This is a genomic window from Pseudomonas nitroreducens, from assembly GCF_014204515.1.
Classification (GTDB): Bacteria; Pseudomonadota; Gammaproteobacteria; order Pseudomonadales; family Pseudomonadaceae; genus Pseudomonas; species Pseudomonas nitritireducens_A.
Genome location: NZ_JACHLI010000018.1, coordinates 1 through 106479 on the forward strand (window position 1 = coordinate 1; position 106479 = coordinate 106479).

Sequence of the window (106479 nt, forward strand, 5' to 3'; positions counted from 1 at the left end):
CGCCACCTCTAGCTTGAACTTCCCATCATGCCTTGCCATGTGGACCCCTCAGAGTTGGTGTCCAACATCTGGGGGTCAGTTCAGGTGAGGGGCTTCTAGACCTGGTGGGATCAGGCTTTGGCGTCGTCTGGTGTCGGAGGCTTGATTTCTTCCTCCCCAATGCTGTCTGCGGAACCCACGGCAGGTTTCGCTCTGCCAACTAACTTGATCTGTTCGATGTGGTAGAAGAGAACAGAGCTCGCGACGAGCGCCGCGATGCTTACGAGCAGGAAACTAAGGCTGCTCGATGCGACGTCAGCGACCCTCTGTGCAGGCCATTTCACGATCTTTTCCACGTGAACTTGAACGAGGTTGACGCCGATGACCAGGCCAAAGCACGCGCCGATAGCGATCCCGGTGGTGACGGCCTGACCGGTTTCCTTGGTCGCACGTATGATTTTGATCATGAGTCAGGCTCCAGTCTCAGGACTTTCAGTCGACACAGACTCAACGGGCTCCTGTTTCTTGCTCTCGTTCTCAGAGACTGCATCCTTGGCGAAAAACCAGCTAAAGACACAGATGAAGGTAACAGTGAGTGCCAGCGTGACAGGGTAGGCCGCGCTCCCTTCCGCAGCAGCTGCCTTGATTTGCTCAGGAGTAGCCGTGAGGACTTCCTCCAGGCGAGACTTGAAGAAGTCCAGCGCAGCCAGGCCTCCCAGAGTGAGGCCCAGTAGGCCAGACATCAGCAGATTCTTGAAGTGTGAAAAGTGTTCAGATTTGAAGTACTTTTTCATTGTTTCTCCGCCTTTCCGGCTTGTTATTGGTTGTTCTGCGCTTTGTCCGGGTCGGTATTGGCCGGGTGGCTCTTTTTGCTGTTCGGCGCGACCAGGAGGCAGAGGACTGCAGCCGCTAGGATGCCACTGCAAATCCAGAACGACTGGTCGAAATCGTAGACCATTTGGGCCTGGCTCTTGAGCTGTCCCTTGAGCTGTTCAGGAGTGGCGTAGCGCAGGACTTCGGACAGTGTGTAAGCGATGGCAATGGTACCGCCGATGGCTGCGCCGATGAGCAGTATCCCGATCTGTTCAAACGCTTTGGGGTTGAGCTTGATACGCATTCTGGAGTTTCTCCGGTCGATGATTGCCTATCGGCAATTTGTTCAAAAATCTGAAGTCATCGGCGGGAAGCTGTGGCATCCTTCGCGGCTTCCAAACCATTGAGTTACTTGGATGGAAGCGCCTCTCGCTCGCTACCTTTCCCTGGCCGTGCGCCTCGCTGGCCTATTCCACGACTTGGGTAAGGGTACCTACGGGTTTAGCGAAAAATTGTCGGATGCAGTTGCCGGCACGTTCGGCCCGGACGTCAGGGTCAAAGACCCACTGCGACATGAGCTGGTCAGCGCGCTGCTGATCGATGTCGACGCACCCGATGACGCACTCTACCAGCTTCAGACCCCTGGCGGGGTAGTAGCGTTCTTTGAGGTGCGCCGACAGACCCTGGCCTCCCAGGAGACGCGTCAGCACGTCGAAGCGATGTTGGCCAGGTGCATAACCCTTGCAGAGAAAGGCCGCGAGCAGGTTACGGACGGTGATTTGGAGTTCTTCCACCAGCACATGTCCCTCAATCGGCCGCATGCATGGGAACGGCATCCATTCTGGATGTCCGTGCTGTGGCTGGTGCTGACACACCACAAGCTCCCTGCAGGCGCTTGGTCGATGCGCCATGCAAGTTTCACCTTGCTGCCGGCCAGGCACGTAGGTCTCCACCAGCACATGGAGGAGGGGCACCACCACATACGGAACCTGGATCGCCTTGGTCGGTTCATGCAGATGCCCGGTACAGGGCAGCCCTGGCATTCCTCCGAGTGGGTTCAGGCTGTGGCGTCGACGGTTCGTGAGCTGCTGGCGCTGCGAGTAGAGTTGCCGTCGGTCGAGTCCGAGATGTTCCAGGCCGGCGAAGGGGAGTTCGGTTCTGGCACCCCCTGGCTATCCCTCCTGACCCGCGTTGGCAGGGCAAGCTTGGTGATCGCCGACTACGAGGCAAGCTGCGATGCGGTGAAACCGGCGTTCACCGGGAATCCGGAAGGGCTGGTCTTTGCCAACACCAAGGACACGGGAGCCCGGTATGTCTACGGCGACACTCTGGAGCGCCATCTGCTCAGGGTTGGCCAGCTGGCGCCCACTGTGCTTGAGGGGTTGCTGGAGCCCGGTAGTGGGCAAACATTCTCGGCGCTGGCGCTTCGGCCCAGTGAGGTTCCACCGGGTTTCGCCCTGCCAGAAAATATCCCGGATTCCCCATACGCCTGGCAGGCACATGCACAGCGAGCGTTTGAGGAGTTCCGGGCGACCACTGCCGGCCTCTTCTGTCTTGTCGCCGCCGGTACCGGCCGGGGTAAGACCCGTGCCTGCGCCGCCATGATGGGGAGTTGCCGCCCTGAAGCCCGATTCTCGGTCATGCTCAGCATGCGCTCGTTGACTTTCCAGACAGCCGCTGCATACGTCGGCGAACGCATTGGCTTCCGTCCAGACCAGGTTGCTATGTTCGTCGGTGACGATGTCCTCAAACGCCGGTTCCGGATACTGCAGGCCGAGGAGACGCAAGCCTATTGGCGCCGCGCGCCTGGCACTGAGCATGGGCTTGATGATCCATGGGAGGCGCAGCAGGAGGTCATGTACACAGGCCCCTTGCGCGCATCGTCGCCACTGAACTGCATCCGAAACGACGGGTTCCTCATGCGGTTGCTGTCGGCGCCGGTATCTGTGATGACCGTCGACCACGTCATTCGCCTGATCGACCTCAAGTCCTCCAAGGACATCCTCCCCCTCATGCACCTTCTGAGCAGTGACCTGGTGCTCGATGAGATCGACGACTACAAGGGTGATGACCTGATCTGCATCGGACGCTTGATTGAGCTGGCGGGGCAGTGCGGCCGGCGGGTGATCATTGCTTCAGCCACGTTGCCGAGGACGGTTGCCGAGAATTTCCATGCGGCCTACTTGAGTGGCTATCGGGTATTCCAGCAGCTCAATGGTGCTCCGGCAGCACAGGCCATGGTGGTGACCCACCTGGCGCCTTTCGTTTCCCACCAGATGGGAACAAGCTTCGGTGAGTTCTACTCTCAGGTGATGGCCAAGTTCTGCGAGGAGGAGCGTCAGTCCGCCATCAGTGCGCCTCGCCGGCAGGTTCTGAATACCGAGATGCTCCTCGATAAGGCCCTGGGAGGGCTGTCGCCGGCCAGCTTCTACAAGCACCAGATAGCCGACGCCCAGAACGCCTTCTACGGGGCTACCACCTGGCTTGCCCGGCTGGCGCACAAGCAAAATCACCTGGTCGATCCTGCCACGAAGCTGGCCTATAGCGTTGGCTTCATCCGGCTCAACACCGTGAAGAGCGTGCAAGGGTATGTCCGCTGGATGATCGACTCTCCTTTTGTCGACAAATTGAGAGACCACGGCGTCGTGGTGAAGGTGCTCTGTTACCACGCCCAGAACCTGGGAGTAGTGCGGGTGCTCCAGGAGAGCTTCCTGGAGCGACACTTGGCTCGCACCAGGATGAACAAAGGTCAGAGCGATCCATTCCTGGATCATCCTGATGTGAAGGCTGCTCTTGAGGCTTCCTGGCATGCTGGCGACGAGGACGTCATCTTCATCATCGCTACCAGCTCGATCATGGAAACAGGGCGGGACTTCGACCATGACTGGTGCATCCTGGAGCCATGCTCGACTCAATCCATCGTGCAGGCCGGAGGCCGGGTACGCCGGCACAGGCTTGCACCTCACCCGCATCCTAACGTCCTGGTCTTGCCCGTGTCGCTGGATGGATTGATTGTGCTCGAGCACGCCTGGCGGGACATGAAGTTCTCACCCTATGTGCCCAGGGAACGACCCAGGGCGCCCTACAAGGGCGCGATGGACGAATTGGGTGTCTGCCATGTCGATGGGCTTCCACGCATGCCCTGCACCGCGAGAGAGGCCTTCTCGGCTGAACTGAACCGAGGGGCCTTGCATGCGGGCCACTGTCTGGAAACCCCGGCCGCCTACCGGCTGGCGCCGCTGACGGTTATGGAGCGGGTGCGCCAACTCGGCTTGTTCCAGCGCCGCCACGCGGAGGAGGGACGTGAGCCCTACACCCTGCAGTACAGTGTTGAGCAAGCTGATGCGCTTCTCTGCAGCGCTGTGTACGAACAAACGCCGTTCCGTGGTCAGGACGAGTCTGCGCAGATCCAATACCTGCGTGAGCACCAGGGTTGGTTCGTCATGGACGCAGCGGAACGGGTCACTCCGGGCAATGGCGTGGTGTCTTGTGCGTACTCCCGGCCGGCAGAGGATGAGTTGTTCATGCTGCCGCAGCTGAACCTGCGTAGCGAGGAGCAACTGCTGGCCTTATCCGAGTGCACGGCCGGGGAGATTGGTTACCAGCCAGAGGATCTCTCATTGGCTGAGGCTGCTCTGCTGAGCTGCCAGCGTCGCGCCAACTTCAAACAGCTGGTATTTGATCCCCAGCTTGGCTTCTATGAGCCCGGCCCCGACCGGTAAGGAAAGAACATGATCGCCGTGAGCTTCTTGCTGTATCTGATTGGGCCGCTGCTCCTGAACTTTGGCGCGACTCATGGGTACGGACACTGGATGTTCATCTCCGGGGCGGGATTGGCCGTTCTGCTCTACTTGCCACTCTTGGTCATTGGCCTGTGCGTCGACCAGGGTCACGCCGTCTTCGCCCGGTGTCTTCCAGGCCAGGTCTTCTGCTGCGTAGCGTTCCACCTTCTGATGCTCGCAACGCCTGATGGCGGGCCGACAGATCCGGTGTACGGCACCTCCTCGATCTTCTGCTTCCTGGCCGGATTCATACTGTTCCGTCAGGGAGTCAGCTCAATCCAGTTCGAGCTGAAAGGGCTGGATGAAGCCTTCGAAATTGACCTCAAATAATCCGTAAAGGTGCTTGCCATGCGTACCCAGTTGCCCAGCCAGGAAACGACCTGGTTGGGAATCAGCCGCTTCGTCCAATCCTTCACTGCGTGGAAGGCCGAGAACACACAGCTCACGCTAGACGGGGAGGAGGCTGAGATTCGTGCTTATCTGGATGCTCAGATCGAGCTAGAAGGCGATGGCCTTGTCGGCCGGCCGAATACCCATCCGATCCTGACGCTGCTGGAAGACATCGAGTTTCGCGCCCCACGCCTGGCGGAATTGATGTTCGCCCGGTCGGCGATCCTCTATGGCAACGACTACTGCCCGGCTCGCAAGTTTATTGAGGGAGTCAGGCTGACGTCGGAGCTTGACGAGGAGTACGTCCAGAAGACTCGATGCTATGGAGAGCCTCCGGCAGAGGTCGTGGATATGTTGGGCGAGTCGCCTGTTTGACGAGAAAACATTGCGCGGCGCATTGCAAAACATTGCGCGCAGACGCATAATTGCTTGCAGATTCAATCAAGGAGATTCCCGTGACGGGAGAGAAAGACGACTTCCGGGATCGTTACTACAGGAAAGGCTGGAACCGAGATACGCTGGCTGTCCGCTGGGATATCTCCGTCGGCACGTTGAGCCGGCACACGAATGACTTTGACCGCAGTCAACTCTGGCTGGATGCGCTGAATGGCCTGCCGCAGTTTAGCGAAACCAAGGCCCGCGCCGTTCCGGTTCCACCTGAAGAATTCAAGGCTCATTTCCGGAGCCTGGGCTGGACTGGTAAGACTCTCGGAGAGCGCTGGGGCTTCAACAACGAGTGGGTGTCACGACAAGCTGGGGACGTTAACCGTCATGCCTATCTCAATGACGCCCTTTTCGCACTGCCCAGGGCACCTAAGAACCTGAAAGCACCCAGGGCGAGTGAGAAGAACACCCTTCAGGACGCTAACGACAAGGAGAGTCGGATGAATCATGCAGTGATCGAAAAGTTTGTTGGTGCTGTTAACGAAGACATCCTTGCCGGCTGGAAGGAGGGGATGAAGGGTAAGCTCCGGGCAGGTAGGCAGCTTTTTGATCGACTGCCGCCTGCAGCGCTCAAGGGACAGCACCTCAAGGATTGGTACGCCGGCCATGACGGAGCACAGCGACTTCGTGCAACCAGAGTGACTTTCTTCATCACCAAGGGCCCTGATGGTCAGTTGATCACTGTGAAGCGCCAAGGCTGGCCAAACCGTGGGCCGGTGCTGTCCTCGATGCGTAAGAAATACGACTGCCGCGACATCCGAGTGACCTATTTCGAAGACGGTGAGCCGAAGCGCGAGTACGACTGCCTGTCCTGAGTACTGCATCAGCAAGGAGCTGGAAATGCAAAAGACCGATCAGCACGGCCACCGGGCTCAGACCCCGATGCAAGAGATGCGGAAGGAAGTAGAGCGCCTCGAGGCCGTGCTTGGCTGCAAGCGTCTGCAGCTGAACCGGCGCGACCAATCAGTACGCTTTTTGGGCACTCTGATGTTCGTTCTGAAGCCAATCACCGCCGACTGCATGTACCTCTACCGGATGGTGGACGGCGGGAGCATTGGCCTGACCTGGAACCACTCAGAAAAGCACGGGCGCTCATTCCGCGCGACGCTTCGAACCAAAGGTGGAGTAGGGGTGGAGTACTCCCCGGTGTACAGCGTTGACACTGGTCGCACCCTTCTTGCCGAGTACTGCCGGATGCTGGAGCAGGGCGTTGATGAACCCACCAAGGTCTTCGCCGACCTGTTCAACATTGTGCTGAGCGAGCGTCTTGGTCTTCCAAGAATCCTGGAGGGGGTCGAGCACTTCATGTCTCAGTACCGCTACCAAAGCGCGCGGCTTGGCGACCTGGATCGCGCTCGTCGAAAGCTGGATGCTCACCCGAATTACTCGTCCAAGGGCTGGCAAAACGCGAGCAAGCGGCTCTACGACGAGAAAGCGCCAATCCTGGCCGAGCAGCGCGTACTGGCGGGTGAAGGGCTGAAGGAATACCCGGCAGTTACCCGTCGTCGCATCGTCGGTGAATCCGGCCTCTCGGCCGGCTACTACAGCTGATCATCGAGGGTTAATGAGCTTCATGTCACTTTGTCATTGTGCAAAGTGGATTCTTCGCAGATAATAGTGGTGTTGAATTTTATATTTCTGGGTTAGATGCCCAGCACTACTGTAGAAGGATTAGACATGGCCAGCAGTCCTCGAAAGGTCTACCAGCTGCGCTTGCCGCCTTTTCTTCGCGCGAAGATCGACAGCCAGGCTGACGCTTCCAACCGCTCTGTGAATGCGCAGATCGTGTGGCTTCTTGAGCAGAGCTTTGATCTGTGGCCAAAGCTTGAAGGCCCCATCGAAGGTGAGGACGCGATTCCTGATCGCAAGCCATTCGGCCTGCGGATGCCCCCCTCCCTGAAGACGACCGTCGAAGATGCATCGAACGCTTCTGGCTATGTCCAGAACCTGGAGATGATCCGCCGCCTGCTTGCGATGTGCGATGCGCAAGAGAAAATCCTGGCGGATGTGAAGTACACCCCGACATCCCTCAATGCTGTCGATCTACAGCGGGCCTGGGAGAACCTGAGTCGTGAGATCGACAACGTTGTGAGCAGGGATGTCGATCAATCCACTGGCAATCTCTCGGCTGCGAAGAAAAGCTTCTCGGCGCAGCTAAAGATCGCCCGCGAAGCGAGTCATTCCTGATGGAACATGGTTACTATCTGGTGCTTTTCCCCGGCGGTGCCGGGGAAGGCATCCTTTACTTCGACGGCACTGGGTTCATGGCCCACGGCGTCGATGGTTACGTCGATCTGGACATGATCCAATTCGTCGACTCCAAGCCTATCGACCTCGGCAAGTTGCAGAACGCCGGCTACCTCGAAATCGACCAGTTCCTGGACGAGCATGAGGCGCTTCAGGCGGCCGAGGCTGCTCAACCAGTTGCGGTAGATCAGGGTGGATCCGGGAACTGAAGCAACCTGCTTCCACGTCTTTTTCTCGAAATTGACGTGCGAGTTCGGCTTGGGCATCATCATGCCCAGGCCGCCCATGGCCTGTCGCTCCCGCCGATCCTCGGCATGGTGAATATGGGCTATCTCTCGGCGCCACAGAGCTCTCTGCCAGGCATCGACAATGGGAGCATCGAATCCTTCCGGAGCCTGGCTCATCGGAGCTAAGACTGTGTCAGATCCCCTCAAGATTCGCGCTAAACGCTTGCGCAATGCCATCGAGCAAGAACTTGGTATCAAGCCAACTCTGGCGAAAGCCTATGAGATCCTTGCCAAAGAAGATGGCTTTCCGAACTGGGATACCGCGTCTGCGAGTCATCTTAATGTTCCACAGGTGCAGGGCCCAACTGCTGCATCTACCGCGCACGACTTCATTCGCTTGGGAGAAGGTTTCCTTACCGAGGTGTACTGCCGCCCAAGCCGCGAGCGACTGGGGTTGACTGTGTTCGCAGGCACATCGCATTCGAAGAAAGATCAAATGCTGGAACGGCTAGTGTCTGAACGATTTACCCAGACACCTTCCAGGATGATCTATCAGGTTGGGGAGGGTGACATTCAGTACCCTGAAGGGGCTTTGGTCTTCAGAAGAGACATCGAGCAGGCAGTTCCGCAATACTACAACTGCGTACTGCTCGTGGTTATTCCAGAGATCAGGAGCGAAGCAGAGGCTGCTGTCGCTTACAGATCGGTGCAGTTAGGCCACGATGTCTTGACCACGGTGACAACCGATACCATGAAGGGGGCACATCGCCGATTGGAGAGGTTCATCGGCGAGGATCTCGTGCTGATCAATCCGCTGAACATCGTTCTTGTCCCTTACATCGATACCCTGGGGTTTCGTGTGGAACAGAGGCTGACGCCACTCACTCCCTGAGTCATTTACGGGGAAATTGACGGAAGGAAGCGGCTTGGGCATCATCATGTCCAGGCCGCCCATAGCCTGTCGTTCCCGCCGATTCCCGGCATGGTGAATATGGGTGCAGCACACCGTCGACCTAGGTAGCTCTGCCAGGCCGCGAGAATGGGAACTCCGCATCCAACCGGCGCCTGGCGTACCGGAGCTAACCAACGTGTCTACCGAACTGAAGGCGCGGGCTAAACGCCTGCGCGCCGCGATCCAGACTGAGCTTGGCGTCAAGGTCAGTCACTCCAAGTCTCTTGAGCTTGTGGCCAAGGAAGAGAACTTCCCGACCTGGGATGCTGCTGTTGCTGCACATCAGAGCAAGCAACCTGATGGTGCTCAGCTCAGCGCCAAGATCCAGGAACAGCGTTGGCCTGAACCTCAGTGCGCGCTCGAGGGTGGTGATGTTGACTACCGCTTCATGATGGAACGATTCAGGCCAACCGAGCGCGGTGGGTCGATCACTCTCATTGGCGGCCTCACGAACTCAGGCAAAACGACCTTTTTGCGTGCCGTGCTGGATGAATACCTTCGCACCTACGATGGGTTGGTTGGGGTCAGCAATGAAGAATACGAATCACACGGATATGACAGGGACAGAAGTCGACTTGTCAGGAGTGCCTTCCATCAGGGACTCCCAAACCTGAATGATACGAAGCGACTGATTTTGGATGACCTCAGGACTGACATGCAGATAAAAGCTGCCTTCAGTGCCGCACTTAACGGTGCGGCAGTCATTGGCTCGATACACGGCCGGAGCGGTTCGTGGATCCTTGAGAGGCTGTACCAAATGGGGATCGACGACCGGGCGATTAGACTCGCGGATCTCAGGATCTACATGTTGAAGGAGTGGGGCGAATAGAATAAGGCCCCGGTTGGGGCCTTTTTCTCCACCGGGGTCAGGCCCTGGGAAACAGCTCCCGGAGCTGCTGCTCCAGACAGAGACTGCCGTCATCCCCGCGCGGCTCATCGCCCAGGTGTTCGGACTTCTTGATGTTCATCCAGACGCTTCCGACTTTGATCGGGACAAGCAGCTCGTTCAGAGCTGCGCTGGCTGCAACTGCCAATGGCTTGAGCGGATCATCATCAGTCCAGAGGTTCCAGTCGTAACCCCGCACTAGACGGGCTACAGCGGGTTCAATCTCGTGATAGGCGAGCAAGTATTCCTGAGCCCATTCGAAGGCCACCTGGGCAAGATCCTCGCCGCCGGGGTAGGTGCCCACAGTCTTGAGGAACATGTGGGAGGTGCAGAGACTCAGGTTGCTCAAGTCTACATGCCACTGGTGCGCGCCTTCGGGCGGAGATGCCATGAGGTCTTTCCACTGCTGCATCCACGCAGGTTCAGGCTGCAGGGCTTTCCAGTCCGCTGCTCGCTGGCGCCAGTTCATCCCGGCAGCTTGGTCAAAATCGCGCACGGCCCTATGGGCTTCTTCCTCCACCACAAAGCTGAATTCCAGGGACGAAATGCTGGTGAAGTGAGGAGTTACGATGAGGCGCATGTGGGGCAGGGGCGTGGACAGAACCCACTTGCTATGCACTTTGTAGTCGTCCCAGCAGGCGTTAGGCCAGCCGAAGCGGTTGACCATGTACGCAAAGACCTGGCCGTAGTCGCATTGCGCATCCCGGCCACCAAAGACCGATGTGTGAACAGCATCGTCCCGCAGGCCGCGCTCCTCTTTGTCCACCGAGAAGTAGGCGCGGTAGTAGTCGGCGTGTTCCTTGTATCCGGCAGGTTGGATTTCGAAAGGAACGCCGTCGGCAGCCTGCTTCATGAGGGCGGCGTCAAGTTCCATGCTGCTTGCGTGGGTGTCCATGGCCGCGACGGGCGCGCTTTGATCACCGGTATAGACAGCATTTTCCATCCGACCCTTGGGATTGATGCCGCCATCCCGGATCTGCACGCCGCGCATCAGGTCTACCAGGGCCTCGTTAGCAGCGCTCACCAGAGTTTTGAGGGGGTCAGCATCAGCCCATTTGCGCCAGTTCGCTCCACGCTCTACCAGGCGGGGTGCCGCCTTGATGTCGCCATATGCAGCGATGAGGTCAGTGCGGAATTGAACTGCAGCCTGGTGAATTTCCTTGGGCATATAGGGCTGGCGCTCAGGGATGACCATCAGGCTGTCGCGCCAGTTGTCTCCGGTGCCGGCGATACGTTGCCATTCCGGCATCCAGTCCGGCAGGTGATCGTCGCTGCGTTTGGCTAGGATCGCTTTGAGCCAACGGCGCTGGCGCACGTGGCGAAATTCGTCGCCGGCAACCAGAGCCTCGAAATTCACCCGGAAGCGGAAGTGCTGTAGCGCCTTCCCGGAAGGCGAAGGAACGACCTCCAGGATCAGCTCCGGCGATGCGGTGGTGATCTGCCAGCCGGCGCCGACTTCGCGTGTGTGCAGGTTGAAGTTCGGCCGGCCGAAGCGGCGGAACATGAAGGCGAGAAGGGCGCCGTAGGGCACCTCGCTACCCATGATGCTCTTGATCAGCTTCGGGAGTACTTTAGCGGCATCACTGCAGTCTTCCAGGAACGAGGATTGACTGAAGGGACGTTCAGCGTCGGTAGAGAACAATTTCGAGGTAAAGGGCATGGGGCCTCCTGGCCGCCTGGGTTCAGTGCGTAGCGAAGCTGTCGAGAGTTTCGATGAAAATGTCGTACTCGCCCTGGTGTTTCTCCACCACGTCGATTGACAGTATGTTCTCGGCGCTAAGACGCAGGTGGTAGAAGGTCTGGTCGATGTCGAGTGCGAAGGCCTCACCTGCCTTTGTCAGCCGAGCTACCAGGAAGCCGTTGCCCCTCAGGATGCGATAGCCAAGCTTATGCAGCTCCGCCGGCAGGCGCATCATCAGCTCGTATTTGTCGATGGCCTGTTGGCTCATGCGGGCGCGCTCACCTGGAAGACCTGTTGGTGGATGGTGGCTACCACGCTGTCCTGGACGATCAGGTTGCGACCATCCCAGGACATGCTCCAGATGTTGCTCTCACCACTTCGAACGGTGACGGTGTCTCCGGCTGCCAGGAGCGCAATGATGCGGGCTCGACCGTCGATGAAGGTCAACTTGTGCTGTTCGAAGGCAGCCATGATGCGAGAATACTGCGAGTCGTTGAAGGTCATGAAGCGCTCAGTCCTTGGGCTTGAATCTCTATTCTGAGTGCATTCAATGAACCTGTCAATGTGCCATGAAGCGTTTATTCTCGGCGCGTCTGGCGTTGTTAAACTCCCGAAGCTTCAGCTTGTAGCTTGCTTTCGCCTCTTGCCGAGTGGCGGCCCATTCGCCGGCTACTTCCACCTCGAAGTAATTGCGCTTGCGCACCATGCGAAAGCCTTTCCCGAACTGTGTTTCGTAAACCGGCAGATTGATGCCTAGGTACTCGACGAACATGCAGCTGCACTCATCATGCAGGTATTTCTGCCAGTTGTTGAGCTTGGCCAGGACGGGCTTGGGCTTGTGCTCAATGGCGTAAGCCTTGCCGGCCTCGGTCGCGTAGTAAGCGATCTGGTCGTCTGCGCAGAACTTGGGCGCCGGCCGCTTAATCATCAGCCCCATCTCGACGAGCTTATCCATCTCAGGCTCATCTGCATCGCCGCTGCTGATGACGTAGTGATTTCGGAAGGGTTCGTCCTGGTAGTTAAGGCCCAGGGTGTGCATCAGCCAGTCGAGCTGGTTGGAGCTGACATCGAGAGGAGTGGTCACGGTTCGAGTCCTTTTGCCGTCAATTGCTAAGGGATTTAAGTCGGTTGTGCCGGGAGCAGCCGTCGTAACAGCGTCTCAACTTCGGAATAGGCGGGGCATTCGTCCTGATCCCACAGATCACGGAGCGCCACGATAGCCCTGTCAATCTGCTTGGAGCAGTACACTGGACGCTGATTCCTCGCGCCTGCAGCGGGGCTAAATGCAGCCTTTCGGAACTGTGACAGCCCAGGGCTCCACTCAACAGCGTTCGTGCCAGGGCGGCTGTCGTAGGCCCAGCCGTAGGGGTGCTGCACGCCGGCATGACGTTCGTTCTGCCGGGCATATGCATCAACGATGGTTTGCGAAGCGATTTTGGCGCTCAGCCCAGGCTTTATGCCTTCCCCCTCTGCAACTTCCAGGGTGCAGGATTCGTCGATGTAGGAGAGCTTGAACAGATTCCCGGTTGCCTCGCGGACAACCAGGACACCTTGCATCAGGAGTGCCTTGCAGGCCAGGTTGAGATTGTCCGAGGTGTCGAAGCTGACGCCCAGGTCGTGCAGCGCTTTCCGGATGGTGATTTCAGTTGTTGCTTGCATGCTCTGCGTCCTTGAACTTCGATCCTTCGAGCGCTGGGTACAGATAGGTGCCGTCCGGGCGCTGGAGCCTGAATCCTGGGCCCATGTCCCAGTTCACAGCCAATTCTTCGTTTTCCACGATGCCGTGAGCGATGAGGGTGACTGCTACTGTCTTGGCCTTGGGTGGAATCGCGACGCAAACAGCAGGAGTCTTAATCCCTGGCTGACCTGTGATCCATTGGAGGAATGTCTTGTCTTCGGGGCAGGGTGCCGTGCCGAACATGAGGTACTTTTGACCTTCGTTCAGCACGGGATAACCGCCGTCGAACTCGATTGTAGGTTGTGCAGCGCTGTCTATGTCTCGAACGAATCGGTCGCTCAGGGAGGTCAGATAAGACCGTCCGTCATCGCAGCCTGCCAGCGCCATTGCAGAGCAGAGCGCTAGAGCTAATCGGTTGGTCATTGGGATGATTTCTCTCAATGGGATGAGGTGAGTTCGGGGCGTCTCAGGTATCGAGCGTCGAGCTGGTCGAGGGTTTTTTGTTTGAGACTGACCATAATGGATGGAGTGCAGGGCAGAGGCGGGATCGCAACGTCAACGTCGAGTTTTCCCGCGTTGAGCGTGAACACATAGCAGCCGCCCTTGATGCCGGTGGCGTAGCTCCTGCCTTCTGCATTCAGCTCCTCGACCAGAACTCCCAGGCCGGCGAAAACGCTAAAGCCGATTTGTTTCAGGTAGGTGGTCAGTGCATCGACGGTCAGTGGCTCGTAGCCTGGCCAACCATCCATAGCGCCGTCCTCCACGAGGAGCTGCTCAAACTGCTCAACCCGTTCGACCAGGGCCAGGGGTGCACGAGCACCCATCGCTTCGACGGCGGCGCGCAGCTCGTTCCAGGAGGTGGTAATCCTGCGGTTCATGAAACGTCCTTGTGCTGGCTCGTGGAGTCAATCCGGCAAGGGGATCTCTGTCTCGTTGACGTCACCGATCTCACCAGTGAGGGCCTTGCGCGCGCCGGTCATTCGGATCACAGGGCCAATACTGTCGATGACGTAATGAACACCATCGCGACCGATCTTGACCCCGAACTGCCCCTGGGCCCGACGAAGCTGTGTACGGACAGTCTGGTTGTCCAGCCCGGTTCTTTCGCAGATGTTGCTCAGAGTGGGCTCTTTCAGGTCTTCAATCGCAACCAGTACCACCAGGATGCGGCGGAAATCGCCTCGTTTGTAATCGCTAGCCTTGTACATTGAGGCTCCAAAGTTCGGAAGGTAGAAGAGCTCACCGTCACACGGCCGGTGAACTCGGGGATCAGTGGCGCGGGATCGCGGTGCCAATGAGCTGGGCGACAGTTTCGGGAGGAAGGGCCTCGGCTGCGTTGCACACAGAATCGATGAAGTCCACACCGCCGCCGGCCGAGCCATCGTCAGCTCGATTCAGGCTGATAGCGTCCAACAGGTCAAGGAGGTGGGCCGCAACAGCAGGCGAAATGGAGACGACGTCAGCCTGTCTCTGATTGTCCAGGGCTTTCCTCAGCTTGTTCTCCTCAACGCGGTCGAAAGCGAGCGCGTCGACTGGAGAAGTAACGCCGGCAATGGTGCGCGTGAGTTGAACCGCGATGGGGACGAGGTGGAACGGAGGCGTCGAGAGCGGCTTCTCGACGGTGTCGAGGATCATCGAATTGCCACTCATGGAGATGTTCATGAAGCGGCCTTCGGGGGTCTGCGCAACGACAGAATGACCGGCTTCCAACGCAATCGCGAACCGGCGATGGCCACTGTGAATCTGGAAGCCTTTCTGGGCCAGCAAGTGGTTGAAGTTCATGAGCATCTCCTATGCGCCGAAGCTATCAAGTGAGGAGATATTAAGTGCATTCAATGAACTTTGCAAGCGCAATTAATGGCATAAAAAAGCCCTGCAGAGCGGGGGTGCAGGGCTGTTTTGCGAGGTTGGATCAGTAGTTCGGATTCAGCGTCTCTGCTTCATCCCAGAGGCGCTGAAACTCCGCGTGGTAAGCGGCCGCGAGCCCAGGGACGTTACGAAGCAGTAGGGCGTTCTCAGCGTTCTTCTTCGCAGCCGCCTGGGTGTAGTTGAACGACCCGGTCTCCACGTCCCGTCCATCCACGACCATGTACTTGTTGTGCATGATGGCGTAGTTGCCGTTCAAGCGTACCGGGACGCCTTTGTTCGCGAGAAAGGTGACCGAGGAGTACTTGGCCATGTTGCCTTTCTTGTCAGCCACGACCTTCACGTCGATACCTCGCTCCTTGGCCTCAAGGAGCGCTACGGCAATGGGTTTGCTCGTGAAGGAGTATGCGGCGACGAGGATCTGGGATTTGGCGCCCTTGATGCTGTTGAGCACCACGTCGAGCGCGCTCTGGCCGTTTGCTGCCGGCGTAAATCCTACGACCGCTTCGGCACCGGCTTGGGCCAGGTTGGGGGTTGCGGTTGCAATGACGAGTGCTGCCGCCAGGAAAAGCGCGTTCTTACGCATGAAGGTGTCCTATGAGGTAAGTAGGTCGGCACACTACCTGATTGCGCAGGTAGCTGTCGCCTTTCGAGTGAAATTGTAGCTCAGGTTTTATCCGTCTCATTTGGCTGAGGAGCCTGCAGTTCGGCCGCTTCAGCTTCTTGCCCACGGATGCAGAGCCTACGAACGACCCAGCGTACTCCCGCGAAGAAATAGCAGGGGAGCCAGAGGTAGATAGTGAAGATAAGAAAGCCCCTGTAGGCTACCCCGACGTTCACACTTGAATCGAAAATCCAGTAGGTCGACGTTGCAATCTCCAGTGCATCTAAGTCTGGAGTAAGAGGAATGTGGAAAGGGAGGAACTTGGCAATCATGAGCGCCATTTGTAAGTAGATGATTAATCCAACAATGAGGCCGATAACTAATAGGAACGGGACGACTATGTACTTAATATCCCCTTTCATGAAAGGGATGATTCCACGCTTCATCGTGCTCAGGTTGCACTTTGACATTGGTTGAGGTGAGGCGCTATTGCTTGGCATTGTTTTCATTCTGTTGGAGGTGGTCGGTATATGATCCGCGTTTGCAGACATATTTAGCGGCGTCAATGATATTGGAAGTGATCCAGAATGTAGTTGTCATGACTACGAGTAGCAGGGTGCAACCGAATAGGATATTGAAGAAAGCGAAGCCAAAGTTCTGGCTATCCAAGACATTGAAGGAGGTGAGTCTGTCGTATGCGCGTCGCCCACCAGGGAAGCAATGAGGTCGCAAGATCATCAGCCCTATGAAGTAACATGTCTGCACTAAGACTGCTGCCAGTGCGAAAGCGGATGCTGTGATGCACGCTTGGCGACTGAGCTTTGCGCAGAATGGCTTGACGTCTTCGCGATAAATTTCACGTAGACCTAGAACGAAAGCCCGTTTGGATAAACCTCTGGATGCTTCGGTCATTTGAAAAATGCCTTCTGTCTGAGGGAGCAGATGCCCTTGGTGGTCTGGATTATGGCTCCTCTGGCAAAGAGTCCTGCACAGACCCCAAGTCCCGAGACAAAAATACCCACTAATTCCGTGAGATCCGATACATCGTCGGATTTTTGGCTATGAAGCCAGTATGGAATCTCAAGTTCAATTCCTTTGATAGCAAACATGAACCTAAGCGCCAATGCTCCAGCTGAATAGTTAACAAGGCAAAGCAGATAGATGCTGAACGCCGCAAGCGCTATCCGCTTAATGTGCTTGGTGGCATTCATGCAACGGAAGGAGATATGTTCTTCGTGATGGGTGGGATTCGCGCAGGGATTATTCGGCACTGGCGATTTCCTTTTTCAGTTGTGTAGCTCCGTGCTTGCAAATTGACTTGAAAGAGCTAAATACAATGATTGATCCAAAGGCGAAAACGGCCAGGAATACCGCGATATAGATAATGCCCGGCAATGCACAGGTAGAATATTGGTACAGGGTTGCCTTGAAGACGTTTGTGGGTGCGGCACCACCTGTCAATCTCATCATGGCCTCGTTACCGATCCAGTCGCATCTTCCTGAAGCCAACCCGATGTAGTACGAGCCGAGGTATATCCCAGCGAGAACCCCGGTGCCCAGCAGGAGCAGGTAAACCCCGACCTTAAATTCGTTGCACAACCAGGGCTTGAGCCCGGCTCGGAGGGTCTGGAGGGTGCAGGGGGTGGCCATCTGAAGGTTCCTTGCGATGAGTCCTAAGGAGGTGCAGATTTCGGTGGTTGCCGATCCTACACGCTTCTGCAATTTCCAGCTAATTGTGTGTTTCTTCGCAATCTTGGTATCGTGTCAATAAATCACCCATAGGAGGTCGCATGTCCACCCTGGTCGACGACACAACGCCACATCCACCAGCCTTGCACTCATGCTCCTACCAGCGGGGCACCTACGAGTGTCGAGGGGATGGGTATCTGTGGGATGCAGACACAGACGGGTTCGATCCTGAAGAGAAGGACGATCCATGCCCGTGTTGCAATACCCTCGAGTACCTCCGCCAGGCGAAGGACGAGGCTGAGACCACGTCTGAATGGTGGGGGAGTCACGGTCACTGGACTGGCGAAGACCTCTGGCTGAGAGCATGCGAGATCGCTCGTGAAGCTAATCCCGAGCAAGCCATCGAAGCATTGCGAGCTGTGGGTGAGGTACAGGCCCTGGTGCCTGATGAAAATGGCCCAGACGGGGTTTCCATCCGCATCCACAACAAGGGTTAAGGACATGGCTGCTGTACCAATGGTTGTACCTGAGTGGATCAAGCCAAACGCCAAGGCGGTATGGCGCTTTCGCCTTACCGGCAAGGGCGGCCAGGAGGTGCCAGTTTCCGCCCAGGTGGTGAAGATCAACGAGAAGACCATCACCATCAAGGTTGCGCGCCAGGTGAACGGCGTTATCCATGAGGATCGCAAGCTTGTGAGCCCGGAGAGCTTGCTTCCCCGAAGCAGCCTTTGTGCCGCGCTGGGTGAGTTTGCGCGCCCGGCGTGATTTGGCTTGCCTTCCTCTTTCGAGGAGGGCAGACTCGGCGCCCGAATTCGCCCTCTGAGTCGTTAGCTCGGCCGCAAGGTCGCTCAAAGGTTGGGTGAAATGTTGCAACCCGTGGCTGTTGATCCAGCTGCATACCGGTCAGGTTCCCTGGCCGGTCGTTCTTTCAAAATGCAGCGATTCAACGCACTCCCGGTCATGCCGGGAGAGAAATCCATGCCCTGGCCCTGGCCAGCGGTGCTGCCTTAAGGCAGGTACACAGTTCGATTCATGTTCGTCCGGAAGGCCGTGCTTACACCCACATTCCCTAGAATGCTCCAAGCACACTTGAACCGTCCCCGTGACGCAGCCATTTAGGCTGATATCCACCACACCTGGTGTTCGAAGAACCCGGCCCCAGGCCTGGCGCCATCTGCCGGTTAGGCAGGTCAATGAAGCCGTCGGAAATCATTAAGCAAACCAGCCGATCAGGCTGTTCCAAGAGGGAAGGGCAAATTGCCGGGTTCCCAGCTGCGAAGCGCAGTTCAAAGGGTTACGCGTGCACCGCTACTGCTGAAGAGCAGCTCCATGCCTAGTCTCTAGCTCCATCCGCCCCTGCATCCATGCAGCTCAGCGATTGACGCGGACGTTCGCGCTGCCTCAAGGCAGTTCAAGGAATCACAACCCGATGCCCATCCATCCGGCAGCTATGCCGATACTCGAAGGGTCAGCATTTTCAATGCTTGTCTGCCATCAGGCAGTTACCTGGAAGCCGTCCACTCGACACATCTCTGTGGAAGCTGCCTTAGGCAGTTCAGCGTAAGCCGTTCAGGAACCCCTTCTGCTGAGCAAGCAGCTCCCCGAAATTCCTTTTCCCCGATGCACCACAGCCACCAGGCTGCTCCGAGATTGATGTTCAAATAGCCGTCCCTCTGCCCTAAGGCAGATCATAGATTGCACAACCACGCCTCAGCCCTAAGGCTGGTCAAAGAAGGTGGTGGAAAGTCTTCTCCAAACTGCCTACAGGCAGTTCAGCGTAGCCGCAGCAGCGCGCTCTGTTCACTGCTCAATGCAGCTCAACGACTTGAGTCTGGATGCCGTAGTCTCTGCCCACGGGCAGCTCAATGACCGGTCATATTCTCAGATCGACCACTGTCTGAAAGGCAGTTCATAGTAAGACTCAGGGGCAATTGCTGCCAAAAGGCAGGTCAACGTCTGGAGTACGCCGTGCGGTTTTAGCTGCCGACAGGCAGGTACAAGAATCATCAGAGCCGTCTTGACGAACATGGCCGTAGGGCTGCTCCACGTGGCGGGAAGCGAGCGACTGAGTTCCACTGCCGGTAGGCAGTTCAAAGTCTTGAAGTGAATGACTTTTGTTGCTGCCTGGAGGCAGTTCAACGCGTGGTTCCGGAGGTCAGCCTTCCGCTGCAGCAATGCAGCTCCAGGACTGCAGAAATACTGCTGCAAGGGCACTCAATGCAGAGCTCGCCCTGTACTGCCACAAGGCAGCTACGAGTAGAAACTGTTAGAGCCCGTGCTGCTTCAAGCAGGTCAATGATGGTGGTCGAGTGCAGGTTTTGATGCTGCCGTAGGGCAGTTCAGAGTCAGACTGCAGAGATGGAACATTTTCGCTGCATCAATGCAGCTCAATGACTGCAAACGCAACCGGTAGACGATGGTATGCGCCCTGAAGGGCGATCAAGGAAGAGGGTGTTCAGACATCTGCTGGCACAAGGCAGTTCCAGGAGCACGCTGACCATTTAATGAGGTTACAGCCTCGAGGCTGATCCAAGATCGACGGAACCAGAACCTCTGCCATCTAGGCAGCTCAACGACTGAGGGTCAGGGCGGCTAACGCCGCTGGCCGCTTCTCCAAGAAGCTCATCGAATCATCAACCAGATTTAACTGCCTCCAGGCAGCTCAACGTTTCTGGAAGCGATGCAGAATCATGCTGCAGCAATGCAGCTCAAGGCTGTTCGCCGAAAGCATGTCCTGGCTGCCACGAGGCAGTTGCAAGTAGCTCCCCTAGAGTCTGACCATGCTGCCATCAGGCTGATCCAAGCAGATCAACTAGCGCCTGAGCATTTCTGCATCTATGCAGTTCAATGAAGCTCCCCGCGACGCCGCGATCAGCAGGTGCGGCCGTAAGGCTGCTACCAGTAGCTCTCCACGCGAGCGCAAACAGCACTGCCACCAGGCAGCTCTACGATGCTTGCCGGCAACGACGTTCATACTGCCAAGAGGCAGCTCAACGATGATCGGCGCCTGCCACTGCTTAAGTTGCGGAGTCCCCTGGTAGCCAGGCCCTGCGGACGGCCATGGCAAAGGCCTGGAGAGTTGATTCCTGGGCCCAAGCGTCTGCGAGGCTGGAGATGGTAGGGGGAGTTGAATCGCATGCCTGAAGCCCTACCAGAACGGCAAGCTGCAGGGCTTTTTCATCCAGGGGCACATCGGCTGCCAGTTGCAATAGGTACAACGCGGCCAGCGGGCCGCGTGCAAAGTTCTCGACAGGGTTCATTGTGCAGGAAGCTCCTGCCGCGAAACTGACTGTCGAGAACTGTCCATCCAATAGACTCATTACTGCTCCTTGCCGGTCTGGCCGGCGGCACTATCCGTTAAATCTTTGAGCTGCCTTGAGGCAGAATAAGGCGTTTGGATGTCATCATCCGCCAACGTTGAACGGCATTGATGCCGGCTCCTGGCTCATCGCCAGAGGTTTTTGACCATCACAGCGCGATCAGGGAGTTGTTGGAAGCCCATCCCCTCGAACAGTCCGATCAGGTTTGCAGTGGCTTTGGGCATGTCACCGTCTAGGTCACGATAGTTCATGCTGCGCATCCACTCATCCGAGCGGATGGGGTGGTTCATCTGCATGGGGAAGGCGTTGAGCACTGCAACTTCAGCCTGGTTGCCGTAGAGCTTCAGGGCGCGGTCGACGATCTTCTTGCCGATCCCCAGGCCACGGTACTTCTCGATGAGCTCCAGGCTCTCCAGGATGATGAGGTTCGGTCGCTCCTGGATAAGCGGGCCGAGAAGCGCAGCTACCTGGTCGCTGTACATCTCGCGACCCTCATCAAAGATCAATCCGAACTGCTGGAGCTCGTGAGCCTCGTTGATGATCTCGGGCATCTCAAACCCCGACTCCAGGAAGTCGACGTAGAGCATCTTGAACCGGCCGGCGATGACTTCTTGGCCGCCCTCGTCGATGACGAGCTCTCCCTCGATGTCAGTGATAGCGGAGCAGGGGCTCCCGCTGATGGGCGTGATCGCTTCGTGGCGTAGCGTCATGGGCCCTGTGTGTAGTTCCATCCTAGGATTCCTGTGATGCGTGTGACGATTGCTGTCTGTTAGCGACCTTCAGGTCGTGGGTGCTGGCCGATGCCCAGCGGAACGATATTCGGCGCTTAATGCCTGACCTCGCTCGACGGTGCTCGCTCGGGCCCACAGAACATGTCTGCTTCATAATTTAGCGACCGCAGGGCATAGGAACGGTCGATCATGAACCTTGACGAGCATGACTCATGAGATGTGCAGAATATCTGGGAAATTGCACGCTCCGCAACCAAAAATTAGTGGCCTGTTGCCACGGCGGAAGGGCTTCTAACCTACTGATTATGCGGAATTTGCTGTTCACCAGAGAGCAGGCAAACTCTTAGGCACCAAAAAATGTAGAAACCCGCTGCTGGCCTCTTGCGCCTTCTGCAATTGTCTATATATTGACGCTCTGCCAAATTAGCCCCGAGACCTCATCGATGTCTTCGTACACTACACCCTGGCTTTTCGCAGACCACGAAGGTGGCTACGAGAAGCAACTGAAGGCCCAGCGCTATGCGCTGTACGTCCAGCAGCCTGAATCCGACTACCCCAGGGTGCTTCAGTACCTCCTGGGTGTGGCCTTCGCCCCGAAGTTCTCGGCTTCTGTCCTGGCCAACCTCCCCAAGGCATTGGAAGAGCGCGGTATTCTGCAGATCGAGGACAACAAGGATTGCGAAGCGTCCTGGGTTGTCTTCAATGAGCTCTACGAGAAGGCGATGATCGGGGCTCCCGTAGTGCCCGGCGTAGCCAGTGCGATGGAGTTTCTCCATCGCGGCGTGCGTTTCCTGGCCACCCACATCGACAAGTCGTCTGAGCTGCCTCAAAGCTCGACGGCGCGCGATGGCTTCCTCAAGGGCCTGGGCAAGTCGCTCAAGACTCAGTTCCCGGAGTACGAGTCCAAGGACTCGCGCATTCTGGTGATCAACGCCCTGGGCAACGAAGATCTGCCGCTCGGTGTGACCATGACCACGGAAGAGCAGGCCGCCCTGGGCATCGTTTGTTCCTCCGAGCGCCCCCTTGTTACGTCCGTAGGCGATGCCAAGAACGGCCCGGCGCAGAACTTTTTCATGATCAACTTCGGTGTCGACCGCCGCGTCCCCTACAACATGCTCCGCGTGTTCATGGACGAGCGAAACGACATCATCGGCAAGATGCTGGGCCTGGATCACACTCCTTCGGAGGGAGAGATGCGCCTGTGGTTGGGCCAGAAAGAGGGCGTGAAGCCCTTCCTGGCTGCCCTCTACTTCGGCGTGATCCACATGATCGACGGGCGCTTCGAGGCCGAGGTTCTGCTCACCAAGGAGCTGGCGGAGTCCAAGATACAGCTGCCCAAGGCGTCCCTGTTCAACAACCCTGTCGGGACTGGCCTGAACCATGTTCGTCTCCCCGTCGCAGACGGCTATCACCATGCCACGCCGATCAACAATGCGGGCCTGGTGCGTGACGTCCACAACTCCTACTACCTGAGCATTCTCAAAGACGATCCCTTTGAGTGGCGCCGGCAGCACACCACGGTCTCTGTGGGTGGCTCCAAGCCGCAGAACAGCGGCACGTTCTTCACTTCCATTGTCGGCAACGGCAAGGTCAAGGCTTTCCAGGCTCTTCTGCCGCAGCAGCATTCGCCGGGTAGCCAGGTGCGTGATCGCCTGAAGGCTGAGCGGACTCTGTACTGGGTTACGCGGGACAGAGCCTTGCGTGTCTGCCACCGTCCCCGTTTCGAAAACGATGCAGATGCGCTTGCGCCGCTGTACCCACCGGCCGCCGAGTTGCTCGGGGCACGGCTCGATGATCTCGTTAAACATGCTCTGGCGCACCTGGCCCGTGCCAGCGTGACCGTTAACAAGATGATCGACCAGGGCGAAATCACCATGACCGAGATTCTCGGCGGTGACCGACTGTCGAAGTTCGCCCTCGCCGAGCGGGAGATTCTGCTGGGTTGTGCCACTCAGGCCTCCCTGGATGGTTATGCCCATTTCCTGCAGCTCGAACTCTATGAGTTCTGCAACCTGACTCGTTCTGAGCGGGGATACATCTCTCGCCGCCTGCGCGAGTCGCTGTACAAGTTCGCGGGAGAACCGGCGGAGAAGTTGGAGCCGAGCCTCCCAAAGGCCCTGAACACCTTCGCGGAAACCAACCAGCTCTTCCTGAGCATCCCTTTCAGCTATTCGGCGGCCAACATCCGGCCGAACGACATGATTGCCGGTATGCCTTCGATGTCGGCCGTGGGCGGGATGGTGCACAACATCCAGCGTGTCATTCGTGACTACTTTGGCTGGAACACCTTCAAGACCGGTGCGTTCAGCCTGGTGTACTTCAGCCTCGACCGCGACAAAGGTACGCCGCGCCGGCCACCACAGGAACCGGCAGGTGGCCTCATGACGATGCCGTCGCTGATGGACATTCGTCGTGCCCACGGTAAAGCGGCCATCACCATCTGCATTACCTTTGAAGATGAGTCGGAGCGCCAGGCTTTCGACGAACTTCTGGCGTCCGAGATCGGTACGCTTCAGATCAATCAGGCTCTGAGTTCGTCCCTCCGATTTGCCGGTGGCTCGGTGTTCCTTGGTTTGCCGGGTGAGCACTATGACCAGCCGTTGGATCTGGCTGTGTCGAGTGACTGGATGGACATCCTGCGCAGCTATGCTCGGGCTTACCCGACCCAAGGCCTGTTGATCGAGGACATGAGCCAGGAGCTCGGTCAGAAAGCCAGGTCTGAAGACACGACGGTGCTCAAGGCCATGACGGCAATGATCTACCAGAGCGCTCTCCTGCGCCCCTGGACAAGCCCCAACGTGCCCGATCTTGATGAACCGCTGGCTGTGCAGCCGACATTCGACATCGTGAAGGCTGAAGGTGTGGAGCCCAATCGCCACAAGTTCCAGCAGGTAGATTCCGGGGACATCGGCCTGGGCGAGTACGTTCTTGCCGAAGAGGTCAACGAGATCCCTGCCTATTTGACCGAGAGCTACCAGGGCTTACTGCTGCCGGCGGTCGTAGGTTTCCATGGGGTGTGCTCCCCGCGCGGGGGGCAGCACTTTGTTGAGCCGGCGCTGTCGGTGATCCGTGCAGTCAACCTGGACACCATCCGCGACAGCGTGACCCTGTACCAGCAAGACTGGCGCCGTTCGTTCTGGGCTTACGAGCACGTTCCGGAACACTACCTGTATCGAGTCACTGGCTATCAGCACGCGCTCCCGATGTCGGCGCCGGCACTGCTTACCGAGGATGCACAATATGTTTGAAATTGTTGAAGCGGGTAAGGGTTTCTACCTGGCCAGCCGGGCCAGTATTCCTGAGCGCTCCGCACAGTGGCGGCATCTCCGCGACGAGAAGGGATGGAACATCATCTCCACCTGGATCGATGAAGCTGGGGCAGGGGAGACCGCTTGCTTCGGGGAACTCTGGAGTCGCATCAAGGGTGAGATCAGTGGGGCATCGTGCCTTCTTCTCTACGTTGAGCCCGACGATTTTCCCTTGAAAGGTGCTCTTGTCGAAGTAGGCCTCGCCATGGGCGAGGGAATCCCGATCTATGTAGCGGCCCCTGGGATCACTCTGGAAGGCTTGACCATGCGCCCGCTGGGTTCGTGGGTAATCCATCCGACCGTCACTGTGTTCCAGTCACTGGACGATGCCCTGGAGGCTGCTGCAAAGCATCCTGGCGTCCGAAAAGTCATCTGATCGAAGCTCTGAATTCAGCTCAATTTTAAGGATATTGCTATGACCACCATGATCGAACTCCCAACGATGCTGAACTACCGCCGCTCCATTGAGCAGGGCCGTGGCCTGATGTTTGCCTGTTCTGATGACCAGGGCGCCGGCAAACAACCCATCATCGTGGAAGAGCGCGGCGTGCGCGCGACAAAGGCCTACGACGTGCATGGGCAGAAGGACAAGAAGGGCTCTGTCGAAGACCATCTGGCCAAGGCTCTCCAGCCGAATCCGCAGCGTACTGAATGTGCCTTCATGCCCGAAGACAAGCCCTTCCTGATGGTGGACTTCGACGTCAAGTATCTGCCGCAGAGCCTGGCTCCGCATATGGCTAACAACCTCGAGATCCACCGTCTGCTTTTGGCGCTGACGAAGGGTTACGCGGCCAAGGGTGGCTATGACTTCCTGGGCCAGAAGTATGTGGTACCACTGGCCTGCGGCCGATGGATGTGGCGCAACAACGAGACTGCGACCAGTAAGCGCATCATTGTCGAAGTGAATACCCACTCGCTGCAGGAAAAGTTCGAGTTCACTCCGTCCTACAACACCTTCACCCTGGAGCAAATGTCCCCTGAGGATCAGGTGAAGGCGAAGAAGCTTGGCACGTTGATTGGCAAGGCGCTTTCGCGCACCGGCCTGCCACTCCACACCCGTGTCACTGCTTTCTACGAGATGGGCCGGGGCATGCAGGCTTACCCGAGCCAGGAAATGCTGATGGACAAGCCGGACAATGCCCCGAGCCGCCTTCTCTACAAGGTCAACGACATTTGCCGGAACCAAGGCGCTTTCCACGAGCAGAAGCTCGGCAACGCCCTGCGTATCATCGACGAGTGGCATGGCCACGAAGACTTTGGTGTCCAGGCAGTTGAGCCACTGGGTGTTGTGTCGACACACCAGATCTCCACTCGCGTAGCTGAAAAACGCGACTTCTACAGCCTGATGCGCTCGCTGCTCCCCACCTGGGTGCAAGAGTTGTCCTCGAGCAAATCGCTGGAGGAGGTGACCAGCGTTGACGACCTCCACTACGTGATTGCTGTACTGATTCGCGGCGGCGCATTCGTTTAAGTCAGAGGGCGGCCTGAAAGGGCCGCCCAGGTTAAGGACAGGCAATGACTACTCACTACTGCGACATCACCCTGAACCCACAGCTCGAAGGTTCCGCGTTCTTTGCCCGCGTGCTATTTCGTATGCACGGCTTCTGCGAGCAGTGCCCGGACATCAGGCTCGGCATCGACTTCCCGCATTGGATTCAACCCCGCAGCTTCATCGGCGCCACACCAGGCAACGTTCTGCGTGTCTTTGGCACCAAAGACGGGTTGTCGTCCTTCATGTACAAGAGCGGCCTGATTCAGATGCTGGTCGTTGATGGGATCACTGTTGCGGGTATTCAACCTGTCCCTTCTACCATCACCGGCTATGTCCAGGTAGGGCGCAATCAGCGCGTTGACCGCCTGCGCCGGCTGTTGAGTGACCGCAGCCAAATTCGCCCGGCCGACACCAGCGGCGGCATTCCGGAGAGCCTGCGGGTATTAGCTGAGCGCAAAGGTCTCAATCCTGCTGTACTCATGGCGGAGGAGGCGCTGCGCAAGGAGGAATTCCAGCTGCGACGAAAGTCCGTGCACATGAAGATGCGCAGCGTCTCTACGGGTGGAATCTTCCACATGAACCTCACTCGCAAGCAGGTACCTGCTCCGCCGGCCGATGCAACGTTCTCTACCTACGGCCTGGCTAACGGTGCCGCCGCTGTCCCGACCTGGTAAGGAGCTCATGATGAGCGAGAAAGACGCGCTGTACATGCCGCAGATGAACATTCGCCAATCCATGTATGGCATGAGCTGGCACCCGAAACTGCCGATCACTCTGGACAGCTTGGCGGGCAAAGCGAAAGACGGCTCGCTCCTACGGGACGAACTGTTCACCGACCGGTTCTTCATCAAGCGACCAGTGCGCAAGCCGCCGTTCATGACGCGCTTGCGCCATGCCTGGCTGGTTTTCACCGGCCGCGCCTACGCCTTCCAATTCTCCGAAGATCAGCTTGAGATGCTCGGGGTGCAGATGCTCCCCAAAGAGCGCCGTAGTTGATCCTGCCGGACAGTAGTCCGGCCTGCTCTTTCACATCAGATGGAGGCTGCACAGGGGCTTTGCCCCTGCAGTCTCTATTGCCTGGACTCACTGCCCTTTAGGCAGCTCAAAGACCTCGTCAGGAGGGGAGTTCTGCCGTAAGGCAGTTCCAAGTTTTAGCGGAAACAACAATTTATGGCTGCATTAGTGCAGGTACAAGTGCGCATAAGCCATCCGGAATCGCCCATCAATCTATGGTGTTCAAGGTAGGTCTAGCGCCTGTTCAGGTGTTTAATTTCAGCTTCAAAGCTGCTCATCGAACCACGCCGGTTGACATTTCTGCCTAAGGCAGTTTCAAGTATCCAAAATGGAATCGGAGCCAACGCAAGGCATCATGAATGATGTTCATTGAATGTGAAATCTCTTCGATACGCTGCAGACTTAAAGTCTGTTCTCTGTAAAAAATGTAGAACCTGATAATTCGCCATGATTGGCGTTCATGGATGCCGAAACAAGAAAGCTGGCACGGGCCAGTTCAAAGTCAGCAAATCTATGCAGGCATTCACCCAGAATGTTCAACGAATGGCGCTGCATCGTATCTTCGACAACGAAGCTCCAAGTTGGCACAGCTACACCCATCGTCCTGAAGGGCGCTCAAAGAAGCAGACGGGAAAGGTCGTTGCAGCAGCTGCAGAGCTGTTCTCAGAAGCAAGAAGACAGCCCGCATCGACGCGGCCTCCATGGCCGTTCATCGAAGCTAAGAGGATCTGACAAGATCGCTGGCGCTTCAGCCAGTTCTACGAGGCATTATCGAAACTACCTTCTGCTGTCGGCCCACGCTGTGAAGCGAAAGCAAAGACAGATACGAGATGATCTAGTTCTCCCCGGCAATTATTCCACCAGGAAGTTCCAAGAACTAAAAGTAGCGCCTTACATCTTTAAGATGTTCAATGACCCTATGCTCTTATAGTTATTTCTGCTGGCTTGATTTTCAGGATGGCAGCTCTAAGATTGTCGATTTAAGTGTATCGACGCATTCCTAAGAATGATCACCCGTTCATCTCAGATTGAGCGCTCCGGTTCTGATTGCCACTGATACAATGGCTTCAAGTCCTTCACCCATCGGCGCTTGATTGCCTTTTTTGTTATATCCATCAGAGTCCAGAGCTTCAAATCGCCAACAAGGCCTGTGCCCCATATCTAACGACCAGTTTTTGAAGTCAGGATGGAGTTTGTGCCGCTCTATGAAGTCCAGGAACCGGCATACTCGGCCAAATGCCCATGCTGCCTTAGCCTCGGTATCCCTCTCGAACGTGATCCTGTTTCCGGTACGGAGCTTGAAGGAGCCATACGACATTTCCATTGGGCGGGATGCCCTGCCGAATTTGCATGTCCAGGTGGCGTTGAAGCGAAATCCGCCACGCACACGCTGGATCTCAGCTTGTGCCACGCCTGTTTCCGGGCCGGCAAAACCTTGCCCTACGAAGTGCCCGATCAGCAGTGTCTCCCCGAGCTTCATCTCGCGAAGTTGCGCGACATGGTAGTAGTGCATTCGGAACATGTGCATCATTCGATGCGCATCAACATCCAGGGCGAACTCACCGATCATCGGTCAACCTCCAGTCGGGCCTGATGAAGCTCAGTAGGTATTCGCGCTGTAGTCCCTCGACGCAGTAGAGCGAACAGCGCTTCAGGGCAGCCATATGCAAGGGAGACCTTGTGGCTAGGTTCCGCAGCGTCAGCTCTGCCTCATCGAGAGTTTCTGCGATCCTCTCGTACCGCTTGGTGTAGAAGAAACTCGATAGCCAGGAGGTTTCTGAGATGGCCAGGGCAGCGTTCATCAACTCAATGATGGCCGCGCGCACCTGGATCTCTTCAGGTGGCAGCATGCCGGGCGGCACGATACCTTCTGGCTTTGTCACATACTTGGACGCCAGGGGATCGAGCAGATAGCGCGTTGGCTCTCCGCTGGGGTGATCCGAGTCGAGAAGTCGGTTGTCGAAAGGAGGGGCTCTGGTGGCCCATACCGATAGCGGCAGGCCATGCGTGACCGGCAACGCGATCCCTTGGAAAAATCCAGGGCTGACGAGGTCTTTCATCCAGGAAGTCCTGTTGTGTGATCGGCGTATTTTGGTCGAAATTGATGAGCCGGGATAGCGTGGCGTCAGCCGACAAGCATTCCTGCGATAGCCCCGAATGTTTCGTCGTAGTCGGCGGGGCACATTGCAGGTGCCATAGGGGCTGGAGCCGCATTCGGAACAGGCTGGCCGGTCGCATCAATCTGTTCGGCATCAGCAAGGCCGAGGGCCCGCGCCAGAAGAGAGCGCCGCGCCTGGTCATCGCCATCGAGATACTTCGTTGCTTCCTCTGGCCGACCTTGGGCCAGGGCCTGGCTTGCATTTTTGATCTGCTGCATCGCAGCCTGTAGCGCAGCGATGAGCTCCGGTGCTGCCGATAAGGCACGAGCGCGCTCCTCTTGGCTTGCCATCAAGCCCTCGTCCCCGCAGAACACTCGGTGGTGATCCTGTTGCGGGGCTGTGAGGTCGACGATGTCAAAGCCCATAAGATCTTTCGTGTCCCGGTAGTAAAGCGGGATATACGCCCAGCGTTGCTGGACGATGGTCTTTACATCGCTGCTCATGATGCAGTCCTCTGCAGGTGGTGCCGTGATTCTAAATCACCGGCCGATGGTTGGGTGATTGTCGGAGCGCATTCGACTTGAGCCGGGTCGAGCTCATCTGGGCACAATGAGGAATCAACCTCGAGGTATACCCAGTGGCAGTTCCAGGCTCATCCACTACGACGTTCACCATCAACGACATCGAGTTCAAGCGCTACGCCGCGCAGGATGCCCATGGTTGCAGCTGTGAATCCCTATACGCAGACGGAAGATACCTGGGTGACTCCCATTCTGGAAAGCATGCCTCCTTCAGGCGTGAGATCATCCTTGCGGTAGGGGATTTCAGTCATTGGGGCAGGTCTCTCCTGAACAGCAGGGCGGTGCAGTGGGGTGGCAAGGTCTACTCGAAACCCAATGTGCCCGGCGAATACTCGGTCAAGATCAATGACCAGGTATTCCAGGTTGTCGAGAAAGGGCCACGTGCCAACACCTTCATGATCGACGGTGCCCCCGTGCCTGGTCGGGTGTTCTTCGATACCTTCGATGAGAAGGTGGGGCAAACTCCGGCAGGGTACTGGATTTATACGGCGCTGAGGGACGAAGCCGTATTCGAGGCAGTCCTGGCTGAAGGCAAGGCTTCCAAGGCGCCCAAGTCTGCAGGTGACGATGTGGGTCTCGGTCTCTGATTGGCACAGTTAACCCCAAGACCTTACACTGCCGGCTCGCTGACGAGGATCACCGCGTGAACAAGACACTGCTCTACAGACATTCCCTGAACATCAACGATGTTGAGTACGCCTCGACAGCTTTTGATTGCGAGGATGGTCAGACTGAGCATGTGTACACCGTGGACGGTGTACCTGTTGAAGGGGGCCAATCCTATAGGCGCCGCATCATCCTGGCCATGGGTGATTTCTGCACCTGGGCACGGTATTTCCTCAACGATGAAGCCCGGCGTTTTGCGATCCCGCAGTACAACCCACTTCCCAAGCCAGGCACCTCAGCCGCCAAGCTCGAGGGCAAGTCATTCGAGATCACCGAACTGCTATCCCAGGATCTCAACTGCAAGGTTGATGGGGTAGATGTGCCGTTTGACGTCTTCCAGGCCGAGTTTAAGTCTGTGGTTTCGAACCAAACTGCCCAGTCGCTGTTCATGATCCTTAGGTATCCAAAGGACTTCGAATCCATTCTCGCTGAAGTCGAGGCCGGCCAGGCGCAGAAGGTCGGTGATGCCGATCTGGGCCTGGGCCTCTAGCACTCAGGACTTGCGGTGCCGGATCTGGTTGTAGATGCGCTCTGCACTCGCTTTGCCCAGGCGGGGAACCTGGGAAAGTTCCTCGACGCTGGCCATGCAGACATCGAAGATCGATCCGAAGTGGTTAAACAGGTTCTGGGCGGTCTTGGGGCCGACCCCTGGCAGACCTTCCAGGTTGTAAACAGAGCCTAGATCAGAGGCCTTGGGCTTGTTGCGGCGCAAGGGGACTTCATAGCCAAGGCCTTGCTGCAGGTGCCGGGCCATCGTAGCGATCATTTTGGCACTTTCGCCTTCGTCCGCGACCATCAAAACCGTGACATCCTCGATGGCGTTGACCCAGGAGATTGCCCCGACCAGTGCCTCTGTCTTGATAGCGGAGCGGGTCTTAAAGGGGTTGCCTTCGATGAGCAGAATCGGCCGCTTGTAGTCGATCTTCATCTTGGCGATCTGCTCCATCAGCCGGCCGTCCATGATGGAAATGACGAAATCAGTTGCAGATTTTCGCTCGATGCAGACGTCAGAGCTGATGGCGTAGTCGCCGCAGGGCAGCTCGCCAACCTTGATGCTATACCCCTCCATCTCACTCAGGGTTTTCAGCAGCCCGGATCGTGTTTCGCGCGAGTCGGCGTAGATCTCGATCATGCTTGTCCGTCCTTCGGGATCATGAGTCTGTAGAACGAAAAAGACCGGCCTAAGCCGGTCTTCTTCAGGATAACTGCCAGTGAACTTAATCGCTGCGTACAGCCCTTTGTTCTCACATCCTAGCCTGACGCCAGCGCTGACGCAAAGGGAGCTTGGCGTGGCTGATTGCTCCCTCGGCATACTGGCTTTAGCCAGCCACCAGGGAGATGCACATGAGCGTTATCAATGCGCGCAACAAGGCAGATTCGAACCCATGCCGGAACCGCTGCAGCCACAACGTCGGTGGCGACGTGTGCACCGGCTGCGGGCGCACTGTCGCCGAGGTCAGGGATTGGAACAGCTTTAGCTTCGACCAGAAGATCGAAGTAAAGGCCCTTGCTGCTTCCAGGCTACCGGTTAAGAGCGAGTCCAGCAGCCTTTCTCCGTTCTGATTGCAAGGCCAGGGCTTCTGGCCGACAATTTCAACCATATCCAGTCGCGCCGCCTACAGAAGCGGCGTGTTCTTTGTTGTGCCAAGGAGAGCGCATGCTCGAGAAGATCTGCTTCAAGCGTTTCGGCGGAGTCCCGGACAGCACCTGGTTGTTGTCGCCGGGGCTGAACGTACTCGTTGGCGATAGCGGCTCTGGTAAGACCCATGCCTTGACTGGCATGTATGCAGCGGCGCTGGAAATGAACGGTGGCCGTGCAGGTGAGCAAGCCGAGCTGTTCAGGAGAGGCTTGCAGGCGCTCGATCCGTTGATTGAGGCTGAGCTCGTTGTTCGGGACGGGAAGGGGGCTGCGGTTGTTGAGGCCACTCGGCAACATCCAGAGCGAACAGTCCGCTGCACCATCACTCCGGGCAAAATCTTCTCCACTGCAGAGCTGCAGCCAGAGAGCGTGCGTCGTCCGTACTTCCTTGACTTCAGCACAATGCACCGGACTTGGCTGCCACAAGACATGACCGAGATGACGGCTTGCTTGGTCAAGCCGTTGACCATTCATGAGCTAAGTCCGCCGGCCAGGGAGCTTCTGCTCACGGTCGAGGCCCTGGTAGGCGGCCTGATCATGCGGAACTACTCGATGGTTTACGTGAAGAAGGAAGGACGAAGCGAGGTGTATGGCCAGCTTCCTTCCTCTCAGTCACCCCTGGTAGCGCTTGCTGCCTATGCGCAGAACGGCTGGCTACAGAAGGGGCACACCTTCATCATCGACAACGCAGGCGCCGGCATGCACCCGGACGCGATTCCGTTGTTCTGCCAGGCCCTCGAGCTGATGCTCAAAGCGGGTGCCCAGGTGATCTTGGCGAGCAATAGCCTGTTCCTACTCAGGGAGCTTGAGATGATCTGGAAGCGGCTGGACGCTCCTCGTGCGTTCTCTCTGGGGGACGGCCTGTCTGGAACTGGCCTTGAGCAGGCTGGAGATTTCGACGGCCTGAAGACGCTGAGCCCATTGGCTGCGGAACTCCGGCAGTCTGACCGCTACATGGAATGAGAAAGGGGCGGTTTCCGCCCCTTTCGCTCAGTCCGGCGTCACCTTGCTCCGCCCTCTGATGTAGTCCATCGACTGCTTGAATGCCTTCTGGGCCTCCTTGTAGCGATTGCTGATGAAGGGGTTGTCGATGGCCGAGTACACCAGCATGAGTGCATTCCAGAGGACGTGTTCATTCGTTGGATTGCCTGCAGGCACTACGCTGTCTTTGTCTCGAACCCAGTCTGCAAGGGCCTTGGCTTCCATCCAGATCGGTGAATTCTCACGCCGGCTATTTAGATCCTCCAGCTCTAGGCTCACCAAAATCGAGTTGGCTTGGTCTAGGGTCTGCTCTGGAGGAGCTACACCAGCCTCTGCCGCATCGCGGAATGACTCGATAACGCGCCCAGCGTGCGCTACACGCGCTTGCAGCTCGAGGATCAGTGCGTCTTTATGTTTGTCGGTCATCGTGCTGTTCTGAGGCCTTATAGAGCCCTTTCTGAGGGCGTGGTTGTGCCGACTTGAGCAAATCCGCCCATCCGGCTTTCAAGAATGCGTGGTATTCAGCCCCTGGCATGCCCTGGTACAGACCGATGGAGTAGGCGGCGTTCATTTCGATCAGGGCGGTTTGGCCATCGCTGAGAACGCCCACGTCGAGTGAGTAGGCCCCAGGTGAGTCTGCGCGCTGGTTCAGGGTCTCGACTACTAGCCGGACAAATTCCTCGTCTGGTGCACTGCCCGGATCGCCGGCATAGAGGGCTAACCTCAGCACCTTCCCGTGGAGGATGTAAGCTCGCGCTTCGGAACGCCAATGCACCACCTCGGACATCCAGACAGGCTCCTTGTCCGGTATCCCGTGCAGTCGATAGTCGTTGTCGCCATTGAGCACCAGGCCCGTGAAGCGCTTGGTGCGCAACGACGGTTTTACGAACACCGGTTCATGCACAGCGCGGTAGCGCGCCTGGATCAGGGTACCCTGCCAGACCTCCCTCTTTAGGTAGTTCCGCAGGGCGAGGGGGTAGCAATCGTCCGCAGGCATCTCCAGATTTCGCTGGTTGAGCGCCTGCTTCACGAAAGTCAGATCGCCAACCACCAGGTCGAACCTCGTCGAGTCGACCCGGTTCCGGGAAAGCTGGGAGGTCGCTGCGATCTGATAGCTCTGACCCAGCCTTCCAAGCTCATCGGCAATGGCCCGGCACTCTGCGTCAAGCCGGTGACCGTTGGGCGACTGGAGCAGGGTGGTTGTCATGATTATCCCTTTTTGGCCTGGATATTGGGTTGTACCACAGTGTCCGGGCCAAGGAGAGAGGGGTTAGGTTCAGGACGGTACCGTATTGCGCTCGATCAGAGTGCTCAGCTCTTTCAGCACACGCTGCGCGAAGAGCGGGGCGATACTGACTGCGTACTCTCGCGAGCCGAGGTCATTCGCCTGCATTCCCAGGTACTTGAGGCTGTAGCTGCCGTCACGGACGTGTAGCAGCTCCATCGGGTGCCCGGCGAACATCGCATACCACCCATCAGGGCTGTGCTGCACGGATACATGCCATTTGTCCTGGCGCATGTCGACGAGGCTATGCACGACTGGGCGGACGTCCAGGTCTTTGGCGATCAGGCTGTCGGCGAGCTCGTGGGCTTTACAGGCCCAGTTGGTGAAGGCCTGTTCATTCGCTGTTGTCATCGGAAACCTCTTCATGGGTTTTTGTTGGTACTAGACGAATTTTCCGCCAGACCCAGGCGCCAAGCGCCATGGATACGACGAGCTCGCCAAGGTCGAACACCGTGATGTTTTGGCCGACCTTGGAAAGGAGGAGCACGCCCACCCCGAGGGCCAGGGCGAACAGAAGGATGATGCGGTTCTGCCCTGCGCGGTAAAGGGCGTAGCGCGACCTGAGCGCCTGCTCGGCCGGCTGAATTTGACCCTTATTGCCGCTGCAGGCCTCAGGCATCGGTACGTACCTTCAGGGAGAAATTCGCTTTGATCTCAAAGCCACTGCGTAGGCCGGCGGCCAGGCGCCGGGGAGCGACGATGAAGGTGTAGTAGACAGCGGGGATGGCCAGTGCGAAGAGCGCGGCTTCAGCCTTCTCTACGACGCGGGAGCGTTCACGGATCTTTTGGTGCGGGGCTTTCTGGCTGAACTGCATCATTGGGCTCCTTGCATGGTGCGTTGTTCGAAGTAGGTCACGACCGCCTGGCAGAGGGTCGGCAGGAAGAGGGTGAGCAGGGTAAGCACCGGCAGTACGGCTACGAAGCCGAGGCTTTTACCGATCTCGGCTGTTTTCCGAAGGTGCGTGCGTGCATAGCCAGTGGCCATAGCGACGTCCTGAGGTATGGGTTGAGTGATGCACAATTATCCATAAATTGACGCGCCAAGTCATCGAGCCCTATAGTCTCCGACACGACTTATTTTGGAACGCATCAATGGTTGGGCAGTTGCCTGTCTCAGCCCTGTTCAGTGCTGCATCACCGGAGCTGGTGATGGATCTGAAAGGGCAGCGCGCTGCGCTGGTGATCACCACTGATGCGGACTACCGCCGGGCCTTCCGGTATCTACTTCAGCAGGCTTTCGTCCCTAAGTTCGCTCAGGCGAACCTGAACCCGGTACTGGCCTGGGCCGCTGGGAATCCCGGTCAAGACGATGAAGCGTGGTGGATGTTCGAGGAGCTGGGTGCCCAGCTGCTTGGATCTGCCGGTGTATTTGTGGACGAGTTGCTGGCGCCGAAGCTGCTGAGGGATGGACTTGGGTGTCTGTGCACCCATACCGACCGCGCGGCCGAGACCCCGCAGAGCTTCCGGCCGCGCGACACGTTCAACGAAGAGCTACTGGCGAGCCTGGGTCTTTCCGGAAAAGCGGCCGCTGCACCTGGTGCCCGAGCATTCGTGAACCCCAGCGCACCAGGAGTAACCCTGAGCAACAGGCGCCAAGCTGAGCTTGGGATTCTCTGTAGCGCAGGTGCCTCTTACTTTAGCGCCGCCGGGAACGCCGCAGATGCGCCCCTGCAGCAATTCTTCATGACACCCCTGGCCTTTCCAGGGGAAGAGACGACATCGATGCTGGCGCTGCTCTCAGGGGCTCTCCCTCGTGCAGTTCACATGCAAGGCCGGCTACTCGATACCTTCACGCCAGGCGAAGTAAGCCTGCTCACGTCCTTGATCGACGGATGCTCTAAGCCCGGCGCTCTGCAGTCGCTCAGCGGTGCACCCGTGTCACAGATCCAGCTCCCGGTGCCTGGAGGCTACAAGACGGCCGGCGTCCTGCCAAACCTGGGTCTTCTACGGGAGATTCACCAGGCGCGCTATCGCGCCGAAGGGCAGAGTCATCCTGATACCTGGGCGTCGATTTTTGGCTCAGTGAGGCTCGGCGGTGGCCGGCCACAGAACGCCAGTGTGTTTTTCAGCTCCGTGCTGATGTCTGGGCGGATGAATGCGCTCTTCGCCGATCTTCCCTCGCAGACCGGGGGAGACCGGGCGGTGCGTAAGCGACTGGCTCTTGGAAGGCCATTGCTTGTAGTTACGAGATCTATGGCCCAGGAGGTCTGCTCTCGAACTGCTCTCTTGGATGCGGAAGCCGCAACCAGGCCACTAAGTCATAGGAATCGGGCGGTACTTCAGCGGCGACTGCAGGGGCTGGCGCGAACCCTGGCCCTACAGATTGAGGCGCTGCGCGAATTGGTGGCGAGGTTGCTCGAGGCCGGGCTCACCGTCGGAGCCCCGACCCCGATGGCAGCGGCTGAGCTGAAGATTCTCTGCGGCGAGGCATCTGTGCAGGATGTCGCCATCTACGCAGGGCACCTGCGCCTGCAACTCTTCGCCAAAACCCACATGACACGCGCCGAGCGATCCGTAGCCGCCCAGGAACTGGGCCGGATGCTCGCCACTGAGCTTCGAGGATGATCCTGTGTACTTCCTGACCCTCCCGTTTAACTTCAGTGCTTCGAATCTCAAGGCCAGCGACTTCATGGTGGGGATGCCGGCGATGACGGCCGCCGCCGGCATGGCTCATAAGGCGCAGTGCATCATGAAGGAAGAGCTTGGGCTCAAGACTTTCGAGTTCAAGGCGTTCAGCCTCATCTACTTCAGCCTTGACCGGGATTCCAGTGCGCCGCGCCGCCCTCCCCAGGAGGCGCGCCATGCAGGCGCCGAAATGGTACTCCCTTCAGGGGTAGATATCCGACGTGGGGCAGGAGAGGCAGCGCTTACCCTGTACTTCACTCTCAAGGACGATGCTGATTTCGAACCCTTCGAGCATCTGCTGAGCCAAGAGTCCAACCGCCTGGCGAGGGCGCTAACGGCAGGCCTGCGTTTTGCGGGTGGGTCGGTAGTCCTGGGCCTGCCAGGGGAGGGAGGCTCAACCGCCATCCAGGTGTTCATGAGTCAAACCTGGGAAGCAGCGTTGCGCCGGCTGGTCAGGGCGTATCCCACGAAGGGTCTGGTCATTCAGTGCGAAAGCGAGCTGTTCTCCCAGCGCGCGAAGGAACTGGACGATTCTCCCGTCGAGGCCATGTGTGATCTTCTGTATCGCAGCAGGCTCCAGCGGTACGAGGAGATTGGCACCGTGGCCGCCGTTGATGAGATGACGTCGGCTGCAGAGCTTCTCGTGTCTGACGATCTCTTCGACCTCGACGCATTCTCTCTCGACCTGGACATGGCCCACCTGGATAGCCCGGAATTCCAGGTTGGCCTTGCTGATGAACCTTACCTTGGCATCCTGCTGCCGAACCAGGTTGGCTACCACCAGATCCTGGTTGGCCAAGATGAAGAGCGTGTAGTAGAGCCTGTCGGCTCGATTGTGCGAGCCAAGATCCTGCCCTCTGCGCTGACCGACCTTACCCTGGCGCGCGAGCATTGGTCACGGCACTTCTGGGAGTGGCATCCCCAGTACACCGACAACCTGTACATCACCTTGGGCTACAGCCCGGCGAAAGAGGCCTGATCGATGCTCGAACAATTATTCTCCTCATCCCAGTTGGCATACACCCGATCTATCGAGCAGAGCCGGGGGCTGATGTACGCCTGCGCGGATGAGCAAGGTGAGGGTCTTGAACCCGTTCTGGTAACCCAGGAGCAGGTGATGGCGCCCAGGGCCTATGACATCTGGCAAAACGTTGAGAAGCAAAAGTCCAAGGACAGTGCCCTGGACGTGAGCATCGACCAAGCTACATCGCCGAACCCGCAGCGCATCGAGCTGGCTCAGCTCCCTGAGGACAAGCCGTTCCTGCAGGTGTCGTTCATCGTGAAGTACATGCGGCTCTCCCTGAAGCCGAGTACTTGCTCAAACCCTTCACTCAAGCAAGCGCTGATGAGGCTGGCCGAGCTATACGCGAAGGCCGGAGGATACGTCTACCTGGGGCAACGCTATGTCGAGCCACTCGTCCTGGGAGCGTGGATGTGGCGCAACAACGACGGGGCGATGCTGCGGCGCATTAAAGTGAAGGAGCTGTACAGCGATGCCGACCGTGAATGGGAGTTCCATGTGCCGGCCGGCGCCGCGACGGTTCAAAACTTCAAGCGCATGGTGGACAAGCACCAGGCAAAAGAGCTGGGGCACATGATCGCTGAGGCATTGTCTGGCCAAGCCGAGATGCTAGCGCTGAAGGTGACTGCAACTTACCTCATTGGAGGAGGGATGCAGGTTTATCCGAGCCAGGACATGGTCATCGAGGCCAAAGAGAAGACGGACACTAAGCGCACGCTCTACAAGGTGTCCAAGGACGGGGTGCATAACCACGCCGGATTCCACGAGCAGAAGATCGGCAATGCCCTGCGCACCATCGACAACTGGCACGGCAACCCAGAGTTCGGCGCCATTGCTGTTGAGCCCCTCGGGGTTATCGCCAAGGAGCGCATTTCCTTGCGCGTCCCGCAGAAGCGCGACTTTTACTCCCTGATGAAGGGCAACTTGAGTCAGTGGCTGCAGGAGCTGGAGCAGGGCGACCTGGCTAAGATCACAGGTGTTGAGGATCTGCACTTCGTGATGGCTGTTCTCGTGCGCGGGGCGCTGCTGGTATGAGCCTTGGCGCCTTCCTGGACTTGGAGTTCGATACTCAGGCGCTGCCGGCGGAGCAGGCGGTGGCCACCTGGCTGTCGAGGTTGCATGGATTCCTGATGCAGGGTGCCGTGAGGGGGATGGCCATCGACTTCCCAGAGTGGCTGCCGGCGGCCGGGGGAATAGGGGCTCGGCCGGGAGCTCGCCTGCGACTGTTGGGGGCTACTGAGCATCTGGAGCTCCTCCAGGACAGGGTGGCCACCGCGCAGCTCTTGGAAACTACCAGGTCGAAGGTGGTTGCCCAGGGGACAGTTCCTGCAGTCCACACTGCCGTAAGTACCACCAGGTGCCACCGGGCTGATCGCCTGGCAAAGATCCTCAGGAACCCCCGTTCGATCATTTTCACAGGAAAAGAGGGTGAGATCACCGATGAGGTGCGCCTTGCTGCGAGGAAGATAGGCATGAAGCCTGAGGTGTTTCTGGCCAGCCAGACACTCACCCAGCAGCTCATGCAGGCTCGAAGAGAGAGCGTTCGGTTTTACTGCCCAAGCGCTAGCACCGGGAAGGACTTCGAAATCAGCGTGCGTCGGGCTCCACTCCCCGCAGTTTCGGATGTGCAAAGGTTCTCGACCTACGGCCTGGCCCTTGAGGGCACGTCCATCCCGAGCTTCACAGGTGTGTGACAATTTATTGGAAATTGCTTGATCTGTGGTGGCACAACACTATAATCCCGTCTTTCCAAAACGAAGAAGAGAAAGAGAAATTGAGACACCAAGCTGTTGAACAGGACGCTCAACACGACGAAGCGCTGGTTGATTGCGGTAACTGCAATCGCCGCGTGAAGCCGACTTCCCAGTCGGTAGTACGCGCCTCGGCCCGTCGACCGACCGTGCCAGGCCTCTTCGGCCGCATGCGCACCATCATCGGTTGCCCCGAGTGCCAAGCCCAGTTCGGCTGATCGTCCCCCGTAAGCAAAAGCCGGCATTACGCCGGCTTTCGTGTTTCTTGGATTTGGATTGCTGGATCGTCCTCGGTATCCGTATGGTGTAAAGACCAACACGGAGAATCCCATGAAGATCCCTCTCGTTCGTGCCGAGAAGCTGTGGCATCTTGGATCAATCGACGTGGCAAATGCAGCAATGGACAGTCAGGAAGGGAACCTACTTTCTGTGTCAGCTTGTCCAGAAGCTTGGAGCAGCATTTGCCGTCTCGGTGGTCGCGATGTCCATGAGACCACCAAGGCATTGCTGCTGGTCGACCTACTTGCACTCCTCTTTGACGAAAAATGGGCGAGCAACCGCAGGGCAATCGAGTCTTATGGGCTTTCCAAAGGTCTGCTTGAGTGGACGTCCGGATACGAAGTGACTTGGTTCGACGATGAGATGGAGTCGAACATGCGCATGCTTTTCAGTGATCTTGAATCAGCTGAGGAGGAGGCGGAGGACTGGAAGAATATCGCTCAGGTCGATCTTTTGGTCGCGACACCCTATCTGCTGGAGCTTCACAGGCAGCGTCCTAGAGAACTCTCTGAAGGTATCGAGTTTGCAGCCATTGAGTGGGTGCGTGAAGTCGCTGGCCGATCAGTTGCTGGCGTTTACTGGGATGAGAGGCATGACCCTCTGATCTACAGTTCACCGAGGGGTGGACTATTTCCCCATGCCTACGCGAGCTTGGTGAAGGTCGATTCATACCCTGACGATGAGGTATGTCTGAGCATGATCCAGGCGACCAAAAGCCTGGATCTCGATGATGGATACGGACTTGGCTGATCAGCGCTTGAAACTGACGGCCTGAATCGGCTCGGCGCAGTGGACGCCGTTGTTGCAGATGGTCACCTTGCTGGTCGGCTGATTGCCGGCGCGCTGGGCCTGTCCGTCGCAACCGGCGACCAAGAATAGGGCGAGAGAGAAGGTGAGAAGGCTGAAGCGCACGGTCGATTCCTTTAGGTGCGTGTCGGAAAGAGAGCCTAGCGTATCAGCCTGCTCATGAAGGAACAATTTCTGGCTAAACCTTTACTTGAACCCGTTGCAGATGGGGTCAGGGTCATCGTCGAACGCAGGGGCGAAAGTTACTCCTCGCCAGCGTTCAGCGTTGGGATCAAATGGAGTGTCCGGGCCCATCCTGGGTTGCTGCCGGTTCGTGCTGAAGTAGCCTTCTCCTCGCGCGATGATCTCTGCGGTAAGTCGCTTGTATTCGGCATAGCAGAGCGGTTCTGGTACGACATCATCAGGAGTGTCCTTGGTTACGACAACCCAAGTGTACTTGTACCAGCGTGGGTTCTGGTGCATGAGTTCACCCTGGAAAAGTCCGTGGCCAGGGATGATGGCGCGTTTGCGGAATGGGGTCAGGTTCATCAGGCCTCCGGGCTGTCAGTATCGAGGTCTCTCTGGCTATCATGAATAAACAAACTGTAGACGTCACCCACACCGTGGGGACGAAGGAACGAACTGATGGACTTCACCAACTACCCCATGGCCGCTGAAGGCCTTACCAGCTACCGGTGCAAAGGTGGCTTTGGATGGATCATGATCGGTGCTCATGACCATGCCGACGCGATTCGCCAGGCGCACCGCAGCAGCGATACGGTTGACGAATCGACTCTCGAAATTTGGGACGGCAAAGCGTATGTCGCAGTAACTCCTGCGCCTGCGGGATTGGAGTCGAGCCCAGTGCGAGGCCGCCGGTCTGGTGGCGACGACGGCCTTGGGATGGGCTGATCTGCGGATATTTCTGCGGATATTGCATGCCATTAATATCAAATAAATCAGGTGCTTACATGTCTGCGCGTTACGAGAAGCTGCGGATATTTTTTGAAGAAGCGGGGCAGGATCGCACCCTGGAGATCCTTAGCAAGGTTGCTGGAAGGGAACCGCTTCTCGACGTAGCAGTAAGCCTGCTGGCTGATCCGAGGCCCGAGGTCATTGATGACCTGCACAGGGCGTTGGAATACGTGCCAGAGCGCATGAACGCCAGAATTGTCTCAATGCAGCTGGCGCGAAATGACCACGACATGGTGCTCTACGAGTATCTAGGCATAGTGGCCTATGTTGCACACAGCATGGCTGAGCAAGACCCTGATCTCTCCGGCGAGGTTTTCAAGGTGATCAGCCGGCACCAGGAGGACAGCTTTACCAATAGCGTGGATTGGGCGACAAAGCTTCTTAGCAAGATGAAGCCGGCTCTCGATGGTTTGCGAGCTGCCTTCGGTTACGTTGATGCTCTACTGCTAAGCTATGGGAAGGACGAAAAGGCCTACACGCTAGCGAAACAGGCTATGTTTCAGGCTTGCAAGATAGCCACCAAGGGCGGCTTCTGGGATGAGCTGGCGCCGGCCATGCACTTCGCGATGGGTAGATACCGCAGTAAATCGTCCCCCCTGATCGATGAGTACGTTCATGCGGTCTTGGATTCACAGGAACGAGAAAACGCTTCAACCTGGTTGAAGCTGTGTTTGATCTCTGGTCGAGACGCTGGGGCAATCCCCTTTGACCAGGGCGAGCAGCTCTTCTACAGGCTCAGGGATCTGGGAGTCGGCGACCAGTATGCAGCAGGCCCCCTCTATGCGAGTGCCCTCGATGTAGAGCCAAAGCTGCTCCTGAACTGGGCCATGGGTAAGTCTGTCTCCAAATCCAGGGGCTGGGGCATGCTGAACGAGGAAACGTGCGCCATCTTTGTCCAGGGCGTGGTCGACAAGGTTTCCGCCGAGGCTATCGAGCGTGGAGACCCAGACTTGCTTCGCCGTTGCTCAACCTCGCTGCTGGCCGCCCTGGGTAATACCCAGGTGCGTGATATGACCACCTACGGGAAGGGGAACCCTTCCTGGCTTTATCCATCGCTGGAGATCCTTCTGGCGCACGCAGACATCACGACGGCCGTCGAGGCAGTGGATGAGGTGCCCGGTATCTATCTGCAGGACTACATCCTGCGTCACCACCCTGAGTTTGGGAACCTGGTGACTGACAAGGGCGCCACCCGAACCATGATCGAGGGCTTCGAGCTGTAGACGCTACCAGCCCAGCCTGGTAACTTTGATCGCAAGAGACGAGGGTTTTCCGGTTACGGTCGTGCCCTCGTAGATTGAGTTGAAGCCCCGCTTAGGCGGGGCTTCGGCTTTCTGGGGTGACCAACAGTTGTTCCATCCTTCATGATCATTCGACCAGGTTGAGTCGCTTGGCGCAGGGCGGGCAGTACCAGTCGCCCTTGTGCTTGACCCATTTATGGCGAACGGCGTCCTTCTCCAGATCTTTAAGGGTTTCCGCCAGACTGGTTTTATTGGCGGAGCCCATTTGTTTTGGGCCGTCATTTGCGTGAGACCAGCAGCGCTCACCCATGCGGTCATAGCTGGTGTCACCCTGGTTTTCGCAGCGCAGTTCCATCCACACGCCCATGATCAGCCTCGCTTGATATCGGGAAGGGGGCAGGGTGCCACGTATTTCCAGTAGGCGGTAGAGACGTCGCGACCTGAGCCTACCATTCCGGAGTGGCACCAACGCCGCACGCCGGGCTGCCATTGCATCACCACGGTTTCGAAGAAATGGCCATCGCTGTCGTAGACGTCAAGCCAATGGTGGCCGGCATGGCGGTAGTCTTCGGCTTTCGGGGCAGGTTCCAGCGGATGATGCCCACCATCCGTCACTTCTACACCGGACTCGTCCTTCCAGAGCGTCCACCGGTCGCTGTTCATCGGCCTCCGGAAGACCGCGCCAGGGCGGGTCAGGGCTACGGCTTCATCAAGCTCGCAAAAACCGTGCTCGTACTCTTTGATGCCGTAGGTAGTCTGGCCCAGGATGGCTGCAGCCGCCTTCGCCGAAGGAGCTGCAGTGAGGAAGACATCACGCCCGGTGCCGTTGATGCAGAAAATTTTGAGTTTGGCCATGCAGTGTCCTTTGCTGGGCGCTTGCCCTAACAGGAGGCGCAGCCGAAGCTGCTAGAAATGCTTCATGTCATTCTAGCATCATGAGGCTCATTGGCAAGGGGTCAATCCGGTCGAGAATACCGCCGCTGTCGAAAAAAGGTCGTTACGCAATTGTTTGGTAATTGACGTTTATCCATCCTGACGCAACAATGCCCGACCATGAGACGCGCGTCTTGCCGGCCACAGCCTTCCAGCCCACCCCCAGTGGGCCCTGAGGGTTCTGAACGCTGAGCCAGATTTTTGACAATTCACTGGAAAATGCGACGACACCATGAAGGCATTGGTACTTGGGGCTGCAGGCCACTACGGACGGATGATTTGCGAGCAACTGCAAAGGATTCCAGGGGTAGAGGTCATAGCCGCCGGCCGTAACGAAGCGAAAGTCGCTGCCGTCGCCAGCCAGCTGGACATCCCGCATGGCTACCTGGATGCAACCGATGATCGCCTGACCCACCTCCTCGAGGACTGGGGCATCAACCTGGTGATCAACGCCACCGGCCCGTTCCAGACGCTAGACCCCTCGGTAGCACTGCATTGCATCGAAGCGCGCTGCTACTACGTCGACATCGCCGATACTCGCTCCTACGTAAAGGCCATCGAGCGCTTGAACGAGCGCGCTGTCGCGAACAACGTAACGATCCTCACCGGCATGGGCCTGGCCGCAGTCAACTGCGCTGTCATCGAGTACATGGCTGCAGAGTTCAGCAAGGTCGAAGCCATCCAGATGGGCTATTCGTCCAGCGGCATTGTTCCCGGCGCGGCCTCGTTCAACGGTGCCTTGAGCCAATGTGGGCTGCCGGTGCACCAGATCGAAGGCGGTACGGCGTTCACCTACACCGCCATGCACGGCCGCAACTGGCGCTACTTCGGTCGTGACTTCGCCAAGCGCGGTCTGATCAATGCCGATGCCCCTGAAGTAGAAGCACTGAAGCTGAGGTTCAACCCCAGCACCGTGCGCTTCCAGAAGGGCTATTCTGCGTTCCCGCAGAATCCCTTGATCTGGCTGGCCAAACTGGTGAAGTTCGGCTTCCTGAGCAGCGCAGCCCCCTTTGCGGGCATCGTTCGCAAGCTAGCGCGCTGGGTGCAGCCGATCTCCGGCAAGAAATCCGGGTTGTTCGTCGACCTGGAAGGCCGTGACTACCAGGATCGCCAGGTTGAGCGCACCTTCGAGATTCACTTTGAGCAAGGCGGCGAAGAGATCCTCATCTCCCCGGTGATCGCCTACGTGAAGAACCTCATGCAGAACGACCTCGTACCGCCGCCTGGCGCATACGCAGGCTTCCGTCAGCCGCTGGTGAGCGTCACGGATATCCTCGAGTTGCTCGACCCCAATCACATCTACCTGCACGACACTGGCATCGTCCAGGGCCGGTAACAGGCCAGTGCGCCTACTGGCGCCCTAAGATCGTCTGGAGTTTCAATGATCGACCGAGAGCAGTACTACCGGGAGCTGGAAGAGCGTCAGCGAAAGCACCTGGAGAGTCTCAGGAAGCACTTCGGCGACCAGGGCGCTGAACCTCACCAGCCGGCCTGGAGGCCCTGTCTCCACGAGGCTTGCCAGCGTTGCCACGGCACCGGGCATTCCATCCATGGAATGTGTGTGCATGCCCTGTCTTGCCCATGTCCGAAATGCTCAACCTATTCCATGGTGAGCATGCCGATAGGAATCAGCGCCGGCGGGGGTACTGCAATTGGCGACATGCCAGGTGCAAGTTCGATTTCCATGTCGTCCGGAGTGCAAGCAGATGTCTAGAGAGCCTATGATCGAGGCCGTCAACGACTCGGTCAAAACAATGAAGGTCGTCTCCACCGTGTGGCGAGATCTACAGGTCAAGATGGAGAAGGCCAAGAAAGATCCGCACAACCCTGTGCCGAGGTCTAAAGGCGAGAAAGCCAGGAACCGTTCGCGTAGGCGCGGCACGGGCTGGTAGCAAAACAAAAGGGCCCGGATGGGCCCTTTTTCATTCCAGTACTACGACAGGGTCGACTGGGTGCTCCAGCTCGGCCCACTTCTCGGCGGCGCGCAGGCAGGTCACGCACGTCACCTTTCGGACGTACTGGCCTTCGATGCTGCTTCCGTGCACCTGAAAGTCGCCTGTCCAGTATTTGCCGTTGTTTGCTTGCGGCGATGTGCAGAGGAGGGACTTCGCAGGCCTGTAGAAGCGACCGTCACGAAGCTCGTCGAGCACCAGGATGTGGGTGACGGTGTTGTACTTCTCGTCATGGCTTGGATCGAGGCGGTCGCGGCGGGCCAGGTCAATTTTCTGCGCGGACGTCCAGCGCACAGGCATTCGGATAGAGGCGTTCGCCTTCTCGGCCAGGGCCTTCACCCGTAGCTTTTCGTCCTCGATGGAGGCGAGGAGGGTGTGGAAGTTCGAGCCTTCCGCAGCCTGCTGATTCAGGAACTGCGCTGCGGTGTAGGCCTCAACGCGGCCGGCAGCCAGGCGGGCAACCATGCTGGTGCCTGCCGGTGGGGCCTGATACCCAGGCTCAAGCTGCAGTTGGAGGCGCCCGACCTTCATCAGGCCGTTGCGCAGGATTACGGCCGTCTGCCAGTTCCTCGGCCAATCAGAAGCCCGTGCGTAGTCCGGCAAGACGTAGAAAAGCGGGGAGGTGCTGATGATGGTCGTCCTTTCCCGGCTTGCCGGGCCTGGTTTCACTTCTGATCAGCTTCGCTTTCGAAGAGCGGGCCGAGGCGTTCCTCTGCTTCCCGGAGTGCCTGGATGCAGACATTGAAAGCGCGTTCCTGACCGTCTTCTTCCGGCTCTGGGGCATCCTTCATGGCGCGGATGGCCGCGTCGAATTCCAGCTTGGTCTTAGGCATCGGCACTTCGATGATCCCGGAATTCGCCCAGCGGTCGAAGTCTTCCAGGGTATCTCCTCGCTGGAGCATGTCCCGGTTATTGATTCGCCAATGGCGGTCATGGCCAATCAGGTTGTACCAGGAATAGAACTGGCGGGCGTATTTAGACTTCCTTCGGCCAGAAATCTTCAGGCCATTGGTGCGGCACCAGTGGCGCCATTGCTTGGGTAGATCGCTCAATTCCTATTCCTTAGGGGCGGGTTTGTGGCTTTGGTTGGTCAGCAGGTTGAATCGGTCTTTCCAGAACTGGCTCTTGGCGTAGCAGTACTCGGCCTTTGCCGAGTTGCCGGCTTCGCTGTGCGCATTACCGTCAGCCAGCCATTTGGAAGCAAAGGCGTCAGCGTCGGCGATCCTGTCCTTCAGTGACTTTTGGGGCTTCCCGGCTGCCTTGCGCAGTTCTCGGTCGAGTTGCTTCTTGATTTGCTCGTCCATCATGTCCATGCCTCGCACTATTGTCCCAAGCCGCCATAATACTCGACGGCACTGATGATCTTCGCAAGGCCGGCAGGGCCGATCCCGGTTATCTGGCGCAGCTGGCTTTTGCTGTAGATCACCAGCTCAGAGATGGTGTTGATCTCAGCGTCGTTCAGGGCCTTTACGATACGGCTGGGTAAGCCGATCTCATCGACGTTGCCTAGGATAGGCTCCTTGATGATCTCGATCTGCAGGTCACCGTGACCGATGAAGGCGCTGAGCTCTGGCCGGATATGCTGGGTGTGGAATGCTGTGAACTCAATCAGGTCTGCAGCAAACTTCGCATCGCTGATGCCTCTGGGCCTGGTGACCTTTAGACCGCCTTCGAAGTTTCGACGCGTGAAGACCTGCGAACCATTGGCGCAGATATGCTCAAATGGGGCGTTGTCTTTGGCTTTCAGCATGGTGGTTTCCTTTCCTGATTGAGTTCCTGGAGGCTTAAGAGAATCGCCCCAGGCTGTCGTCGGTTGCGATGGCGCACGTGGTATCGTCGCGCTGGCGGATGGGGTCATTGTCGTCCCAGCGCAAAGATTCTGCCGGCTGGCACTCTTGTTGTTGATTCCAGTCCGCGCTTACGACCGAGTTCGCCGCCTCATACACGCGCTCCTGTGGCGCTGGTGCCTCGATAATCGGCTGGTCAAACAGCATGGATTGCAGGTTATAGCCCTGGTAAATCCAGAACATGTCCCCAAACAGAGGTTGGTTATAGGGGGCGTACTCCGTGTGAGGATGCCCGCCTACAGCCACTTTACACTTGCTGGTGACCGGTGCCGGCTGCTGATCCATGCGCTCCTTCAGCAGTCGGATGCCGCGCGCGGCGCGGTCTGTCACGTTGCCACCCTTCTTGTAGGCGACCTTCAGGTCGGCCATCAGAGAAGAGAGTTGCGACTCGGTGTGAGCAACCGAGTTGCGCTGTTTTACGCACTCGGTGAGTACTTGGTTGTGGGCGGCTACCAGTTGGGTCGTTTCAAGGTACTGCTTGAAGCGAGTCTGGATCAAAGCCAGGGCAGTTTCCTGGCCTTTACGGCGGAAGATCCCAAACAGGGGCCTGCTCTCGCGGAAAGCCTGCAGCACGACCGCTTGTGCGGCGAATGCCGGTTCTTCGGTGGCCAGTTGCACCTGGGTAGCTTTACTGAGGTCGGGCAGCAGCAGAGCTACGCGCTGGTTGATAGCTTCAGTGCGGGCTCGGCGAGCTTCTGCGATTTGCTGATCGAGCGCGCCTTTCTGCTCGGCCAGGCCGAGTAGTGCTGCAGCGAGTGTGGAAATCAGCTCCAGCAGGTTTTTTTCTTCTTTGCTCATGACTGTCCTTAGGTCGGAACGCCGTCTTCGAGACGGGAGGCGAAGTAGTTGTGGAAGTAGTCGCGAAGACCTTGTTTGCGCATGCCCTTGGCCCATTCGAGGGGCTTGCCGGGAGGGGCTACGGTGTCGGTATGGGGGTTGTACCCAAGATCCGTGATCTCGTGCATACGCAGGAAGTACCGGCGATTCTCAGCGTCACCGTGCCACAAGTGGCGAATTTGGCCGGGAACGACGCCCAGGCTGCCCTGAACCTCTTTGTAGAAACGATCACCCCAGTCCTGCAGATGACCGATTTGGGCACGGTCTTTCTTAAGAGCATTGCATACGCAGAAACTGGTGGAGTGATCGCCGAAGATACAGTGCGCCATGAAGTGGTCGGATGAGCCACTGATGGCGGCCTCATAGAGGCCGAGGGAGTCGAACAGTGAACGCCGCATGGCCCAGCCATAGCCGGTGTGGCCATGAGCGTCGTATCGCTCCTCCTTTAGGGAATCTGGCTTCATGGCCATCACCGAAGCAAAGGAATAGGCCATCGGTTCAGCTTCACCTGTGCCATCGGCGTCGAGGCGAAGACAGGTTTCCCATACCTGGGCGACCTTGTGCTTCTGCAGGACTTTGACCAAGTCGTGGCCCCAACGGGGGTTGTCGAACAGGATGTCGCAGTCGAGCCAGGCAACATACTTGCAGCTCTCGGGCAGCCAAGAGGCAGCGAGATTGAGCAGGCGTTCCTTCTGCCATACCAGAGTCTCCGACCGGACGTGGATGACGTCCAGGGACTCAGGCAATTCGAACGGCGCATCGCCAAAGGCACACTCCACGGTGATGCAGGGAACGCCGGCCTTGCGCATGCCAGCCATGAAGCGGTCGTAGTTGTCCCGGCGGCGCTTGTAGCGGCAGGGATTGAAGTACGTGGTGATCGCGAACAAGCCTTTCAAGGTACAGCTCCGTGCTACGCGCGCCCTAGACAGCGCGCCTTATCGTTCAAAATGCTTAGTGCACCTTGGAAATCAGGGCCGCATGCTTGATGTCGACCCACTGGCCCCCGTGGTAGCTGACCTTGATTTTCTGCTCCTGGTTGTCGATCCCCAGCAGCTCGTAGGACACCTTCATGCCCTTGATCTTCACCCGGTGACCGAAGTGCTCCGGCATCACCCCGAACACCAGGCCAGTGTCATCTGCGCGAACACGGTTCTTGAGACGTGCAACGCAGTGGTACACCTCGACGCGGTAGCCGATGCTTTCGAAATCCATCTGGCCAGGCGCGCCCCAGGTGTTCTCGCTGGGGTTATAAACTCGATCAGCACCTTGGACGGTGCCGAAGAGGATGATTTCGTAGCCTGCCGGCGGTGAAGGGAGGACAGAGAGAGTCATCACACGCTCCTTGCGTGCAGCGCCGAGATATCGAGATCGACGTGATTGAGTTCGTAATAGAGGTTCGAACGAGCCTGACGACCGAAACGCCCCTGGAAAACGTCGGTCTGGAAGAGTTCCTTGCGGTTGACGAAGTCCAGGAGCAGCTCTTTGCGGCCGTAGAGGAAGTCCTGAGTCTTAACCCAGGAGTATTCCTGGCGCACGCCATTCTCGTATTGGATGTAGGTATCCAGGTCTGCGCCCAGGATAGAAAGGTCGATGTCTGCCAGGAGGGCCGCGTCGGGGCCGAAGGCCGGCTCGTCGTGGCGGGTGCACATGATCAGGGCACGGACGGCATGGGCGTGATAGTCCAGGCCGACTTCGCGAAGGAACCCTTCGGCCAGATCCGCGCTGCGCGCTTCGCTATCACGGCTGTGAGTGTCGTAGACCACGTCATGCAGCCACAGCGCAAGCTCAACGAGGTCGGGCTCCTCGAACATGTGGCGGTAGAAATCGAACATGCGCAGGCAGTGCAGGATGTGAGCCACACCGTGGTAAGCCCGGTCAGGAGCGGAGTAGGCGCTCTGAACCAGTTCGAAGCTGCCATCGGGGACGTGGCCATCCAGGCGATTCCACAGCGCTGTCCAGCGATGTTCATCGAGCTTGGGGGCCGGAGCCGGCAACGGAGCGGGGGCTGGTGCTTTGGCAGCTACCAGGCGCTTAAGGCTCACCGATCCATCCTTGTAGGCTCCATAGAGCGGTGCTTCAGGGTTCAGTGCACCGGTCATGCTGGCTACTGCGCTCAGGACGTAGTCCTTCACATCAGCTTCGCTTGCGCCGGCTACCTTGGGGAGCTCCAGGCGGAAAACGTGAGTTTCTTTGGACATCCTTTGCCCTCCAGGTTGGTCTGCTGTGGAGCTTCAGCTGGGGAAGCTACATCGATCTGTTTTTGATGGCCAAAATATATCACGACTTCATGTCACAGTGTCACTACAAACGATGAAAATATTCTGGCGCTCAGGGTCGCTTCGACCTTGCCTACGCAAGGGGCAGGTCACAGGGCGCGCATAATGTATCAGATTGCCATCCTTTGCAATTTCCTGTAAAAAGCCGGTTCTTCAAGCGCTCGTGTTTTCAGACATCCACCAAGGAGCATCATGTCAGGCGAAGCTTTCACCAAAGGCGAATGGCAGTACCCGCATCTGTGCAGGGACGTCGTTGAGTGCAACTGCACAACGATCAGCCATGAGGGTTACCACAGCGGCCTGGCCTTTGTTCAGGTCTCGGACGGTGTGCCGGTGGCGGAGGGCGGTAACGATGCACCTTCGGCTGCAGAAGCCCGTGCAAACGCCTATCTGATCGCTTCGGCGCCGAACATGTACCGCGCTCTGCAGGAAGTGGATCGTCGCCTGAACATTGAAGTTGAGCTCCGCCAGGTGGTAGCCAACCGAGCCGCCAAGAACTTCGCCGGCAATGGCCTTCTAGGGATCGCGGTTGAGCAAGACGAGGACGCGATTCGCTGGCGCGAGCTGGTGGCTGAGCGTGAAGAGATCGACCTTCGCCGCGTGGCGGCCCTGCGTAAGGCCCAGGGCAAAGCCATGGCCAGCCAATTCGGAGGTTCAGTCATCTCCAACCTCAACGAATTTGTTCCTGGACTGGATGTGGCCTGGGACTCAGACCCCGTTACCGGCGAGAGCAACGGTTCTACCCGAAAGCATCTCGTCGGCAAGGTCATCTCCGTCCAACAGGGGCAGGGGCAATGTGAAGCCTTGGCCATCCAGAACCACTTCGACAAGGGTCAAATCATCGACCCGGCCGATGCGATGAGGAACGGGATGATTTTCTACTCGATCCCCATCAACTAAGCACCATCACCAACGCAAGGAGCGTGCGATGAGCTACCCGGAAAAGATCGAAACCATCTTCGTAACCAGCAAAGGCGACCGCTCGGTGGGGATTCCCGGCGAGGGAGCCACGATCAAAGCTGATGCGGACTTCCTGATCAACCTCGACAAGCTGACGCCTGTAGAGGCGAAGGAGCTGCTCGAAAGCTCCCGCTCGCTTGTCGCCAACCTTTTCAGCACTCTCTGGAGTGAGCCCGTGACGGTCTACTACGACTTCGAGATCAAGCAGCAGGGCGAGGCCCTGTAGCAGCCCTCTGCAGCTTGCGAAGACCCCGTGAGGGGCTTCGTTTTGTAGGAAATTGCGAAGCAGCAGCTTGCCCGACAATTCACGCAATATTCAGATCATGTCCAAATGGCCTGAATGATGACAAAAGGCTTGCTTGGTGACGCAATATTCCATATATTGCCAATCCTTCAATTCTGACAACAAGCCCATCACCACACGGGCACCTTGCAGACCGTTCAACCGCGCTTCGCGCCTACAGCTAGATGGCCCCATGACTCGACGTTCTAAGCTCACCCCGGACTCCCGCACCGCTGACAAATTCGTCATGCGCATCTCTCAAGAGATGCAGGACGCCATCATCGAATTGGCGGATTCCCCCTGGAACGCGCGTAGCACCAATGGTGAATACACCGTTGGTCTCTACAACTTCATCCATGAGAAAGACGTCGTTGTGGCCAACCTGGAGCGTCTTAAAATTCAGGCCCGTAAACTCGGCCTCGACGACGTTAAAATCTTGAGCGGAATCAAGCGCATAGCCTTCGATCGTCGCCAGCCTGAGAAGGACGTGACATGCAAGTTCGTTATCAGGCTGTACCAAAATCAGCGCGATGATGTGTACAACTGCTCGCTAGATCAGAAGTACGACCGCACCATGCGTATCTTCATCTACGAAGCGATGTACTGGTGGCTCAACATCTCCCTGGACATCCGCGCGCTTGGCCTGGCCATCGCTGAAGCACAGGGCACCGTATACAGCGTGGCCTGCTGATCATGGGCGCCGCCGACGAACTGGTAGAGATGCTGCGCGATGCCGCCTATGCGGCCGGGCTGGCAGTCGTAGGATTCTTCGACGGCATCTTCCTGGTTCGCCGGCCGGGCAGCGATCCCTTCCGATGGGAACCCCAGCATGACTCCGGCCAGGCGCTGGAGTTGGCAACTGACCTGAAGATGCAGCTTGGCCAAAATGGCAGCGTCGCTGTGGCCAGCTACCTCTGTGTCGGTGAACCTTTGCGAGTCGTCAACGTGCCCCATGGGGACGACAAATACCAGGCATCCAGGATGGCGGTACTCAAACTCGCAGCGCTGATGGGTAGGCACCGTAACGAGACGTCACATGCTCACAATCTTTAACGAGTCGTGCCCTCATTGTCAGGCCAAGCCTCTGGTGCTGGAGCAGGTCTCCTACCTGCGCCACCAGAACAAGACCCTCTGTAGGGCGGACTGCTGCAGCAAGGTTCTAGAGCGTGAAGGGGAGATGCAGGATGAACGCTATGCTCTCCCAGCTTGGCTGCATGACCCAGAAGAGGCGTACTGTCCCTGTTGCCATGCAACTCCGTACCGCTACCGGGTACTCCGGCAGTTCCCGCAAGACAATCTAGAGTTTGCTGAGGCGGAGTGCTGCCGGCGAACGGTCGTGAATGCCTTGGTCAACACTGTGCTTGTAGCCTCAAGGCCTGCCGGCGAGAAGTTGGTATCCGAATACCTGTTCAGGGTGGAGGTCGATATCAGCCCTGTTCCTGGTATCGTCGAGTTGGATAACGCCAGGCCTCAGAGTCGGTGGACTGAGGTGTGTTGCGAGGGGTTCCTCTACTACGTGCAGCTGAAGCCGAAGTTTACCGATAACTCCGCAATCGGAATACCGAACGGTCTGTCTATGCATGGCCAGTTCAGCACTGCCTACGCTGCGCACCAGAACGCCGACGTTATCGACAGTTACTTCGATGGGCTGGCGAAAGTCCTGGCCGGAAGCTGAAGCTGCAGAAAGAAGAAAGGCGCCTCCTGGCGCCTTTTCTTTTTCAGCTAGGGCGTAGGATCACTGGAGAGGTGAATCAGCGCAAACTCACATCCAAACCAAACGAAAGCGAAAAGTGCCCAGAACGCAGCCTCACTTCGGGGGGGCACCCAGAAGCATACTGCTCCCATAGCGGCTGCGATCAGTAAGTAGACCAAAATCAGGAGGCCTACCTTTTTGGAGAAAAGGTTCTTCAGGAGCGATGGCGCTTTCATGCGATGGGCTCAGGTGCGGCTTGGCAGAGGGAAGGGGCCGTCGTTCTCATAGCCGCGCAGGTTGTCCAGTAGCTCTTCACGGTGCCTCTCGGAGTAGACCTTCCCGTAGGTGATCTCTTCGATGGCGGAGATTGCCTGGCTGACGAAGGCTTGGGGCACAAGAGTGTGCGAACTGCCGTTGGCGTTCTGGATGTACTTGTGGAGGTTCATCAGGGCAGTGTTGTGGTTCTTCACGTTGTGGCTGGCGCCGTGTCCAACCGCGTCGTGAATAGTCGCCTCGATCTGATTGAGCAGATCCAGGGGCATGTCGATCCATTCGCCGGTATCCAGGCCGGCGTCGCCGATGATGAAGTGGCAGGCGTCCTTCAGGGTGGCGACCATATCCGTCCCTACTTTGTCGCCCAGGAGCGCCTGGACGCGGGCGAGGGCGGCTTCCAGCTGCGGATTCTGCTTGAAGCTCTTGAGCAGGATGCCGGCCCGCTGTTTCAGCTCAGAATCAGCGTCAGGGATCATGCTGCCGTAGCTGCGGTTGCGCAGTACCTCGGAAGCCAGCATCTGCACCTGACGGAGACTTGGCATCTCCTCTTCGGTGCAGTCGATGAGTTGTTCAAGCTGGGCAAGGGATAGCGCTTCGGTCGTCTCAGTCATCTTCTTGTTCTCAGGCTTTGTAGTCGACGCGCGATTTCCCATGGTCAACCGAGTGGCCCGATGGGCCGTACAGCTTCTGCTCGCTTGGTTTCAGGATCTTGAGCATCTGGTCATTCAGTTTCTTGCGGCTGTTGAGCATTTCACCGTTCAGCGTGTTGAGCTGGTTTGCCCTGACTGTGGCGGCCAGGATGCGATCCCAGATCGAGCTGCAGCCCTGATCCTTGGCGGCAAGGGCAGCTCCTTCGCGGTTGTCGGGATAGCCAAACTTCAGCTGTGCCGCGTGCCGGCGCTTCTCGAGGTTCTCCAGGATGCCCAACGCTTCAACCTTCTCCTGGGAGCATTTCAGCAGGTCTTCACTGGTAGATGAGGTGCTGCTGAGGAGGGCCTGCTCCTTCTCCATGATCACGACCAGGGCGTTTACGGATTGGAGCTGCTGGGAAAGATGGTTCATCAGGCTCATTGCAGGTAACCGAAGCGATTCAGGATTTGGGCGGTCTTCTCGTGAGGAGAGCCGTACTCGATGTTGCACAGGGAGCAGTACTCCCTGCTGGTAATGTCATGCCGCACGAGGGCGTCGGCGAGCGCCAGGGCCAGGTCTTCGCAGTCGTAGGCCGCCAGCATGGCGAACCAGCCGTCGAGCTCATACTCGAAACCGAGCTCACTCTGGACTTCTGCGACTCGGCCTTCCTCATAGTGGATTTCCCACGCCAGGAAAGCCATGTCCTGGTCTTGAGGCGTGTCATCGTTGGTTGGATCGGTGCGGACGTCGCGCAGGTAAGCATTCGCTTCGCGCATCGTTGCTTCCATCTCGACCCAGCTTTCGAGATAGAATCCGCACGCTTCCCTGATGCGCGCCCGAGACATCAGTAGTTCCCCGAGAGCATCTTTTCGTCACGCAGGAACGCGTCGGCGATCTTCTCGTAGTTAATCTCCAGGCTGCCCTCGGCGATCTTCTGGCGCAGTTCGTTGATCCTATCCCAGTCGATTGCTTCGCTGTGCGCGCCGGTATCGGCAAGCTGAGCGGCCTCAGAGCTGGAAGGGGATTCCTTCTTTTCTTGCCTGGATGAGCCGAATCGGCCCTCCAGGACTACGTTTGCGCCAAACCCACCATCAATCTTCACGATAAAATCCTCAGTTTCTTCTTCTCAATATCGGCAAAAATGGGCAAAACCTTGACCTCTATTTTTGCAGCGACGAGCAGGCTACTGGGTAACAAGGACTTCATTCAGGCCGGTGGCCTGCGCCCGGAGAACTTCGCCGCCGGGCATTTTGATCTTTGCCCACTCATTGAGGCCGGCATTCTCCAGTGCGACACCTCGCCCCTCAATGTGGAAGCCTGTTCCTGCTACCACCACTCTAACCTCTGCGTTGCGGGTAACGACAGGCTGGGTTTTAAGTGTGCTGGGCTGGAGCGTAGCCCCCTTGGGGATAGGGCGAATGGTTGTCTTGCCTTCCGCGTCCTCGAGGGACTCCACCAGGTTGCGCGGTAACTTGCTGAGGTCGCCGGTACGCCACTCAAGGTCGTCTGACTGAAGCTCAGACCCGGCGGGGATTGCGCGCGCAGCCACCAGATACATGCCGCTCACGGTGACGTTGGCGATGATTGGCCTGGTGCTGTCCAGCCTACCTCCACAACTGAAGGTCACGGTGATGCGGCCACCGCGCTGAGGCGCTGTGCCGATGAGGGTCGGAGTAGGCACTTCACAGCCCTTGAGCAGCTCGTCGAGATCCGCCTGTGGCATGTCGACCCGGACGTTGTCGGCGTCCTGCCCGAGCTGATCGGTGACCAGGGACGCTACGTCTTCCAGGGGGGACGCAAGTGCGCTGAGGCTGGCGCAGCAGAGCAGGGTAGCCAGGGCTGCTTTCGAGTTCACAGGCATCCTCATGATGGCTGAGTGAATTAGGGTGGTATTGCAGCGTGCGATTCTGCCAGAAAACCACAGCAATATGTCGCTTATTCCGCTTCCGGAGAGTTGTCGCCACGAAATAGCGGTAACTATTTCGATATGCACGAAAAAGCTCTTTCTTATTCGACCATAGCGACTTGTTGCTATGTCGTATCATGCCCATTCATCACAAACGGGGTATGGCATGCCGACATTCGACCGGTTGGAGAGCGATCTCCATTTCAACCGTGAAGCACTGAATCTGCGTAACGAGCGTCAGAAGGTGCTGGCTTCGAACGTCGCGAACGCCGACACGCCGAACTACAAGGCCCGCGACTTCGACTTCGCCGCCGAAATGCAGCGTGTCATGGCCGACGGCCGTGCCCAGGATGACTCTTTCGAGATGTCGACCACCAATGGCCGCCACATCGCCATGAGCACCGAGTCGCACCCTGCCAGGCAGCTGCTGTACCGCACGCCGGCCCAGCCATCGCTAGACGGCAATACCGTCGACATGGACATGGAGCGTGTGAACTTCGCCGACAACACCGTGCGCACCGAAGCCGCCCTGAACTTCATGGGTCGGAAAATCCAGGGCCTCAAGGCCGCAATGCAACCTGAGTAACCCATCCCATGCCTATGTTCTCGATCTTCGATATTTCGGGGAGTGCCCTGAGCGCCCAGTCGATTCGCATGAACGCCGCCGCTTCCAACATGGCCAACGCTGACAGCGTCTCCGGCCCAAACGGCGAAGCATATCGTGCCAAGCAAGTCATGTTTGAAGCCCAGGGTAGAGGCGAGGGGCTGGGGGGCGTGCAAGCCACCAAGCTCGTTGAAGACACCGCTCCGCTGCATCGTGAATACAAGCCGGGCCACCCATTGGCGGACAAAGACGGCTACATCGAAACCTCGAACGTGAACCCGGTGAATGAGATGGTCAACATGATGGCCGCATCCAGGTCGTACCAGGCCAACCTGGAGATCATGGGCACCGCCAAGCAATTGATGCAAAAAACACTCACCATGGGCGAGAACTGAGACCGAAATGGCCACCACAATCGATAACTCGCTCGCCAGCGCAAGCTCCACGAACACCTCCAGTGCCAAAAAGGACACTGCTTCGGAGTTGAGTGCGAACTTCCTGACCATGCTCATGGCTCAGCTGAAGAACCAAGACCCGACCAATCCGATGGACAACTCGCAGATGACTTCGCAGTTGGCCCAGATCAACCAGGTGTCGAGCCTCGACAAGCTCACCACCCAGATGGCAGGCATCACCTCGCAGATCAACGCCAGCCAGTACCTACAGGCCACCCAATTGATCGGCTCGGGTGTGCTGGTTCCGGGCAACCGCGTTATCGCTGTCGAGGGGACAACCACCCCGATTGGCGTTGACCTGTCTGGCGATGCGTCCTCGGTGACCATCAGCATCAAGAACTCTGCCGGCGAAGTCGTGCGTAAGTACGAGGAAAAGTCGGTGTCTTCCGGTACCAATTCGTTCGATTGGGACGGCAAGCTCGAAGATGGATCTACCGCTCCGGATGGCGGTTACACCTTCGAGGTCGCGGTATCCGGCGACGGATCCTCCGTCACTGCTACGGCGCTGAACTATGCGCTCGTTGGCTCGGTGAAGATGGACGGTGACAACGTAATGCTCGACCTCGGAGCGGTATACGGCCAGGTGAACCTCAAGGATGTGCGCGCATATTTTTCCAAAGTGAACTGACTTTTGGCCCCGTTGCGGGGCCATAACATCTGGAGAAACTAATGGGTTTCGCACAAGCACTCAGTGGACTGAACGGTTCCGCCAAGAACCTGGACGTGATCGGTAACAACATCGCCAACTCGCAGACTTACGGCTTCAAGAGCCAGAGCACGCAGTTCGCGGACATGTACGCAGGTTCGAAGGTGGGCCAAGGCGTTCAGGTCGCCGGCATTCAGCAGAACTTCAACAACGGCAACCTGGAAACTACGGGTCGAGGGCTCGACTTGGCGATCTCAGGGGGAGGTTTCTTCACTTTCCTGCAGGCCAACGGCACCGTCGGCTATTCCCGTAACGGCCAGGTGACCAGGAACGTCAACGGAAACCTGGAAAACGCTCAAGGCGCTCTGCTCATGGGCGCTTCTGGCCCGATCCAGGTATCCACGGCGAGCATGCCATCCAAGGCCACCACTTCTGTCTCTTCGGTCGTCAACCTGGATGCCGGCAGCGACATCATCACGCTGCCGTTCGACCCGACCAATCCGGACACCTACTCGTTCTCCACTGTCGTGAATACCTACGACAGCCTGGGCAACATGCAAACGGTCAACATGAACTACGTGAAGACCGGCGTGAACCAGTGGGAAGTGTACGCAAGCATGAACGGCGTAGCTTCCGCGTCGGGCCCCCAGGCGCTGAACTTCACCACCAACGGCACGCTGACGGGTTACACCCCGTCCAACTTCCAGTTCGCCATGACCAACGGCGCGGCCAACCTGGACTTCAGCTTCGATGCGACTGGCACCACCCAGTTCGGCAGCGACTTCTACAACAGCTCCACAAAGCAGGACGGGTACACCAACGGTGACCTGGTCGGTATCTCGGTCGACAAGTCCGGCAACGTCGTAGGCAACTACAGCAACCAGCAGACTCTGATCCTGGGCACACTGCAGCTGGCCAACTTCCTTAACCCGGAAGGGCTGAACCCCATCGGGAACAATATGTTCGCAGCGACCAACGAAAGCGGCCAGGCCCTGTTGGGTACAGCCGGGGTTGGTCAGTTCGGCACCGTTCAGAGCGGCATGCTGGAGGCATCCAACGTCGATCTGACGGGCGAGCTGGTGAAGCTGATCGTTGCCCAGCGCACCTACCAGGCGAACTCCTCGGTCGTGAAGACCAACGACGAGGTTCTCCAGCAAGCTGTGAACCTCAGGAACTGATAGATGGATCGGATGATCTACACCGGGATGGCGGCGGCTTCTGAGTCGTTCCATCAGCAAGCGGTACTGGCTGGCAACATCGCGAACATCAGCACGCCCGGTTTCCGGGCGCAGCTGGATGCGATGAAGTCGATGGAAGTGCAGGGTGACGGGCTGAAAACCCGCACCCTGGCCTATGAGACGACGCCTGGCGCCGATTTCACCATGGGCCCCATCCAGACCACCGGCCGTAACCTGGACGTCGCCCTGGAGCAGAACGCGTGGCTTGCTGTTCAAACCCAGGACGGCCGTGAGGCATACACCAAGAACGGCGACATTCAGGTCGACCGCAATGGCCAGATGCTGATCGGCGGCCGCCCGGTAGTCGGTGACAACGGCCCGATCAACGTGCCGCTGGATTCCGAGGTTTCCATCGGCCCGGACGGCACGATCAGTGTCATCGAGGCGGGGCAGGGCCCGACCACCATCGCCCAGGCCGGCAAGCTGAAGATGGTCAAAGCCGGCCGCGACGAGCTGGTGCGTGGCGATGACGGTCTGTTTCGCTCCAAGCCCGACGCCCAGGGCGTAAGTCAGCCCCTGGCCGCCAACGAGGACATGCGCCTCACCGCTGGCGCTCTAGAGGGGAGCAACGTGAGCCCGACCAGTTCGATGGTGGACATGATCGCGTCGCAGCGCCGCTACGACATGAACATGAAGACTATCTCCACGGCCAACGACAACGCCCAGCGCGCGAACGACCTGTTCCGGATCTCCTGATCCGGACAGTCGTTCCCAACACTCATTCAGGGGTAACAAGCGATGATAAACGCACTGAGTACGGCCAAGACCGGTTTGGAAGCCCAGCAGCTCCAACTCGATGTCATCTCGAACAACATGGCCAACACCAGCACCAACGGCTTCAAGCAGTCGCGTGCGGTGTTCGAAGACCTGATCTACCAGAACCTGCGCCAGGTGGGCTCGCAGAGCTCCGACCAGACCAACCTGCCGTCTGGCCTGCAGCTGGGCACTGGCGTCCGTGCGGTGGCCACCGAGCGCCTGCACACCCAGGGCACACTGTCGCAAACCGGCAACTCCCGTGACCTGGCGATCAGCGGCAAGGGCTTCTTCCAGATCCTGATGCCCGACGGCACCGATGCCTATACCCGCGACGGTAGCTTCCATACGGACAAGACCGGCCAGCTGGTCACCTCCAATGGCTACACCGTGAACCCCGCTATCGTGATTCCGGACACCGCACTGTCCTACACCGTGGCTCAGGACGGCGTCGTGACGATCACCACGCCAGGCAACACCCAAGGCACCCAGATCGGCCAGATCCAGGTGGCCACTTTCGTGAACGACGCAGGCCTGGAATCGATTGGCGGCAACCTTTACCGCGAAACCGAAGCCTCGGGCCCGCGCACCGAGAACGTACCGGGCGTGAATGGCGCTGGCACCCTGTACCAGGGCTATGTCGAGTCCTCGAACGTCAGCATCGTCTCGGAGATGGTCAACATGATCCAGACCCAGCGCGGCTACGAGACCAATACCAAGGTCGTGAAAACGGCTGACGAGATGCTCGCTCGACTCAACCAGCTCTAAGCCCCAGGACTCATGATGAGGTGTAGTGTGCGCGCATCAGCACGTAGAACGATCCGTAACCTCCCGCTGGCCGTGGCTATCGCCACGGCCGCTGGCTGTGCGCAGCTTCCCTATGGCTCGGTCGTCGACAAAGCGCCGCCTTCCAAGGCGGCCTTTGACACCCAGGCGGCCTCCCAGAAGGGCAGCCTGTTCCAGAACGGCTACCAACCGCTATTTGAAGACCGCCGCCCGCGCAATATCGGCGATATTCTGACGATCACCCTGAACGAACAGGTGAGCGCGAGCAAGTCGTCGGCATCCAACGCCAGCCACAATGCCACCTCAAAGTTCACCCCGACGCTGATCCCGAGCCAGATCAAGAAGGTCGGAGAGCTCGGCCTGGACGTGGAAGGGGCCAACAAATTCGAGGGTGCCGGCGGCTCCAACGCCCAGAACTCCTTCACCGGCACCATCACGGTGACCGTGATGGACGTGCTGCCCAACGGCAACCTGTTCGTGGTTGGCGAGAAGAAGATCGGGATCAACCAGGGTAAGGAGTACATCCGTTTCTCCGGTACCGTGAACCCGCGCACCATCTCCGTACAGAACGCTGTGCCTTCGACCCAGGTGGCTGACGCGCGCATCGAGTACGTCGGCGACGGCTACATCAACGAAGCGCAGACCATGGGCTGGATGCAGCGCCTGTGGCTGAACATCAACCCGTTCTGACCGGTGCCGACATGATGAAATTTGCTCTCAAAAGCATGCTGCTTGCGCCGATCATGGCGTTGGGCCTGGCGCTGGCGCCGGCCGCGCAGGCCGAGAAGGTGGGTGAACTGGCCGACATCGGCGGTGTTCGTGACAATGCTCTGACCGGCTATGGCCTGGTTGTGGGCCTGGATGGAACGGGCGACCAGACTACCCAGACCCCGTTCACCGGCCAGGGCCTGCTGAACATGCTCTCTTCCCTGGGCATCACTGTGCCGCCGGGCACCAACATGCAGCTGAAGAACATCGCAGCCGTGATGGTGACCACCCGGATGCCGGCGTTCACCCGTCCTGGGCAGAAGCTGGACGTAGTGGTTTCGTCCATCGGTAACGCCAAGAGCCTGCGCGGCGGTACGCTGCTGATGACTCCGCTGAAGGGCCTGGACGGCCAGGTGTATGCCATGGCCCAAGGCAACCTGATGGGTGTAGGTGCTGGCGCCTCAGCCGGCGGCAGCAGTGTGGCGATCAACCAACAAGATGGCGGCCGCATCCAGAACGGTGCCACCGTTGAGCGCGCAATCGAGGTTGAGCTGGCAAGCAAGGATTCCTCCTTGGATCTGCAGCTGAAGAATCCAGACTTCGGCCTCGCCGGCCAAATGGTATCAGCCATCAACGACAAATTCGGTCGCACGGTCGCTTCTGCCGTCGATGCTGGCTTGATCCGCCTCGATGCCCCGTCATCGCCGAATGCTCGAGTGGCATTCATCGGGCGTGTGAATGGGATCGACGTGCTTCCGCCTGAGGCGCTGCCGAAGGTTGTCATCAACAGCCGTACCGGCGCCGTCGTGCTCAATGGCGGGGTGAAGCTCTACAAGGCCGCTGTGGCGCACGGCAACCTGTCCATCGTGATCGACACCGACACGAACGTCAGTCAGCCTGGCGCGCTGTCCAATGGGCAAACCGTGGCTACTCGCAAGTCGAACATCAAGATCGATGAGACCGGGCGGGGCCTGCACGTGATTCAAGGCTCTGCAGACCTAGCCAGCGTGGTGAAAGCCCTGAATGCCCTCGGTACTACCCCGCAAGACCTTATGACCATCCTGGAAGCCCTGAAGGCCGCTGGCTCGCTGCGCGCTGAACTGGAGATCATCTGATGTCAGCCGAATCCCTCACGTCAGGCTTTGCCCTCGACCAATCTGGCATGGCTGGGCTTAAACGCCTGGCCAAGGCAGATCCCAGCAAGGCTGCCGGCGAGGCCACGAAGCAGTTCGAGGCCATGTTCATTCAGCAGATCCTGCGCTCGGCGCGCAGTGCCAACCCTGAGGCTGGCGAGACCTCTGAACAGATGCAGGTCTATCACGACCTGTACGACCAGCAGATGGCTCAGCACCTGGCCAGTGGCAAGGGGTTTGGTCTGGCCAAGCAGATCCAAGCGCAGATGAAGGCCAGGGGCCTGATCGATGGTGACAAGGCCGAGTACCAGGAGAATCTGATTGCAGGTATCCCGGTCGCCAAGCCACGCCGACTGACCAACGCGCTGCCGACCGGTTACCGGGCCACGGTGGGCGCAGAGGCTGATGAGCATCCCGTTGCACCTTCGAAGCAGAACCCATTCGCGGTGGCGAGTGCCGCCACTCCAAGCGCTATCGCTCCTGCCCACGTTAAGTCCTTCGTCAACCGCATGTCTGCGTCGGCCGAGAAGGCCTCTCAGATCTCCGGCGTACCTTCCCAGGTGATCCTGGCTCAGGCTGCCCTGGAGACTGGCTGGGGCCGGCATCAGATTCGAACCAGCGGTGGGGGAGAGAGCTTCAACCTCTTTGGCATCAAGGCCGGCGACCACTGGAAGGGCAAGACCGCCAGTGTGGTCACCACCGAGTACGTTGATGGCGAAGCTGTGCGCACCGTGGAGAAGTTCAGGGCCTACAGTAGCTACGAAGAGGCGTTCTCGGACTACGGTCGACTCATCGCGGAAAGTCCGCGCTACGCTCGTGTCGTGAATGCCCCTAACGCCCAGGCTGCGGCCTACGCCCTGCAGACCAGCGGCTATGCCACTGACCCGGCCTACGGCCGCAAGCTTGTGGCGGTGATGGACACCATGGGCTCTGACAAATCGACCACTGTTGCCTCTGCCGCAAGTTGGAGCAGAGCGATAGAATCGAGTGTCGGTGCTGGTAGCAAGGCAGTAGATTGATGATTTTCCCCGCCGGGTAACCGGCGGGCGCGGGCGGTACGCGCAATTTCATGGAAAAAGCGCCCCGGTTCTGCTTACGGATATGCGATTCCCGCTAAAGGGTTGGGCAAATTTTGCCGATAGTCGTAGATACTTCCGGAGAACTGGTTTCCCATGAGTCTTTTTTCAACTGGTCTGAGCGGCCTCAACGCCGCGCAAATTGCTCTGTCGGTGACGGGCAACAACCTCACCAACGTCGATACCCCCGGCTACAACCGTCAGATCGCCAAGCTGACCGAAAACCTCATGAGCTCCGGGGTTCAGGTCACCACTATCGAGCGTCAGTTCGATTCCTTCGTGGCGGCGCAGCTGAACAAGTCGACCTCCCTGAGCAGCAGCCTGTCTTCCTACAGCGACAAAATCAGCCAGCTCGACGCGCTGCTGGGTAACGACGACGCGAACGTCTCGACGATGATGAACAGCTTCTTCTCATCGCTCAAAGACCTCGCTTCCGAGCCGGCTGACACCGCCGCGCGCCAGGGTGTGATCGGCAGCGCCGACAACATGACCGCCCAGTTCCGCTCGCTGGACAGCTACATCAAGAGCCTCTACGACGGCGTGAACTCGGAGATCAGCTCCGACGTAAACCAGATCAACAACCTCGCCTCGGACATCGCTAACCTCAACAAGCAGATCAGCCTGGCCAGGGCGAAGAGCTCCGACGAGCCAAACGCATTGCTGGATCAGCGCGACTACCTGGTGAGCCAGCTCTCTCAGTTCGTGAACGTCAGCGTCGTCGATCAGGGCGGCAGCTATAACGTCACCATCGGCAACGGCCTGTCTCTGGTCGCCGGCACCAACAGCTTCAAGCTGGAGGCTATGCAGTCGGCCGAAGACCCGACGCGCACCACTATCGGCTACCGCGACGGCAACGGCAATCTGACCCAGGTGCGCGAGAAGTTCATCACTGGTGGCAGCCTGGGTGGCGTGCTGCAGTTCCGCAATGAGGCCCTGACCTCCGCCCAGAACCGCCTCGGCCAGCTGGCTATCACCCTGGCCATGTCGTTCAACGACCAGCACGCCAAAGGCGTTGATCTGAGCGGCAATGCCGGCACCCAGTTCTTCTCAGTCGCTGACCCGGTCACCTACACCAACGCCAAGAACACCGGCACCGCATCCCTGGACTCGAAGTTCACCGACGCCAGCCAGGTTGCGCTCTACGACTACAACATCAGCTACAACTCCACCTCCGGATATACCGTGACCCGCCAGGATACCGGCGAAGTGCTGAACACCTTCCCGGTGGGCACCACCACACTGAGCTTCGGCGGCATGGAGCTGACCGTGAACGGTACGCCGGCCGACGGCGACAAGTTCCTGGTGCGCCCGCTCGAGCAGGCTGCAGCCACCATGGAGAACCTGGTGACTGACGTTGGTCAGATCGCCGCCGGCTCGCCGACTGGTGGCACCGGTACGGGTGACAACCGAAACGCCCTGGCCCTGCAGGCTCTGCAGACCGCCAAGACGGTAGGGGGTGTGAGCACCTTCAACCAGGCTTACGCCTCCATGGTTACTGACATCGGCAACCGCAGCGCCGTAGCCCAGACCAACCTGAAGGTACAGAACGCGCTGACCGATCAGCTTTCTGCCCTGCAGCAGTCGGATTCCGGCGTGAACATGGACGAAGAGGCTGCAAACCTCATCAAGTTCCAGCAGTACTACCAGGCCAGCGCCAAGGTCATCGACGCTGCCAAGAACACCTTTGACTCCATCTTGGCAATCGTGAACTAAGGGGCCAACTCATCATGCGCATCAGTACCGTAACCATCTTCAAGCAGAGCACGGCGCAGCTGAACTATCAGTCGTCCGCGTTCATGAAGATCAGCAACCAGATCGCAAGCGGCAAGCGTGTCGTGAACCCGTCTGATGACCCGCTGGCTATGTCCAAGGCCATCGGCATCACTCAGTCCGCAGCTCTCAACACCCAGTACACCGACGCACGCGTTTCCGCGAAGAACGCCCTGTCCCAGGCCGAAAGCGTCCTGAACAGCGTCACCGAGGCCATCACTGCCGCCAAGACGTCGCTGGTTCAGGGCCTGACCGACACCAACTCGAACGCCGACCGCCAGGCGCTGGCCACCCAACTTCAGGGAATCTACGAGACCCTGCTGGGCCAGGCCAACGCGGCTGACGGCAACGGTAAGTACCTGTTCGGCGGCTACCAGGACAACGCTCCACCGTTCCAGGATGATGGTACCGGCAACATCGTGTACGTCGGCGACCAGGGCCAGGTGCAGCAGCGCGTGGACAGCGCGCGCCTGATGCAGACCACTGTGCCGGGCAGCGACATCTTCACCAGCATTTACGGCTCTGCCGGCCTGGTTGCGCGCTCCGGTAACAACACCGGCTCGGTGCAGTACGAGCAGCCGTTGCCTTTCGACAAGTCTGACCCGAACTACGGCCAGACCGTGAACATCACGTTCTCCGACGTCGCCGGCACCAAGTACTACTCCATCAACGGCGGCACGCCGCAGGCATACACCGACGGTGACAAGATCACTGCCAACGGTATGTCCATCGTGCTGAAAGGCACCCCGGCCGATGGTGACAGCTTCCAGATCACCTCTGGCACCAACTCGAACTCGGACATGTTCAAGTCGCTGAAGGACGCCATCGACGCGCTGAACAACCCGGTGAACACCGACGCCGACAAGGCGAATCTGCGCAACACGCTGACTTCGGTCGCAGCCGAGCTCGACAGCAACCTGGACAAGGTGCTGACCGTGCGTGCCAGCCTGGGTTCGAAGCTCTCGGAGCTGGACACCATCGATTCGGTATCCAGCAACCGCGCGCTCAACTACAAGGCTGAGATCTCCTCGCTGATCGACCTCGATTACGACGCGGCCATCTCCGAGTACACCCTCAAGCAAACCGCTATCTCGGCTGCTCAGAAAGCGTTCGTACAGACCCAGCAGATGTCACTCTTCAACTACATCAAGTAGTCGAGCGGGTCAGGTTAGAGAAGGCACCTTCGGGTGCCTTCTTTTTTTGGGAAATTGACGATGGAGTAGGGCAGAAGTACCATTCACGCCCGGTTCTTAAGGATATGCAAGGGGAGAGGAGATCATGAGTGACTACCACGAATCTGTGCTTGGCGAGTATGTGCACTCGGTGGAGTTCAAGAAGGAGACCATCCAGATAACCCTCAGGCTCACGCAAACCTATAACCATGGGGATTTGAGCTGGAATGTGAGCGATTCTTCTGTGATGAGTCATGGCACTCCCGATGAAGTTCACTATGACACTATCCTCGAGGCTAAGCAGGCTTTCTCAAATAGAATCTGCCAATTGCTCGGCCTGCCGGTCAACAACGAACAGGACGATTGATCATGTCTCCCCCTAGCCTGGCTGATTTCATCATCGTCACCTCGAACCAGACCAAGATCCGTGAGTACGGACGCTTTGCTGGCGCTGGCCTGCGAATTCAGGAGGGTGAGGATCTGGCGGAGGTCATGGGCTCGCCCGATGAGGTGCTGATCTACAAGGCTCTGGCCGCCGGCGAGGGCCGCATGGTCGAAGACGCGATCCTCGTGATCGACGGTGAGCCTGTCGTGGACACCAAGTACCGTGTTTCTGCATTGCGCAGGGGGGAGTGCGCAGTCGGCACTCCCGTGATCTGGCAAGTACGCCTGGGGGTGCTGCTCAACGGCACCGTGTACGGTTACCTGGGTGAGACACCCGGCACCATCTGCGAAATGGTAACTCCTGGCTACGGTGTCGACCCAGTCATCCTGGTGAACGGCGTAGGCAAGTCTTTGGCGCAGTTGGAACTGGAAGGGGAGAAGGACACCTTCTCGGCCCGCCGTCTGGCCATGAAAGCGGTTGTTGAGAAGGCGCCATACCTTCACGTCCAGGCATCGTCGATTTCGCCCTGGCAGGGCGCCTACCAAGGCGAGTAGCCCTTCGGTTCTGGCCGCATTGTCCGGGCCTTGGCGGGCATGGAATACTGTTCCTATCTGAGGAGAGTTCCATGCCCCATTACTTCGTAACACGCTGCGTAGAAGCCAACGGCGATGACATCAATGAGATGTGCGATTCGCCACTGTCGAAAGAGATTTCCACTAGCTACTTCATGAAGGAAATCGCTCCCAGCCTGAAGATCGATAAGGAAATCCTGGAGCTCTTCAATCTAACGAAGAAGTCAGAGTTCATTAACGATTACCACATCAGGTGTAATCGCTCGTACTACCAGGGTGTTCCCTGCTATTACATTGTCCACAGTGCCATCGAATATGTATTCGTCGATAAGAAAGATAGCGGCAAGTTATTCGATGAAGAGGATGCTAAGTACAGGCAGCTCAGGATTTCACTGCTGCAGGATGATGTCGACGAACTGATGCCAGAAGGGGCAGACTATAAAGCCCTGTTCACCTTTGCGAAGAAGTTCTACGCGGAGAACAAGGCTGACCTGGACAGCCTCCAGATTCCCATGAGCTCGTTCGCTCAGTGGAACTGCAGCCATCGCGAGGCGTTCGCTGACTACGACCGCAAGTATTACGGCAAGACCCATGAACCCTCCGTTACATTGGGCTAGCTCTCTGCAACCATGATGAGAACGAAAAAGCGCCCAACAGGGCGCTTTCCCTTTTGTGGGGGTAATGCGGGCTTAGCTCTAGACGTCCAAGACGTCGAGCATCATTCCTGTGGCAACCTTGTCGGTTGATCGACCTATGCAGGGAGGCCAGTTGAAGCGGGCGGCCACGCGAGCATGTTGCTTTCGGTCGAAGAGTGCATAGAGCTGCTCATCACCCAGGTGGTTCTCAAGGGCGGTCATCAAAGCCGCGCCGAATGCCTCAGAGGCCTCATGCGGAGCTTTTGTACCCAACCACGTGGGTAGTTCCTTCGGATCGCTGGAAAGGGCTTCTGCGAGGCTCCTGCACAGCTCCTCGCCTGCACCGGGAGATACCTCCTCGACAAAGAGGAAAGTCTCGATGAGCGCCTTGTGGGTGTCCTGGCGAGCTTCCTTGATTTGAGACAGCTCTAACATGAACTGCGCATAGGCCTGCATACCATCCCCGGCCTGGATCGCAATCTGATCCGGGGTGTACCTCTCCAACCCGGTGGTGGCCCGGTACTCAGCATCCGGTAGGCGGATCACCCCAAATAGCTCGGCCACTCCTTGGCCGAAGAGGTCGATGTTGTTGGCGCGCGCCCCGCTGGTGACCACAGCAACCCGGTACTGGGCAACCGTGCGGGCATCTCTGTCTAACCCTGCGTAGCCGGTCAGCACTTTATTCAGGGCCAAGTAGAGAACTCGTTCCAATACAGACTGGCGTTGAATCACCCCTTCGATGAATGCCTGGGCGCGGCTCAAGGCTGGAACCCTACGTCATCATCGGTGAAAATCCGGGATAGCACCTTGTCGGATGCGGCCTCGATGGCTTTTTGCTCAGATTCGCTTTCCCAGATTCTGAAGTCACGCTGGATCTCCTTGTTCAGGAGCTGCAGGAACTTGCGGTAATCAGGCTGATTTCCTACGCCTAGGTCGATAGCCTCACGATCTCGTTCCCCGGTCTGGATGTATCGTTCTCTCGCGTCGTAGAGCCTGCGGGCGGTATCTGCATCACCCAGATAGATCAGCGCGGACTTCTCCTCACCAAAGCCCCAGATCGGCTTCTTCAGGATCGAGTAGAGGTTGTCGCCCATGGTGTGTGCTGCCATGACACCGGTTTCCTTTAGGGCGGATACCGAAATAGAACGGTCGGCAGGGTTCTCAGGAATTACTGCCTGGAGGATTCTACCGCTGGCCGCCCTCAGCTTTTGGATCTCAGAGCCCGAGATGGCGCCGAAGAAGACATAGGTGTTCTCATTGTCGGGGTGCGGAGCTTTAACGAAGGCCACTTCGCCTCCGGTATAGCCTGCAGCGAGGCCACGCCAGATTGGTTGGTGCAAGTATCCTGGGAAGTCTGTGCAGCCATTGTCGTCACGGGCCTTCAGGTTCTCGTCTGAATCTACTAGCTGGAAGCGCGGGACATCACCTTCTCCTGGGTAGAGCAACAGGAGCTTCAGGTCATAGTCCGTGATCGGCTGATTGGTCTGGGCAATGCCAAAGACGAAGGTAGCAGACCGGCTTTCGGCGACGATGGATGGATCGATGATGTTGAGCTGAACTTTCATGTAGAGGGCTCCATTTCCCCCAGTATGCTGGGGGAGGGAGTGTCGTCTCAAACAGGCATGGAGATTATCGTCGTTTCCGTTTGCCAAGTCGTTTCAGGTAGGCCTCGCTATACAGAGTTGCGAGCTTGTCACCAATGGCCTCTGCCGCTTCAGGGATCGCCTCGTTGCTATAGCCTTGGTGCTGCTGGACACTCCAGAGCGCTGGGTCGCCGTGCAATTCGAGGCCGAGGGTTGTCCGTTCACCACCAGGCGAGATGATAGAGAAGACCCTGTAGAGATCATCTGCGCACAGATACACATAGCTTACGACGCAGTGGGATTGTTCATATCCTTCCTTCGACAGGGCTGCATGGTTTGTAAGCGGTCTGCAGGTGTACCCGTCGATTACACATTCGGCCAGATCGCTTTCCCACTTAAGGTTCTCGCTCCCTTCAAGCCGTTTGAGGGTCATCCTGTGGTGCCAATCGACACTGTGGCGATTGAAAGACGCCATCCCGTCATGCTTGCCAGGGAACCCCAGCGCAAACCCCTCGAAGTTCAGCCAGTCGATCAAGCCATGGTGGGCTCGGTTTTTCAGCCATGTCTTGAGCTGATTGAAGCCGTCTGTCTTCCAGACCCTGTGAGCTTCAGTGACGAACGCTTTAAGGAACCGTGATGTGGCTACCCGATTCTGATCGATGTTTCGGATTCTGCTGCCGAGATTAATCACCTTGTACCAGACCAACGCCGGCACTTTAACCGTGATATTGGCGTGTGCCAGGGCTTCAATAAGGTCGATTTTCATCCCTCGCCCCATGTCTTGCTTTGTGAGTGCTTCAACCACGGTAATCGACGACCTGCAGACCCATTTCCATCCGGCCGGGGTCAGGAATGATGCGTTCAGCTCAGTGAACCCACGCCTTTGAGCCAGAATCGTTTCTCCAGGCCGTAGTACCCAGTTGTGGCGGGAGAACAGGTCTTGCTGCTGCCAGTACTTTTCTCCGACCCTGGCCATGATAGGGAGTAGGTTGCGGTTCTCCCGAGCGATCCTTTTCACATGTTCGGCCTGTAGCGCATAGCGTAGGTACATCTTAAGGGTGCCCATCCGAGGGTGGATGGCCATCGCCGCACTGAAGAGCTCGGTCTCTCTGATGTGATCGTAGAAGCTGGCGCGTAGGGCCCGAGCCCCGGAATTCCCACTTGCACTGGTGATGAAGCCGTCCCTCCGAACGTACTTCGTTTGGCCACCTGGCTTCTTCGTTCGCTTACGAACCTGCCTTGGCAGGTAAAACTTGAGGAGTGACTTCTCAACCAGGAACGCTGTGTCCCTGTGCTCCCGTTTCTTGCACAGAGCCTCGTAGCCGTTCTGTTTCATCACAACTTCAATGGCCTTGGACAGCAGATGTTCCCACCAGGAGAGGCTCTGGGTAGCTTGAACTGGCCAGAGAGGGACGTTCGGCCAGGCCTCGAGTCGATTGTCTCGGCTCCACTTCTTTGAGGTTGTGGAGTAGGTGTAGAGCTTCACAGACCCGTCTGTAAGCCTATCAATCCGCCACAGGCTGCAAATGATGATCCGGGTAAGCCCCTTGTTCGGAATTTCCTCTACCGTGCAGATCCTGAAGATTTTGTGCTCGATCAGCCTGCGCTTGATATCCCAATAGAACTGCTCAAGTTCAGGATGGCCGAACATGGGCTTTCTCGTGCGGAGACCTGGCTCGACACTTTCAGTTTGAGATAAAGGCCCAGCCTGGGTCGGCTCTGGCGTCGAAAGCATGTGTTGATCTCTTTTTCTTGTTTTTGTCGGATCAGGAACAGGGCGGCTACACGCGTGACTGGCGTTTCAGATGCTCATCCCAGGCCATGCGCAGCTGGCGACTGATGTGTTCGTTGGGGGCGTCGGTGTCAGCCGGCGGAGAAAGCCCTTGGTCGACAGCCTGGAGGAAGTTGGCAGTAGTGACAGAGCGGCTTTTGCCGTACTCGCAGGAGACGGTTAGCACCTTGGTGCCGCGCTGCTTGTGCTCGAGGTAGAACTCGATGATCCGACGACCGTCGGCTAGGCACATGGGGGCTGAGCGGAATCCGGTCTTGGTGGAGTTCTCCCAGGCCCATTTCTTCCCCTGGAACGAGAGCATGTCGTTGCGCTCCAGAAGGCCGGTCAGGCCATGGAAGATGGTCTTGCGCACCAGGTCATCGGCCATGACCATCAGGAGGTTCCTGTGCGGGCTCTGGGGCTGCATGGCAGTCCAGCCGCAGGTGGCGTTGAGGAAGGCGATGCGGGGAAAATCAGCGTCGAAATTACCCTTGTCGGGGTTATTTCCGTGCTTCTCGGTCACGAACTTCACGCGCGCAGTCTCCAGGGAGTGCGCATCCTTGCGTTAGGTTGTCAGTATTAGACGTCTAGGTCGCCTTTGATCTCGTTCATCTCGACCGCCAGGGCCTGCCAGAGCACCTGGAAGGGGATGTAACCATACACATCCAGGCTCAGCTGCGCCTTGAGCTTTGCTTTGGTTGGGTGTTCCAGAGCTTCCATTACCTGCTTGAGCAGAGGGTCGCGCTCTTTGATTTTGAGCTTAGTCGTCAAGCGCATGAGGATGTACCACATGGCATAGCCGGCGCCGCTCGCTCCGAGTCCAGTGATGGCCAGCGACCAATGGAATCCAACTTCCAGGTACTGCCAGCCCACGAATCCTGCCCCAAGGATTGACGGGGCCACGTAAGCGAACACCACAATCCCGAAGACCTTACCCACCAGGCTCGCCTTGAGCTTGTTGCAGTCCTTGTAGCGAGCAACAACCTGTTCTTCGAGGGTAGGGTTCGTCATTTGGGTTCCTCATTGGCCAATGCGATCAGTTTAGCCCTTCCAGGCTCCTGGTCGCGCAGGTCTTTCTCGACCTTGTCGGTCTGCTGATCACTGTACTTGGCCAGCTCCTTCAGGAAGAAGCTTAGGGAGTTGTTGGAGATGCGTCCTTTGTGGTCAGCGCTGCCGAGGAGGGACTTGATCAGGTCACCCGGCATACCTTCGATGTCTGCCAATTTGCTCAGCGTGGCGTCATCGACCTCGACGTTCGAGGCTTCGTCACCTGCGAAATGCATGAGGATGGCGCAGATGTAAATCAGGTTGGTAGTCAAAACCCCCTGTGCTGCAGTCCATGTTCCGTCAACGAGCGGTACGATCAGCCCCACAAGAGTGAAGGCCACGTACAACCCCAGGCAAATGATGACCTGTCGCTTCAGCACAGCTTTCTTGAAAGGCTCTACGGCTGCTTGTGCGTTGAGATATAGGGAGGAATTGACGGTCATAGCACTGGCGCCTGGAACGAAAAATGGAATGCTCGCAATTATCCATAAATTGCTACCGCCCGGCCAGTGCCCAGCGATATCATCTGGCCAAGTCGCAATCGCAGGAGTGAGCCATGACCAACCGTGTTTTCCCAAGCAATCAGGCCCAGTATTCCCAGCTGGTCGCTGACCTGGAGCTGCTTCAAACGCTGTTTCCGGTCGCATTTCCACGTAAAGGTGCACACCACGCCCGGCCGCTGAAGGTGGGTATCCACACGGATATCCTGACAACGCTGTCTTTCCTGGGCATCGAGATGACCCGTAGTCGCCTGCGCCGCGCCCTGACCCAGTGGTGTACCCGCCGGTTCTACTACCACGGCATTCTCGTGTCCGGACTGCGCTTTGACCTGGGTGGCCTGCCGGTTGGCAGTGTGTCCCTTGAAGACAAAGCGTCTGCCAGAGTTGGGCTGATCGAACGGGACAATCGGAAGGCGCGACAGCAACTCACATAACCCTGAGGCACGAAGAACGCGCATGAAACTGATGATGATTACCGGAGCTGGCCTGAGTGTTGGGGCTGGCCTGTCGACCTACCGTGGCGAGGATGGCAGCTACACTGCTATCGAGAATGAGGTCGGCCGCCCTATCACTGAGCTGCTGTCCAGGAGAACGCTTGAGCGTACACCCGAGGTCATCTGGCACTACTTGAAGGGCTTCATTGCCGGCTGCCGCGCTGCTGAGCCTTCGGCTGCCCACCACGCCATCAAGGTCATCCAGGAGAACTGCGAAAGTTTCCTGGAGATCACCCAGAACGTGGATGGCCTGTCCCGCGCCGCTAAGGTGCCGTCATCGAGCGTCATTGAGATCCATGGGTCGATTCACCGCTTCCGCTGCATGAAGTGCGGTGGAGAGTGCTTCCCTGCCCTGGGCGAGGACGATCCGATTCCGCCGCGCTGCTACGTGTGCATGCGGGAAGGAGGTGCGGTTATCCGCCCGGACATCGTGCTGTTCAGCGAGAACATTGACGCGCTCCAGCTTCAGGAAGCTGAACGGTTCGTGTCCAATGACGCCCAAGCGCTGATCATCTGCGGAACCTCGATGATGTTCCCATACCTGGCTCGCCTCGTCGTACAGGCCTGCTGGAGGAACATCCCGATTCTCTACGTCGATCCGCACGCCAGCTACGACTTGCCGGCGGTGATCGAAGAACTGGAATTCCGACGTCTGGGCTTCCAGGATCACCTCTGGGACTTCATCTACCTGATCAAGGAGACGGCCGACGTCGCCCTGCCTAAGATCGCCGAACTGGTGAGGTCTGGGTGCTGCGCTGAAGAGTTGAGGCTTCAGGCCATCAAGTGGGAGAGACCGGGTCTGGGCACCTGAGTCTTCCCCAAAAAGAAACCCCCGCAATGCGGGGGTTCTTTGTTTCAGACCTGGATCAGGCCTTGGCGTCTACGCTGAGGAGGATTTTGCCTTTCTCGTCGCCTTCACGGATCACCAGCTTGGTAATCTTGATCAGGCTGGTGCGGAAGCCATCACTGATCGATTCCTGGCCGGTCTGCAGGCTGTCGAGGTAGCCGAAAACGGTGATGTTCATCGGCTTGCGAGAGGAGATGAGCGCCTCGATCTCGCGGGCCTTGGCTTCGTCCTCAACGACCAGGGACTGGAACTGTTTGCCGTTGGTAAAGCTCAGGCTATAGCGGTTCGGTCTGCTCCAGGAGATCGAGCCACGAGTTTCCGGGCGGGTGATACTGCCACGGATGAAGTTGTCTCGTTCCTGCTTCGTCATGTAGTGGTAGTCGTTGAACGCCGACAGCGGGAACGGGAACGCCTTGGTGGCGAAGTCGTAGCCCTTGAGGGTGGCCTGCGGCGGCAGGGTCACTTCTACGTAACGGATCTGCTTGCTGGCATCCAGGTGAGCCTGGTAGAGGGGCTCAATCTGCTTCGCGATGTCATGTTGCTTGAACTGGTCGGAGGTTTCACCGTACTTGCGCATGAGGGAATCGATGGCCTCATCGCCAGTGAGGAAGCCAGCGTTCGACAGTGAAATGCCGGAGCCCCAGCTGTCGATGAACTCGGGAACAGTGACGGGGGCGTCAGAGTGCGCGTTGTAGAGGTACGCCAGCTCGCTGCCGCCTTCGATCTTGGTGAAGTGGGTGTCAGCAGCCAGTGCAGGCGGGGCAGGGAGGATCTGGAAGGTAGGTGCGTTCGGATCGACTTTCGGCTTGGCCGGAGCTGCCGGCGCTGCTTGGGCGACCGCTTCGCTCTTCGAAGCTGCAGGGGATTTCCCGGCTTGCTTGTCGCTCTCGCCGCCGCAGCCGGTCAGGATGATTGCTGCTACTGCACCTGCCAGAAGTTGCTTGATTTGCATGGAGTCTATTCCTTGGCGTGACTGGGTTCGATCCGTCATAGAGGCACATGTGTGTCAAAGGGCCATCTATTCGGAAGATGTTACGACTGGCGCGGCCAGTTGTCACGACCCTGCGGGTACGTGATTTCAGGCGATCCGAGTGCTGTTTCGGACTCAGCAGTACCAGATGGCACCCAAACCGCAGCATGTGTGCATGTTGCGACTTGGAGGCGGCATTGAGTTCCGTCTTTGCAGCACTCAGAAATCCATTCGAGGGGCTGCAATATGTAGGTAAAAGAGGTGGTTGTCTAGCTGGAGATTCGTGCTCAGATTTCCATGGTGCTAAGCATGAATTTGGTCTGTTCGCGTTCCTTGCTCATCTCGAAGGCCTCATCCACACGGATGCCTAGCTCAATGGCTCTCAGCCTGCGTGCAGGCGTTCGCAAGGCCGACTTGATATCGGTTCTTTCGTGTTCGAGGACAGCTCTGAGCATGTACGATCCTTCCAGGACATCGTCCTTGCAGCCTGTCCTGAAATGCTGCGCGAGCAACGACTCAATGATGTCGGGTCTGCCCATGGCATGCGCCATGTTTACCCACTGATCGAGATAGTCCCGTTTGGTGCCGAGGGCCGTATCATCTCCAATCTTGGCCCGGCAGAATCGGTCAAATGACGGCACTTCAGCATCAGCCCGGATGTAACCCTTCGGGAAGAACTCTTCGCAAAGGTGGAGGCTGACCGTCAGGGTGTCGAGGACATCACTGCCTTCCAGAGGCGAGAGGCCGTGCTCACGGAAAGCTGAACAGAGCTTTTCGACTACAGCTTTCAGCACCGGCAACTTGAGGTTGTCGGAAGTCTCCTCGGAGCCAACGTAGGCAGTAACCTCGGTGGCCAGGCAGTTCTTGACCACCGCCCGGATTGCGGGCTCGTCCAGCCCTGCTTTCAGAAGATGGGGAACCAGCACGTGGGGCTCCCAGATCAGGTCTGCGCAGGCGCTGGAGATGAGCATTGGCCAGCGGGTATTGGCCAACTGCGTGATAGCCTCAAGCTGTTCCTGCCTGTCGAAGCCCATCTCTTTCAAGTGTTGGATGACACTCTGCTTATGCCAGTCCCCGTCAGTGCCAAACGACAGATCAAGCTTGCCGCACAGTTGTACGATCTGTTTCAGGGCAGGCTTTGCAGTGGCGCGGTATTCCACCAGGTCGTCTTCGTCGAAAAGCAGGCTTGAGCAGAGCAAGTTCTTCACCGCAGTAAGCTGGAACTCCTGCGGGCATACACTGATCTCGTCCAGCCATTCCTTCACCAATCTCACTCCGTGCCGCGAGGTGTAGATGAAGTGGGCCTGCGACTCAGTTGTGTTCGCGATTGCAGACATCAGTCTGGCGCCAGGGGCGTTCATGACTGAAGACGCGTCTTTGAATCTGGGCTTTGCATAGGTGGGAAGAGCCAGCCACTGCTCGATCATGTCGTCCAGTGACCGAACCCTTTCGGCGAAACCGTCAGTATTCTCGGGATGCAGCGTTTCCCAGTACACGCACACGTCGCTCCCGATGAAGTTATGCGTGTGCTCTCCATACGCCACGTACATGAGGTCGATTGGATTGACACCAATCTTGGTCAGATACCGGAGAAGGGCTGACCGACTGTAATCCTCAAGGGCGCGGTTCCTGGTGCTCTTACGAAGCTTCCTGACCAGTCTGTTGTTGAGCGAAGTCGCAAATGCAAAGACCAAGCTGTCGGGCCCATAGGTGAGGATTTCACCTTCTGGTGACACAGCCGGGGCCAGCTGCTCGTAGATCCCTTCAGGGCGTTTCACGTTGATATCGAAGGCGAACATGTCCTTCAAGATGATGTTCACCGCGTAATCGATTCGAGTGATCTTGCCCATGGCCAGCCTGCAGATGGAGTTGTAGTACCAGGTTACGGGGGGAGAAACGAAGCGGGCTAGGATGAACCTAGCCCGCCTGGATCATTTCTTCTGCTGCTGTGTCTCGGCTGCAGCATCCTGAGCGGCTATGTCATCAAGTGCCTTACGTTCCGCTTGTTCGGATTTTTCTGCCCTCCTGGTAAGTGATTCCAGAAGTGCCCTCTGCTTTCTGATCTTCCCTTCAATCTCCGCCTGGTTCGGAGAAACCGGTACTACTGAGGTAGTCACCTTGATCTGCTCGACCTTGCCGTTCGCCGAAATGTACTTGATCGTCTCGATGGCCGGAGTGGCGAAGGGCACGGTCTTACTGCCCTTATAGGGTGTGAGGGGGCTACATTTTTGACCGGGTTTGTCGGCACCACAGTATGTGATGCGCTGATAGAAGAGGGCATCCTCATACGTGGCTCTGTGAAGCGCTGTTTGAAAGCCTACCGAGCCCCCTTCAAACTGAATGGACATGAAGTTTTCCATGTCCTCAGCTACCTGTACGGATGCCTCTGCGATGGGCTTTCCGTTGCGTTCGACCACGGTCTTGATCTGGACAGTTGCGGCCATCGACAGGCTGGGGACGAGCATCAGAGCAAGGAGTAGGCGCTTCATCAGGATCTCACTGAGGGGTGGGTGCAAGGGAATCAATGATTTGGTTGGTGAACACGAAGCCCTGCTGGAAGATGTCAGCCAGGAAGCGGTCGTAGTTCATGAGCAGGACGGTAAGCAGCAACAAGCCGGCGCCCAGCGTCACCGGGAAGCCAATCGAGAAGACCGAGAGCTGCTGGGCCGTTCGGTTCAGGATGCCCATGGCCAGGTTGATGATCAGGAGTGTGATCACCACTGGGAGGCTAAGCAGCAGGCCTGACGCGAAGATGGTGGCAGCATGCAGAGCTAGGGCTTTGCCGAGATCTAGGTCTAGGGCACTGCCAGGCGGCAGCGCCCTGAAGGACTCGACGATGATCTGGATGAGCACCAGGTGCGCATTCAAGGCCAGGAACATCAGTAGGGCGCCCATGTAGAGGAAGCGACCCAGAACACTGCTCTGGCTCCCCGTATCTGGGGCGTAGACCATGGCCATGCTCAGGCCCATCTGCATGCTGATCATCTCGCCGGCCGCCTGGATGCCCGCCAGTGTCATCTTCATCACCATACCGATGGCGATTCCGATGGCGATTTCGGTCACGATGATGAGCAGGCCTGCCCAGGATGCCACGGGCAAATTGACCGGGTTGTTGATCAGGGGGCCGGCAACGACCGCTAGAACAGCCGCCAGGCCGATTTTGGCCCTGGTTGGCACCGAGCTATGCCCGAACACCGGGCACGCCATGATGAAGCCACTGAGACGGCAGAAGGGCCAGAAGAAGATGACCAGCCAAGCATTGAGCTGGTCGTAAGTGATCTCGATCATCCGCCGATCATGCTCGGGAGGCTCATGTACAGCTCCCGCATGTAGGTGACCATGGTGCCAATCAAGTAGTGGCCGCAGACCACCAGGACGATGAGCAGGCAGACCAGTTTGGGAATGAACGAGAGGGTCATCTCGTTAATCTGGGTCGCTGACTGCAGCATGCTGACGAGCAGACCCACTACCAGGATCACCGCCAGAGCTGGCGCGGCGAGTTTCACGGCGACGACGATGCCGCCGTTCATGAGGGACATGACCATTTCAGGAGTCATAGGGCGATCCTCAGGTGAAGAAGCTTTCGGCGAGCGAGCTGATCAGCAGTCCCCAGCCATCGGCCAGGACGAACAGCATGATCTTGAATGGCAGTGAGACGGTTGCCGGCGGCACCATCATCATGCCCAGCGCCATCAACACGCTCGCGATGACCAGGTCGATGATCAGGAACGGGATGAAGATGGTGAAACCGATCTGGAAGGCCGTCTTCAGCTCGCTAATCACGAAGGAGGGGAGCAGGATCATGAAGGGGACATCCTGCGGCGTCTGAAAATCATCAGCTTTGGCAATTTTTGCCAAAAGGGCGATGTCAGTCTCCCTGGTCTGCTTGAGCATGAACTCTTTCACGGGGACGCTGGCGCGGTCGAGGAACTGATTGAAGGAGATCTTGTTCTCTTGCAGAGGTTGCCAGGCGTCCTGGTTAACCTTGTTCAGTACCGGCGACATGACGAATAGCGTCAGGAACAGGGAGATACCGATGATCACCTGGTTCGGGGGCGTTGTGGTCAATCCGAGCGCCTGGCGCAACAGGCCCAGGACAATCACGATGCGCAGGAAGCCCGTCATCATGAGCAGAATGGTCGGGAGCAGGGTCATGAAGGAGAGCATGACCAGCGTCTCGACGCTGAGAGACCACTTCTGGCCGCCGCCGGCTACCGGGGTTGTTGTGATTGCATCGATGCCGGCGGCACCAGCGCTGGAGGTCAGCAGTAGTGTGCTGATGGCGAGCAGGGGGATGGCGCAGGCTTTCAGGGCCTGCGCAAAGCGATGCCGCATGACAGTTCCTCTGTGTAGCGTCGTTCTGAGGGATTCAGGCTTTCTGGGTGCAGGGCCTGGTGTGGATCACATCGATTCGCTCGGCCGACCTCGCGAGCACCACTTCCACATCACCGAGGTCGACTGTGATCAGCTGCTCTGAGTCGGTTATTGGCGTGACGCTTTTGACTTGAGGTTGAGCAATGCCTTGAACCTTTGGTGCAGTGCAGGCGCAGTGCAGCTCGAAGCAGATGACGACGGCGAACAACAAGAGCAGGAGGCAAAACACCAATTGGTAATCCGGCAGCATACTCACCTCAAGAGAATCGGGGCCGAAGCCCCGATTTCTGGTAGCACCCCGAGGGGTTACTCCATCAGCGCGGCGTTGTCGAAGTTCACTTCGATGATGCGGATGCCGAACTTGTCCTGGAGGTTCACGACTTCACCCTTGGCCACCGGGTTGCCGTTGACCTTGATGTCCAGGGACTCGCCGATGAGCTTGTCCAGCTCGACAACGGAGCCTTGCTTGAGGTGGAGGAGGTCAGCGACCTTCATCATGGTGCGGCCAAGTTCTACCTCGAGCGTTACCGGCACGCGGCCCAGGGCTTCCAGGCTGCGAGGGGTGGAAGCACGCTCGACCACGCGGTTGTCGTCCACGAGCGGTTTGAATCCGCTGGCATCGTCCGAGCCCAGAGCGTTCGCCCAGAGATCTCCGCCTTCGCCGGTCTGTTGTTTGTCACTCATCTGGTTGATCCTCGGATTTAACGGTTTGGGCGGCTTTGAGCTTTGCGACGGCCTCCGCAACGGAGTGGTCGTACAGCTTGTTCACGTGCAGCGAAACCTTGTTCCGGCTTGCGACAGGACGCCCGGTGAACAAGGGGACGTTCTCGGCGGTGGCGGTAAGCTCGATGGGCTCATCAAGCTCCAGGATGTCGCCGGGCTGCAGTGAGGCCAGCTTCGCTAGAGAGCTTGCAATATATCCATAATTGACGCTCACCTCAACGCCGGTACGGTTCAGCCCGGTGCGCAGGCTAGAGCTCCATTGTTCCGGGTTGCTGTCTTCGTGATCGACCTGGATGTTTGTCATCTCGCTCTTGATGAGGCTCAAGGGCGTATAGGGCAGGGCGATGCCGAATGTGGCGCGCAGCTGCTGGCCCTGAACGATTCCGAAGTCCACTTCGAAGATGGTATTCACGACCACTTCGTTCGGGGAGTTCGTGATGTTGGTGAACTTGGGCAGAATGTCGTTGCGCAGGTACTCGGTCTCAACCGGGTACACAGCACTCCAGGCACCTTCGTAGGCCTTGAGTGCAGACTCGGTCATCGCCTTAATGATCTCGTTCTCGAGCACGGTGAACTCGCGCTTTCGCTCGATGTTCCCGATCCTGCCGGTTCCGCCGTACATGATGTCCATGGACATCAGCACGAACTCAGGGGAGAGCAGTAGGATGGCGTTCCCTTTCAGGGGGCGCATGGTGAAGACGTTGTAGCTCATGAGCGACGGCTGTGAGCTGTCGAACTGGCTGTAAGTATCGTACCTCACACCTTCGCAGATGATGTCTGCGTTTCGGCGGATCAGGCCGAACATGACGGTACGGAAGTCTCGGCAGAACTTCTCGTTGATGAGATCCAGCGCCATGAGGCGCTGGTTCACCACCTGGGTCTGGGACGCCGGGTCGTACAGATGGACTTGGTCGGGCCCAAGCTCTTCGATCAGAGCCTGGAACTCGTCCCCGTTCATGATTTTTTTGCGTGGGTTCACTGGATAACGAACTCGTTGAACAGGAGGTCGGTAACCTTCAGCACCGGTTGAGGCTTGGTGAAAGGCTCTTTGAGCATGTTCATGATGGTCTCTTTCAGCTTGTCCTTGCCCTCACGGGTGCGCAGCACCTCGGGGTCTTGGTCGGCCATGATCATGAGCAGGCGGCTGCGCAGTTCGGGCATGTGAGTGCGCAGGAATTCGGCGGTCTCGTTGTCCTCAACGCGGAAGGACAGGCCGGAGTAGATCAGGTTCTTGGTGAACCCGCCCATCGGGCGCGGCGACTGGATGTTGACCGTGAACGGGGCGATGGTCACGTAGATCGGTGCCGGCGCAACGATAGGGGCCTCTTCGACAGGCTTGTTCGGATCGATGCTGATCACGCCAGTCTTCAGGCAGTACACCGCTGCAACGATCAGGAGAGCACAGCCACCGATGCTGACTGCGGCGGTCTTTACCATGCCGTTCCCGGCGGGCTTTTGTTCTACTTCGCTCATGCCTCAAAATCCTCAATATGTTCATAAAAGAGATCCTAGAAGGCACTCCTGTCGCCCTCGATCTAGCTTTAGGCGTATAGGTTCACTCTGCCGGCAATGATGCCAGAAACCTCGTCGGGCTGAACAGCCGCAACGTCAGCTTCGTCAGCGCCCAGCTCGTTGAAATCGCTACCTTTTTGAAGGAATTGCGAACTGTCACCGGAGGAGGAGTGGTCGCCGACCGATGTCTGGCCGAGGGAGATACCCTGATCGGACAGCATGCTCTTTAGGTGCGGGAGAGATTGCTCGACCAAGCTGCGGATATCCGCGCTGTGCGAGACGAACTGGATGTTCGCGGAACCAGTGTCGGCGATGCGGACGTGAATGGCGATGGGGCCGAGCTCTACCGGGTTCAGGCGAATCTCGACATTGGAGTCACTCTTCATGTGGAAGGTGGTGACTCTCTCCATCAGGCCTTTGCCCCACTCGGGGGAGTTGACCGGAACTTCGTAGCTCGGTGCCACCGGGGCCTGGTTGTTTGCCACCAGCTGAGTGTTGGAGACAAACTGGATGCCCGAGGTGATCTGCGCCGGCTGGCTGTTCTGGGTTGCCTGAGTGAGGTTTTCCAAGAAATTGCGAGCCTTGGCCTCATCAGTGACCGACTTGTCGTTCGTCTCCTTGCCCTGGACGGTGGCCAGGGCGGAAGGCATCACTGCAGTGCTCTCTGTGTCAGCTATCTGGGCCGGCCGGCGAGCGTCGGCAAGGATCAGGCTGTCGGACAGATTGTTCTTGGCCATGTTGCCCTGGTTAGGAGCTTGTTCCTGCGGCTTGGGCTGAACGTCGGGTTGTCCGTATTGGATGATCGAAAGGATGCTCATGGCCAGCGGAGAGGCCTGCAGCATGCCTTGTTCTGCAGTAGCCGCCGTAGGAGCGGGAGTAGCCGCCTGCTCGGACTTATCTTGGGATTTGGTGGAAGCTGGCGCAGGCTCCTGGCGAGCTTCGGTCTCCGTCGGTAGCACCTCGGCCGGCAAGGCTGGGGCCGAGGCATCAGCCGGGAGTTGCGCAACTGGAAGGACTTCATCCTCCGAGACTGCCGTAGGAGCGGATGGCTCCACTACTTCGGCCAGGGCGGACTCCCAGTCGTCATCGGTGAGGGCAACTTGCTGCGCTGCGCTCTTTGCAGTGGCATCAACAACCTGGGCTACCACTGGAGCTTTCGGCGTGCTGGCGCTTGGAGCTGGCGCTGCTTTGGCTGCTGCGAACTGCTTGGAGAAGTCTCCGTTGGCAGTTGCGGCCGTGGCAGGTGTGTTGACGGCGGCGGGGAGGAGGATCTGCTCGATAGCAGGAGAGACGTTCTGCATGATTGGGCCTAGTTAAGTCCGAATGCCGTGGCTCGGCGGGTGAACATCTGGCCGCAAATCTCGTCTGCAGCTTTCTGTTCACGCCGGGATTCCTGCACGCGCGCCTTTTCAATCCGGCGCCCCTGCAGCATTTCGCGTGACTTCAGCTCGCGATACTCTCCGCGCCACTCATCCTGCTTAACCTCCACGTCCTTTGAACTGGAGAGGTAGGCCTGGCGGGCTTCTTCGATAGCCCTGTCGAGGGCTTTCATGAAGGTGCGGTAGTTCTGGGCTGAAATCGCATCCATTCCGGCGCGCATCATGCGCTGCATCTCGTCCAGGTACTGGGTACGGTACTCCAGCAGCTGCGTTACGCTATTTGCAGCTTCTTGCTGGTTCCGTTGGCTGTTGGCCAGGCGATTAGTTGCCCGTTCCACAAGCTCGCGGGACTGTTCGATGATGAGGTCAAGGGCGTTTTTGTTATTGGTCACTTATCGGCCTTTGATGTCAGTCACGGGATGATAGCAGTGAGAGTTGCCAAAGTGTCGGCAATATCCGACTTCTCATTGATCCGTTGCTGCAGGAAACGCTCGATTACTGGGTATCTGTTCACAGCCCTGTCTGTTTCCAGATCACGGCCGGGGACATATGCGCCCACCATGACCATGTCGACGTTGCGCTGGTACTTGGACAGGAGCTTTTTGAGCTGTTGCGCTTTCTGCAACTGTTCCTGGCTGACGACGTTGACCATGACTCGGCTGATCGAGGCCTCGATGTCGATAGCAGGGTAGTGCCCAGACTCAGCGAGCTGGCGCGACAACACGATGTGCCCATCGAGGATGGCGCGGGCGTTGTCGGCCACCGGATCTTGTTGGTCGTCACCTTCGGTCAACACGGTGTAGAACGCCGTGATTGAACCGCCTCCGACGTCGCCGTTGCCGGTACGCTCGACAAGGCGAGGCAGCTTGGAAAACACAGACGGCGGGTATCCCTTGGTGGCCGGGGGCTCGCCGACGGCTTGGGCGATCTCGCGCTGGGCCATGCAGTAGCGGGTGAGGGAGTCCATGATGAGCAGGACGTTCATGCCTTTGTCACGGAAGTCCTCGGCCAGACGAGTAGCGTAGGCAGCACCTTGCAGGCGCTTAAGTGCCGATACATCAGCTGGCGCTGCAACCACAACCGCGCGGGAGATACCTTCCTCACCAAGAATCTCCTCGATGAACTCCTTCACCTCACGGCCACGTTCGCCGATCAGGCCTACTACGATCACATCCGCATCGGTGTAGCGTGCCATCATGCCCAGTAGAACCGATTTGCCGACGCCAGAGCCGGCGAACAGGCCCATGCGTTGGCCCCGGCCGACAGAGAGGAGGCCGTTGATGGCGCGCACGCCAACGTCGATCTGCTCTTTGACTGGAGCGCGGGTCATCGGGTTGATTGTAGGGCCGGCCAGGGTTCCGTACTCTGCGTGGATCAGCGGGCCCTTGCCATCGAGCGGCACGCCGCTGCCATCAACGACTCGGCCCAGTAGCTGATTGCCAAGCGGGAATCTGCGAGCACCAGTGCCGCCTGCCAGGCCTGGGAGAGGGAACACTCGCGCGCCTTTCTGCAGGCTGTGTGTCTCTTCCAGAGGCATGATGCGCAGGGTGGAGCCGTTGAAGCCAACGACCTCTGCCTCGGCGTATTCGCCTTCGTATGGCGCAGCTTTACGATCCTTGGACGCGGTCAGCTCGACCAGGCAAACCCCACCGATTGGGATGTTGATCCCAACGGCCTCAAGGACTAGGCCGGTAGCTTTGACCAGGCGGCCTACCACCTGGACGTCGCTTACAGCGTCGATACGCTTGTCAGCTTCTTCCAGGGGTTTAAGCCAGCGGTTGATGTGCTCGGACATGCTTACGCGTCCCCCAGGGACAGTGCATTGCTCAGATGAGCCCAGCGGGTTTCGATGGACGCGTCGATCTCACCCTGCTCGTTGGTGACTCTGCAGCCCCCTCGGTGCAGCGATTCGTCAGCCACCACAGTCCAGCCGGCGGCATCGAGAGCTTCAGCGTGGGCTTCACGCACGATTGCGATGTCTTCGGGGTTCAACCACAGCTTTGGTTTGCCGAGAACCTCAGGGTCAGACTTAAGCAGGTCAGCAACAGTCTGGGCCACTGCGCTGACGTTCAGGTCGATCACGTGTCCAACCAGCTTGTGCGCGACTTTTACCGCTAGCTCAGCGATTCGCTGTGCGATGACCCTGTCATTGTCTTTGAGCGCTTCGAAGAAGGCCTCCTGGGCCTCCCTGATCGGCGCAACGAACTGGACTACCGCTCGGGCAGCCTCATCCGAAGCTTCTTGGTAAGCCTTGTTGCGGCCTTCTTCCAGCCCTTGTGCAAGCCCTTCGGCGTGGCCCTGCGAGAAGCCGGCCTTGTGGCCGGCCTCCGTAGCTTCTTCGCGCAGAATCTGCAGCTCTGTCTTTTGCTCGAACTTCGCAGCCGGTGCCGTGCCGGCCACCTCTGCCTTTGCGGCAGCGGTGGGGGCAGGGGCGAGCTCGCTCAGTTCCTGCAGCTTCCAGGGCCTCCAGGAGTGCTGAGGATCGAACTCAGACATACTGGTCGTCCCCGGTCGCTAGGCTGATTTCACCAGCGGCGGCCAGGCGGCGGATGGTATCCAGGATCTCTTTCTGTTCGGCCTCGACCTCGGAAACCCGTTTCGGCCCGGTCTGATCCATTTCGTCGACGAGCATGGCGCCGGCACGCTCGGACATGTTGCGCAGGAACTTGTCCTTGAGCTCGTCCGTTGCGGATTTGAGCGCGACCACAAGGGAGTTGCTGTTGATCTCGGTGATAATGCGCTGAACAGCACGGTCTTCCAGGTCGATGATGTTCTCGAACAGGAACATTTCTTCTTCGATCTGCTCGGCCGTGATCGCGTTGGTTTCGCGGATGGCATCGAGGATCTTGACCTGGGCGGCGCTCTGGATGGTGTTGAGCACTTCGGCCGCAGAACGGGTTCCGCCGAGCTTGGAGCGCTTGATAGTCTGGCCGGTCAGCAGGGTGTTGATCACGTGCATCATCTGGGCCTGTGCCGTCGGCTGGACGCCGTTGTGGCCAGCCATACGCTGGAGGATCTCAGCCCACTTGTCCTCGGGCAGCAGCATGAGCACCTGGCCGGCGACCTTGGGAGACATCTGACTGAAGATGGTTGCGATGACCTGCTCGCTCTCGTCCTTGATGAGGTCAGCCGTCTGGCTGGGCTCCATCATGTCGAGCTTCTGGATGCCGCTCATGGCCTGCGAGTCTTCAACGATGCCGGACATGACGTCGTCGGCGCGCTTCTGGCCGATGGCCTCAACCAGCATGGCGTGCACACTGGCAGAGGAGTCCAGGCCGGATGCCGCGATACGCTCAGCGGTGTCCATGAACTCTTCCAGGGCCTCTTCCATCTCCTGGTGAGTGACCTGACCGGTCTTGAGCATGTTGGTGGTGATACGGACGATCTCGGGCTGGGGCAGGCTTTTCAGCACCGCCGCTGCAGCGTTCTTGTCGTTCTCGTTCAGCGTGTTGCTCAGGATGCTGATGCGGCGCAGCCATTTGCTTTGTGCGGGTTCGCTCATACGTCGTAGCTCAACTCGAAAGGTTTAGGGGTGGCGTACCACCCCGTCTTGGCTGGTTACTGTTCGTTCTGCTGCTGTTCGCGCTTGAGCCACTCGGCAAAGACAGCGGCGACGATGTGCGGCTCGTTCTTGGCCATCTGCTGAAGGCCATCCAGGTTTTGCTGGTAGGACAGCTTGCGGCGGCGCGGGGTAGCAGGGGTTTGAACCTCAATCGGGTTACCGGCTTCATCGAACAGAGGCTCACCGTCCGGGCCAACGGCCTGGTGGATCGGCATAACGGCGCCGTTGTAGGCCTCAGCGGCTTCCTGGGCAGCACGAGCACGGGCAGCAATGGCTTCAGGCGAGTTTTCGGCCATGCGACGCTTGATCGGGCGGCCAACGAAGATCCAGGCCAGCAGAAGCAGGATGGCGATCACGACGTAGCGAGCGATGCTGGTGGCCAGGTTGAAGAACTCAGGGGTTTTCCACCACGGATCTTCGTTGGTGATGTCCTGGATCTTGGTGAACTGGCTGTTGATCACTTCGACTTCGTCGCCGCGTTCGGAGGAGAAGCCCATGGCCTGGCGAACGAGTTTCTTCACCTGTTCCAATTCTTCAGAGGTCAGCGGAACCTGCTTGGTTTCGCCCTCTTCAGTGGTTTCTTCCTTGAAGTTGACCACTACGGCGGCGCTCAGGCGCTGGATCTCTCCACGCTCGTTACGCACGTGCTCTACGGTCTTGTTGACCTCGTAGTTCGTGGTCTTGTCGCGGCGCAGTGTGCTGTTGGTGCCGACCAGGTTGGTCAATGTGCTGTCTTCGCCGGCTGCGGCCTTGGCCACTTCGGCTTTCGGCGCCGGGTAGGCAGGGTTTGGCTTGCCGTCAGGAGTTGTTAGGGGAGGGCTGTTCGGCGCGCTGTTAGTCAGAGCGCCCGGTACGCCCTTAGCGGAGTTGCCGTCACCGGAGAAGTTTTCGCTGGTCTGCTGGCTGCGAATTGCGGCTTCATTCGGCGGCTGGTTCGGGGCATAGAGCTCTGAGGTGTGCTCGCGCGCAGAGTAGTCGATCTGAGCAACGACCTGTGCTTTCACGTTCTGACGCCCCAGGATCGGGGTCAGAATGGTCTCGATGCGCTTCTGGATGATCGATTCGATCTCATCCGCGTAAGCGAGCTTTTCTTCGTTGAGCTCACGCATCGAAGATGCGTTCTTCGACAGCAGGCGACCGGTCTGATCCACCACGGTTACCGATTCCGCCGGCAAACCTTGCACGCTGGATGAGACCATGTGAACGATAGCTTCGATCTGGCCTGGGCCCAGTTCACGGCCGGACTTCAGGTGAAGGGTGACTGACGCGCTCGCCGGCTCGCGGTTACGTACAAACACGCTGTCCTTAGGTAGCACCAGGTGCACACGGGCTCTTTCGACTGGGCTGAGGCTCTGGATAGTCTTGGCCAGCTCACCCTCCAGGCTGCGCTGGAAGTTCACATGTTCTGCGAACTGGGAGGTTCCGAAGCCTTGCTTGTCCATCAGCTCGAAGCCGACGTTGCCACCCTCGGGCAGGTTGTCCTGGGCGAGTGACAGGCGCATCGGATAGACCTGCTCGGCCGGCACCATCAGGGTGTGACCGTTCTGTGTCAGCTTGTACGGAACCCCACGTTTGTCGAGCTCAGCGATGATCTTCCCGCCGTCAGACTCGGACAGGTTTGAGTACATCACCTGGTAGTCAGTGTTCCCGGCCCACATGAGCGCGCCGCCGCCAATGGCGATTACGGCGGCGCCGACGAACATCAGCGGGACGAGGGGCTTCGCCTTGATCTGCTGAACCAACTCTCTAACGGTCGGGATCGAAAAGCCTGCAGGCCGGGCATCCAGGGGCACTTGGTTTTGGTTAGCCATGGTTGCTCCCTGATGCGTTGGACATCCAGTACGTGTTGATCAGCATGTAGGTGGGTTTTCCGTAGTCCATCAGATGACGACCTGCCTCAGGGCAGGTCGATGCAATTCAGTCGAATCGAGCAATTATAAATAAAATGCGCATTGGCAATGCTTCAATAAGCAGCGGTTTACCCCTGCATATGCGAACTTTGCCGCCGCCTGCTCTCTGGTAAGATTCCAGTCTTGAAGTAACTCCGTGACCAACGAATCTCGAGGACGAGCTGATGAGTGTCAGTGGGATCAATACGGCTCTGCAGTCCATGCAGACGATGGCCAGCCAGGCCAGCGGTCTGAGCAACATTGATGGCAACGATGTGTCTGCCATGAGCTTTTCGGCCACGCTGCAGGATTCCCTGCGCAAGGTCAGCCAGGAACAGTCCGCTGCTGATCTGAAGGGCCGGCGGTTCCAAATGGGCGACCCGAACGTGTCGCTCGATGACGTTGTAACCGACATGCAGAAGGCCTCCCTGGGTTTCACCATGCTCACTCAGGTGCGCAACAAAGTGGTGAATGCCTACAAGGAGGTCATGTCGATGCCGATCTAACGGTAACGGCTAAAGGTTCGGCGCAGGATAGCCGATAGGTATAGACAATTTATTCGTAAATGACGCTTTCCTGCGACACAGCCTGGAGTACACATGGCCGCCATCACATCTTCCGGTATCGGTTCGGGTCTGAACCTGAGCGACATCCTCGATCAGCTTCGTGAAAGCGAAAACACCAAGCTGACGGCGATCACCGACAAACAGACCGCCAACAAGACCAAGATCTCGGGATACGGCACGATCTCTAGTGCTCTGTCCAAGCTGCAGACTGCACTGACCGCCCTTGGCAGCACAGGTGCTTTCAAAGCCAATACCGTGGCTTTCAACGGCACGGGGGTGAGTGCTACCGCCACCACTGCATCGATCCCAGGTGCTTACTCGGTCAAGGTCAACGCTGTTGCAAAGGCCCACTCGATGGCTACTGCAGGCTATGCGAGTAAGTCTGACGCGATCAGTGGGTCAGGCACCCTGACCCTGCAGTCCGGCACCGGCTCTCCAGTAACGATCAACATTGCCGAGGGGTCTTCACTTACTGACATCTCTTCGCAGATCAACTCGGCCGGCCTCAACATTCAGGCATCGATTGTGAACGTGGGCGGTGCCAACCCCTACCGCCTGAGCCTCACGGCTAAGAACTCTGGCACTGACAACGCCATCGTGCAGAGCTTCTCTGGAACTGGCGATCTGGCCACCGTGATGGGGTCGATGTCGACTATCACCGAAGCCGCAAACGCTGAGCTGGAAGTGAATGGCATGAGCATCGTGAGCTCATCCAACCAGGTCACCGAAGCGATCCCAGGTGTGACCCTGAACGTCGCAAGCGTCGGGGCCGCGCAGACGATGACTGTTGCTCAGGACACCACGGCGGTTACGAAGGCCATCAATGACTTCGTGTCGGCATTCAACAGTTACAAGTCCGCGATGACTTCGCTAACTAAATACGACTCGGACACGAAGACCGCTGGCGTCCTCATTGGTGACAGCACGCTCAACAACGTTCAGCAGCGGATCATCAACCAGGTTACGACACAGCTCGCCGGCAACGACGGTGGCATTACGCTCATGAACCAGCTGGGCATCCGGTTGCAGACTGATGGCACCATGGCTGTCGACAGCACCAAGCTTACCGACGCCCTTGCCAATAACCCAGAAGGGGTTCAGCGCTTCTTCGCCGGTACCGGCAACATGGGCAGTGATGGCTTGGTTTATCGCTTCAACAAGGTGCTGGACACCATGTTGAAAGAAGATGGCCCGCTCACTCTGGCCTCGAACAGCCTGACCGAAACCAACAAGCGCCTGGACAAGACCTACGATCAGCAGTCCACGCTAATCGACGCCTACATGGATCGCATGACCAAGCAGTTCAACGCGATGGACAGCCTGGTGTCGCAGTGGAACAGCACTGGTAGCTACCTGACCAGCCAATTCGCAGCGATGAACAAGTCCAGCAGCTGATAGGTGATCCATGCGGAATGAAACGGGCGGTGGTGCGTATGCGCGCGTCAGCTTGGAGTCCAAGGCTGCCGCAGCATCTCCGGTAGGCCTGGTCATCATGCTGTACGAAGGGGCTTTGCAGCGCATTCGCGCTGCAAAAATCCTGATCGAAGCAGGCGATATCCCAAGGAAGGGGGAAGCCATCACAAAGGCGATCAACATCGTTGGTGGGCTGCAGGCTGGCCTTGATCTGTCGAAACCAGATGAGTGGGCACACAGACTTGATGCACTCTACACGTATTCGATGGAGAAGCTGGTGCAGGCAAACCTCAAGAACGACATCAGTCTGCTCACAGAGATTGAGTCCCTGTTGAGTGACTTGCTCGGTGGCTGGAAAGAGCTGGTCGAGAGAGAGAAGGGGAAAGCATGAGTGGTCAAATCTCTCTGACGGCGGCTTATGGCTACCTGATCGATCAGGGCCTCGGCCTCCTGGAGCTGATCCACGCAGGTGACTGGGATGGCGTTATTGCCCATCCCTCTCTCCCGCTGATGAGCGAGTCTGCGCTGACTGATCTTCACAGCAGGGCTGTCCTGCTTGAAGGTGAACGTGATCTGGCTGCTACGCGGCTCAATGAGCTGATCAAGATCTCTGCGCAGGTCACCCGGCGCTTGATGGAGCGGCGCGATGAGCTGGCCAAGCTCATTGCCGCCGGCCAGAAGCAGGCTGAGTCTGGGAACTACGGCAAGGTTTTCAATGGTCTGGTCTACGGAGAGAAAGACATCTACCGGAGAAAGACCAATGAACGTCGTGCCACCGGCTGATCAGATCCTTCGAGACATTCTGACCCAGGCCAGGCAGGAGTCTGCCGGCCCACAGCCGAGCCCTAAAGCCTTCCCGGCGACCCTGGAGAACTCCCTGAAAGGGACTCCAGGTGGTGGCGCCCGTCCTGGGCCAGGCTACGCGCCCCTCCAGGACGTCCCCCTGACCCAATCCTCGCCATCGACCATCCTTGCCCTCAACAAGGCCTCGGTTGCCATCAGCGAGCTCCTGGGGGCCTTCCCGCAGTATCGTAGGCCAGAAGTCTCGATTCCCTACCTGCAAGTGAACGGTGGCGATGTTGTTGGCCAGATCGCTCAGTCGATCAAGCTGGCCGTGCAAACGTCCGGTCTGTTCTATGAATCGCACGTGCTCCAGTACCTCCAAGGACGTTACTCCTTCAATCAGCTGATGCTTGAGCCCCAGGCGCGCGCAGTTGTTACCGAGGGGGCCGTGGGCAAGTGGCTGCGAGAGCTCGCTGGCGCAGGCCCAAGAGACGATCCCAGGCTGCTGCAGTTGATGCGCACTCAGCTGGCCATGCTCTCCGATCCATCGATCCTCCTGCGTGGGGAACTGTTCCCAGGGTATCCAGTGGAAATAAGAATCCGCCGGGAGGCAAAGGCCGGTGACAGCTACAAGGATCAGCAAAGCTGGCGCCTGATCGCAGAGGTGGTTGCCGGTAAGGCGGGGGAGTGCAGCTTCGATCTGATCATGGCCCCCGGTGTGCTCAAGGTGTGGCTACGGTCGAAGTCGTCACTACTGGTCGAGTTCTTCCGCCGTGATCGGGTCGAGGTTGGCCGTGAGCTGAGGAGTATTACGCTGCTGCCGGAGATTGTCCTTAACCGAACAATTGCATCAAACACCTTTGTCTCCCTGGATGATAATCCGACCGATGGCGACGCTCCTTACAGACCTGCAGGTGGCACCGGCCCCTATGGCCTGCACTGGGACGAATTGCTAGCACAGATGGGAAGCACGGATCTCCCGGCCCACGCGCGTCCAGAGCTGATCCCATTCCTGGCCAACCTCGACCTTGATCGTCACATCCCGACGTCGCTGTATGGCGCGGCGGTCTATCTCGTGGGTTGGGCGAGGTCTCAGCAGCCATACCTCTGAAGGTGCGGGACGTCAAAGTTCTAGCCTGTCAGCTTGTCAATATCTTGACTTAGCCCTCTGCAATTCATTAAATATTGCAGACATTGACCGGGCGTTTGTACTAGCGCCGTGCCAGTATAGGGCTAACAATTAATGGCAAATTCCGATCTGAACGCGGAGATCCAGGAACTCAACCTGACCTACCTCTGGCTTGCCCAGAAAGCGCTCAAGGAAGACCGAGCGGCGGCAGGTGTGATGTTGGGCCTGCCCAACAGCGTACTGGACGTTATCGAAGGAATGACCACAGCCCAGTGCATTGAGCTGGCCTCCAACGCTTCCTTCCTGATGCGCAGCGCGTTCACCAGTGGCACACAGCTCTCCCGCATCCTCAATCAACCCCGTGACCATGGCAACACCAGGCTCCACGCAGCCATCGCGCTTGCGTCTGAGGCCGGCGCCGGCCTTACCGGCAAAACCGGAAAAGGCTCTGAGTGATGGATGATTCTCAGAAGAGCCTCCTTGAGCAACACGCCCAGGTCACGCGCGCCATCAACCTCCTGGGGGCGGGCGCGCGCATACAGGTTGTTCTCCAGGAAACCGAAGTCAGCAAGCATAAGCTGCTGAAGTTGTATCGTGAGATCAGTGGAGTATCTCCGCCGAAAGGGCAAATTCCATACTCCAAACACTGGTTCCTGAAGTGGAACCAGAATATCCATGCCTCGCTTTTCTATAACTATTATCTTGCTATATCGGCGCAGAATCGTGAAATGGACAAGATGGATGTGTTCATGAGCGCAATTCGCCTTTATCATAGCCAGGTCGGATTTGAAGATGGCGATGTTCCGCTTGTTGTAACTAGGGCGTGGATGTTGTTGAAGTTCATGGAAACTGATCAGCTTCGCATGACACGTTGTACGTCCTGCTCTGGTTGGTTTGTCACTGACTTCGTGCAGCATTCGAACTACGCCTGTGTCATCTGCCAGCCCCCTGCGCGCGTTGGTCGCAGCCAGGACGGCTTTGAGGCAGAGGACGAGGGAGATGAGCTGCTGGAAGAGGATTCCGACTGAGGGCTAGGCCTTCAGGTTTCACCAGTTTTTGCCGATTAGAATAAGAACAATAAAAAAGGGCGAGACCGTGTACATTGTAGTAGGCCTAATTGTGGTGATGGCTTCCGTATTTGGAAGCTATGTCCTCGGTGGAGGTAGCCTCGGCCCCCTCTACCAACCAACCGAGTTGTTGGCAATTGGTGGTGCTGCCCTTGGCGCATTCATCGCGGCGAACAACAAAAAGGCGATGATCGCGACCGCAAAAGCGATCAAGAACCTGAAGCTCACCACGACGTATAACAAGGCGTACTACAACGACGTCATGGTGTTGTTGTTCACCCTTCTGAGCAAGTCTAGAAGGGACGGGATGATGTCCATCGAGAAGGACATCGAGAACCCCAAGGATTCGCCGGTCTTCTCCAAGTACCCGAAAATCCTCAAGGACGTCGTCCTGATGGATTTCCTCACTGACTACTTCCGCCTGATTGTCAGCGGCAACATGGATGCCCATGAGCTGGACGAGCTGATGGAGCGTGAGATCGAGAACCTCGAGCACGAGGCCGCGCTGCCCAGCGACACCTTGCACAAGGTCGCGGACGCATTGCCGGCTTTCGGTATCGTGGCGGCGGTGATGGGCGTAGTGAAGGCCCTGACCTACGCTGACGCCTCACCCCAGGAGATCGGTGAGATGATCGCCCATGCCCTGGTAGGTACGTTCCTCGGCATCCTGATGGCCTACGGCATCTTCGCTCCGCTTTCCGGCCGCGTAACGCGCCAGGTCGACGAGCAGATGAAGCTCCTGCAGTTCGCCCGCACCATCATCGTGAACAGCATGAACGGCTATCAGCCCCAGGTTGCGGTCGAGTTCGGCCGCAAAGTCCTGCATCGTTCGGAACGCCCAAGCGCCCTGGAACTCGAAGACGTGCTCAAGGAAAGTCGTAAGAACGCCCCGGCGGCGGAGAAGGGCGCTAAAAGATGAAGACCACCGAAAAACGCCCAATTATCGTCAAAAGGAAGAAGGCGGTACATGGGCACCACGGTGGCGCCTGGAAGATTGCCTTTGCTGACTTCATGACGGCAATGATGGCTCTCTTCCTGGTGCTTTGGATTCTCTCTGTGAGCGACCCTGAGAAGAAAAAGGCTGTCGCTGAGTACTTCCGCACCCCGCTGGTTGTTGCCCTTACTCACGGTGATCGCGACAGCTCCAGCACAAGCCCAATCCCCGGCGGCGGCCCGGACACCGACTACAACGAAGGTGAAGTCCGGAACATCGACATCAAGCAGGAGAGCCGTAACGACCAAGAGCGTCAGAGCCTGGTAGAGCTCAAGCGAGACCTGGAGAGCGTGATCGACTCAAGCGTCTTCGATGAAATGCGTAGTCAGGTGGTGATCGACCTCATCCCGGAAGGGCTTCGCATTCAGCTGGTCGACACTGACAAGAGGCCAATGTTTGAAGTCGGCAGCTCGAAGGTTGCCCCGTATCTGCGTGACGTCCTGCGCGCCATTGCGCCACTGATCAACAAGCTGCCGAACGACATCCAGATCAGCGGCCACACTGACAGCCTGCAGTATTCGGGTGGTGAAACCGGCTACTCCAACTGGGAACTGTCTGCTGACCGCGCTAATGCGAGCCGGCGAGAGCTGGTGAATGGTGGCATTGACCCTGCAAAACTGATCCGGGTGTCTGGCATGGCTGACAAGATCAGGTACAAGGGGGCAGCAGAACTCGATGCCATCAACCGGCGGATCGCGATCATCGTTCTCGACAGCCAGGCCAAGCAATCGATCCTGGGCCAGGGCTGGGAGATCGGCCTGAACTCATCGAACCCGGCATCCAGCCTGGAGCCGATGATCCAGTCCGTCCCTGCTGCTATCCCTGCCTCAACGCTGCCACAGCCAGCGAAGTAGGGATAGGCATTGAAGGCGAATGCGCCACTCTGGAAACAGGTGGCGCATTTTCTTTGTAAAGGAGTCGATAAGTGTCTGCCTACCCGAGTTTTTTCGACCGGATTGATCTATGATGCGTGGTCTCTTTCGAGGGACGTATTCCGCCTACCACTAGACCCTGAGCAGAGCTATGTCAGACGAGTCTGGATTTGACGACAAGACAGAACAGGCGACACCGCGACGGTTAGAGAAGGCCCGCGAAGAAGGTCAGATTGCCCGCTCCCGCGAACTCACGACCTTCCTGATGCTTCTCGCAGGCACGCTGGTGATTTGGTTCTCCGGCAGTTGGATCGCCCAGAAGTTGGCCGAGGCCATCCGCCTGGGTATGAGTTTCAGCCGGGAAAGGGCACTCGACCCCAAGGTTGCCGGCGAGTATTTCCTGATGATCGGCACCACCGGTCTGATGGCCTTGGCCCCAGTTCTGGCGTGCCTGGCTGCGGTTGCCATCCTGGCCCCGGCTGCGCTGGGTGGCTGGCTGTTCACCCCGAAGAACCTCATGCCGAAGTTCAGCCGGCTTAACCCCGGTGCCGGCATTAAGCGAATGTTCTCTGCGAACGCGTTGACTGAGCTCGTCAAAGCCTTCGCCAAAGCCGGGCTTGTAGGGCTTGTGGCCACGCTGTACGTGCGCTCCAACCTCGAGCATCTTTCAGGGATTAGCCAGCTACCGCTGGAGGAAGCGATTGCGCAGGGCCTGGCCATGGTTGGTAAGGCCTGCCTGTGCATCGTCGCCTCTCTAATTGTGGTTGTCATGATTGATGTCCCGTACCAGCTCATCTCCTTCGGTAACAAGATGAAGATGACCAAGCAGGAGGTGAAGGACGAATTCAAGGAGCAGGAGGGCGACCCGAGGCTCAAGGGCAAGCGTCGCGCCATTCAGGCTCAGATGTCCCGCTCCAGGATGATGAGCGCCGTTCCCAAGGCTAACATCGTGATCACCAACCCGACGCATTTCTCGGTGGCACTGCTCTACGAGGATAACGGGGTAGGGGCGCCAACAGTTGTCGCCAAAGGCGTAGACGAAGTGGCCATGAAGATTCGGGAGCTGGCGCGCGAGCACGACGTGCCAATCATGGAGTCGCCGGAACTTGCGCGTGCGCTCTACTGGAACGTGGAAATCGATGACGAGATCCCGGCGACCCTATACTCCGCAGTGGCTGAGCTGCTGGCCTACATCTACAAGCTGAAGCTCTTCATGCGTGGTGAAGTAGAGTTCCCGGTGATGCCGACAAACCTGCCGGTGCCGGCCGGAATGGATCAGAAACCCAACCGCAAGAGACCAAACCGTAGATGAGCGTGACCGACAAGGGTGCCGTAGAGCCCCAGGCTGATGAATTCAGCATCAGCAACATGGCCAAGAGCCTGATGCCCTTGGCAAGCCTGATTGTGTTCGCTTCGCTGATCGCCGGGGGCTTACTGGCCGCTGGGGTGATGGCGATTCTCATGCTGTGCCTTCTAATCACATCGGCGCTGATTCGGTTCGGCTTCAGGTTGAGGCGGAAGCTCAAGCAACGCAAAGCTGCAAAAAACTCTACTGATGCACTGCAATGAAGCTCCTTTATTGATAAATTGCACTGGTGTCGATAATTCATGCTTCCGTCCAGTGATCAGGGGTAGTTATGTCTGAGAAGAACCTCAAACCGGCCCAGAAGGGCCTGCTCACGGTGTTGATCTGCGCCATCATCGGCACCGTGTGGGCGGCCCAGGACTTTGGCGGACTCCGCCTGGCCCTAATCGTCTGCGCCATTGTCGCGTTGGTGTTTTCGGTCTACCACTTCGGCAACAAGTACAACGAGCGTGTTCGCGCTCGTTCCCGTGCTGAGGCTGAGCGTCAGTTGTAAGCCGTGCAGTCGATACGCCTTGAAAGCTGATCGCGGCCTCCGGGCCTAGCAACACCTAAGCAAGCGCTACCACTCGGTAGCGCTTCTGATTGGAACCCCTGATGAACGCACTCCGTCAAAAACTGGAACAGATGGGCCTGGGCGGCGTAAGCCCCATGTCCTTGGCCGGCCCGGTGCTGGTCTTGCTGATCCTCGCGATGATGATCATCCCGCTGCCGCCGCTGGCGCTGGACATGCTCTTCACGTTCAACATCGCCATTTCCATCTTCGTGATCATGACTGTCATCTACACGAAGAAGCCGCTTGAGTTCAGCTCATTCCCGGCCATCCTGCTTTTCACCACACTGCTGCGCCTGTCCTTGAACGTGGCGTCGACCCGCGTGGTACTGGTGCATGGCCACGAAGGGCCCCACGCCGCCGGCAAGGTAATCGAGGCATTCGGCGAGTTCCTGGTAGGGGGCAACTACGCTGTCGGTATTGCAGTGTTTGCGATCCTGGTCGTCATCAACTTCATGGTGATCACCAAGGGTGCCGGCCGAATCGCTGAGGTAGCGGCTCGCTTCACCCTGGACGCAATGCCTGGCAAACAGATGGCCATCGATGCCGATCTGAACTCGGGGATGATCAACGAAGAAGAGGCCCGTCGCCGACGCAAGGAAGTGGCACAAGAATCCGATTTCAACGGTGCAATGGACGGTGCGAGCAAGTTCGTTCGCGGCGATGCCGTCGCCGGCATCCTGATCATGGTCATCAACATCCTGGTGGGCCTGTTTATCGGTGTTCTGCAGCATGACCTGTCCTTTGGTGACGCCGCACGCACATACACCGTGCTGACCATCGGCGACGGCCTTGTCGCACAGATCCCAGCTTTGGTGATCTCCATTGCCGCCGGCTTGATCGTCTCTAGGGTGAATACCGGCGAGGACGTGAACAAGCAGGTGCTTGGCCAGATGTTCTCGAAGCCCGTTGTGATCTACATCGTGGCCGGCGTAATGGGGCTGCTAGGCATTGTTCCTGGGATGCCGCACTTGTCCTTCCTGACCATCGCTGTACTGATTACCGGCTTGGGATACTGGATCAACAAGAAGCAGGAAGAGGCCATCATTGCACAGGGTGACCAGCACCAGGTTATGGAGGCAGTTAGAGAGACTGCCGATGCCAGCTGGAATGACGTGCAGTTCACCGACGAGCTCTCGCTGGAGGTCGGACACCGCCTGATCACTCTTGTGGACAAGCGGCAAGACGGCTCTCTGCTGTCCAGGGTCAAGAACATCCGCATGACGTTTGCCCGTGACCTAGGCTTCCTGCCGCCGGAAGTTCACATCAAGGACAATCTGGAGCTTCAGCCTGACACCTATGTGATCAGCATGAAGGGGGTCGAGATCGGGCGCGGGCAGATTTTCCCTGGCGACTGGATGGCAATCGATAACGGTGAACTTCTCGGGACAATCGAGGGTGTTCCGACTCTTGAGCCAACCTTTGGGCTGAATGCCGTCTGGATATCTGAGGAGAAAATTGATCAGGCCCAGGTGTTTGGCTACACGACGGTTGACGCGAGCACCGTAGCCGCTACACACCTGAACCACCTCATGCGCACCCATGCTCAAGGGCTCCTGGGGCGTTCGGAAGTTCAGCAGCTCATGAAAAAGCTCGCCGACGAGAACGCCCAACTGGTCGAAGACGTTGTACCCAAACACCTGACGTCGACACAGCTTCAGCGAATCCTGCAGGCGCTCCTGGAAGAGGACGTTTCGATCAAGGATCTGCGCACGATCTTCGAGACGCTGGCTGAGCATGCCCCAGATCACGTCAACGATCATCAGGGACTGGTGGCCCTGGTACGAGTGGCCTTGGGTCGGGCGATCACCTTCCAGGCCTTCGGCCCTGTGTCAGTGCTCAAATTTGCAGGTCTCGACCCAAGCCTCGAAACCATGCTCGAACAGGCGATTCCCAACGGCGCATTTGCACCGAATATTGCGCAGATTCTGATCGATGGGGTAGGCAGGTCGATTGCTGAGATGGATGCACTCGGCCTGCCTCATGTCGTTGTTACCACGGAGCCGATTCGCCCAATGCTCTCAGAGTACCTGCGTCGTAAGTACCGCCACCTTTTCGTGCTGTCGTACCAGGAAATTCCCCGCGATAGCAGCTACCAACTCGTCAGTACCATCAGAGGCATCAACTAAATGACCCAAGTTCGCAGGTTTACTGGGGCCACCCCGAACGACGCCAACAAAGCAGCAGAAGCCGAGATGGGACTCGATCCTGTCATCATGAACCAGAAACGGTTGCCAGATGGCGGTTATGAGGTCTATGTCATGACGCGCGCTGATTTCGAAATGATGCAGAAGGGTGCTGAAATCGCACCGAAGGGTATGTTCGACGCACCGCAGGTGCCTGTAGAGGCAACTACCGAAGACGCGCCTGTTGCACTTGCTGCACCTGCCGAAGTACCTAATATCTTCGAAGCCCTCGACAAGGTGCCTGTCGTCGAGTTGGATGACTACATGACACGTCGCCTGGTGCAAGACGGCCAGCGTCTGGAGGAAAGTCAGCAGGTGCTCGTGGAAGCTGTTGCTGAAGCCCCGGTCGCCGAGGCCGAGGTTTTGGAGGCTGTTGAGGTAGTAACCGACGAAGTAGCGTCCATGACCAATGATATGCGCTTCGACCAGGACATCATGAAATCCCAAGCTATCTGCGATTGGACTGTGCGTTCGCTGGCCGACATGCAGAGCATGCACGACATCATCCGCCGGCAGCTCCTGCCGCGCGTTGCGGAAAGCTCGATCTTCGCCGATGCCCATCGCCATCTGACGGCTGTCGGCATCGCACCGGCGATGATCCCGTCTCTGATCGACAACCTGCCTGATCGCATGATGACCGGACTGGCCAAGCCCGATGAGTTCCGTCAGTGGCTGATCAACGCCGTCGCGGACAAGCTGCCTGTAATGGCCTCCAGTGAAATCTGGTCTGATCAGCGCAAGGTCATTGCCTTTGTCGGCAGCCCCGGCGTTGGTAAGAGTTCGACCGTGGCCAAGCTGGCTTCGCGTTTTGCCCTCAAGAACTCGGTATCCGAAGTGGTCGTGATCACGCTGGACTCCAGCAACCATGACTTGCTGAAGAACCAGTGCGAGCTTCTGGGTGTCGACTTCACCATCGTTGAAGAGCATCAGAGCCTGGCGGAGCGCCTGGCCAAGCTCTCGCACAAGAGACTGGTGCTGATCGATACCGTCGGCCTGGGTTACAGGGACAAGCGCCTGGCGGCCGGCTTCAGCCGTCTGACCATGAAGGGCGAAAAGGTTACGCCCGTTCTGGTGATGAGCGCCGACCAGGATGTGGCCGCGCTGAATGCCATGGTTTCCGCATATTCCAAGGCGGCAGCCTTCGCCGGAACTTCGATTCAGGACTGCATGATTACCAAGCTCGACCAGGCCGTGAAGCTCGGTGGGATGCTGAGCGCGATCTCTGGCAGCCACATGAGACTGAGCTACCAGTCCGGCGGCCGCGACGTGATGGACGACTTCGAAAAGTCCATGGCGGCCGAGTTGGTCAATGCAGCATTCGACCTGGTGGATGATGAACTGGAGATCAAACCGATCTTCGGCCAGGATGAGCGTGGCCAGCGCTTCGAAGCTCTGCGGTCGTCCATCATGGACAACATCGGCAACATGATCGAGGAGCTGACCCAGGTTCGTCGAGAGATGCGCAACGCCGGCTATGAGATGTCGACGCGCCTGGTTACCGGTTCCCAGAAGACCAGGATCGCAGAGCCTGTGGCTGAGACCATCACTGTTCAGGCCAGGTCGGACGTCGACGGTCGCCGTGGTCAGCTGATGTGGTGCGTCAACGATGCTGACGTCACCCTGAAGTCGAACCTGCTCGCAATTCCTGGGAAATTGTCACAAGGCCTGGGCCACGTCGTGCTGGCAGAGAGCGTTGAAGGAGAGGGCGCACTACGCCTCAAGTAATACTCGCCTAAGTTCCTTGTTTCACCTGGCAGGCCTATATCTCGATATAGGCCTGTTTACATTTGCTTATCCATCAATTGGCTTTCTCGCTCCGCGATAGAATGTCCTGATTCCGGAGGAACGAGCGCTTTGATGTATAACGCCCAGGGTAAAATCAAGCCGGTCAACATGATTGAACAGTACCGCCCACTGGTAAAGCTCCAGGCCGTACTTGTCAAAAACCAACTCCCTGATCATGTTGATCTGGAAGACTTGATCCAGGCTGGGATGATTGGCCTGATCGATGCGGTAGAGAAGTACCAGCCCTCCACTGGAGTTGCGTTCGAGCATTACGCTAAGCCTCGCATTCGCGGCGCCATCTTCGATGACGTCCGCAGCAATGACCCAATCGCTCGACACGTGCGTGATGTCGGCAAGAAGATCGAGCGTGCACGTCAGACCCTTCAGATTCGTCTAGGGCGCGCACCTGATGCTCGTGAGCTGGCTGAGCAGGCCGGGATTCCGATGGAGGAGTACCAGCAAGCGGTATCGCATTTGAACGCTGGCAACCTGATTTCACTGGATGAGATCGGTGTCGACCAGCTCGATGTCGAGACCTCTAATCACACACAGTCCCCGCTTGAAGACCTGGTACAGGATCGGAATCGCCAACTTGTTATGGAAGCAGTTGGCAAGCTGTCAAAAAGAGAGCAGGAGGTAGTAACTCTCTACTATGTAGAGGAACTTTCCTTCCGGGATATCGGCCTTGTTATGAAGGTTTCTGAGTCCAGAATCTGCCAGATTCATGGGCAAATCATGAAGCAACTCCGAGACTCAATTCCGCACTAAAGCGCGCTCTCGAAAATATTTTCAAAAAAACGCTAAAGGTTCTGAAAAAAATCTCCGATTGGTTAGTCAGCGGCGAGACAAAGACTGAATAAGTCGAGAATCAAGCCGGTAATTCAACTCAACAGGGGAACCTGACAGATGTCCGTCATCAACACCAACATGTCCTCGCTGATCGCCCAGCGCAACCTGAACAACTCGAGCTCCGCTCAAAGCACCGCCATGGAGCGTCTGTCCAGCGGCCTGCGCATCAACAGCGCCAAAGACGACGCCGCCGGTCAGGCGATCTCCAACCGCATGACCGCCCAGGTTCGCGGCATGGCCCAGGCCTCCCGCAACGCCAACGACGGTGTCTCCCTGGCTCAGACCATGGAAGGCGGCCTGCAGCGCATCAACGACAACCTGCAGCGTATGCGTGAGCTGAGCGTACAGGCAGCTTCCGACACCAACACCGCTGCCGACCGCACCTCGATCCAGAACGAGATCGACGAGCGCGCCCTCGAGATCACCCGTATCGCCGAGAACACCAGCTTCAACGGCACGAACCTGCTCAACACCGTCGCCAGCCTGGCGATCCAAGTCGGCGCCGGCACCTCCGCTGACAACCAGATCACTCTGGACACCGTGAAGGTCGATGCCACCACCCTGGCCGTCAACGCCCTGGACGTCTCCACCGCTGCCGGCGCAAAGGCCTCGATCACCTCGCTCGACGCCGCCATCGACACCGTCAACAGCACCACGTCCGACCTGGGCGCCAAGCTGAACCGCTTCGACAGCGTGATCGCCAACCTGTCGACCTCGGAAACCAACCTGACTGCCGCTCGCAGCCGCATCCAGGACGCCGACTACGCGGTCGAAGTGGGCAACATGACCCGCGCCCAGATCCTGCAACAAGCTGGTACCTCGGTTCTGTCCCAGGCCAACCAGTCCACCCAGAACGTCCTCAAGCTCCTGCAGTAATGCCGGCGCCCGGAGCGGGGGAACCCCTCGCTCCGGCAGGACAAAAAGGCGCCCGCTGGGCGCCTTTTTCTTTGCCTGCAATTTTGTATTAATTGACTGGGTTTTCGCTCATTTCGGATAGTGGAGGTAGGACATCTCACCTAACACACCAGCAGGAAATCGACGATGAAAACCGCCTTGAAGGTGCTCTTCTCCATGCTCATGGCTTGGATGATCACCGGCTGTGCCTCCATCATGAGCGGCGGCACCGCGCCTGTATCCCTACGTTCAACCCCGGCCGGCGCGAGCTACGTAGTGACAGATGCCAAAGGAACCGTGCTTCAGCAGGGCGTGGCCCCTGCGATCATCTCCCTCAAGACCAGCACGGGTTATTTCGACGAGGCCAGCTACCAGGTCAGATTTTCGCTACCTGGTCACGAAGACCGGGTTGTGCCACTTCGAGCCAGCCTCAATGGTTGGTACTGGGGCAATATCCTAGCCGGTGGCCTGATCGGCATGTTGATCGTTGATCCCCTGACAGGGGCTATGTACAAGCTTCCCGCTACGGTGACTGCAGACCTGCCGGAGGCGGACGTCAACATCGCGCGCGGCAGCGGCGACCTGATGATCGTCTCCCTGAACAACCTCCCTGAGTCTGTTCGAAGCCAGCTGATCCGGGTCGAATGACGCCCACGCTGAACAGAACGCACCTTCGGGTGCGTTTCTTTTTACGGGGTATTGCAGGGAAGAGGCTGGTGGTAAAGTTAGCGAGCTGTAAAGGAAACGGCAGGCCCGCTTAAGGCGGTCTTCTCATCCAATGCCCTTTCTACCTATGCAGCCCATTTTCAGCACAGCCCTTGGCCGTTTGTACGAGGCCGACTGCCTCGATTTCCTCGCTACCGTGCCAGATGCCTCTGTCGATCTGGCCTTCGCAGACCCGCCCTTTAACCTCGGGAAGGCCTACACCTCGCAGATTAGCGATGCGCGCGAGGAGGGCGACTACCTGGCATGGTGCGAAACCTGGCTGTTGGAGATGGTGAGGACGCTGAAGCCTGGCGGCTCCCTGATGCTCTGGAACCTGCCCAAGTGGAACCTGCCCCTGGGCGGAATGCTTTCCAGGCACCTGACCTTCCGGCACTGGATCACCGTGGACATCAAGTACTCTTTGCCGATCAAGGGGCGACTCTACCCCGCGCACTACTCGCTACTGTACTTCACCAAAGGTGAGCGGCCGGCGGTCTTCCACCCTGACCGTGTGCCGATCCAGTGCTGCAGGCACTGCGGTGGTGAGATCAAGGATTACGGTGGCCACAAGAGCAAGATGAACCCTGCCGGCGTCAATCTCTCGGACGTCTGGACGGATATCCCCCCAGTTCGGCATGCCAAGCACAAGCACCGGGAGGCAAATGCGCTCTCGCTGAAGCTCCTGGATAGGGTAATCTGCATGGCGACAGGCCCTGGTGATGTTGTGCTCGACCCGTTTGGTGGGTCAGGCACAACTTACGTCGCTGCGGAGCTTACCGGCCGGCAATGGTTGGGGTCTGAGCTTGATTGTTCTGCGGCGGTCAGCAGACTAAGCGGACTTGATGCTGACAAGGCCTATCTGGCGGCCCTGCAGCAGGCCAAGAATCGCTTGTTCCTGGAAAGTGATGTTAGGAGGAGGGAGAAGCTCGGAAACCCCATCTCGAGCGCATACAGGAGCGCTGGCGCTTGTGGTTGCTTAATGTGAGGCTCAGCCCGCCCTCACGCCGAGTACGTGACTGCTGCTGAAACAGACGATGTCGCCCGGCCGCAGTCGATGGAGGTTGGTGTAGAGCAAGCGTTCTGCTTGGACAACGCCGGTCATCACGTCGCCTTCGATGGTGTGCACGCACACCCCAAATCGCTCTACGGCCATCGCATCGAGCGTTACGGTGTCGCCCAGGCCCACGACACACGTAGGGGTGATGCCGACCGGAGAGTTACGTTCAGCGCGCGAACGGTCGATGAAGATGCTGCTGTTGTGCATGGAAAGCTCCCACGGAGAACAACGGTAACGGCCGTTGACCTGGCCGCCTGCTATACCTCAATCGATCTGATGCTTGGTTGGGCCCAAAAGACACGTTACCCGTTAGTCAATCTATGCCCATCGAATGACACCTCGAAGTGTCAGTCGTCCAGGTTTTCGGGGAAATCCACGACCAGGTCGTCGATCCTGCTCTGAATAAGCTCCCTCAGGTCATCTGCATCGTCGAGATTGATGTCCATCAGGATGGTATGCACCAGCTCGCCCAGGGTGATTCCCGGCTCTGCATCTAGAGTCTCTACACGCACCAGCCTGGACTCATCTAGGTCTGTGTAGTCGTCCAGCACGAAGAGCTCGGCGTACTTGTGTAGGCCTGGTCTGATTCTGATCGGGAGGAAGAAGTAGTCCTTGAGGTTCTGATCCGAGAGCGAGACATCATTACCATCCGCATCTATCCCGTACAGATCTGCTTGGGCACTCTGACTGAGTGAGTGGCCCTGGTCGTACCAGGTCTTGATGCCCTCCAGCGACAGGTCGTAGTGCGCTGTGTAGTGCTGTTGCACGGTCGAGTGGGTCTTCTGGATCTCCAGAGAGCGGATGATGTTCTCTGGCTTATCCTAACCGGCCACCCAGAAGGTCGGGATGACTTCGAGTGCCATCTCAGCGAAGACATCGGCCCAGCTGTTGATCAGCTTCAGCATGGGGTAGGACTGGAGGAGGCGCTTGAACCCGAGGAGCGTGAAACGCTCCTTTTCCTCGAAATCCAAGGTGTATTCGAGGTACATCAGCACCTTGCCAGGCTCGATGGCCTCGCCGTTCATGCTGAGGCCACCGGTTAAACAGTTCAGTTGGA

The 106479-nt window shown here is 58.0% G+C and carries 137 protein-coding genes (1 of these 137 only partly in view); 67 read left to right on the forward strand and 70 right to left on the reverse strand.

Annotated features, from left to right (window positions below; genetic code table 11):
* Nucleotides 1–110: 110 nt before the first annotated feature.
* The 3 genes from HNP46_RS20535 to HNP46_RS20545 are packed head-to-tail and all read right to left on the reverse strand — an operon-like array spanning nt 111 to nt 1096.
* Entirely contained in the window at nt 111–446 is a 336-nt protein-coding gene (locus HNP46_RS20535) for a hypothetical protein (RefSeq protein ID WP_184592596.1), read from the reverse strand.
* Between the two features lie 3 nt (nt 447–449).
* Complete coding sequence (locus HNP46_RS20540; protein ID WP_184592598.1) at nt 450–773, reverse strand: hypothetical protein; 324 nt, start codon at nt 771–773, stop codon at nt 450–452.
* 23 nt (nt 774–796) lie between these two features.
* A complete protein-coding gene (locus HNP46_RS20545) occupies nt 797–1096 on the reverse strand; it encodes a hypothetical protein (RefSeq protein ID WP_184592600.1) in 300 nt (99 codons plus the stop codon).
* 112 nt (nt 1097–1208) lie between these two features.
* On the opposite strand from HNP46_RS20545, the gene HNP46_RS20550 reads away from it, so the two are divergent.
* From HNP46_RS20550 to HNP46_RS20575, 6 genes are all read left to right on the forward strand, one after another.
* On the forward strand, nt 1209–4514 hold the full coding sequence (locus HNP46_RS20550; RefSeq protein WP_184592602.1) for a hypothetical protein: 3306 nt from the start codon (nt 1209–1211) through the stop codon (nt 4512–4514).
* Between the two features lie 9 nt (nt 4515–4523).
* Nucleotides 4524–4904 (forward strand): hypothetical protein, encoded by a 381-nt coding sequence (locus HNP46_RS20555; RefSeq protein ID WP_184592604.1) that lies wholly within the window; start codon nt 4524–4526, stop codon nt 4902–4904.
* An 18-nt stretch (nt 4905–4922) separates the two neighbouring features.
* Nucleotides 4923–5339 (forward strand): hypothetical protein, encoded by a 417-nt coding sequence (locus HNP46_RS20560; protein WP_184592606.1) that lies wholly within the window; start codon nt 4923–4925, stop codon nt 5337–5339.
* Nucleotides 5340–5419: 80 nt separating this feature from the next.
* Complete coding sequence (locus HNP46_RS20565; RefSeq protein ID WP_184592608.1) at nt 5420–6223, forward strand: hypothetical protein; 804 nt, start codon at nt 5420–5422, stop codon at nt 6221–6223.
* A 25-nt stretch (nt 6224–6248) separates the two neighbouring features.
* Nucleotides 6249–6959 (forward strand): hypothetical protein, encoded by a 711-nt coding sequence (locus HNP46_RS20570; RefSeq protein WP_184592610.1) that lies wholly within the window; start codon nt 6249–6251, stop codon nt 6957–6959.
* A gap of 126 nt (nt 6960–7085) precedes the next feature.
* A complete protein-coding gene (locus tag HNP46_RS20575) occupies nt 7086–7595 on the forward strand; it encodes an Arc family DNA-binding protein (RefSeq protein ID WP_184592612.1) in 510 nt (169 codons plus the stop codon).
* Here the strand turns inward: HNP46_RS20575 and HNP46_RS20580 are convergent.
* Nucleotides 7586–8059, reverse strand: a complete 474-nt coding sequence (locus HNP46_RS20580; RefSeq protein ID WP_184592614.1) for a hypothetical protein — start codon at nt 8057–8059, stop codon at nt 7586–7588. The genes HNP46_RS20575 and HNP46_RS20580 overlap by 10 nt on opposite strands.
* Nucleotides 8060–8072: 13 nt before the next feature.
* On the opposite strand from HNP46_RS20580, the gene HNP46_RS20585 reads away from it, so the two are divergent.
* On the forward strand, nt 8073–8774 hold the full coding sequence (locus HNP46_RS20585) for an ATPase, T2SS/T4P/T4SS family (RefSeq protein WP_184592616.1): 702 nt from the start codon (nt 8073–8075) through the stop codon (nt 8772–8774).
* 196 nt (nt 8775–8970) lie between these two features.
* Nucleotides 8971–9663, forward strand: a complete 693-nt coding sequence (locus tag HNP46_RS20590) for an ATPase, T2SS/T4P/T4SS family (protein WP_184592618.1) — start codon at nt 8971–8973, stop codon at nt 9661–9663.
* Between the two features lie 37 nt (nt 9664–9700).
* On the opposite strand, the gene HNP46_RS20595 is transcribed toward HNP46_RS20590, so the two are convergent.
* The 13 genes from HNP46_RS20595 to HNP46_RS20655 form a co-directional block, all read right to left on the reverse strand.
* Entirely contained in the window at nt 9701–11380 is a 1680-nt protein-coding gene (locus HNP46_RS20595) for a hypothetical protein (protein WP_184592620.1), read from the reverse strand.
* Between the two features lie 22 nt (nt 11381–11402).
* Entirely contained in the window at nt 11403–11669 is a 267-nt protein-coding gene (locus tag HNP46_RS20600) for a hypothetical protein (RefSeq protein WP_184592622.1), read from the reverse strand.
* On the reverse strand, nt 11666–11905 hold the full coding sequence (locus HNP46_RS20605; RefSeq protein WP_184592624.1) for a hypothetical protein: 240 nt from the start codon (nt 11903–11905) through the stop codon (nt 11666–11668). Before HNP46_RS20605 ends, HNP46_RS20600 begins: the two co-directional genes overlap by 4 nt.
* A 55-nt stretch (nt 11906–11960) precedes the next feature.
* Nucleotides 11961–12485 carry a hypothetical protein gene (locus HNP46_RS20610; protein WP_184592626.1) on the reverse strand — a complete coding sequence of 175 codons (525 nt, stop codon included), beginning with the start codon at nt 12483–12485 and terminating at the stop codon, nt 11961–11963.
* Between the two features lie 35 nt (nt 12486–12520).
* On the reverse strand, nt 12521–13060 hold the full coding sequence (locus HNP46_RS20615; protein WP_184592628.1) for a hypothetical protein: 540 nt from the start codon (nt 13058–13060) through the stop codon (nt 12521–12523).
* A complete protein-coding gene (locus HNP46_RS20620; RefSeq protein ID WP_184592630.1) occupies nt 13044–13502 on the reverse strand; it encodes a hypothetical protein in 459 nt (152 codons plus the stop codon). Before HNP46_RS20620 ends, HNP46_RS20615 begins: the two co-directional genes overlap by 17 nt.
* A 14-nt stretch (nt 13503–13516) precedes the next feature.
* On the reverse strand, nt 13517–13957 hold the full coding sequence (locus tag HNP46_RS20625; protein ID WP_184592632.1) for a hypothetical protein: 441 nt from the start codon (nt 13955–13957) through the stop codon (nt 13517–13519).
* A 27-nt stretch (nt 13958–13984) separates the two neighbouring features.
* The gene (locus tag HNP46_RS20630) at nt 13985–14287 is read right to left on the reverse strand and encodes a hypothetical protein (protein WP_184592634.1); all 303 of its coding nucleotides are present in this window, start codon (nt 14285–14287) and stop codon (nt 13985–13987) included.
* Nucleotides 14288–14348: 61 nt separating this feature from the next.
* Nucleotides 14349–14861: a hypothetical protein gene (locus HNP46_RS20635; RefSeq protein ID WP_184592636.1), complete on the reverse strand. Its 513-nt coding sequence runs from the start codon at nt 14859–14861 to the stop codon at nt 14349–14351.
* A gap of 130 nt (nt 14862–14991) precedes the next feature.
* Entirely contained in the window at nt 14992–15531 is a 540-nt protein-coding gene (locus tag HNP46_RS20640) for a phospholipase D family protein (protein ID WP_184592638.1), read from the reverse strand.
* 80 nt (nt 15532–15611) lie between these two features.
* The gene (locus HNP46_RS20645; RefSeq protein WP_184592640.1) at nt 15612–15995 is read right to left on the reverse strand and encodes a hypothetical protein; all 384 of its coding nucleotides are present in this window, start codon (nt 15993–15995) and stop codon (nt 15612–15614) included.
* Between the two features lie 462 nt (nt 15996–16457).
* Complete coding sequence (locus tag HNP46_RS20650; RefSeq protein ID WP_184592642.1) at nt 16458–16820, reverse strand: hypothetical protein; 363 nt, start codon at nt 16818–16820, stop codon at nt 16458–16460.
* Entirely contained in the window at nt 16810–17199 is a 390-nt protein-coding gene (locus HNP46_RS20655; RefSeq protein ID WP_184592644.1) for a hypothetical protein, read from the reverse strand. Before HNP46_RS20655 ends, HNP46_RS20650 begins: the two co-directional genes overlap by 11 nt.
* Before the next feature lie 140 nt (nt 17200–17339).
* Here HNP46_RS20655 and HNP46_RS20660 point away from each other — a divergent pair, with 140 nt between their 5' ends.
* Both HNP46_RS20660 and HNP46_RS20665 read left to right on the forward strand, forming a co-directional pair.
* A complete protein-coding gene (locus HNP46_RS20660; RefSeq protein WP_184592646.1) occupies nt 17340–17735 on the forward strand; it encodes a hypothetical protein in 396 nt (131 codons plus the stop codon).
* A gap of 4 nt (nt 17736–17739) precedes the next feature.
* Complete coding sequence (locus tag HNP46_RS20665; RefSeq protein WP_184592648.1) at nt 17740–18003, forward strand: hypothetical protein; 264 nt, start codon at nt 17740–17742, stop codon at nt 18001–18003.
* Between the two features lie 2680 nt (nt 18004–20683).
* Here the strand turns inward: HNP46_RS20665 and HNP46_RS20670 are convergent.
* Nucleotides 20684–21289: a hypothetical protein gene (locus HNP46_RS20670; protein ID WP_184592650.1), complete on the reverse strand. Its 606-nt coding sequence runs from the start codon at nt 21287–21289 to the stop codon at nt 20684–20686.
* 443 nt (nt 21290–21732) lie between these two features.
* Between HNP46_RS20670 and HNP46_RS20675 the strand changes: the two genes are divergently transcribed.
* From HNP46_RS20675 to HNP46_RS20700, 6 genes are all read left to right on the forward strand, one after another.
* The gene (locus tag HNP46_RS20675; protein WP_184592652.1) at nt 21733–24537 is read left to right on the forward strand and encodes a hypothetical protein; all 2805 of its coding nucleotides are present in this window, start codon (nt 21733–21735) and stop codon (nt 24535–24537) included.
* A complete protein-coding gene (locus HNP46_RS20680; protein WP_184592654.1) occupies nt 24530–24973 on the forward strand; it encodes a hypothetical protein in 444 nt (147 codons plus the stop codon). Before HNP46_RS20675 ends, HNP46_RS20680 begins: the two co-directional genes overlap by 8 nt.
* A gap of 39 nt (nt 24974–25012) precedes the next feature.
* A complete protein-coding gene (gene csy3, locus HNP46_RS20685) occupies nt 25013–26068 on the forward strand; it encodes a type I-F CRISPR-associated protein Csy3 (protein WP_184592656.1) in 1056 nt (351 codons plus the stop codon).
* 44 nt (nt 26069–26112) lie between these two features.
* On the forward strand, nt 26113–26763 hold the full coding sequence (gene cas6f, locus HNP46_RS20690) for a type I-F CRISPR-associated endoribonuclease Cas6/Csy4 (protein WP_184592658.1): 651 nt from the start codon (nt 26113–26115) through the stop codon (nt 26761–26763).
* A 10-nt stretch (nt 26764–26773) separates the two neighbouring features.
* Nucleotides 26774–27085 carry a hypothetical protein gene (locus HNP46_RS20695; protein ID WP_184592661.1) on the forward strand — a complete coding sequence of 104 codons (312 nt, stop codon included), beginning with the start codon at nt 26774–26776 and terminating at the stop codon, nt 27083–27085.
* Between the two features lie 465 nt (nt 27086–27550).
* Nucleotides 27551–27835, forward strand: coding sequence for a hypothetical protein (locus tag HNP46_RS20700; protein WP_184592663.1), 285 nt, complete (start codon nt 27551–27553; stop codon nt 27833–27835).
* A 286-nt stretch (nt 27836–28121) separates the two neighbouring features.
* On the opposite strand, the gene HNP46_RS20705 is transcribed toward HNP46_RS20700, so the two are convergent.
* From HNP46_RS20705 to HNP46_RS20715, 3 genes are all read right to left on the reverse strand, one after another.
* A complete protein-coding gene (locus HNP46_RS20705; RefSeq protein ID WP_184592665.1) occupies nt 28122–28673 on the reverse strand; it encodes a hypothetical protein in 552 nt (183 codons plus the stop codon).
* Nucleotides 28663–29163: a hypothetical protein gene (locus tag HNP46_RS20710; protein WP_184592667.1), complete on the reverse strand. Its 501-nt coding sequence runs from the start codon at nt 29161–29163 to the stop codon at nt 28663–28665. The genes HNP46_RS20705 and HNP46_RS20710 overlap by 11 nt, the downstream gene beginning before the upstream one ends.
* A gap of 65 nt (nt 29164–29228) precedes the next feature.
* Entirely contained in the window at nt 29229–29705 is a 477-nt protein-coding gene (locus HNP46_RS20715) for a hypothetical protein (RefSeq protein ID WP_184592669.1), read from the reverse strand.
* A gap of 134 nt (nt 29706–29839) precedes the next feature.
* On the opposite strand from HNP46_RS20715, the gene HNP46_RS20720 reads away from it, so the two are divergent.
* Both HNP46_RS20720 and HNP46_RS20725 read left to right on the forward strand, forming a co-directional pair.
* Nucleotides 29840–30370 (forward strand): hypothetical protein, encoded by a 531-nt coding sequence (locus HNP46_RS20720; RefSeq protein ID WP_184592672.1) that lies wholly within the window; start codon nt 29840–29842, stop codon nt 30368–30370.
* Between the two features lie 56 nt (nt 30371–30426).
* Complete coding sequence (locus HNP46_RS20725) at nt 30427–30939, forward strand: hypothetical protein (protein WP_184592676.1); 513 nt, start codon at nt 30427–30429, stop codon at nt 30937–30939.
* A gap of 3 nt (nt 30940–30942) precedes the next feature.
* Here HNP46_RS20725 and HNP46_RS20730 read toward each other — a convergent pair whose 3' ends face one another.
* Nucleotides 30943–31581 (reverse strand): ERCC4 domain-containing protein, encoded by a 639-nt coding sequence (locus HNP46_RS20730; protein ID WP_184592681.1) that lies wholly within the window; start codon nt 31579–31581, stop codon nt 30943–30945.
* Nucleotides 31582–31793: 212 nt separating this feature from the next.
* Between HNP46_RS20730 and HNP46_RS20735 the strand changes: the two genes are divergently transcribed.
* Nucleotides 31794–32012, forward strand: a complete 219-nt coding sequence (locus tag HNP46_RS20735; protein ID WP_184592684.1) for a DUF1289 domain-containing protein — start codon at nt 31794–31796, stop codon at nt 32010–32012.
* 94 nt (nt 32013–32106) lie between these two features.
* On the forward strand, nt 32107–33051 hold the full coding sequence (locus tag HNP46_RS20740) for a hypothetical protein (RefSeq protein WP_184592687.1): 945 nt from the start codon (nt 32107–32109) through the stop codon (nt 33049–33051).
* Between the two features lie 27 nt (nt 33052–33078).
* Here the strand turns inward: HNP46_RS20740 and HNP46_RS20745 are convergent, their stop codons facing one another.
* The 6 genes from HNP46_RS20745 to HNP46_RS20770 form a co-directional block, all read right to left on the reverse strand.
* Nucleotides 33079–33495 carry a hypothetical protein gene (locus tag HNP46_RS20745; RefSeq protein ID WP_184592689.1) on the reverse strand — a complete coding sequence of 139 codons (417 nt, stop codon included), beginning with the start codon at nt 33493–33495 and terminating at the stop codon, nt 33079–33081.
* A complete protein-coding gene (locus HNP46_RS20750) occupies nt 33479–34276 on the reverse strand; it encodes an ATP-grasp domain-containing protein (protein WP_184592692.1) in 798 nt (265 codons plus the stop codon). Before HNP46_RS20750 ends, HNP46_RS20745 begins: the two co-directional genes overlap by 17 nt.
* A 69-nt stretch (nt 34277–34345) precedes the next feature.
* Entirely contained in the window at nt 34346–34705 is a 360-nt protein-coding gene (locus HNP46_RS20755; protein ID WP_184592695.1) for a hypothetical protein, read from the reverse strand.
* Nucleotides 34689–34973 carry a hypothetical protein gene (locus HNP46_RS20760; RefSeq protein ID WP_184592698.1) on the reverse strand — a complete coding sequence of 95 codons (285 nt, stop codon included), beginning with the start codon at nt 34971–34973 and terminating at the stop codon, nt 34689–34691. Before HNP46_RS20760 ends, HNP46_RS20755 begins: the two co-directional genes overlap by 17 nt.
* Nucleotides 34966–35169: a hypothetical protein gene (locus HNP46_RS20765; protein ID WP_184592700.1), complete on the reverse strand. Its 204-nt coding sequence runs from the start codon at nt 35167–35169 to the stop codon at nt 34966–34968. The genes HNP46_RS20760 and HNP46_RS20765 overlap by 8 nt, the downstream gene beginning before the upstream one ends.
* Complete coding sequence (locus tag HNP46_RS20770) at nt 35169–35339, reverse strand: hypothetical protein (protein ID WP_184592702.1); 171 nt, start codon at nt 35337–35339, stop codon at nt 35169–35171. Before HNP46_RS20770 ends, HNP46_RS20765 begins: the two co-directional genes overlap by 1 nt.
* A gap of 164 nt (nt 35340–35503) precedes the next feature.
* Between HNP46_RS20770 and HNP46_RS20775 the strand changes: the two genes are divergently transcribed.
* From HNP46_RS20775 to HNP46_RS20795, 5 genes are all read left to right on the forward strand, one after another.
* The gene (locus tag HNP46_RS20775) at nt 35504–36919 is read left to right on the forward strand and encodes a hypothetical protein (RefSeq protein ID WP_184592704.1); all 1416 of its coding nucleotides are present in this window, start codon (nt 35504–35506) and stop codon (nt 36917–36919) included.
* A 4-nt stretch (nt 36920–36923) separates the two neighbouring features.
* Nucleotides 36924–37958 (forward strand): hypothetical protein, encoded by a 1035-nt coding sequence (locus HNP46_RS20780; RefSeq protein WP_184592706.1) that lies wholly within the window; start codon nt 36924–36926, stop codon nt 37956–37958.
* Between the two features lie 3 nt (nt 37959–37961).
* Nucleotides 37962–39035: a type I-F CRISPR-associated protein Csy3 gene (gene csy3, locus HNP46_RS20785; protein WP_184592708.1), complete on the forward strand. Its 1074-nt coding sequence runs from the start codon at nt 37962–37964 to the stop codon at nt 39033–39035.
* Nucleotides 39032–39694, forward strand: a complete 663-nt coding sequence (locus tag HNP46_RS20790; protein ID WP_184592710.1) for a type I-F CRISPR-associated endoribonuclease Cas6/Csy4 — start codon at nt 39032–39034, stop codon at nt 39692–39694. Before csy3 (HNP46_RS20785) ends, HNP46_RS20790 begins: the two co-directional genes overlap by 4 nt.
* 387 nt (nt 39695–40081) lie before the next feature.
* Nucleotides 40082–40780, forward strand: a complete 699-nt coding sequence (locus HNP46_RS20795; protein WP_184592712.1) for a hypothetical protein — start codon at nt 40082–40084, stop codon at nt 40778–40780.
* Here the strand turns inward: HNP46_RS20795 and HNP46_RS20800 are convergent, their stop codons facing one another.
* Nucleotides 40781–40942, reverse strand: a complete 162-nt coding sequence (locus HNP46_RS20800) for a hypothetical protein (RefSeq protein ID WP_184592714.1) — start codon at nt 40940–40942, stop codon at nt 40781–40783.
* A gap of 81 nt (nt 40943–41023) precedes the next feature.
* Nucleotides 41024–41365, reverse strand: a complete 342-nt coding sequence (locus tag HNP46_RS20805) for a hypothetical protein (protein WP_184592716.1) — start codon at nt 41363–41365, stop codon at nt 41024–41026.
* Between the two features lie 96 nt (nt 41366–41461).
* Between HNP46_RS20805 and HNP46_RS20810 the strand changes: the two genes are divergently transcribed.
* Nucleotides 41462–41728 carry a hypothetical protein gene (locus HNP46_RS20810; RefSeq protein WP_184592718.1) on the forward strand — a complete coding sequence of 89 codons (267 nt, stop codon included), beginning with the start codon at nt 41462–41464 and terminating at the stop codon, nt 41726–41728.
* A 59-nt stretch (nt 41729–41787) separates the two neighbouring features.
* The gene (locus HNP46_RS20815) at nt 41788–43014 is read left to right on the forward strand and encodes a hypothetical protein (protein ID WP_184592720.1); all 1227 of its coding nucleotides are present in this window, start codon (nt 41788–41790) and stop codon (nt 43012–43014) included.
* 145 nt (nt 43015–43159) lie between these two features.
* On the opposite strand, the gene HNP46_RS20820 is transcribed toward HNP46_RS20815, so the two are convergent.
* Nucleotides 43160–43399 carry a hypothetical protein gene (locus HNP46_RS20820; RefSeq protein WP_184592722.1) on the reverse strand — a complete coding sequence of 80 codons (240 nt, stop codon included), beginning with the start codon at nt 43397–43399 and terminating at the stop codon, nt 43160–43162.
* A gap of 2 nt (nt 43400–43401) precedes the next feature.
* Complete coding sequence (locus HNP46_RS20825) at nt 43402–43887, reverse strand: hypothetical protein (RefSeq protein ID WP_184592724.1); 486 nt, start codon at nt 43885–43887, stop codon at nt 43402–43404.
* Between the two features lie 310 nt (nt 43888–44197).
* On the opposite strand from HNP46_RS20825, the gene HNP46_RS20830 reads away from it, so the two are divergent.
* Nucleotides 44198–45301: a saccharopine dehydrogenase NADP-binding domain-containing protein gene (locus tag HNP46_RS20830; RefSeq protein ID WP_184592726.1), complete on the forward strand. Its 1104-nt coding sequence runs from the start codon at nt 44198–44200 to the stop codon at nt 45299–45301.
* A 586-nt stretch (nt 45302–45887) separates the two neighbouring features.
* Here the strand turns inward: HNP46_RS20830 and HNP46_RS20835 are convergent.
* The 8 genes from HNP46_RS20835 to HNP46_RS20870 all read right to left on the reverse strand — a co-directional run bounded on the left by HNP46_RS20835 (nt 45888) and on the right by HNP46_RS20870 (nt 50799).
* Nucleotides 45888–46382 (reverse strand): hypothetical protein, encoded by a 495-nt coding sequence (locus HNP46_RS20835; protein WP_184592728.1) that lies wholly within the window; start codon nt 46380–46382, stop codon nt 45888–45890.
* A 200-nt stretch (nt 46383–46582) separates the two neighbouring features.
* Nucleotides 46583–46969: a hypothetical protein gene (locus HNP46_RS20840; RefSeq protein ID WP_184592730.1), complete on the reverse strand. Its 387-nt coding sequence runs from the start codon at nt 46967–46969 to the stop codon at nt 46583–46585.
* A 3-nt stretch (nt 46970–46972) separates the two neighbouring features.
* Nucleotides 46973–47230, reverse strand: a complete 258-nt coding sequence (locus HNP46_RS20845) for a hypothetical protein (RefSeq protein ID WP_260403223.1) — start codon at nt 47228–47230, stop codon at nt 46973–46975.
* An 8-nt stretch (nt 47231–47238) separates the two neighbouring features.
* Entirely contained in the window at nt 47239–47667 is a 429-nt protein-coding gene (locus HNP46_RS20850; protein WP_184592732.1) for a DNA-directed RNA polymerase subunit alpha C-terminal domain-containing protein, read from the reverse strand.
* Between the two features lie 34 nt (nt 47668–47701).
* Nucleotides 47702–48562 (reverse strand): hypothetical protein, encoded by an 861-nt coding sequence (locus tag HNP46_RS20855; protein ID WP_184592734.1) that lies wholly within the window; start codon nt 48560–48562, stop codon nt 47702–47704.
* Between the two features lie 8 nt (nt 48563–48570).
* Complete coding sequence (locus tag HNP46_RS20860) at nt 48571–49497, reverse strand: hypothetical protein (RefSeq protein ID WP_184592736.1); 927 nt, start codon at nt 49495–49497, stop codon at nt 48571–48573.
* Between the two features lie 55 nt (nt 49498–49552).
* Nucleotides 49553–49933 (reverse strand): hypothetical protein, encoded by a 381-nt coding sequence (locus HNP46_RS20865; protein ID WP_184592738.1) that lies wholly within the window; start codon nt 49931–49933, stop codon nt 49553–49555.
* Nucleotides 49933–50799, reverse strand: coding sequence for an HD domain-containing protein (locus HNP46_RS20870; protein ID WP_184592741.1), 867 nt, complete (start codon nt 50797–50799; stop codon nt 49933–49935). Before HNP46_RS20870 ends, HNP46_RS20865 begins: the two co-directional genes overlap by 1 nt.
* Nucleotides 50800–51069: 270 nt before the next feature.
* On the opposite strand from HNP46_RS20870, the gene HNP46_RS20875 reads away from it, so the two are divergent.
* The 5 genes from HNP46_RS20875 to HNP46_RS20895 all read left to right on the forward strand — a co-directional run bounded on the left by HNP46_RS20875 (nt 51070) and on the right by HNP46_RS20895 (nt 53795).
* Complete coding sequence (locus tag HNP46_RS20875) at nt 51070–51777, forward strand: hypothetical protein (RefSeq protein ID WP_184592743.1); 708 nt, start codon at nt 51070–51072, stop codon at nt 51775–51777.
* 28 nt (nt 51778–51805) lie between these two features.
* Nucleotides 51806–52063, forward strand: a complete 258-nt coding sequence (locus HNP46_RS20880; RefSeq protein WP_184592745.1) for a hypothetical protein — start codon at nt 51806–51808, stop codon at nt 52061–52063.
* 250 nt (nt 52064–52313) lie between these two features.
* Nucleotides 52314–52811, forward strand: a complete 498-nt coding sequence (locus HNP46_RS20885; protein ID WP_184592747.1) for an Arc family DNA-binding protein — start codon at nt 52314–52316, stop codon at nt 52809–52811.
* Nucleotides 52812–52813: 2 nt separating this feature from the next.
* Nucleotides 52814–53173, forward strand: a complete 360-nt coding sequence (locus HNP46_RS20890) for a hypothetical protein (RefSeq protein ID WP_184592749.1) — start codon at nt 52814–52816, stop codon at nt 53171–53173.
* Entirely contained in the window at nt 53157–53795 is a 639-nt protein-coding gene (locus HNP46_RS20895; RefSeq protein WP_184592751.1) for a hypothetical protein, read from the forward strand. Before HNP46_RS20890 ends, HNP46_RS20895 begins: the two co-directional genes overlap by 17 nt.
* Before the next feature lie 263 nt (nt 53796–54058).
* Here the strand turns inward: HNP46_RS20895 and HNP46_RS20900 are convergent, their stop codons facing one another.
* From HNP46_RS20900 to flgA, 5 genes are all read right to left on the reverse strand, one after another.
* Nucleotides 54059–54697, reverse strand: a complete 639-nt coding sequence (locus HNP46_RS20900) for a hypothetical protein (RefSeq protein WP_184592754.1) — start codon at nt 54695–54697, stop codon at nt 54059–54061.
* A gap of 10 nt (nt 54698–54707) precedes the next feature.
* Entirely contained in the window at nt 54708–55157 is a 450-nt protein-coding gene (locus HNP46_RS20905) for a flagella synthesis protein FlgN (RefSeq protein WP_184592756.1), read from the reverse strand.
* The gene (locus HNP46_RS20910) at nt 55154–55561 is read right to left on the reverse strand and encodes a hypothetical protein (RefSeq protein ID WP_184592758.1); all 408 of its coding nucleotides are present in this window, start codon (nt 55559–55561) and stop codon (nt 55154–55156) included. Before HNP46_RS20910 ends, HNP46_RS20905 begins: the two co-directional genes overlap by 4 nt.
* Nucleotides 55561–55818 (reverse strand): flagellar biosynthesis anti-sigma factor FlgM, encoded by a 258-nt coding sequence (gene flgM / locus HNP46_RS20915; protein ID WP_184592766.1) that lies wholly within the window; start codon nt 55816–55818, stop codon nt 55561–55563. Before flgM ends, HNP46_RS20910 begins: the two co-directional genes overlap by 1 nt.
* Nucleotides 55819–55899: 81 nt before the next feature.
* Nucleotides 55900–56571 carry a flagellar basal body P-ring formation chaperone FlgA gene (gene flgA / locus HNP46_RS20920; protein ID WP_221455056.1) on the reverse strand — a complete coding sequence of 224 codons (672 nt, stop codon included), beginning with the start codon at nt 56569–56571 and terminating at the stop codon, nt 55900–55902.
* 217 nt (nt 56572–56788) lie between these two features.
* Here flgA and flgB point away from each other — a divergent pair, with 217 nt between their 5' ends.
* The 14 genes from flgB to HNP46_RS20990 all read left to right on the forward strand — a co-directional run bounded on the left by flgB (nt 56789) and on the right by HNP46_RS20990 (nt 68537).
* The gene (flgB, locus tag HNP46_RS20925; RefSeq protein ID WP_184592771.1) at nt 56789–57208 is read left to right on the forward strand and encodes a flagellar basal body rod protein FlgB; all 420 of its coding nucleotides are present in this window, start codon (nt 56789–56791) and stop codon (nt 57206–57208) included.
* A gap of 8 nt (nt 57209–57216) precedes the next feature.
* Nucleotides 57217–57621: a flagellar basal body rod protein FlgC gene (flgC, locus tag HNP46_RS20930; protein ID WP_184592773.1), complete on the forward strand. Its 405-nt coding sequence runs from the start codon at nt 57217–57219 to the stop codon at nt 57619–57621.
* 7 nt (nt 57622–57628) lie between these two features.
* Entirely contained in the window at nt 57629–58309 is a 681-nt protein-coding gene (locus HNP46_RS20935) for a flagellar hook assembly protein FlgD (RefSeq protein ID WP_184592774.1), read from the forward strand.
* A gap of 41 nt (nt 58310–58350) precedes the next feature.
* Nucleotides 58351–59505 carry a flagellar hook protein FlgE gene (gene flgE, locus HNP46_RS20940; RefSeq protein ID WP_184592776.1) on the forward strand — a complete coding sequence of 385 codons (1155 nt, stop codon included), beginning with the start codon at nt 58351–58353 and terminating at the stop codon, nt 59503–59505.
* Nucleotides 59506–59508: 3 nt separating this feature from the next.
* The gene (locus HNP46_RS20945; RefSeq protein ID WP_184592778.1) at nt 59509–60261 is read left to right on the forward strand and encodes a flagellar basal body rod protein FlgF; all 753 of its coding nucleotides are present in this window, start codon (nt 59509–59511) and stop codon (nt 60259–60261) included.
* 42 nt (nt 60262–60303) lie between these two features.
* Nucleotides 60304–61086 (forward strand): flagellar basal-body rod protein FlgG, encoded by a 783-nt coding sequence (flgG, locus tag HNP46_RS20950; protein WP_184592780.1) that lies wholly within the window; start codon nt 60304–60306, stop codon nt 61084–61086.
* 27 nt (nt 61087–61113) lie between these two features.
* Nucleotides 61114–61794, forward strand: a complete 681-nt coding sequence (locus tag HNP46_RS20955) for a flagellar basal body L-ring protein FlgH (protein ID WP_311771826.1) — start codon at nt 61114–61116, stop codon at nt 61792–61794.
* 14 nt (nt 61795–61808) lie between these two features.
* Nucleotides 61809–62927, forward strand: coding sequence for a flagellar basal body P-ring protein FlgI (locus HNP46_RS20960; protein ID WP_311771827.1), 1119 nt, complete (start codon nt 61809–61811; stop codon nt 62925–62927).
* Nucleotides 62927–63964 carry a flagellar assembly peptidoglycan hydrolase FlgJ gene (gene flgJ / locus HNP46_RS20965; RefSeq protein ID WP_184592784.1) on the forward strand — a complete coding sequence of 346 codons (1038 nt, stop codon included), beginning with the start codon at nt 62927–62929 and terminating at the stop codon, nt 63962–63964. Before HNP46_RS20960 ends, flgJ begins: the two co-directional genes overlap by 1 nt.
* Before the next feature lie 153 nt (nt 63965–64117).
* Entirely contained in the window at nt 64118–65734 is a 1617-nt protein-coding gene (flgK, locus tag HNP46_RS20970; protein ID WP_184592786.1) for a flagellar hook-associated protein FlgK, read from the forward strand.
* A 14-nt stretch (nt 65735–65748) separates the two neighbouring features.
* Nucleotides 65749–66945: a flagellar hook-associated protein FlgL gene (gene flgL, locus HNP46_RS20975; RefSeq protein ID WP_184592788.1), complete on the forward strand. Its 1197-nt coding sequence runs from the start codon at nt 65749–65751 to the stop codon at nt 66943–66945.
* A 124-nt stretch (nt 66946–67069) separates the two neighbouring features.
* Nucleotides 67070–67330: a hypothetical protein gene (locus tag HNP46_RS20980; RefSeq protein WP_184592790.1), complete on the forward strand. Its 261-nt coding sequence runs from the start codon at nt 67070–67072 to the stop codon at nt 67328–67330.
* Nucleotides 67331–67332: 2 nt separating this feature from the next.
* Entirely contained in the window at nt 67333–67902 is a 570-nt protein-coding gene (locus HNP46_RS20985) for a non-canonical purine NTP pyrophosphatase (RefSeq protein WP_184592792.1), read from the forward strand.
* A 71-nt stretch (nt 67903–67973) separates the two neighbouring features.
* Nucleotides 67974–68537 carry a hypothetical protein gene (locus tag HNP46_RS20990; RefSeq protein ID WP_184592795.1) on the forward strand — a complete coding sequence of 188 codons (564 nt, stop codon included), beginning with the start codon at nt 67974–67976 and terminating at the stop codon, nt 68535–68537.
* Nucleotides 68538–68615: 78 nt separating this feature from the next.
* Here the strand turns inward: HNP46_RS20990 and HNP46_RS20995 are convergent, their stop codons facing one another.
* The 6 genes from HNP46_RS20995 to HNP46_RS21020 form a co-directional block, all read right to left on the reverse strand.
* The gene (locus HNP46_RS20995) at nt 68616–69317 is read right to left on the reverse strand and encodes a hypothetical protein (RefSeq protein ID WP_184592797.1); all 702 of its coding nucleotides are present in this window, start codon (nt 69315–69317) and stop codon (nt 68616–68618) included.
* On the reverse strand, nt 69314–70120 hold the full coding sequence (locus HNP46_RS21000) for a hypothetical protein (RefSeq protein WP_184592799.1): 807 nt from the start codon (nt 70118–70120) through the stop codon (nt 69314–69316). The genes HNP46_RS20995 and HNP46_RS21000 overlap by 4 nt, the downstream gene beginning before the upstream one ends.
* Nucleotides 70121–70184: 64 nt before the next feature.
* Entirely contained in the window at nt 70185–71789 is a 1605-nt protein-coding gene (locus HNP46_RS21005) for a PcfJ domain-containing protein (RefSeq protein WP_184592800.1), read from the reverse strand.
* A 130-nt stretch (nt 71790–71919) separates the two neighbouring features.
* Nucleotides 71920–72441: a hypothetical protein gene (locus HNP46_RS21010; RefSeq protein ID WP_184592802.1), complete on the reverse strand. Its 522-nt coding sequence runs from the start codon at nt 72439–72441 to the stop codon at nt 71920–71922.
* Between the two features lie 47 nt (nt 72442–72488).
* Nucleotides 72489–72920 (reverse strand): hypothetical protein, encoded by a 432-nt coding sequence (locus tag HNP46_RS21015; RefSeq protein ID WP_184592804.1) that lies wholly within the window; start codon nt 72918–72920, stop codon nt 72489–72491.
* Complete coding sequence (locus tag HNP46_RS21020; protein WP_184592806.1) at nt 72917–73399, reverse strand: hypothetical protein; 483 nt, start codon at nt 73397–73399, stop codon at nt 72917–72919. Before HNP46_RS21020 ends, HNP46_RS21015 begins: the two co-directional genes overlap by 4 nt.
* 113 nt (nt 73400–73512) lie before the next feature.
* Between HNP46_RS21020 and HNP46_RS21025 the strand changes: the two genes are divergently transcribed.
* On the forward strand, nt 73513–73890 hold the full coding sequence (locus HNP46_RS21025; protein ID WP_184592808.1) for a ProQ/FINO family protein: 378 nt from the start codon (nt 73513–73515) through the stop codon (nt 73888–73890).
* Between the two features lie 22 nt (nt 73891–73912).
* A complete protein-coding gene (locus HNP46_RS21030) occupies nt 73913–74761 on the forward strand; it encodes an SIR2 family NAD-dependent protein deacylase (RefSeq protein ID WP_184592810.1) in 849 nt (282 codons plus the stop codon).
* 55 nt (nt 74762–74816) lie between these two features.
* Here the strand turns inward: HNP46_RS21030 and HNP46_RS21035 are convergent, their stop codons facing one another.
* From HNP46_RS21035 to fliF, 16 genes are all read right to left on the reverse strand, one after another.
* Nucleotides 74817–75749, reverse strand: a complete 933-nt coding sequence (locus HNP46_RS21035; RefSeq protein WP_184592812.1) for a hypothetical protein — start codon at nt 75747–75749, stop codon at nt 74817–74819.
* Nucleotides 75750–76054: 305 nt separating this feature from the next.
* Entirely contained in the window at nt 76055–77617 is a 1563-nt protein-coding gene (locus HNP46_RS21040; RefSeq protein WP_184592814.1) for a hypothetical protein, read from the reverse strand.
* A gap of 81 nt (nt 77618–77698) precedes the next feature.
* Nucleotides 77699–78256, reverse strand: coding sequence for a hypothetical protein (locus HNP46_RS21045; RefSeq protein ID WP_184592816.1), 558 nt, complete (start codon nt 78254–78256; stop codon nt 77699–77701).
* 7 nt (nt 78257–78263) lie between these two features.
* Nucleotides 78264–79055, reverse strand: a complete 792-nt coding sequence (fliR, locus tag HNP46_RS21050) for a flagellar biosynthetic protein FliR (RefSeq protein ID WP_184592818.1) — start codon at nt 79053–79055, stop codon at nt 78264–78266.
* Nucleotides 79052–79312: a flagellar biosynthetic protein FliQ gene (locus tag HNP46_RS21055; RefSeq protein ID WP_260403224.1), complete on the reverse strand. Its 261-nt coding sequence runs from the start codon at nt 79310–79312 to the stop codon at nt 79052–79054. The genes fliR and HNP46_RS21055 overlap by 4 nt, the downstream gene beginning before the upstream one ends.
* 22 nt (nt 79313–79334) lie before the next feature.
* Complete coding sequence (gene fliP / locus HNP46_RS21060) at nt 79335–80102, reverse strand: flagellar type III secretion system pore protein FliP (RefSeq protein WP_184592823.1); 768 nt, start codon at nt 80100–80102, stop codon at nt 79335–79337.
* 34 nt (nt 80103–80136) lie between these two features.
* Nucleotides 80137–80391, reverse strand: coding sequence for a hypothetical protein (locus HNP46_RS21065; RefSeq protein WP_184592824.1), 255 nt, complete (start codon nt 80389–80391; stop codon nt 80137–80139).
* Between the two features lie 56 nt (nt 80392–80447).
* Complete coding sequence (gene fliN, locus HNP46_RS21070; RefSeq protein WP_184592826.1) at nt 80448–80825, reverse strand: flagellar motor switch protein FliN; 378 nt, start codon at nt 80823–80825, stop codon at nt 80448–80450.
* Nucleotides 80818–81843 carry a flagellar motor switch protein FliM gene (locus tag HNP46_RS21075; RefSeq protein WP_184592828.1) on the reverse strand — a complete coding sequence of 342 codons (1026 nt, stop codon included), beginning with the start codon at nt 81841–81843 and terminating at the stop codon, nt 80818–80820. The genes fliN and HNP46_RS21075 overlap by 8 nt, the downstream gene beginning before the upstream one ends.
* Nucleotides 81840–82337 carry a flagellar basal body-associated FliL family protein gene (locus HNP46_RS21080; RefSeq protein ID WP_184592830.1) on the reverse strand — a complete coding sequence of 166 codons (498 nt, stop codon included), beginning with the start codon at nt 82335–82337 and terminating at the stop codon, nt 81840–81842. The genes HNP46_RS21075 and HNP46_RS21080 overlap by 4 nt, the downstream gene beginning before the upstream one ends.
* 68 nt (nt 82338–82405) lie before the next feature.
* Nucleotides 82406–83677: a flagellar hook-length control protein FliK gene (locus HNP46_RS21085; RefSeq protein WP_184592832.1), complete on the reverse strand. Its 1272-nt coding sequence runs from the start codon at nt 83675–83677 to the stop codon at nt 82406–82408.
* A gap of 8 nt (nt 83678–83685) precedes the next feature.
* Nucleotides 83686–84147, reverse strand: a complete 462-nt coding sequence (gene fliJ, locus HNP46_RS21090; protein ID WP_184592834.1) for a flagellar export protein FliJ — start codon at nt 84145–84147, stop codon at nt 83686–83688.
* 20 nt (nt 84148–84167) lie between these two features.
* Nucleotides 84168–85550, reverse strand: a complete 1383-nt coding sequence (locus HNP46_RS21095) for a FliI/YscN family ATPase (RefSeq protein WP_184592836.1) — start codon at nt 85548–85550, stop codon at nt 84168–84170.
* A gap of 2 nt (nt 85551–85552) precedes the next feature.
* Nucleotides 85553–86251: a flagellar assembly protein FliH gene (locus HNP46_RS21100; RefSeq protein ID WP_184592838.1), complete on the reverse strand. Its 699-nt coding sequence runs from the start codon at nt 86249–86251 to the stop codon at nt 85553–85555.
* Nucleotides 86244–87257 (reverse strand): flagellar motor switch protein FliG, encoded by a 1014-nt coding sequence (fliG, locus tag HNP46_RS21105; RefSeq protein WP_184592840.1) that lies wholly within the window; start codon nt 87255–87257, stop codon nt 86244–86246. The genes HNP46_RS21100 and fliG overlap by 8 nt, the downstream gene beginning before the upstream one ends.
* A 56-nt stretch (nt 87258–87313) precedes the next feature.
* Nucleotides 87314–89128: a flagellar basal-body MS-ring/collar protein FliF gene (gene fliF / locus HNP46_RS21110; RefSeq protein WP_184592843.1), complete on the reverse strand. Its 1815-nt coding sequence runs from the start codon at nt 89126–89128 to the stop codon at nt 87314–87316.
* A 263-nt stretch (nt 89129–89391) separates the two neighbouring features.
* Here fliF and fliE point away from each other — a divergent pair, with 263 nt between their 5' ends.
* From fliE to HNP46_RS21200, 18 genes are all read left to right on the forward strand, one after another.
* A complete protein-coding gene (fliE, locus tag HNP46_RS21115) occupies nt 89392–89712 on the forward strand; it encodes a flagellar hook-basal body complex protein FliE (protein ID WP_184592846.1) in 321 nt (106 codons plus the stop codon).
* Between the two features lie 93 nt (nt 89713–89805).
* Nucleotides 89806–91167 (forward strand): flagellar filament capping protein FliD, encoded by a 1362-nt coding sequence (gene fliD / locus HNP46_RS21120; protein ID WP_184592848.1) that lies wholly within the window; start codon nt 89806–89808, stop codon nt 91165–91167.
* Nucleotides 91168–91177: 10 nt separating this feature from the next.
* Entirely contained in the window at nt 91178–91576 is a 399-nt protein-coding gene (gene fliS, locus HNP46_RS21125) for a flagellar export chaperone FliS (protein ID WP_184592850.1), read from the forward strand.
* Nucleotides 91573–91968 (forward strand): flagellar protein FliT, encoded by a 396-nt coding sequence (locus HNP46_RS21130; RefSeq protein WP_184592852.1) that lies wholly within the window; start codon nt 91573–91575, stop codon nt 91966–91968. The genes fliS and HNP46_RS21130 overlap by 4 nt, the downstream gene beginning before the upstream one ends.
* Complete coding sequence (locus tag HNP46_RS21135; RefSeq protein WP_184592854.1) at nt 91946–93079, forward strand: hypothetical protein; 1134 nt, start codon at nt 91946–91948, stop codon at nt 93077–93079. The genes HNP46_RS21130 and HNP46_RS21135 overlap by 23 nt, the downstream gene beginning before the upstream one ends.
* A 132-nt stretch (nt 93080–93211) precedes the next feature.
* On the forward strand, nt 93212–93553 hold the full coding sequence (locus HNP46_RS21140) for a flagellar transcriptional regulator FlhD (protein WP_184592856.1): 342 nt from the start codon (nt 93212–93214) through the stop codon (nt 93551–93553).
* Complete coding sequence (locus tag HNP46_RS21145) at nt 93553–94125, forward strand: FlhC family transcriptional regulator (protein WP_184592858.1); 573 nt, start codon at nt 93553–93555, stop codon at nt 94123–94125. Before HNP46_RS21140 ends, HNP46_RS21145 begins: the two co-directional genes overlap by 1 nt.
* 67 nt (nt 94126–94192) lie before the next feature.
* On the forward strand, nt 94193–95083 hold the full coding sequence (motA, locus tag HNP46_RS21150) for a flagellar motor stator protein MotA (protein ID WP_184592861.1): 891 nt from the start codon (nt 94193–94195) through the stop codon (nt 95081–95083).
* A complete protein-coding gene (gene motB / locus HNP46_RS21155) occupies nt 95080–96012 on the forward strand; it encodes a flagellar motor protein MotB (RefSeq protein WP_184592863.1) in 933 nt (310 codons plus the stop codon). The genes motA and motB overlap by 4 nt, the downstream gene beginning before the upstream one ends.
* A 169-nt stretch (nt 96013–96181) precedes the next feature.
* Complete coding sequence (gene flhB / locus HNP46_RS21160; protein ID WP_184592865.1) at nt 96182–97342, forward strand: flagellar biosynthesis protein FlhB; 1161 nt, start codon at nt 96182–96184, stop codon at nt 97340–97342.
* On the forward strand, nt 97339–97599 hold the full coding sequence (locus HNP46_RS21165; protein ID WP_184592867.1) for a hypothetical protein: 261 nt from the start codon (nt 97339–97341) through the stop codon (nt 97597–97599). The genes flhB and HNP46_RS21165 overlap by 4 nt, the downstream gene beginning before the upstream one ends.
* 68 nt (nt 97600–97667) lie before the next feature.
* Entirely contained in the window at nt 97668–97889 is a 222-nt protein-coding gene (locus tag HNP46_RS21170; protein ID WP_184592869.1) for a hypothetical protein, read from the forward strand.
* Between the two features lie 101 nt (nt 97890–97990).
* Nucleotides 97991–100075 (forward strand): flagellar biosynthesis protein FlhA, encoded by a 2085-nt coding sequence (flhA, locus tag HNP46_RS21175; protein WP_184592871.1) that lies wholly within the window; start codon nt 97991–97993, stop codon nt 100073–100075.
* A complete protein-coding gene (locus tag HNP46_RS21180) occupies nt 100076–101857 on the forward strand; it encodes a GTPase (RefSeq protein ID WP_184592879.1) in 1782 nt (593 codons plus the stop codon).
* 132 nt (nt 101858–101989) lie between these two features.
* Nucleotides 101990–102685, forward strand: coding sequence for a sigma-70 family RNA polymerase sigma factor (locus tag HNP46_RS21185; RefSeq protein WP_184592881.1), 696 nt, complete (start codon nt 101990–101992; stop codon nt 102683–102685).
* Nucleotides 102686–102823: 138 nt separating this feature from the next.
* Entirely contained in the window at nt 102824–103642 is an 819-nt protein-coding gene (locus HNP46_RS21190) for a flagellin (protein WP_184592883.1), read from the forward strand.
* A gap of 165 nt (nt 103643–103807) precedes the next feature.
* Nucleotides 103808–104308: a hypothetical protein gene (locus HNP46_RS21195; RefSeq protein ID WP_184592885.1), complete on the forward strand. Its 501-nt coding sequence runs from the start codon at nt 103808–103810 to the stop codon at nt 104306–104308.
* Between the two features lie 178 nt (nt 104309–104486).
* Nucleotides 104487–105350, forward strand: a complete 864-nt coding sequence (locus HNP46_RS21200; RefSeq protein WP_221455058.1) for a DNA-methyltransferase — start codon at nt 104487–104489, stop codon at nt 105348–105350.
* 3 nt (nt 105351–105353) lie between these two features.
* Here the strand turns inward: HNP46_RS21200 and HNP46_RS21205 are convergent, their stop codons facing one another.
* The 3 genes from HNP46_RS21205 to HNP46_RS21215 form a co-directional block, all read right to left on the reverse strand.
* The gene (locus HNP46_RS21205) at nt 105354–105629 is read right to left on the reverse strand and encodes a hypothetical protein (RefSeq protein ID WP_184592889.1); all 276 of its coding nucleotides are present in this window, start codon (nt 105627–105629) and stop codon (nt 105354–105356) included.
* A 140-nt stretch (nt 105630–105769) separates the two neighbouring features.
* Complete coding sequence (locus HNP46_RS21210) at nt 105770–106189, reverse strand: hypothetical protein (protein WP_184592891.1); 420 nt, start codon at nt 106187–106189, stop codon at nt 105770–105772.
* Nucleotides 106190–106243: 54 nt separating this feature from the next.
* Nucleotides 106244–106479, reverse strand: the 3' portion of a protein-coding gene (locus tag HNP46_RS21215) for a hypothetical protein (protein ID WP_184592893.1). It continues 4 nt past the right edge of the window; the window shows 236 of its 240 coding nt (coding positions 5–240); its start codon lies beyond the right edge, outside the window — the gene reads right to left on this strand; its stop codon occupies nt 106244–106246.

Coding starts and splice junctions, on each gene's coding strand:
- HNP46_RS20980 (WP_184592790.1), top strand. CDS start 67,070: ATGAGTGACTACCACGAATCTGTGCTTGGCGAGTATGTGCACTCGGTG.
- HNP46_RS20905 (WP_184592756.1), bottom strand. CDS start 55,157: ATGAGCCTGATGAACCATCTTTCCCAGCAGCTCCAATCCGTAAACGCC.
- HNP46_RS21005 (WP_184592800.1), bottom strand. CDS start 71,789: ATGTTCGGCCATCCTGAACTTGAGCAGTTCTATTGGGATATCAAGCGC.
- HNP46_RS20560 (WP_184592606.1), top strand. CDS start 4,923: ATGCGTACCCAGTTGCCCAGCCAGGAAACGACCTGGTTGGGAATCAGC.
- HNP46_RS21015 (WP_184592804.1), bottom strand. CDS start 72,920: ATGACGAACCCTACCCTCGAAGAACAGGTTGTTGCTCGCTACAAGGAC.
- HNP46_RS21165 (WP_184592867.1), top strand. CDS start 97,339: ATGAGCGTGACCGACAAGGGTGCCGTAGAGCCCCAGGCTGATGAATTC.
- HNP46_RS20615 (WP_184592628.1), bottom strand. CDS start 13,060: ATGCAAGCAACAACTGAAATCACCATCCGGAAAGCGCTGCACGACCTG.
- HNP46_RS20750 (WP_184592692.1), bottom strand. CDS start 34,276: ATGACAACCACCCTGCTCCAGTCGCCCAACGGTCACCGGCTTGACGCA.
- HNP46_RS20630 (WP_184592634.1), bottom strand. CDS start 14,287: ATGTACAAGGCTAGCGATTACAAACGAGGCGATTTCCGCCGCATCCTG.
- HNP46_RS20695 (WP_184592661.1), top strand. CDS start 26,774: ATGAGCGAGAAAGACGCGCTGTACATGCCGCAGATGAACATTCGCCAA.
- HNP46_RS20710 (WP_184592667.1), bottom strand. CDS start 29,163: ATGAAAGACCTCGTCAGCCCTGGATTTTTCCAAGGGATCGCGTTGCCG.
- HNP46_RS20570 (WP_184592610.1), top strand. CDS start 6,249: ATGCAAAAGACCGATCAGCACGGCCACCGGGCTCAGACCCCGATGCAA.
- fliR (WP_184592818.1), bottom strand. CDS start 79,055: ATGATCGAGATCACTTACGACCAGCTCAATGCTTGGCTGGTCATCTTC.
- HNP46_RS21180 (WP_184592879.1), top strand. CDS start 100,076: ATGACCCAAGTTCGCAGGTTTACTGGGGCCACCCCGAACGACGCCAAC.
- HNP46_RS20640 (WP_184592638.1), bottom strand. CDS start 15,531: ATGCGTAAGAACGCGCTTTTCCTGGCGGCAGCACTCGTCATTGCAACC.
- HNP46_RS20625 (WP_184592632.1), bottom strand. CDS start 13,957: ATGAACCGCAGGATTACCACCTCCTGGAACGAGCTGCGCGCCGCCGTC.
- HNP46_RS20935 (WP_184592774.1), top strand. CDS start 57,629: ATGGCCACCACAATCGATAACTCGCTCGCCAGCGCAAGCTCCACGAAC.
- HNP46_RS20705 (WP_184592665.1), bottom strand. CDS start 28,673: ATGATCGGTGAGTTCGCCCTGGATGTTGATGCGCATCGAATGATGCAC.
- HNP46_RS21025 (WP_184592808.1), top strand. CDS start 73,513: ATGACCAACCGTGTTTTCCCAAGCAATCAGGCCCAGTATTCCCAGCTG.
- csy3 (WP_184592708.1), top strand. CDS start 37,962: ATGCTCGAACAATTATTCTCCTCATCCCAGTTGGCATACACCCGATCT.
- HNP46_RS21145 (WP_184592858.1), top strand. CDS start 93,553: ATGGATGATTCTCAGAAGAGCCTCCTTGAGCAACACGCCCAGGTCACG.
- flhB (WP_184592865.1), top strand. CDS start 96,182: ATGTCAGACGAGTCTGGATTTGACGACAAGACAGAACAGGCGACACCG.
- motB (WP_184592863.1), top strand. CDS start 95,080: ATGAAGACCACCGAAAAACGCCCAATTATCGTCAAAAGGAAGAAGGCG.
- HNP46_RS20890 (WP_184592749.1), top strand. CDS start 52,814: ATGGGCGCCGCCGACGAACTGGTAGAGATGCTGCGCGATGCCGCCTAT.
- HNP46_RS20880 (WP_184592745.1), top strand. CDS start 51,806: ATGAGCTACCCGGAAAAGATCGAAACCATCTTCGTAACCAGCAAAGGC.
- HNP46_RS20575 (WP_184592612.1), top strand. CDS start 7,086: ATGGCCAGCAGTCCTCGAAAGGTCTACCAGCTGCGCTTGCCGCCTTTT.
- HNP46_RS21190 (WP_184592883.1), top strand. CDS start 102,824: ATGTCCGTCATCAACACCAACATGTCCTCGCTGATCGCCCAGCGCAAC.
- flgJ (WP_184592784.1), top strand. CDS start 62,927: ATGTCAGCCGAATCCCTCACGTCAGGCTTTGCCCTCGACCAATCTGGC.
- HNP46_RS20870 (WP_184592741.1), bottom strand. CDS start 50,799: ATGTCCAAAGAAACTCACGTTTTCCGCCTGGAGCTCCCCAAGGTAGCC.
- HNP46_RS20605 (WP_184592624.1), bottom strand. CDS start 11,905: ATGACCTTCAACGACTCGCAGTATTCTCGCATCATGGCTGCCTTCGAA.
- csy3 (WP_184592656.1), top strand. CDS start 25,013: ATGACCACCATGATCGAACTCCCAACGATGCTGAACTACCGCCGCTCC.
- HNP46_RS20895 (WP_184592751.1), top strand. CDS start 53,157: ATGCTCACAATCTTTAACGAGTCGTGCCCTCATTGTCAGGCCAAGCCT.
- fliN (WP_184592826.1), bottom strand. CDS start 80,825: ATGAGTGACAAACAACAGACCGGCGAAGGCGGAGATCTCTGGGCGAAC.
- HNP46_RS21085 (WP_184592832.1), bottom strand. CDS start 83,677: ATGCAGAACGTCTCTCCTGCTATCGAGCAGATCCTCCTCCCCGCCGCC.
- flgL (WP_184592788.1), top strand. CDS start 65,749: ATGCGCATCAGTACCGTAACCATCTTCAAGCAGAGCACGGCGCAGCTG.
- HNP46_RS20700 (WP_184592663.1), top strand. CDS start 27,551: ATGATTGGCGTTCATGGATGCCGAAACAAGAAAGCTGGCACGGGCCAG.
- HNP46_RS20945 (WP_184592778.1), top strand. CDS start 59,509: ATGGATCGGATGATCTACACCGGGATGGCGGCGGCTTCTGAGTCGTTC.
- HNP46_RS20595 (WP_184592620.1), bottom strand. CDS start 11,380: ATGCCCTTTACCTCGAAATTGTTCTCTACCGACGCTGAACGTCCCTTC.
- HNP46_RS20835 (WP_184592728.1), bottom strand. CDS start 46,382: ATGGTTGCCCGCCTGGCTGCCGGCCGCGTTGAGGCCTACACCGCAGCG.
- HNP46_RS21205 (WP_184592889.1), bottom strand. CDS start 105,629: ATGCACAACAGCAGCATCTTCATCGACCGTTCGCGCGCTGAACGTAAC.
- HNP46_RS21045 (WP_184592816.1), bottom strand. CDS start 78,256: ATGAAGCGCCTACTCCTTGCTCTGATGCTCGTCCCCAGCCTGTCGATG.
- HNP46_RS20745 (WP_184592689.1), bottom strand. CDS start 33,495: ATGACCGACAAACATAAAGACGCACTGATCCTCGAGCTGCAAGCGCGT.
- HNP46_RS20665 (WP_184592648.1), top strand. CDS start 17,740: ATGGCTGCTGTACCAATGGTTGTACCTGAGTGGATCAAGCCAAACGCC.
- HNP46_RS20990 (WP_184592795.1), top strand. CDS start 67,974: ATGCCCCATTACTTCGTAACACGCTGCGTAGAAGCCAACGGCGATGAC.
- fliD (WP_184592848.1), top strand. CDS start 89,806: ATGGCCGCCATCACATCTTCCGGTATCGGTTCGGGTCTGAACCTGAGC.
- HNP46_RS20535 (WP_184592596.1), bottom strand. CDS start 446: ATGATCAAAATCATACGTGCGACCAAGGAAACCGGTCAGGCCGTCACC.
- HNP46_RS21030 (WP_184592810.1), top strand. CDS start 73,913: ATGAAACTGATGATGATTACCGGAGCTGGCCTGAGTGTTGGGGCTGGC.
- HNP46_RS20620 (WP_184592630.1), bottom strand. CDS start 13,502: ATGACCAACCGATTAGCTCTAGCGCTCTGCTCTGCAATGGCGCTGGCA.
- HNP46_RS20805 (WP_184592716.1), bottom strand. CDS start 41,365: ATGAACCTGACCCCATTCCGCAAACGCGCCATCATCCCTGGCCACGGA.
- HNP46_RS20885 (WP_184592747.1), top strand. CDS start 52,314: ATGACTCGACGTTCTAAGCTCACCCCGGACTCCCGCACCGCTGACAAA.
- HNP46_RS20775 (WP_184592704.1), top strand. CDS start 35,504: ATGGATCTGAAAGGGCAGCGCGCTGCGCTGGTGATCACCACTGATGCG.
- HNP46_RS21100 (WP_184592838.1), bottom strand. CDS start 86,251: ATGTCTGAGTTCGATCCTCAGCACTCCTGGAGGCCCTGGAAGCTGCAG.
- HNP46_RS20795 (WP_184592712.1), top strand. CDS start 40,082: ATGAAGATCCCTCTCGTTCGTGCCGAGAAGCTGTGGCATCTTGGATCA.
- HNP46_RS20675 (WP_184592652.1), top strand. CDS start 21,733: ATGTCTTCGTACACTACACCCTGGCTTTTCGCAGACCACGAAGGTGGC.
- HNP46_RS21195 (WP_184592885.1), top strand. CDS start 103,808: ATGAAAACCGCCTTGAAGGTGCTCTTCTCCATGCTCATGGCTTGGATG.
- flgK (WP_184592786.1), top strand. CDS start 64,118: ATGAGTCTTTTTTCAACTGGTCTGAGCGGCCTCAACGCCGCGCAAATT.
- HNP46_RS20680 (WP_184592654.1), top strand. CDS start 24,530: ATGTTTGAAATTGTTGAAGCGGGTAAGGGTTTCTACCTGGCCAGCCGG.
- fliP (WP_184592823.1), bottom strand. CDS start 80,102: ATGCGGCATCGCTTTGCGCAGGCCCTGAAAGCCTGCGCCATCCCCCTG.
- HNP46_RS20960 (WP_311771827.1), top strand. CDS start 61,809: ATGAAATTTGCTCTCAAAAGCATGCTGCTTGCGCCGATCATGGCGTTG.
- flhA (WP_184592871.1), top strand. CDS start 97,991: ATGAACGCACTCCGTCAAAAACTGGAACAGATGGGCCTGGGCGGCGTA.
- HNP46_RS20985 (WP_184592792.1), top strand. CDS start 67,333: ATGTCTCCCCCTAGCCTGGCTGATTTCATCATCGTCACCTCGAACCAG.
- HNP46_RS21055 (WP_260403224.1), bottom strand. CDS start 79,312: ATGGTCATGTCCCTCATGAACGGCGGCATCGTCGTCGCCGTGAAACTC.
- HNP46_RS21020 (WP_184592806.1), bottom strand. CDS start 73,399: ATGACCGTCAATTCCTCCCTATATCTCAACGCACAAGCAGCCGTAGAG.
- HNP46_RS20555 (WP_184592604.1), top strand. CDS start 4,524: ATGATCGCCGTGAGCTTCTTGCTGTATCTGATTGGGCCGCTGCTCCTG.
- flgB (WP_184592771.1), top strand. CDS start 56,789: ATGCCGACATTCGACCGGTTGGAGAGCGATCTCCATTTCAACCGTGAA.
- HNP46_RS20660 (WP_184592646.1), top strand. CDS start 17,340: ATGTCCACCCTGGTCGACGACACAACGCCACATCCACCAGCCTTGCAC.
- HNP46_RS20550 (WP_184592602.1), top strand. CDS start 1,209: ATGGAAGCGCCTCTCGCTCGCTACCTTTCCCTGGCCGTGCGCCTCGCT.
- HNP46_RS21135 (WP_184592854.1), top strand. CDS start 91,946: ATGAACGTCGTGCCACCGGCTGATCAGATCCTTCGAGACATTCTGACC.
- HNP46_RS21130 (WP_184592852.1), top strand. CDS start 91,573: ATGAGTGGTCAAATCTCTCTGACGGCGGCTTATGGCTACCTGATCGAT.
- HNP46_RS21095 (WP_184592836.1), bottom strand. CDS start 85,550: ATGTCCGAGCACATCAACCGCTGGCTTAAACCCCTGGAAGAAGCTGAC.
- HNP46_RS20760 (WP_184592698.1), bottom strand. CDS start 34,973: ATGCCTGAGGCCTGCAGCGGCAATAAGGGTCAAATTCAGCCGGCCGAG.
- HNP46_RS20875 (WP_184592743.1), top strand. CDS start 51,070: ATGTCAGGCGAAGCTTTCACCAAAGGCGAATGGCAGTACCCGCATCTG.
- HNP46_RS20540 (WP_184592598.1), bottom strand. CDS start 773: ATGAAAAAGTACTTCAAATCTGAACACTTTTCACACTTCAAGAATCTG.
- HNP46_RS20815 (WP_184592720.1), top strand. CDS start 41,788: ATGTCTGCGCGTTACGAGAAGCTGCGGATATTTTTTGAAGAAGCGGGG.
- HNP46_RS20635 (WP_184592636.1), bottom strand. CDS start 14,861: ATGAACTTCAACCACTTGCTGGCCCAGAAAGGCTTCCAGATTCACAGT.
- HNP46_RS20845 (WP_260403223.1), bottom strand. CDS start 47,230: ATGGACATGATGGACGAGCAAATCAAGAAGCAACTCGACCGAGAACTG.
- HNP46_RS21040 (WP_184592814.1), bottom strand. CDS start 77,617: ATGGGCAAGATCACTCGAATCGATTACGCGGTGAACATCATCTTGAAG.
- HNP46_RS20850 (WP_184592732.1), bottom strand. CDS start 47,667: ATGCTGAAAGCCAAAGACAACGCCCCATTTGAGCATATCTGCGCCAAT.
- HNP46_RS20740 (WP_184592687.1), top strand. CDS start 32,107: ATGCTCGAGAAGATCTGCTTCAAGCGTTTCGGCGGAGTCCCGGACAGC.
- HNP46_RS20820 (WP_184592722.1), bottom strand. CDS start 43,399: ATGGGCGTGTGGATGGAACTGCGCTGCGAAAACCAGGGTGACACCAGC.
- HNP46_RS21185 (WP_184592881.1), top strand. CDS start 101,990: ATGTATAACGCCCAGGGTAAAATCAAGCCGGTCAACATGATTGAACAG.
- flgG (WP_184592780.1), top strand. CDS start 60,304: ATGATAAACGCACTGAGTACGGCCAAGACCGGTTTGGAAGCCCAGCAG.
- HNP46_RS21080 (WP_184592830.1), bottom strand. CDS start 82,337: ATGAGCGAAGTAGAACAAAAGCCCGCCGGGAACGGCATGGTAAAGACC.
- HNP46_RS20765 (WP_184592700.1), bottom strand. CDS start 35,169: ATGCAGTTCAGCCAGAAAGCCCCGCACCAAAAGATCCGTGAACGCTCC.
- fliS (WP_184592850.1), top strand. CDS start 91,178: ATGCGGAATGAAACGGGCGGTGGTGCGTATGCGCGCGTCAGCTTGGAG.
- HNP46_RS20645 (WP_184592640.1), bottom strand. CDS start 15,995: ATGAAGCGTGGAATCATCCCTTTCATGAAAGGGGATATTAAGTACATA.
- HNP46_RS20770 (WP_184592702.1), bottom strand. CDS start 35,339: ATGGCCACTGGCTATGCACGCACGCACCTTCGGAAAACAGCCGAGATC.
- HNP46_RS21140 (WP_184592856.1), top strand. CDS start 93,212: ATGGCAAATTCCGATCTGAACGCGGAGATCCAGGAACTCAACCTGACC.
- HNP46_RS20735 (WP_184592684.1), top strand. CDS start 31,794: ATGAGCGTTATCAATGCGCGCAACAAGGCAGATTCGAACCCATGCCGG.
- HNP46_RS20755 (WP_184592695.1), bottom strand. CDS start 34,705: ATGACAACAGCGAATGAACAGGCCTTCACCAACTGGGCCTGTAAAGCC.
- HNP46_RS20865 (WP_184592738.1), bottom strand. CDS start 49,933: ATGACTCTCTCTGTCCTCCCTTCACCGCCGGCAGGCTACGAAATCATC.
- HNP46_RS20580 (WP_184592614.1), bottom strand. CDS start 8,059: ATGAGCCAGGCTCCGGAAGGATTCGATGCTCCCATTGTCGATGCCTGG.
- HNP46_RS20900 (WP_184592754.1), bottom strand. CDS start 54,697: ATGACTGAGACGACCGAAGCGCTATCCCTTGCCCAGCTTGAACAACTC.
- HNP46_RS20790 (WP_184592710.1), top strand. CDS start 39,032: ATGAGCCTTGGCGCCTTCCTGGACTTGGAGTTCGATACTCAGGCGCTG.
- HNP46_RS20600 (WP_184592622.1), bottom strand. CDS start 11,669: ATGAGCCAACAGGCCATCGACAAATACGAGCTGATGATGCGCCTGCCG.
- HNP46_RS20730 (WP_184592681.1), bottom strand. CDS start 31,581: ATGATCGAGATCTACGCCGACTCGCGCGAAACACGATCCGGGCTGCTG.
- fliF (WP_184592843.1), bottom strand. CDS start 89,128: ATGGCTAACCAAAACCAAGTGCCCCTGGATGCCCGGCCTGCAGGCTTT.
- HNP46_RS20810 (WP_184592718.1), top strand. CDS start 41,462: ATGGACTTCACCAACTACCCCATGGCCGCTGAAGGCCTTACCAGCTAC.
- fliG (WP_184592840.1), bottom strand. CDS start 87,257: ATGAGCGAACCCGCACAAAGCAAATGGCTGCGCCGCATCAGCATCCTG.
- flgC (WP_184592773.1), top strand. CDS start 57,217: ATGCCTATGTTCTCGATCTTCGATATTTCGGGGAGTGCCCTGAGCGCC.
- HNP46_RS20545 (WP_184592600.1), bottom strand. CDS start 1,096: ATGCGTATCAAGCTCAACCCCAAAGCGTTTGAACAGATCGGGATACTG.
- HNP46_RS21000 (WP_184592799.1), bottom strand. CDS start 70,120: ATGAAAGTTCAGCTCAACATCATCGATCCATCCATCGTCGCCGAAAGC.
- fliE (WP_184592846.1), top strand. CDS start 89,392: ATGAGTGTCAGTGGGATCAATACGGCTCTGCAGTCCATGCAGACGATG.
- HNP46_RS20715 (WP_184592669.1), bottom strand. CDS start 29,705: ATGAGCAGCGATGTAAAGACCATCGTCCAGCAACGCTGGGCGTATATC.
- cas6f (WP_184592658.1), top strand. CDS start 26,113: ATGACTACTCACTACTGCGACATCACCCTGAACCCACAGCTCGAAGGT.
- flgE (WP_184592776.1), top strand. CDS start 58,351: ATGGGTTTCGCACAAGCACTCAGTGGACTGAACGGTTCCGCCAAGAAC.
- HNP46_RS20855 (WP_184592734.1), bottom strand. CDS start 48,562: ATGAGCAAAGAAGAAAAAAACCTGCTGGAGCTGATTTCCACACTCGCT.
- HNP46_RS20655 (WP_184592644.1), bottom strand. CDS start 17,199: ATGGCCACCCCCTGCACCCTCCAGACCCTCCGAGCCGGGCTCAAGCCC.
- HNP46_RS21170 (WP_184592869.1), top strand. CDS start 97,668: ATGTCTGAGAAGAACCTCAAACCGGCCCAGAAGGGCCTGCTCACGGTG.
- HNP46_RS21035 (WP_184592812.1), bottom strand. CDS start 75,749: ATGCAAATCAAGCAACTTCTGGCAGGTGCAGTAGCAGCAATCATCCTG.
- HNP46_RS20825 (WP_184592724.1), bottom strand. CDS start 43,887: ATGGCCAAACTCAAAATTTTCTGCATCAACGGCACCGGGCGTGATGTC.
- HNP46_RS20670 (WP_184592650.1), bottom strand. CDS start 21,289: ATGGAACTACACACAGGGCCCATGACGCTACGCCACGAAGCGATCACG.
- HNP46_RS20830 (WP_184592726.1), top strand. CDS start 44,198: ATGAAGGCATTGGTACTTGGGGCTGCAGGCCACTACGGACGGATGATT.
- HNP46_RS21065 (WP_184592824.1), bottom strand. CDS start 80,391: ATGCTGCCGGATTACCAATTGGTGTTTTGCCTCCTGCTCTTGTTGTTC.
- HNP46_RS20910 (WP_184592758.1), bottom strand. CDS start 55,561: ATGTCTCGGGCGCGCATCAGGGAAGCGTGCGGATTCTATCTCGAAAGC.